Annotated in this window: 107 protein-coding genes and 1 pseudogene; 47 read left to right on the plus strand and 61 right to left on the minus strand. The window is 65.9% G+C overall.

Translation table 11 applies throughout. The features are described 5' to 3' along the window. The 6 genes from VF194_RS13240 to VF194_RS13265 all read left to right on the plus strand — a co-directional run. Nucleotides 1-1,249, plus strand: a 1,249-nt coding sequence (locus tag VF194_RS13240) for a nitrite/sulfite reductase (RefSeq protein WP_330891649.1), incomplete at its 5' end; no start/stop codon positions are given. Further along, nucleotides 1,236-1,751 carry a DUF934 domain-containing protein gene (locus tag VF194_RS13245; RefSeq protein WP_330891650.1) on the plus strand — a complete coding sequence of 172 codons (516 nt, stop codon included), beginning with the start codon at nt 1,236-1,238 and terminating at the stop codon, nt 1,749-1,751. The genes VF194_RS13240 and VF194_RS13245, both read left to right, overlap by 14 nt. Continuing rightward, complete coding sequence (locus tag VF194_RS13250; protein ID WP_330891651.1) at nt 1,748-2,494, plus strand: phosphoadenylyl-sulfate reductase; 747 nt, start codon at nt 1,748-1,750, stop codon at nt 2,492-2,494. The genes VF194_RS13245 and VF194_RS13250 overlap by 4 nt, the downstream gene beginning before the upstream one ends. 8 nt (nt 2,495-2,502) lie before the next feature. Then, nucleotides 2,503-3,300, plus strand: a complete 798-nt coding sequence (gene cysD, locus VF194_RS13255; protein ID WP_330891652.1) for a sulfate adenylyltransferase subunit CysD — start codon at nt 2,503-2,505, stop codon at nt 3,298-3,300. Nucleotides 3,301-3,312: 12 nt separating this feature from the next. Continuing rightward, complete coding sequence (cysC, locus tag VF194_RS13260) at nt 3,313-5,247, plus strand: adenylyl-sulfate kinase (protein ID WP_330891653.1); 1,935 nt, start codon at nt 3,313-3,315, stop codon at nt 5,245-5,247. Between the two features lie 40 nt (nt 5,248-5,287). Further along, nucleotides 5,288-6,055, plus strand: coding sequence for a sulfite exporter TauE/SafE family protein (locus tag VF194_RS13265; protein WP_330891654.1), 768 nt, complete (start codon nt 5,288-5,290; stop codon nt 6,053-6,055). Here the strand turns inward: VF194_RS13265 and hspQ are convergent. Together hspQ and VF194_RS13275 are read right to left on the minus strand one after the other, a co-directional pair. Further along, nucleotides 6,052-6,384, minus strand: a complete 333-nt coding sequence (gene hspQ, locus VF194_RS13270; RefSeq protein WP_330891655.1) for a heat shock protein HspQ — start codon at nt 6,382-6,384, stop codon at nt 6,052-6,054. The two genes, VF194_RS13265 and hspQ, sit on opposite strands and share 4 nt — an antisense overlap. Nucleotides 6,385-6,443: 59 nt before the next feature. After that, nucleotides 6,444-7,196 (minus strand): SDR family NAD(P)-dependent oxidoreductase, encoded by a 753-nt coding sequence (locus tag VF194_RS13275; protein WP_330891656.1) that lies wholly within the window; start codon nt 7,194-7,196, stop codon nt 6,444-6,446. 102 nt (nt 7,197-7,298) lie between these two features. On the opposite strand from VF194_RS13275, the gene VF194_RS13280 reads away from it, so the two are divergent. Both VF194_RS13280 and VF194_RS13285 read left to right on the plus strand, forming a co-directional pair. Then, nucleotides 7,299-7,790 carry a PAS domain-containing protein gene (locus VF194_RS13280; RefSeq protein ID WP_330891657.1) on the plus strand — a complete coding sequence of 164 codons (492 nt, stop codon included), beginning with the start codon at nt 7,299-7,301 and terminating at the stop codon, nt 7,788-7,790. Continuing rightward, the gene (locus tag VF194_RS13285; protein WP_330891658.1) at nt 7,780-8,349 is read left to right on the plus strand and encodes a DUF924 family protein; all 570 of its coding nucleotides are present in this window, start codon (nt 7,780-7,782) and stop codon (nt 8,347-8,349) included. Before VF194_RS13280 ends, VF194_RS13285 begins: the two co-directional genes overlap by 11 nt. Here VF194_RS13285 and VF194_RS13290 read toward each other — a convergent pair. Next, complete coding sequence (locus VF194_RS13290) at nt 8,324-9,070, minus strand: helix-turn-helix domain-containing protein (protein WP_330891659.1); 747 nt, start codon at nt 9,068-9,070, stop codon at nt 8,324-8,326. The genes VF194_RS13285 and VF194_RS13290 overlap by 26 nt on opposite strands. Nucleotides 9,071-9,334: 264 nt before the next feature. On the opposite strand from VF194_RS13290, the gene VF194_RS13295 reads away from it, so the two are divergent. Beyond that, nucleotides 9,335-10,483, plus strand: a complete 1,149-nt coding sequence (locus VF194_RS13295) for an acyl-CoA dehydrogenase family protein (RefSeq protein WP_330891660.1) — start codon at nt 9,335-9,337, stop codon at nt 10,481-10,483. A 73-nt stretch (nt 10,484-10,556) separates the two neighbouring features. On the opposite strand, the gene VF194_RS13300 is transcribed toward VF194_RS13295, so the two are convergent. Together VF194_RS13300 and VF194_RS13305 are read right to left on the minus strand one after the other, a co-directional pair. Further along, on the minus strand, nt 10,557-11,162 hold the full coding sequence (locus VF194_RS13300; protein ID WP_330891661.1) for a DNA-3-methyladenine glycosylase I: 606 nt from the start codon (nt 11,160-11,162) through the stop codon (nt 10,557-10,559). A gap of 24 nt (nt 11,163-11,186) precedes the next feature. Next, the gene (locus VF194_RS13305) at nt 11,187-12,047 is read right to left on the minus strand and encodes a YgfZ/GcvT domain-containing protein (protein ID WP_414656105.1); all 861 of its coding nucleotides are present in this window, start codon (nt 12,045-12,047) and stop codon (nt 11,187-11,189) included. A gap of 171 nt (nt 12,048-12,218) precedes the next feature. Here VF194_RS13305 and VF194_RS13310 point away from each other — a divergent pair, with 171 nt between their 5' ends. The 5 genes from VF194_RS13310 to VF194_RS13330 all read left to right on the plus strand — a co-directional run bounded on the left by VF194_RS13310 (nt 12,219) and on the right by VF194_RS13330 (nt 17,517). Further along, a complete protein-coding gene (locus VF194_RS13310) occupies nt 12,219-13,178 on the plus strand; it encodes a glycosyltransferase family 9 protein (RefSeq protein WP_330891662.1) in 960 nt (319 codons plus the stop codon). Beyond that, on the plus strand, nt 13,175-13,951 hold the full coding sequence (locus VF194_RS13315; protein ID WP_330891663.1) for a glycosyltransferase family 2 protein: 777 nt from the start codon (nt 13,175-13,177) through the stop codon (nt 13,949-13,951). Before VF194_RS13310 ends, VF194_RS13315 begins: the two co-directional genes overlap by 4 nt. Nucleotides 13,952-13,955: 4 nt before the next feature. Further along, nucleotides 13,956-15,290, plus strand: coding sequence for a dihydroorotase (locus VF194_RS13320; protein ID WP_330891664.1), 1,335 nt, complete (start codon nt 13,956-13,958; stop codon nt 15,288-15,290). 202 nt (nt 15,291-15,492) lie between these two features. Then, complete coding sequence (locus VF194_RS13325) at nt 15,493-16,482, plus strand: radical SAM protein (protein ID WP_330891665.1); 990 nt, start codon at nt 15,493-15,495, stop codon at nt 16,480-16,482. A 33-nt stretch (nt 16,483-16,515) separates the two neighbouring features. Then, the gene (locus VF194_RS13330) at nt 16,516-17,517 is read left to right on the plus strand and encodes a GSCFA domain-containing protein (protein ID WP_330891666.1); all 1,002 of its coding nucleotides are present in this window, start codon (nt 16,516-16,518) and stop codon (nt 17,515-17,517) included. 16 nt (nt 17,518-17,533) lie between these two features. Here the strand turns inward: VF194_RS13330 and VF194_RS13335 are convergent, their stop codons facing one another. The 5 genes from VF194_RS13335 to VF194_RS13355 all read right to left on the minus strand — a co-directional run bounded on the left by VF194_RS13335 (nt 17,534) and on the right by VF194_RS13355 (nt 22,909). Further along, nucleotides 17,534-19,312: a TylF/MycF/NovP-related O-methyltransferase gene (locus VF194_RS13335; protein WP_330891667.1), complete on the minus strand. Its 1,779-nt coding sequence runs from the start codon at nt 19,310-19,312 to the stop codon at nt 17,534-17,536. Continuing rightward, nucleotides 19,309-21,111 (minus strand): asparagine synthase (glutamine-hydrolyzing), encoded by a 1,803-nt coding sequence (gene asnB, locus VF194_RS13340; protein ID WP_330891668.1) that lies wholly within the window; start codon nt 21,109-21,111, stop codon nt 19,309-19,311. The genes VF194_RS13335 and asnB overlap by 4 nt, the downstream gene beginning before the upstream one ends. Nucleotides 21,112-21,119: 8 nt before the next feature. Further along, complete coding sequence (locus tag VF194_RS13345; RefSeq protein ID WP_330891669.1) at nt 21,120-21,863, minus strand: FkbM family methyltransferase; 744 nt, start codon at nt 21,861-21,863, stop codon at nt 21,120-21,122. A gap of 91 nt (nt 21,864-21,954) precedes the next feature. Beyond that, nucleotides 21,955-22,521, minus strand: a complete 567-nt coding sequence (locus VF194_RS13350; RefSeq protein WP_330891670.1) for a D-sedoheptulose-7-phosphate isomerase — start codon at nt 22,519-22,521, stop codon at nt 21,955-21,957. A gap of 94 nt (nt 22,522-22,615) precedes the next feature. After that, complete coding sequence (locus tag VF194_RS13355; protein ID WP_330891671.1) at nt 22,616-22,909, minus strand: Usg family protein; 294 nt, start codon at nt 22,907-22,909, stop codon at nt 22,616-22,618. Between the two features lie 614 nt (nt 22,910-23,523). Between VF194_RS13355 and VF194_RS13360 the strand changes: the two genes are divergently transcribed. The 5 genes from VF194_RS13360 to trhA all read left to right on the plus strand — a co-directional run bounded on the left by VF194_RS13360 (nt 23,524) and on the right by trhA (nt 29,101). After that, nucleotides 23,524-24,690, plus strand: a complete 1,167-nt coding sequence (locus tag VF194_RS13360) for an acetyl-CoA acetyltransferase (RefSeq protein ID WP_330891672.1) — start codon at nt 23,524-23,526, stop codon at nt 24,688-24,690. A 119-nt stretch (nt 24,691-24,809) separates the two neighbouring features. Further along, nucleotides 24,810-25,802, plus strand: a complete 993-nt coding sequence (locus VF194_RS13365) for an MDR family oxidoreductase (protein ID WP_330891673.1) — start codon at nt 24,810-24,812, stop codon at nt 25,800-25,802. Between the two features lie 155 nt (nt 25,803-25,957). After that, entirely contained in the window at nt 25,958-27,751 is a 1,794-nt protein-coding gene (locus VF194_RS13370; protein WP_330891674.1) for a feruloyl-CoA synthase, read from the plus strand. An 85-nt stretch (nt 27,752-27,836) separates the two neighbouring features. After that, nucleotides 27,837-28,379: a Spy/CpxP family protein refolding chaperone gene (locus VF194_RS13375; RefSeq protein WP_330891675.1), complete on the plus strand. Its 543-nt coding sequence runs from the start codon at nt 27,837-27,839 to the stop codon at nt 28,377-28,379. A gap of 56 nt (nt 28,380-28,435) precedes the next feature. Then, a complete protein-coding gene (trhA, locus tag VF194_RS13380) occupies nt 28,436-29,101 on the plus strand; it encodes a PAQR family membrane homeostasis protein TrhA (RefSeq protein WP_330891676.1) in 666 nt (221 codons plus the stop codon). Here trhA and VF194_RS13385 read toward each other — a convergent pair. The 3 genes from VF194_RS13385 to VF194_RS13395 are packed head-to-tail and all read right to left on the minus strand — an operon-like array spanning nt 29,072 to nt 30,691. Continuing rightward, complete coding sequence (locus VF194_RS13385) at nt 29,072-29,695, minus strand: DedA family protein (protein WP_330891677.1); 624 nt, start codon at nt 29,693-29,695, stop codon at nt 29,072-29,074. The genes trhA and VF194_RS13385 overlap by 30 nt on opposite strands. Before the next feature lie 16 nt (nt 29,696-29,711). Further along, nucleotides 29,712-30,497, minus strand: a complete 786-nt coding sequence (cysQ, locus tag VF194_RS13390) for a 3'(2'),5'-bisphosphate nucleotidase CysQ (RefSeq protein WP_330891678.1) — start codon at nt 30,495-30,497, stop codon at nt 29,712-29,714. An 8-nt stretch (nt 30,498-30,505) separates the two neighbouring features. After that, on the minus strand, nt 30,506-30,691 hold the full coding sequence (locus VF194_RS13395; protein WP_330891679.1) for a DUF3553 domain-containing protein: 186 nt from the start codon (nt 30,689-30,691) through the stop codon (nt 30,506-30,508). 112 nt (nt 30,692-30,803) lie between these two features. Here VF194_RS13395 and VF194_RS13400 point away from each other — a divergent pair, with 112 nt between their 5' ends. Further along, complete coding sequence (locus VF194_RS13400; protein WP_330891680.1) at nt 30,804-31,421, plus strand: histidine phosphotransferase family protein; 618 nt, start codon at nt 30,804-30,806, stop codon at nt 31,419-31,421. Between the two features lie 17 nt (nt 31,422-31,438). Beyond that, nucleotides 31,439-33,130: a gamma-glutamyltransferase gene (gene ggt, locus VF194_RS13405; RefSeq protein WP_330891681.1), complete on the plus strand. Its 1,692-nt coding sequence runs from the start codon at nt 31,439-31,441 to the stop codon at nt 33,128-33,130. A gap of 89 nt (nt 33,131-33,219) precedes the next feature. Here ggt and ctrA read toward each other — a convergent pair whose 3' ends face one another. After that, nucleotides 33,220-33,942, minus strand: a complete 723-nt coding sequence (ctrA, locus tag VF194_RS13410; RefSeq protein WP_330891682.1) for a response regulator transcription factor CtrA — start codon at nt 33,940-33,942, stop codon at nt 33,220-33,222. A 230-nt stretch (nt 33,943-34,172) separates the two neighbouring features. On the opposite strand from ctrA, the gene fliI reads away from it, so the two are divergent. Further along, nucleotides 34,173-35,504, plus strand: coding sequence for a flagellar protein export ATPase FliI (gene fliI, locus VF194_RS13415; RefSeq protein WP_330891683.1), 1,332 nt, complete (start codon nt 34,173-34,175; stop codon nt 35,502-35,504). 21 nt (nt 35,505-35,525) lie between these two features. Then, entirely contained in the window at nt 35,526-35,963 is a 438-nt protein-coding gene (locus VF194_RS13420; protein ID WP_330891684.1) for a hypothetical protein, read from the plus strand. A 20-nt stretch (nt 35,964-35,983) separates the two neighbouring features. Here the strand turns inward: VF194_RS13420 and VF194_RS13425 are convergent, their stop codons facing one another. Then, nucleotides 35,984-36,892 (minus strand): DMT family transporter, encoded by a 909-nt coding sequence (locus VF194_RS13425; protein WP_330891685.1) that lies wholly within the window; start codon nt 36,890-36,892, stop codon nt 35,984-35,986. A gap of 57 nt (nt 36,893-36,949) precedes the next feature. After that, nucleotides 36,950-37,825 (minus strand): LysR substrate-binding domain-containing protein, encoded by an 876-nt coding sequence (locus VF194_RS13430; RefSeq protein WP_330891686.1) that lies wholly within the window; start codon nt 37,823-37,825, stop codon nt 36,950-36,952. A gap of 91 nt (nt 37,826-37,916) precedes the next feature. On the opposite strand from VF194_RS13430, the gene VF194_RS13435 reads away from it, so the two are divergent. Beyond that, a complete protein-coding gene (locus VF194_RS13435) occupies nt 37,917-38,828 on the plus strand; it encodes a DMT family transporter (RefSeq protein WP_330891687.1) in 912 nt (303 codons plus the stop codon). Here the strand turns inward: VF194_RS13435 and VF194_RS13440 are convergent. From VF194_RS13440 to VF194_RS13495, 12 genes are all read right to left on the minus strand, one after another. After that, complete coding sequence (locus tag VF194_RS13440) at nt 38,825-40,771, minus strand: hypothetical protein (RefSeq protein WP_330891688.1); 1,947 nt, start codon at nt 40,769-40,771, stop codon at nt 38,825-38,827. The genes VF194_RS13435 and VF194_RS13440 overlap by 4 nt on opposite strands. A gap of 13 nt (nt 40,772-40,784) precedes the next feature. After that, nucleotides 40,785-41,615 (minus strand): MinD/ParA family protein, encoded by an 831-nt coding sequence (locus VF194_RS13445; RefSeq protein ID WP_330891689.1) that lies wholly within the window; start codon nt 41,613-41,615, stop codon nt 40,785-40,787. Next, entirely contained in the window at nt 41,612-42,706 is a 1,095-nt protein-coding gene (locus tag VF194_RS13450) for a hypothetical protein (RefSeq protein ID WP_330891690.1), read from the minus strand. Before VF194_RS13450 ends, VF194_RS13445 begins: the two co-directional genes overlap by 4 nt. Nucleotides 42,707-42,723: 17 nt before the next feature. Further along, entirely contained in the window at nt 42,724-44,853 is a 2,130-nt protein-coding gene (gene flhA, locus VF194_RS13455; RefSeq protein WP_330891691.1) for a flagellar biosynthesis protein FlhA, read from the minus strand. Nucleotides 44,854-44,889: 36 nt separating this feature from the next. Continuing rightward, complete coding sequence (locus tag VF194_RS13460; RefSeq protein WP_330891692.1) at nt 44,890-46,254, minus strand: sigma-54 dependent transcriptional regulator; 1,365 nt, start codon at nt 46,252-46,254, stop codon at nt 44,890-44,892. Between the two features lie 49 nt (nt 46,255-46,303). Next, nucleotides 46,304-46,642, minus strand: a complete 339-nt coding sequence (fliN, locus tag VF194_RS13465; protein WP_330891693.1) for a flagellar motor switch protein FliN — start codon at nt 46,640-46,642, stop codon at nt 46,304-46,306. 42 nt (nt 46,643-46,684) lie between these two features. Beyond that, on the minus strand, nt 46,685-47,338 hold the full coding sequence (locus VF194_RS13470) for a FliH/SctL family protein (RefSeq protein WP_330891694.1): 654 nt from the start codon (nt 47,336-47,338) through the stop codon (nt 46,685-46,687). A 26-nt stretch (nt 47,339-47,364) separates the two neighbouring features. Further along, the gene (gene fliG / locus VF194_RS13475) at nt 47,365-48,378 is read right to left on the minus strand and encodes a flagellar motor switch protein FliG (protein ID WP_330891695.1); all 1,014 of its coding nucleotides are present in this window, start codon (nt 48,376-48,378) and stop codon (nt 47,365-47,367) included. A 27-nt stretch (nt 48,379-48,405) separates the two neighbouring features. Further along, a complete protein-coding gene (gene fliF / locus VF194_RS13480; RefSeq protein WP_330891696.1) occupies nt 48,406-50,052 on the minus strand; it encodes a flagellar basal-body MS-ring/collar protein FliF in 1,647 nt (548 codons plus the stop codon). Between the two features lie 170 nt (nt 50,053-50,222). Beyond that, the gene (locus VF194_RS13485) at nt 50,223-50,549 is read right to left on the minus strand and encodes a DUF1153 domain-containing protein (RefSeq protein WP_330891697.1); all 327 of its coding nucleotides are present in this window, start codon (nt 50,547-50,549) and stop codon (nt 50,223-50,225) included. A 100-nt stretch (nt 50,550-50,649) separates the two neighbouring features. After that, on the minus strand, nt 50,650-51,375 hold the full coding sequence (locus VF194_RS13490; protein WP_330891698.1) for a flagellar hook assembly protein FlgD: 726 nt from the start codon (nt 51,373-51,375) through the stop codon (nt 50,650-50,652). A 24-nt stretch (nt 51,376-51,399) separates the two neighbouring features. After that, a complete protein-coding gene (locus tag VF194_RS13495) occupies nt 51,400-53,313 on the minus strand; it encodes a flagellar hook-length control protein FliK (RefSeq protein WP_330891699.1) in 1,914 nt (637 codons plus the stop codon). A 336-nt stretch (nt 53,314-53,649) separates the two neighbouring features. Between VF194_RS13495 and VF194_RS13500 the strand changes: the two genes are divergently transcribed. Continuing rightward, the gene (locus VF194_RS13500; RefSeq protein ID WP_330891700.1) at nt 53,650-54,204 is read left to right on the plus strand and encodes a hypothetical protein; all 555 of its coding nucleotides are present in this window, start codon (nt 53,650-53,652) and stop codon (nt 54,202-54,204) included. A gap of 27 nt (nt 54,205-54,231) precedes the next feature. On the opposite strand, the gene VF194_RS13505 is transcribed toward VF194_RS13500, so the two are convergent. The 3 genes from VF194_RS13505 to VF194_RS13515 all read right to left on the minus strand — a co-directional run bounded on the left by VF194_RS13505 (nt 54,232) and on the right by VF194_RS13515 (nt 55,653). After that, complete coding sequence (locus tag VF194_RS13505) at nt 54,232-54,609, minus strand: response regulator (RefSeq protein ID WP_330891701.1); 378 nt, start codon at nt 54,607-54,609, stop codon at nt 54,232-54,234. 140 nt (nt 54,610-54,749) lie between these two features. Continuing rightward, nucleotides 54,750-55,142, minus strand: a complete 393-nt coding sequence (locus tag VF194_RS13510) for a response regulator transcription factor (protein ID WP_330891702.1) — start codon at nt 55,140-55,142, stop codon at nt 54,750-54,752. 124 nt (nt 55,143-55,266) lie between these two features. Next, nucleotides 55,267-55,653: a hypothetical protein gene (locus VF194_RS13515; RefSeq protein WP_330891703.1), complete on the minus strand. Its 387-nt coding sequence runs from the start codon at nt 55,651-55,653 to the stop codon at nt 55,267-55,269. Between the two features lie 137 nt (nt 55,654-55,790). Here VF194_RS13515 and VF194_RS13520 point away from each other — a divergent pair, with 137 nt between their 5' ends. Further along, on the plus strand, nt 55,791-56,072 hold the full coding sequence (locus VF194_RS13520) for a type II toxin-antitoxin system RelE/ParE family toxin (RefSeq protein ID WP_330891704.1): 282 nt from the start codon (nt 55,791-55,793) through the stop codon (nt 56,070-56,072). 10 nt (nt 56,073-56,082) lie between these two features. Continuing rightward, on the plus strand, nt 56,083-56,436 hold the full coding sequence (locus VF194_RS13525; protein WP_330891705.1) for a HigA family addiction module antitoxin: 354 nt from the start codon (nt 56,083-56,085) through the stop codon (nt 56,434-56,436). 9 nt (nt 56,437-56,445) lie between these two features. On the opposite strand, the gene VF194_RS13530 is transcribed toward VF194_RS13525, so the two are convergent. From VF194_RS13530 to VF194_RS13540, 4 genes and pseudogenes are all read right to left on the minus strand, one after another. Then, the gene (locus VF194_RS13530) at nt 56,446-56,868 is read right to left on the minus strand and encodes a hypothetical protein (RefSeq protein ID WP_330891706.1); all 423 of its coding nucleotides are present in this window, start codon (nt 56,866-56,868) and stop codon (nt 56,446-56,448) included. After that, entirely contained in the window at nt 56,814-57,122 is a 309-nt protein-coding gene (locus VF194_RS19850; protein ID WP_414656106.1) for a type IV secretion system protein, read from the minus strand. The genes VF194_RS13530 and VF194_RS19850 overlap by 55 nt, the downstream gene beginning before the upstream one ends. 71 nt (nt 57,123-57,193) lie before the next feature. Continuing rightward, nucleotides 57,194-57,526 (minus strand): annotated as a pseudogene (locus VF194_RS19855) (dioxygenase); the annotation flags it as partial. Between the two features lie 148 nt (nt 57,527-57,674). Then, nucleotides 57,675-57,869 (minus strand): hypothetical protein, encoded by a 195-nt coding sequence (locus tag VF194_RS13540; protein ID WP_330891708.1) that lies wholly within the window; start codon nt 57,867-57,869, stop codon nt 57,675-57,677. Nucleotides 57,870-57,991: 122 nt separating this feature from the next. Between VF194_RS13540 and VF194_RS13545 the strand changes: the two genes are divergently transcribed. Then, on the plus strand, nt 57,992-58,924 hold the full coding sequence (locus tag VF194_RS13545) for a LysR family transcriptional regulator (RefSeq protein WP_330891709.1): 933 nt from the start codon (nt 57,992-57,994) through the stop codon (nt 58,922-58,924). Nucleotides 58,925-59,109: 185 nt separating this feature from the next. Here the strand turns inward: VF194_RS13545 and VF194_RS13550 are convergent, their stop codons facing one another. Genes VF194_RS13550 through VF194_RS13560 form a run of 3 tightly spaced genes read right to left on the minus strand, consistent with a single transcriptional unit; the run spans nt 59,110 to nt 61,002 of the window. After that, a complete protein-coding gene (locus VF194_RS13550; RefSeq protein WP_330891710.1) occupies nt 59,110-60,150 on the minus strand; it encodes a low specificity L-threonine aldolase in 1,041 nt (346 codons plus the stop codon). Nucleotides 60,151-60,168: 18 nt separating this feature from the next. Then, nucleotides 60,169-60,597 carry a M67 family metallopeptidase gene (locus VF194_RS13555; RefSeq protein WP_330891711.1) on the minus strand — a complete coding sequence of 143 codons (429 nt, stop codon included), beginning with the start codon at nt 60,595-60,597 and terminating at the stop codon, nt 60,169-60,171. A 9-nt stretch (nt 60,598-60,606) separates the two neighbouring features. Then, on the minus strand, nt 60,607-61,002 hold the full coding sequence (locus VF194_RS13560) for a DUF6476 family protein (RefSeq protein ID WP_330891712.1): 396 nt from the start codon (nt 61,000-61,002) through the stop codon (nt 60,607-60,609). Between VF194_RS13560 and VF194_RS13565 the strand changes: the two genes are divergently transcribed. Next, the gene (locus tag VF194_RS13565) at nt 60,989-61,996 is read left to right on the plus strand and encodes an RluA family pseudouridine synthase (protein WP_330891713.1); all 1,008 of its coding nucleotides are present in this window, start codon (nt 60,989-60,991) and stop codon (nt 61,994-61,996) included. The two genes, VF194_RS13560 and VF194_RS13565, sit on opposite strands and share 14 nt — an antisense overlap. Here the strand turns inward: VF194_RS13565 and VF194_RS13570 are convergent. After that, nucleotides 61,980-62,645 carry a hypothetical protein gene (locus VF194_RS13570; RefSeq protein ID WP_330891714.1) on the minus strand — a complete coding sequence of 222 codons (666 nt, stop codon included), beginning with the start codon at nt 62,643-62,645 and terminating at the stop codon, nt 61,980-61,982. The two genes, VF194_RS13565 and VF194_RS13570, sit on opposite strands and share 17 nt — an antisense overlap. Nucleotides 62,646-62,883: 238 nt before the next feature. Between VF194_RS13570 and rpoH the strand changes: the two genes are divergently transcribed. After that, nucleotides 62,884-63,780: an RNA polymerase sigma factor RpoH gene (gene rpoH, locus VF194_RS13575; protein ID WP_330891715.1), complete on the plus strand. Its 897-nt coding sequence runs from the start codon at nt 62,884-62,886 to the stop codon at nt 63,778-63,780. A gap of 175 nt (nt 63,781-63,955) precedes the next feature. Here rpoH and VF194_RS13580 read toward each other — a convergent pair whose 3' ends face one another. From VF194_RS13580 to mutM, 6 genes are all read right to left on the minus strand, one after another. Then, a complete protein-coding gene (locus tag VF194_RS13580; protein ID WP_330891716.1) occupies nt 63,956-64,636 on the minus strand; it encodes a hypothetical protein in 681 nt (226 codons plus the stop codon). A gap of 162 nt (nt 64,637-64,798) precedes the next feature. Next, nucleotides 64,799-66,091 carry an adenylosuccinate synthase gene (locus VF194_RS13585; protein WP_330891717.1) on the minus strand — a complete coding sequence of 431 codons (1,293 nt, stop codon included), beginning with the start codon at nt 66,089-66,091 and terminating at the stop codon, nt 64,799-64,801. Nucleotides 66,092-66,178: 87 nt separating this feature from the next. Next, complete coding sequence (locus VF194_RS13590) at nt 66,179-67,363, minus strand: ATP phosphoribosyltransferase regulatory subunit (RefSeq protein ID WP_330891718.1); 1,185 nt, start codon at nt 67,361-67,363, stop codon at nt 66,179-66,181. A 25-nt stretch (nt 67,364-67,388) separates the two neighbouring features. Then, on the minus strand, nt 67,389-68,165 hold the full coding sequence (locus tag VF194_RS13595) for an enoyl-CoA hydratase (RefSeq protein WP_330891719.1): 777 nt from the start codon (nt 68,163-68,165) through the stop codon (nt 67,389-67,391). A 25-nt stretch (nt 68,166-68,190) separates the two neighbouring features. Continuing rightward, nucleotides 68,191-68,535 carry a hypothetical protein gene (locus tag VF194_RS13600; RefSeq protein WP_330891720.1) on the minus strand — a complete coding sequence of 115 codons (345 nt, stop codon included), beginning with the start codon at nt 68,533-68,535 and terminating at the stop codon, nt 68,191-68,193. 166 nt (nt 68,536-68,701) lie between these two features. After that, entirely contained in the window at nt 68,702-69,526 is an 825-nt protein-coding gene (gene mutM / locus VF194_RS13605) for a bifunctional DNA-formamidopyrimidine glycosylase/DNA-(apurinic or apyrimidinic site) lyase (RefSeq protein WP_330891721.1), read from the minus strand. A gap of 49 nt (nt 69,527-69,575) precedes the next feature. Here mutM and ubiE point away from each other — a divergent pair, with 49 nt between their 5' ends. Continuing rightward, entirely contained in the window at nt 69,576-70,316 is a 741-nt protein-coding gene (ubiE, locus tag VF194_RS13610) for a bifunctional demethylmenaquinone methyltransferase/2-methoxy-6-polyprenyl-1,4-benzoquinol methylase UbiE (protein WP_330891722.1), read from the plus strand. A gap of 42 nt (nt 70,317-70,358) precedes the next feature. Further along, the gene (gene ubiB / locus VF194_RS13615) at nt 70,359-71,954 is read left to right on the plus strand and encodes a 2-polyprenylphenol 6-hydroxylase (RefSeq protein WP_330891723.1); all 1,596 of its coding nucleotides are present in this window, start codon (nt 70,359-70,361) and stop codon (nt 71,952-71,954) included. A gap of 75 nt (nt 71,955-72,029) precedes the next feature. Here the strand turns inward: ubiB and VF194_RS13620 are convergent, their stop codons facing one another. Beyond that, nucleotides 72,030-73,199, minus strand: a complete 1,170-nt coding sequence (locus VF194_RS13620; RefSeq protein ID WP_330891724.1) for a porin — start codon at nt 73,197-73,199, stop codon at nt 72,030-72,032. A 387-nt stretch (nt 73,200-73,586) separates the two neighbouring features. Then, nucleotides 73,587-74,741, minus strand: coding sequence for a porin (locus tag VF194_RS13625; protein WP_330891725.1), 1,155 nt, complete (start codon nt 74,739-74,741; stop codon nt 73,587-73,589). A gap of 586 nt (nt 74,742-75,327) precedes the next feature. On the opposite strand from VF194_RS13625, the gene VF194_RS13630 reads away from it, so the two are divergent. The 4 genes from VF194_RS13630 (at nt 75,328) to holA (ending at nt 80,076) form a co-directional block, all read left to right on the plus strand. After that, complete coding sequence (locus tag VF194_RS13630; RefSeq protein WP_330891726.1) at nt 75,328-75,861, plus strand: DUF3576 domain-containing protein; 534 nt, start codon at nt 75,328-75,330, stop codon at nt 75,859-75,861. A 75-nt stretch (nt 75,862-75,936) separates the two neighbouring features. Further along, nucleotides 75,937-78,510: a leucine--tRNA ligase gene (leuS, locus tag VF194_RS13635; RefSeq protein WP_414656107.1), complete on the plus strand. Its 2,574-nt coding sequence runs from the start codon at nt 75,937-75,939 to the stop codon at nt 78,508-78,510. Further along, nucleotides 78,497-79,063 (plus strand): LPS assembly lipoprotein LptE, encoded by a 567-nt coding sequence (gene lptE, locus VF194_RS13640; RefSeq protein ID WP_330891728.1) that lies wholly within the window; start codon nt 78,497-78,499, stop codon nt 79,061-79,063. The genes leuS and lptE overlap by 14 nt, the downstream gene beginning before the upstream one ends. Beyond that, a complete protein-coding gene (holA, locus tag VF194_RS13645) occupies nt 79,060-80,076 on the plus strand; it encodes a DNA polymerase III subunit delta (protein ID WP_330891729.1) in 1,017 nt (338 codons plus the stop codon). Before lptE ends, holA begins: the two co-directional genes overlap by 4 nt. Here the strand turns inward: holA and VF194_RS13650 are convergent. Then, on the minus strand, nt 80,073-81,122 hold the full coding sequence (locus tag VF194_RS13650) for a WD40 repeat domain-containing protein (RefSeq protein ID WP_330891730.1): 1,050 nt from the start codon (nt 81,120-81,122) through the stop codon (nt 80,073-80,075). The two genes, holA and VF194_RS13650, sit on opposite strands and share 4 nt — an antisense overlap. Next, nucleotides 81,115-82,152 carry a GTP-binding protein gene (locus VF194_RS13655; RefSeq protein WP_330891731.1) on the minus strand — a complete coding sequence of 346 codons (1,038 nt, stop codon included), beginning with the start codon at nt 82,150-82,152 and terminating at the stop codon, nt 81,115-81,117. The genes VF194_RS13650 and VF194_RS13655 overlap by 8 nt, the downstream gene beginning before the upstream one ends. A 113-nt stretch (nt 82,153-82,265) precedes the next feature. Here VF194_RS13655 and VF194_RS13660 point away from each other — a divergent pair, with 113 nt between their 5' ends. The 4 genes from VF194_RS13660 (at nt 82,266) to VF194_RS13675 (ending at nt 85,371) form a co-directional block, all read left to right on the plus strand. After that, nucleotides 82,266-82,775, plus strand: coding sequence for a methylated-DNA--[protein]-cysteine S-methyltransferase (locus VF194_RS13660; protein ID WP_330891732.1), 510 nt, complete (start codon nt 82,266-82,268; stop codon nt 82,773-82,775). Between the two features lie 162 nt (nt 82,776-82,937). Continuing rightward, nucleotides 82,938-83,636 carry a dienelactone hydrolase family protein gene (locus tag VF194_RS13665; protein WP_330891733.1) on the plus strand — a complete coding sequence of 233 codons (699 nt, stop codon included), beginning with the start codon at nt 82,938-82,940 and terminating at the stop codon, nt 83,634-83,636. A gap of 32 nt (nt 83,637-83,668) precedes the next feature. Beyond that, nucleotides 83,669-84,643: a quinone oxidoreductase gene (locus tag VF194_RS13670; protein WP_330891734.1), complete on the plus strand. Its 975-nt coding sequence runs from the start codon at nt 83,669-83,671 to the stop codon at nt 84,641-84,643. After that, nucleotides 84,640-85,371, plus strand: a complete 732-nt coding sequence (locus VF194_RS13675) for a HugZ family protein (protein ID WP_330891735.1) — start codon at nt 84,640-84,642, stop codon at nt 85,369-85,371. The genes VF194_RS13670 and VF194_RS13675 overlap by 4 nt, the downstream gene beginning before the upstream one ends. A 10-nt stretch (nt 85,372-85,381) precedes the next feature. On the opposite strand, the gene VF194_RS13680 is transcribed toward VF194_RS13675, so the two are convergent. The 11 genes from VF194_RS13680 to rho all read right to left on the minus strand — a co-directional run bounded on the left by VF194_RS13680 (nt 85,382) and on the right by rho (nt 95,006). Continuing rightward, nucleotides 85,382-86,182 carry a MetQ/NlpA family ABC transporter substrate-binding protein gene (locus VF194_RS13680; protein ID WP_330891736.1) on the minus strand — a complete coding sequence of 267 codons (801 nt, stop codon included), beginning with the start codon at nt 86,180-86,182 and terminating at the stop codon, nt 85,382-85,384. A gap of 44 nt (nt 86,183-86,226) precedes the next feature. Next, complete coding sequence (locus VF194_RS13685; protein ID WP_330891737.1) at nt 86,227-86,880, minus strand: methionine ABC transporter permease; 654 nt, start codon at nt 86,878-86,880, stop codon at nt 86,227-86,229. Then, nucleotides 86,849-87,922, minus strand: a complete 1,074-nt coding sequence (locus VF194_RS13690; protein ID WP_330891738.1) for a methionine ABC transporter ATP-binding protein — start codon at nt 87,920-87,922, stop codon at nt 86,849-86,851. Before VF194_RS13690 ends, VF194_RS13685 begins: the two co-directional genes overlap by 32 nt. Further along, nucleotides 87,919-88,113 carry a hypothetical protein gene (locus VF194_RS13695; protein WP_330891739.1) on the minus strand — a complete coding sequence of 65 codons (195 nt, stop codon included), beginning with the start codon at nt 88,111-88,113 and terminating at the stop codon, nt 87,919-87,921. Before VF194_RS13695 ends, VF194_RS13690 begins: the two co-directional genes overlap by 4 nt. A 690-nt stretch (nt 88,114-88,803) precedes the next feature. Further along, nucleotides 88,804-89,211, minus strand: a complete 408-nt coding sequence (locus tag VF194_RS13700; RefSeq protein ID WP_330891740.1) for a DUF2000 family protein — start codon at nt 89,209-89,211, stop codon at nt 88,804-88,806. Nucleotides 89,212-89,264: 53 nt separating this feature from the next. Continuing rightward, on the minus strand, nt 89,265-90,122 hold the full coding sequence (locus tag VF194_RS13705; protein WP_330891741.1) for an AraC family transcriptional regulator: 858 nt from the start codon (nt 90,120-90,122) through the stop codon (nt 89,265-89,267). Nucleotides 90,123-90,168: 46 nt separating this feature from the next. Further along, nucleotides 90,169-90,738: a superoxide dismutase [Cu-Zn] SodC gene (gene sodC / locus VF194_RS13710; RefSeq protein ID WP_330891742.1), complete on the minus strand. Its 570-nt coding sequence runs from the start codon at nt 90,736-90,738 to the stop codon at nt 90,169-90,171. Nucleotides 90,739-90,879: 141 nt separating this feature from the next. After that, nucleotides 90,880-92,001: a copper-containing nitrite reductase gene (gene nirK / locus VF194_RS13715; RefSeq protein ID WP_330891743.1), complete on the minus strand. Its 1,122-nt coding sequence runs from the start codon at nt 91,999-92,001 to the stop codon at nt 90,880-90,882. Nucleotides 92,002-92,230: 229 nt separating this feature from the next. Next, complete coding sequence (locus VF194_RS13720; RefSeq protein ID WP_330891744.1) at nt 92,231-93,082, minus strand: FTR1 family iron permease; 852 nt, start codon at nt 93,080-93,082, stop codon at nt 92,231-92,233. 39 nt (nt 93,083-93,121) lie between these two features. Beyond that, nucleotides 93,122-93,487, minus strand: a complete 366-nt coding sequence (locus VF194_RS13725; RefSeq protein ID WP_330891745.1) for a cupredoxin domain-containing protein — start codon at nt 93,485-93,487, stop codon at nt 93,122-93,124. 199 nt (nt 93,488-93,686) lie between these two features. Beyond that, nucleotides 93,687-95,006, minus strand: a complete 1,320-nt coding sequence (rho, locus tag VF194_RS13730) for a transcription termination factor Rho (protein ID WP_330891746.1) — start codon at nt 95,004-95,006, stop codon at nt 93,687-93,689. 368 nt (nt 95,007-95,374) lie between these two features. On the opposite strand from rho, the gene VF194_RS13735 reads away from it, so the two are divergent. The 5 genes from VF194_RS13735 (at nt 95,375) to VF194_RS13755 (ending at nt 101,739) form a co-directional block, all read left to right on the plus strand. Further along, entirely contained in the window at nt 95,375-95,866 is a 492-nt protein-coding gene (locus VF194_RS13735) for a DUF2946 family protein (RefSeq protein ID WP_330891747.1), read from the plus strand. A 44-nt stretch (nt 95,867-95,910) separates the two neighbouring features. Beyond that, nucleotides 95,911-96,945, plus strand: coding sequence for a DUF1775 domain-containing protein (locus VF194_RS13740; protein ID WP_330891748.1), 1,035 nt, complete (start codon nt 95,911-95,913; stop codon nt 96,943-96,945). 87 nt (nt 96,946-97,032) lie between these two features. Next, nucleotides 97,033-99,111: a TonB-dependent receptor family protein gene (locus VF194_RS13745; RefSeq protein WP_330891749.1), complete on the plus strand. Its 2,079-nt coding sequence runs from the start codon at nt 97,033-97,035 to the stop codon at nt 99,109-99,111. Further along, nucleotides 99,086-99,898, plus strand: a complete 813-nt coding sequence (locus VF194_RS13750) for a TonB family protein (protein ID WP_330891750.1) — start codon at nt 99,086-99,088, stop codon at nt 99,896-99,898. Before VF194_RS13745 ends, VF194_RS13750 begins: the two co-directional genes overlap by 26 nt. Nucleotides 99,899-100,023: 125 nt before the next feature. Beyond that, on the plus strand, nt 100,024-101,739 hold the full coding sequence (locus VF194_RS13755) for an ABC transporter ATP-binding protein/permease (protein WP_330891751.1): 1,716 nt from the start codon (nt 100,024-100,026) through the stop codon (nt 101,737-101,739). A gap of 57 nt (nt 101,740-101,796) precedes the next feature. Here the strand turns inward: VF194_RS13755 and htpX are convergent, their stop codons facing one another. Further along, nucleotides 101,797-102,786, minus strand: a complete 990-nt coding sequence (htpX, locus tag VF194_RS13760) for a zinc metalloprotease HtpX (RefSeq protein ID WP_330891752.1) — start codon at nt 102,784-102,786, stop codon at nt 101,797-101,799. A 105-nt stretch (nt 102,787-102,891) separates the two neighbouring features. Here htpX and VF194_RS13765 point away from each other — a divergent pair, with 105 nt between their 5' ends. Continuing rightward, nucleotides 102,892-103,125 carry a succinate dehydrogenase assembly factor 4 gene (locus VF194_RS13765; RefSeq protein ID WP_330891753.1) on the plus strand — a complete coding sequence of 78 codons (234 nt, stop codon included), beginning with the start codon at nt 102,892-102,894 and terminating at the stop codon, nt 103,123-103,125. A 180-nt stretch (nt 103,126-103,305) separates the two neighbouring features. Beyond that, nucleotides 103,306-104,520 (plus strand): argininosuccinate synthase (locus VF194_RS13770; protein ID WP_330891754.1); only part of this gene is annotated, 1,215 nt, incomplete at its 3' end.

The raw sequence follows: 104,520 nt of genomic DNA on the forward strand, positions 1-104,520 counted from the left end.
GGACGAGGTCGCCGATCCGCGTCCCTATGCGGAAATCATGCGGCAATGGTCGTCCGTACATCCGGAATTCAGCTTTCTGCCGCGTAAGTTCAAGATCGCCTTCACGGGCGCCGAGCGCGATCGCGCCGCGATCCAGACCTACGATATCGGCATGCATCTGAAGAAGGATGCTTCGGGCAAGCTCGGCTTCGCGGTCTGGGTGGGCGGCGGCCAGGGCCGCACGCCGATCCTCGCCAAGAAGGTCCGCGACTTCCTGCCGGAGGAGCACCTGCTTTCCTATGTGACCGCGATCATGCGCGTCTACAATCTCTACGGGCGCCGCGACAACAAGTGGAAGGCGCGCATCAAGATCCTCGTCCACGATCTGGGGGCGGAGGAATTCGCGCGTCAGGTCGAAGCCGAATGGGAGCATCTGAAGGACACCGAACTCAAGCTCCCGGAAAAGGATATTCGGGCCATCGCCGCCTATTTCGCGCCGCCGCCGCTCGTAGACCGCCCCGAAGGCGACGAGGCCGTGCGGCTCGCCAGGCTCGATTCCAAAGGCTTCTCGGACTGGCTGAGGCGCAACGTCGCCACTCATCGCCACCCCGACTATGCCTCAGTGACGATCTCGCTGAAGGGCATCGGCGAGACGCCGGGCGACATTAGCGCCAGTCAGATGGAGGCCGTTGCGGACCTCGCCGAGAAATACGCATTCGACGAGGCGCGGGTCACGCATGAGCAGAATCTGGTCTTGCCGCATGTCGCGCGCGCTGACCTCAAGGTAGTCTATGACGAACTGGTCGAGATCGGACTTGCGACCCCGAATGCCGGCCTCATCACGGATATCATCGCCTGCCCGGGCCTTGACTATTGCTCGCTCGCCAATGCGCGTTCCATCCCTGTGGCGCAGGAGATCTCGCGCCGCTTCGCCTCGTTCGAACGGCAGGAGGAGATCGGCGAGCTCAAGATCAAGATCTCCGGCTGCATCAATGCCTGCGGCCACCACCATGTCGGCCATATCGGCATTCTCGGCGTCGACAAGGGCGGCGAGGAATTCTACCAGGTCACCCTGGGCGGCTCGGCCGACGATCAGGCGGCGTTGGGCGATCTGATCGGCCCGGCGCTCAAGGCAAGCCAGGTCACCGACGCGGTCGATACCCTGGTCGAAACCTATCTGCGCATCCGCCGCCCGAATGAGCGTTTCCTCGACACCTATCGCCGGGTCGGCCTCGCGCCGTTCAAGGAGGCCGTCTATGCCGCTGCTTAAGAATGGCGCCGTTGCCGAAGACCAATGGGTGAAGGTGGCGGACGATGCGCCATTGCCGCAAACCCAGCCGGCGCTGATGTCCCATGCCCGCTGGCAGGCGGAAAAGGACGATCTGAGCCGGCGCAACGCGCCGCTCGGGATCGTCCTGCCGAACGACCTGGATATCCTCACCTTCGGCCCCGAGGCCGGGCGGTTCGGCCTCATCGTCCTGAACTTTCCGAAATTCTCCGATGGCCGGGCCTATAGCCAGGCGCGGCTGCTGCGCGAGCGCTTCGGCTATCGCGGCGAGCTGCGCGCGGTCGGCGATGTGCTGCGCGACCAGCTGCTGCTGATGCATCGCGCCGGCTTCGACGCCTATGAGATCGCCCGGCCCGATGCGGCGGAGATTTTCGCCAAGGCGCTGCAGACTTTCAGCGCCTATTACCAGCCGACCGGCTCGAGCCCGCTGACCATCCTGCAGCGGCGCCTGCAGCAGTCGCGGCATCAGGAGGCGGCGGAATGAACGCGCCCGCTTTCGTCCATGCCGATCCCGCCGCGGACGCCGCGGCGCTGAATGCGCGGCTGCAGGGCCGTTCCGCCGGGGATATCCTGGCTCATGCCATCGGCGAGCTGTTCCCCGGCCGCATCGCGCTGGTCTCCTCCTTCGGCGCCGAGGCTGCCGTGCTGCTGCATATGGTGGCGCAGATCGACGCGAAGACGCCGGTGCTGTTCCTCGACACCGGCAAGCTGTTCGACGAGACGCTGGCCTATCGCGACGAACTCGCCGCCAGGCTGAAGCTGTCCGATCTGCGCGTGCTGCGCCCCGACCCGAAGGCCCTCGCCGCGCAGGATGAGGGCGGCACCCTGTGGTTCCGCGATGCCGATGCCTGCTGCCGCATCCGCAAGGTCGAACCGCTGCAGCGCGGCCTGGCGCCGTTCGCCGCCTGGATCAACGGCCGCAAGCGCTTTCAGGCCGCGACGCGCCATGCGCTGCCGCTCGTCGAGGCCGACGGCGCCAAGCTGAAATTCAATCCGCTCGCCGATTGGGGCCCGGCGGAAATCCAGGCCTATTTCGACCGGCACGATCTGCCGCGGCATCCGCTGGTCGCGCAGGGCTATCCGTCGATCGGCTGCGCGCCCTGTACCCAGCCGGTGGCCGCCGGCGAGGACAGCCGCGCCGGACGCTGGCGCGGCCGGGACAAGACCGAATGCGGCATCCACACCATCACTGCCATCACCCCATCTTCCCTGCGAACCGAAGAATAAGACATATCATGCGCGACGATCTCGACGCCCTGGAGGCGCAAAGCATCTACATCCTTCGCGAGGCTTACAGCCGCATCAGGCCGCTGGCGATGCTGTGGTCGCTGGGCAAGGATTCCAACGTGATGATCTGGCTGGCCAAGAAAGCCTTCCTGGGAAAGGTGCCCTTCCCGGTGGCGCATCTCGATACCGGCCTGGAATTTCCCGAAACCTACGCCTTCCGCGACCGCTATGCCAGGGAATGGGGCCTGGAACTGATCGCCGATGCCTGCCCGCCGATCGAGGCGACCGATCCGACCCTGCCGCATAATTCGCGCATCGCCGCGCGCAAGACGCTGGGCCTGCGCCAGACCATCGACCACTACGGCTTCAGGGGAATCATCGCCGGCATCCGGCGCGACGAGCAGGCGACCCGCGCCAAGGAGCGCGTCTTCAGCCCACGCGGCGACGACGGCGCCTGGGATTTCCGCGACCAGCCGCCGGAGCTGTGGGATCACTTCGCCGCCGACCTGCCCAAGGGCGTGCATATGCGCATCCATCCGCTGCTGCATTGGACCGAACTGGATATCTGGCGCTACATCCAGCGCGAGGGCATTCCGGTCGTGCCGCTGTATTTCGCCAAGGACGGCAAGCGCTTCCGCTCGCTCGGCGAGATCGGCATCACGTTTCCGATCGACAGCCATGCCGCTTCGATCGAGGACATCATCGCCGAGCTGGAAGTCACCCGCGAGCCGGAACGCGCCGGCCGCGCCATGGACCATGACTCGGAAGACGCTTTCGAGCGGCTGCGCGTCGCCGGCTATATGTGAGCGGAGTGCCCCATGACTGTCGTTGACCTCGCCATCCACCCCAAGGCTCACTCCAAGGCTCACCCCGAGGCCGAGCTGGGGCGCGCCATGCCGCCGCGCGCCGGCAGCGCCAGGGGCCGCGCCTTCCCCATCGTGATCGTCGGCCATGTCGATCACGGCAAGTCGACCCTGGTCGGCCGCCTGCTGCACGACACCGATTCGCTGCCCGACGGCAAGCTCGAGCAGATCAAGGCGGTCTCGGCCAAGCGCGGCCTGGATTTCGAATGGTCCTTCCTGCTCGACGCGCTGCAGGTCGAGCGCGATCAGGGCATCACGGTGGACACCACGCAGATCTGGTTCACCACCGAGCGCCGCCGCTATGTCATCATCGATGCGCCGGGACACAAGGAATTCCTGAAGAACATGGTGACCGGCGCGGCGCAGGCCGACGCCGCCATCCTGGTGGTCGATGCCGCCCAGGGACTCGCCGAACAGACCCGGCGGCACGCCTATCTGCTGCATCTGCTCGGCATCCGCCAGGTCGCCGTCGCGATCAACAAGATCGACCTGATCGGCCATAGCGAAACACGCTTTCATGCGGTCGCCGAAGCGGTGCGCGGCTATCTCGCCGATATCGGCATCGAGGCGGCGGCGCTGGTTCCGGTCTCGGCGCGCCAGGGCGACAATATCGCCGAGCGCAGCCCATCCACCGCCTGGTACCAGGGCCCGACCCTGATCGGCGCGCTGGATACCTTCGCGCCGCGCGCGGTGGCGATCGACCAGCCGCTGCGCCTGCCGGTGCAGGACCTGTACCGCCTGGACGACCGCCGCGTCGTGGTCGGCCGCATCGAAAGCGGCCGGCTGAAAGTGGGCGATCGCCTCCGCTTCGCGCCGCTCGGCCGCGAGGCCGTGGTGGCAAGCCTGGAAGCCTGGCGCGGTTCGGCCGCCGATCATGCGCCGCGCGAGGAGGCCATCGCCGGCGAAAGCGTCGCCTTCACGCTGAACGAGGAGGTCTTCGTCGAGCGCGGCGCCTTGGCGAGCGCGCCGGACCAGCGGCCGCGCGAAGCCAACCGCCTGACCGTGCGGCTGTTCTGGCTCGACCGCGAACCGCTCAAGCCGGGCGACCGCCTGAGCCTGAAGATCGGCACCGCGGAAAGCGAGGTCGAGGTCGAAACCATCACCGAAGTCCTCGATGTCGAAAGCCTGGGCGCGACGGATGCCGCGCAAGTGGAGCGCAACGGCGTCGCCCGCGCGGTGCTGAAAAGCCGCAAGCCCTTGGCGCTCGATCTGTACGACGCATTGCCGCGCACCGGCCGCGGCGTTCTGATCCGCGGGCCGCAGATCGCCGGCGGCCTGGTGATCGAGCAGGCGATCGCCGCCGCCAACGATGTCGTCGCCGTCGCCTCGAGCGTGACGGCGGAAGAGCGCGCCCGCATGAACGGCCATCGCGGCGGCGTGCTGTGGTTCACCGGCCTGTCGGGCGCGGGAAAATCGACTCTCGCGATGGCGCTGCAGCGCACGCTTTTCGCCCGCGGTCGCCAGGCGGTTGTGCTGGACGGCGACAATCTGCGTCACGGCCTCAATCGCGATCTCGGCTTTTCGGCGGAAGACCGCACCGAGAATATCCGCCGCATCGCCGAGGTGGCCAAGCTGATGGCGGAGACGGGTCAGATCGTCATCGTTTCGGCGATCAGCCCGTTGCGTATGCATCGCGATCTCGCCCGCAGCATTATCGCAGCGGATTTTCACGAAATTCATGTGCATGCGGATCTGGCCACCTGCGAATCGCGCGACCCGAAGGGCTTGTATAAACGGGCGCGGGCCGGCAAAATTCCCGAATTCACCGGTATCTCCGCACCGTATGAGGTGCCGGCACAACCACAATTGGCAGTCGATACCGCATGGCTTTCCTTGCAGCAAGCGAGCGAAATCCTGATAGACTATGCAATGCGAAGCTTCTCGGCCTGATCATCGGCGCGAGCTTCCGCATCCCAATCAGGAGAGGCGTATGGACGTCCATCTCGCGCTGTATGTCGCGATCGGATTCGTTGCCCAGCTTATCGATGGCGCCATCGGTATGGGATATGGCGTGATCGCCACGACGGTTCTGGTCGCCAGCGGCATGCCGCCGGCCATGGCCAGCGCCGCCGTGCATGTCACCAAGATGCCGACCGGCATCGCATCCGGCCTGTCGCACTGGAAATTCCGCAACGTCGATTGGGCTCTGTGCCGCAAGCTGATCCTGCCCGGCATCGCCGGCGGCATCGTCGGCGCCAGCGTGATCGCCTGGCTGCCGCTGCAGATCGTGCGGCCGCTGGCCGCGCTCTATCTCGGCATCATGGGCGTGCTGGTGATCCTGCGCGCGATCCGCTGGAAAGGCACGGCCAGCTTCGGCCAGCCGCATGGCCGTCCCGGTTTCATCGGCCTGCTCGGCGGCCTGTTCGATTCCTTCGGCGGCGGCTGGGGCCCGATCGTGACCACCAGCCTGGTGATGCAGGGCCGCGAGCCGCGCTATGCGGTCGGCTCGGCCAATGCCGCCGAGCCGATCATCGCCGCCGTCCAGGCTGCGGTCTTCGCCGTCTGGCTCGGCACCGGCACGCTGACCACGATCGGCAGCGCCGCCTTCGCCATCATGTTCGGCGCCCTGGCCGGCGCGCCGGTGGCGGCCTTCCTGGTCAACAAGCTGCCCGGCCGCCTGATCGCCGGCGCCGTCGGCGTCACCCTGATCGGCGTCAACATTCCGACCGTCCTGTCGCTGATCGACCGCCTGCTCTAGATCTTCGCCGATCCGCGCCAGGCATAGCGGCCGTCGCGGAATTCCTCGAAGTATTTCTTGATGTCGGGATGGTTGACCGGGCCGGATTCGGCATCGGGCAGGAGATTCTGCTCCGAGACATAGGCGACGTAGGAGGTCTGCGTATTTTCGGCGAGCAGATGATAGAAGGGCTGATCCTTGCGCGGCCGCAGATCGGCCGGGATCGAGAGCCACCATTCCTCGGTATTGCTGAAGACCGGGTCGACATCGAAAATGACGCCACGGAACGGAAACAGCCGATGGCGCACCACATCGCCGATTGAGAACTTGGCCTCGCGGCTCTTAAGCATCCTCGCACCCGCACTCTTGCTCATACTCTTGCAATGGCGCCCCTCCCGCGCCGCTGCCGTCAATAGGTCGCACGGCCGCCGGACAGGTCGAATACCGCGCCGGTGGTGAACGAGTTCTCCGCCGAGAGCAGCCAGGCCACCATCGCGGCGATCTCCTCCACCGCGACGAATCGGCCGCGCGGGATTTTCGACAACATATAGTCGATGTGAGTCTGCGTCATCTGGTCGAAGATGGCGGTCTTCGCCGCGGCGGGCGTGATGCAGTTGACGGCGATGTCCTCGCCGGCCAGCTCCTTGCCGAGCGACTTGGTCAGCGCGATCACGCCGGCCTTGGCGGCGCTGTAGGCGGCCGCGTTCGGATTGCCCTCCTTGCCGGCGACGGAGGCGACATTGACGATGCGGCCGTATTTCTGCCGCTGCATCAGCGGCACGACGGCGCGGCAGCAATGGAAGACGCCGGTCAGGTCGATGTCGATCACCTCTCGCCAGGCTTCCAACGGATATTCCGCCACCGGCGCATTCGGTCCGGCGATGCCGGCGTTGTTGACCAGCAGGTCGATGCCGCCGAAGGCCGCCTGGGTGTCGGCCGCCGCGCGCGCAACGGCGCTCCAGTCGGTGATGTCGACCGCGACGCCGATGACGCGGCCCAGGCTGCCCAGTTCGCGCGCCGCCGCCTCGGCCAGCGCCGCATCGCGGTCCCAGATCGCCACGGCGGCGCCGGAGCGCAGCAGGCGTTCGACCACGGCCTTGCCGATGCCCTGGGCCCCGCCGGTGACCACGCCATGCCGGCCACGCAAATCGATATGGTTCATGGGCGCCCTCCTCCTCCACAAGTAGCATACGCATTGGTCATTTTTCTACGCTGTGATTTTATGGCAATCGCCGCATAATCTGCATAAGGGGGTACGGCGACCTTGGGGGACGATCTGGCAATAACGGCGTGGCCGGCTGTCCTGCCGCCGCCATTGCTGCTGTTCCTCGCCTACTGGCGGGAGCTGCGCGACCGGCTCGGCCGGCTGCCGCGGCGGCGCGAGATCGATCCGCTCGCCATCCCGCGCGGCCTGCTGCCCGGCATCGGCATCTTCGATATGCTTCCGCAGCCCGATGGCGGCTGGCGCATCCGCTATCGCCTGCTCGGCACCGCCCATACCATGGCGGTGCAGCGCGATCTGACCGGCCGCTATTTCGACGAGGTCCATCCGGCCGAGGAGCTGCCGGGCCTGGCGGCGGAGTATCTCGGCATCCTGCACAGCGGCGAGCCGCATTACATACGCCGCCGCACGCCCCTGCCCAATCACGAGCATATCGCCTTCAGCCGGATTCTCGCGCCCCTGCTGGACGACGACGACCGTCCGCGCCATCTGATCGGCTATTGGCAATGGGAGACTATCGCGCGTGCACCCTGACATCGTTTTGGACTTCTGGTTCGACCGTCCGGCCAGCCAGCCGCTGCAGCCCCGCAAGGAATGGTGGCAGAAGGATGAAAGCTTCGATGCCGACATCCGCATCCGCTTCGGCGCGGCGGTGGAAACGGCCCTGGCCGGCGGCTATGCCGATTGGGAGGACGCGGCCGAGAGCGCGCTGGCGCTGCTCATCCTGCTCGATCAGTTCCCGCGCAACATCTTCCGCGGCCAGGCCCGGGCCTTCGCCGGCGATGCGCGGGCCAGAAGCGTCGCCCACAAGGCGGTGGACCGCGGCTTCGACATCACCGTGCCGACGGTGATGCGGCAATTCTTCTATATGCCGTTCCAGCACAGCGAAAACCTGGCCGAGCAGGATCTGTCCATCCTGCTGTTCACCGCGCTGGAAAAGGAATTGCCCGGCCACGATCTGCTGCATTACGCCGAACGGCACCGCGCCATCATCGCGCAGTTCGACCGCTTCCCGCATCGCAATGCCGCCCTTGGCCGGACCAGCACGCCGGAAGAGATCGCGTTCCTCAAGCAGCCTGGATCGTCGTTCTAAGCGCTTCCGGCGGGGCGATCGTCGAGACCGTGGCGAAATGGGGCTGCGGCGGCTCGGTGATGCCGAACCGCTCGATGAAATACCGCAGCGCGGCTTCGCTGCCGTCGATCTCCAGGGCTCCGGAACGGCGGGCTTCGCGCAGGCTCGTCACGCCGTGTATGACCCGGAAGAATTCGAGCAGATCGGCGCCGATCGTCAGATCGACGGTGAAGCCCATGTCGGTGTAGCAGAGCTCGACCTCGCCGTCGCGCAGGATCATCCACCACTGGCGGGCCTTGTGATCGCGGCGCGGCACGTTGCGGAACTGGAAATGAAACACGAAATGCCGGCCGCGCGAGGCCTCCCCCACCAGCGAGTTGCGCATCGACCACATCAGATGCGTCACGTTGCGGTCATCGGCATCGACATGCGGCACGCGCCAGTCCGTGCCCCAGTAGCCCAGCAGATCGATCAGCGGCCGCAGAGCCTGTCCCGCCGGGGTGAGGCGGTAGAGATGGCCGCGCTGGCCTTCCTGCGGGATACGCAGGATCAGCCCGTCCATTTCCATTTCGCGCAGGCGCCGCGCCAGAAGGCTGCGCGGCATGAGCGGAACGCCGTTCTGTATATCGCTGAATCGCTCGCTTCCCCGCATCATCTCGTAGAGGATCAGGGGCGTCCAACGACCGGTAATGACCTCGGCGGCCTTCGCCACCGGGCAGAACGAACCATACCGAGCTGCCATGGAAAATTTGTAGCGCGCCCGCCGGGCCGCTGATAGTCCCTTTTTGAAACTTCTTGGATTACCCCGATTTCGCCGAAAGCCCGTTTTTGCCTGCACCGGGTGCGGCGCGAATTGCAGTCCCTGTTCCACCACACAACAGGCGGTCGAACAGGACCCGGCCTGCCCATCGACCGCAGCGATAGGTGGTTCCGATTTGGAACTTTAGGGGCCGGCCGCAAGAGCGCATCGTGGCGCTCCTTTCCCGTCGAACCAGGAGCCGCGACCATGAACGCACCTTTCAAGGAGCCATCCCAAACACCGGTCCGTGATCTTCCGCTGGCCGAGGCGGTCCGCAGCCTGGGCCGCAATTTCGCTGCCCGGGCGGCGGAACTGGACGCCAATGACGCCTTTGCCGCCGAGAATTTCGCCGAGATCAAAGCCGCGCGCCTGCTCTCCCTCGGCATACCGGCCGAGCTGGGCGGCGGCGGCGCCTCCTACCGCGATCTTGCCGAGACGCTGCGCGAACTGGCGCGGCATTGCAGCGGCACGGCGCTGGCCCTGGCGATGCATATGCATCCCGTGGCGGCGGCGGTGTGGCGCTGGCAGAACGACAGGGCGCCGGTGGACGGCCTGCTCAGACGCATCGCCGGCGAGAACCTGATGCTGCTGTCGACCGGCGGCAACGACTGGCTGAACGGCTCGGGCAGCGCCGAGGCGGTCGAGGGCGGCTATCGCGTCAGCGGCGTGAAACGTTTCGTCAGCGGCTGCATGGCCGGCGACCTGCTGATGACCATGGCGCGCTGCGGCGATCAGGTGCTGCATGCCGGCATACCGATGCGCAGCGCAGGGGTCAGCATCAAGGAAACCTGGCGCACATTGGGCATGCGTGCCAGCGGCTCGCATGACGTCGTTCTCGACAACGTCTTCGTTCCCGAGGCGGCGATCGCCCTCAGGCGGCCGGCCGGCGTGTGGCACCCCTTCTTCCACCTGGTGGCTCTGGTCGCCTTTCCGCTCATCTACGCCGTCTATCGCGGCGTGGCCGAAGCCCTGCGCGACGATGTCGTCGCACTGGCGCGGCGGCGGCGCGAAGAGGACGACACCCAGATCGCCATCGGCCAACTGGAGACCGCCCTGGCGGCGGCCATCGCGGCGCATGAGCGCATGCTGGCGCTGGCGGACCAGGCCAAGCCCGGCATGGCGACGACCGCATCCATGATGAGCCTGCGCCAGATCGTCGGCAGCAATCTGCTCGATGCGGCGCAGCGGGCGCTCGATGCCGCCGGCGGCAGCGCCTATTATCGCACGCATCGCATCGAGCGGCTGTTTCGCGATCTGCAGGCGGCGCGCTACCACCCGCTGGCCGCCCTGTCGCAGCAGCGGCTGGCCGGCCGGATCGCGCTCGATATGGACGCCGACGACAAGACGGCGGCCTGACGGCAAGGCCGGATGCACAAAACGGGAGCCCGGCGCTGCGGCCGCACGGCGCCGCGAGCCGGGCGCCAGGTTCTTACCGCCCCAGCTTCTTCACCTGCCTGTGGCGGAAGCAGTCGACAGTGTGGTCGTTGACCATGCCGACCGCCTGCATGAAGGCATAGACGATGGTCGGCCCGACGAAGGTGAAGCCGCGCTTGCGCAGATCCTTCGAGATCGCCTGGCTTTCCTTGGTTTCAGCCGGCACCTGTTTCAGGCTGGCCCAGGCATTCTGCTTCGGCTTGCCGCCGACGTGATGCCATAGATATTCGGCGAAGCTGCCTTCCTTCTCCATGATGTCGAGCCAGCCGCGCGCATTGGCGACCGAGCCTTCGATCTTGGCGCGGTTGCGCACGATGCCGGCATCCTGCATCAGCGCGTCGAGCTTCTTCGGCGTATAGCGCGCGATCTTCTCCGGCTGGAAGCCGTCGAAGGCGCGGCGGAAATTTTCGCGCTTGCGCAGGATCGTGATCCAGGACAGGCCGGCCTGGAAACCGTCGAGGATCAGCTTTTCGAACAGCGCGCGGTCGTCCCATTCCGGCACGCCCCATTCGGTGTCGTGATAGGCCATGTAGAGCGGATCGCCGCCGCACCAGCCGCAGCGGCAGCGGCCGTCCTCACCGGTGATCGATGCTCTGCTCATTGCCCCCTGAATCCCCCTGGAACGTCAACCGTCCTTCGGCGCCGGCGCCGGCCCGGCATAATCGGGCCGCTGCGGCGTCAGCGCAATGCCCGCCGCTTCCAGTTTCTTGCCCTCGGCCTGAGCCTTGGCGACGGCATCCAGACGCAGCAGCGCCAGGCCTTCGGCACCGAGGCCGCTCAGCATCACGCCGGCTTCCTGGCCGTCGAGGCCGACCGGCGTGCCGGGCGGCGGCAGCGCCACATCGGCAAGAACGCGGTGGACCTGCTTCTTCACCAGACCGCGGTATTTCGTGCGCGCCGTCAATTCCTGGCCGATATAGCAGCCCTTCTTGAAATCGACGCCGTTGAGCGCCTCGAAATGATTTTCCAGCAGCAGGCCCTTTTCGATCTCGATGTCGCGCGCGCCGTCCGGCACGCCAAGATGCAGACGATGCGCCTCGTAGGCGGCGGGATCGGACAGGGCCTGCGGCGGCGGCGCACCGGCCGGCAGCCAGAGCCGCCAGCCGAGCGCCGGCAGGCGCGGATCGGCGAATGGCAACCCGCCTTCGGGGATATGCGGCGCGCCGGCATCGCCGAACAGGGCGAAGCCCTGCCAGTCGAGCTCGGCGATATCGACCTTGCTGCGCAGCTTGTAGAGCGTCAGCCGCCGCTTCAGATCGGCGCGCCGACCGGCCGCGACATCGAGCAGCAGCGCCTCGCCGTCGCTGGCGATCAGGAAATCGTGCAGGAACCTGCCCTGCGCCGTCAGCAGCGCGGCATAGACCGCCTGGCCCGGCCCGGATGCGCCCGGCACCGCTCTGGCGACGTCATTCGAGACCAGCGCATTGAGGAAAGCGACGGCGTCGGGGCCGGAAACCCGCAACAGCGCCCGATCGGCCAAAGCCACACACGACATCCCGGACATCTCTCCAATCCCAGGCCATTCCGCAACCGGCTTCTCTCACCTATGGGAGGATGGCCGGCTTGGCAAGGCCGGATGCGCGCCCGGGCAACGGCCCGGATGGTTGGCAAGAGCGGCCCCTGCCCCTATAACCGGCGCACCGTCGTGGGTTCTTGCATGCGCATCCTCTTCATCACCGCCAACCGCCTGGGCGACGCCGTTCTGTCGACCGGCCTGCTGAGCGCATTGCTCAGGCAGTATCCGAAGGCGCGCTTCACCGTGGCCTGCGGCCCGGTCGCGGCCGGCGTCTTCGCCGCCATGCCGAACCTGGAGCGCCTCATCGTGATGGAGAAAAAGCCCTGGGGCCGCCATTGGTGGGAGCTGTGGAAGCAGGTGGCGCTGACGCGCTGGAAGCTGATCGTCGACCTGCGCGGCTCGGGGATCGGCCAGCTCCTGATGGCGCGGCGGCGCCGCACCTTCTACGGCTCCGGCTCGCGCCTGCATAAGGTGATCGTGCTCTCGCAGGTGCTCAGCCTGAAGGAGCCGGCGGCGCCGACGATGTGGACCGGCCCCGCGCATGAGCGGGCCGCCGCCGAATTGTGGTCCGACGACGGCCGGCCCGTGCTGGCCCTGGGCCCGACCGCCAACTGGGGCGGCAAGATCTGGCCCGGCGAGCGTTTCGCCGCATTGGCCGCGCGTCTGACCGCACCGGACGGCATCCTGCCGCAGGCGCGCATCGCCGTTTTCGGCGGTCCGGGCGAGGAGGGCCTCGCGAAGGCTGCACTCGACCTTATCCCGCCGGAGCGACGGCTCGATTTCGTCGGCCAGCTCGACCTGGCCACCACCGCGGCCGCCTTGCGCCGCTGCGCGATGTTCATCGGCAACGACAGCGGCCTCATGCATCTGGCGGCGGCCAGCGGCGTGCCGACACTGGGCCTGTTCGGCCCGAGCCGCGATCAGGTTTACGGCCCCTGGGGCGAAAAAACCGCCATCGTGCGCACCGATCTGAGTTATGATGAGATCGTTGCCCTGCCGGAATACGATTATCGCAAGCAGCATACCTACATGACCAGCTTGAGCGTCGACAAAGCCCAGCACGCCGCCGAAGAGCTGTGGCGGTATCTGCAGAACGAATGACCTCGGCAGCGCCCAAGCTTTCCGCGCTGGTGGTGGCGCATAACGAGGAGGCGCAGCTTGCCGCCTGCCTCGAAACTTTACGTTTTGCCGACGAGATCGTTGTCGTGCTCGACCGCTGCACCGACCGCTCGCGGGAGATCGCCTCCGGTTACGGGGCAAAATTGCTCGAAGGCGCCTGGCCCCTGGAAGGCGAACGCCGCAACACCGGCATTACCGCCTGCGCGGGCGACTGGATACTGGAAGTCGATGCCGACGAACGCGTCAGCGAGGGTTTGGCACACGAAATTCGCGCCGTCCTGCCGCAGGCGAAATTCGGATATTTCCAGGTGCCGTTCCACAATTATGTCGGCGACCGGCTGATACGCTACGGCTGGGGCGCCTCCTGGGGCGTCAACAGCAAGGCCGCGCTGTTCGCCAAATCGGCGAAGCATTGGGGCGATCAGCGCGTCCATCCCAGCCTGGTACTGAAGGGCGAGCGGCAATTTCTCACCCAGCCAATCCTGCATCATATCGACCGCAACATTTCCGATATGATCCGACGCCTCGACCGCTACACAACGGCGCGTGCCATGGACTTGCGCGACAAGCGCGCGCGCGGCGAGGATATCGGCACCTTCGGTGCCAATGTCCGCCGGATCTTCAGCCGTTTCCACAAATGCTATATCGGCCGCAAGGGCTACCGGGAAGGCCAGTACGGTTTCCTGATCGCGCTGATGGCTGGGCTCTACCCGATCCTGAGCTATCTCAAGGCCAATCTGGAGAAAGAGGGCTGAGGCGATGCGCTATGATCTCGTCATCCGCAACGGCATGGTCGCCACCCCGAACGGCGTCGAGGCACTGGACGTCGGCGTCAAGGACGGTCGCATCGCCGCCCTGGGTCTGCTCGCCCAGGCCGATGCCGCACAGGTCTTCGACGCCAGCGGGCTGACGGTGCTGCCCGGCGTGATCGACAGCCAGGTGCATTTCCGCGAGCCCGGCCTGGAGCACAAGGAAGATCTTGCCACCGGCACCGCCGCCGCCGCCATGGGCGGCGTCACCGCCGTGTTCGAGATGCCGAACACCAAGCCGAGCACGGCGACGAGCGACGAACTCGACGACAAGCTCAAGCGCGCCGCCGGCCGGGCGCATTGCGACTATGCCTTCTATGTCGGCGCCACGGCGGAAAACGTCGAGAAGCTGCCCGAACTCGAGATGCTGCCGGGCTGCGCCGGCGTGAAGCTGTTCATGGGCGCTTCGACCGGCGACCTGCTGGTGGCCGACGATGCCACCCTGGAGCGCGTGCTGCGCCATGGCCGCCGCCGCATGGCGGTGCATTGCGAGGACGAATACCGCATGCGCGAGCGCAAGCATCTCACCGAGGCGGCGGGCGCAACCGCGCATCTGCATCCAGAATGGCGCGATGCCGAAAGCGCGCTGCTGGCGACGCAGCGGCTGGTGCGGCTGGCGCGCAAGGCCGGCCGCCGCGTGCATGTGCTGCATGTCACCACCGCGCAGGAAATGGCCTTCCTGGCCGATCACAAGGACATCGCCACCGTGGAGACGACGCCGCAGCATCTGACGCTGGCGGCGCCGGACTGCTACGACCGGCTGGGCAGTTTCGCGCAGATGAATCCGCCGATCCGCTCGGCCGAGCATCGCGCGGCGCTGTGGCAGGCCGTGCGCAGCGGCGTGGTCGATGTGATCGGCTCGGACCATGCGCCGCATACCAAGGAAGAGAAAGCCAGGCCCTATCCGCAGAGCCCGAGCGGCATGCCCGGCGTGCAGACCCTGCTGCCGCTGCTGCTCGATCACCTGAACCAGGGCAGGCTGACCTTGCAGCGGCTGATCGACCTGACCTCGGCGGGCGCGCAGCGCGTCTTCGGCCTGATCGGCAAGGGCCGCATCGCCCTCGGCTACGACGCCGATTTCACCATCGTCGATCTCAAGGCGAAGCGCCAAATCGAGGACGCCTGGCTGAAATCGAAATGCGGCTGGTCGCCTTTCGAAGGGATGACGGTGACCGGCTGGCCGATGGCGACCATCGTGCGCGGCGGCTTTGCCATGCGCGAGGGCGACCTGGGCAAGCCGATCGGACAGCCGCTGCGCTTCGGCGAGACGCTGCGGCCGAACTGACCCGCTAAGCATCTGAGATAGATGATTAATATTTGCCGGGCCCGATTAAGGAATTGGCAAGACTCCACTGCCAGATTGGCAATGGGGCCGCATAACCTGCGGAGAGAAGAATCCGTAGGCCCCGCCCCTCGCCTGCGGTAGGATTTTCGCGCAGGCATCTAACGGATCGCCGGCAGAAGGCCGGCGGGTGGAGCATGACACCATGAACCCTTTCGTCGCCCCGAACGCGCTTCAGAAGCTCACGATCGAGATCACGACGCTGTGCAACCTGAAATGCGCCGGTTGCCCGCGCACGCTCGGCATCGAGAACAACAGCTGGGATGACCGGCATATGGAACTGGCGCTGTTCCAGCGCATCCTCGACCATCTGCCCCCGGTCGGCTTCGTCACTCTGCATGGCATCGGCGAGCCGACGCTGCATCCGGAATTCGCCGAGCTCGTCGCCATGGCCAAGACGAGCGGCAAATTCAAGAAGATGAAGGTCACCTCCAACGGCGTGACCCGCTCGGCCGAGTATTACGCCAAATCGGTCGCCGCCGGACTGGACGAATTCTGGATTTCGGTCGACAGCTTCGATGCCGAAATCGCCAACCGCATGCGCGCCGGCACCAAGGTCGAGAAGCTGAAGGCGAATATCGCGGCCTGCATGCAGGCCCGCCTGCCGGTGCATATCTCGATGGTGGTCAGCGCGGTCAATTACCACGAGATTCCCGACACCTTGCGCGAACTGAAGCGCCTCGGCGGACCGCCGGTCCATATGCAGGAATTCCAGGATTACGGCGAGCCCTATGGCCTGATGACTCAGGCCCAGCGCATCGAATTCATCAATCTGATCCGTCAGGTGGCGCCGGACCTGGCCGGCATGCCGGTGATTCTGCCGAATTTCACCCGGCCGAAAGGCGAGATCTGCACGGCGCCGTGGTTCCGGCCCGCCATTTCGGTGCAGGGCTATCTGACGCCATGCTGCACAACCTTCGATCCGGCGCAGTTCGGCTATACCAATCTTGGCGAGATGAGCTTCATTCAGGCCTGGCAGCAGCCCGGCGTGCTGAACTGGATAAAGGCCTTCCTGCAGAACCAGACGCCGATCTGCCAGGGTTGCCCCCTCAATCCGCGCGTCTTCGGTGCCGATGCCGAACTCGGGCGTTCCGGCAAGACCGGTGCCGAACAGCATATCGTGGCCGCCGGCTGAGCGGCGGAACCGGTCGTCCGGAGATCGAAAGCCATGTTTTTCAAGGAACTTGTTGCCGTCGACCGCCCCAACAAGAAATGGGAGGCGCTGCGGGAAACCGGCAAGCTGACCGTCAAACGCAATCTTCTCTTCAACGCCAGCCACCGTTTCTTCACCATCGGCAGCTGCTTCGCCGAGGAAATCCGCAAGGCGCTGACGGCCCGCAACGTCATCTGCTATCCGGAATACCGCAAGATCAAGGTCGATCACGCCCGTATGCGGGTCGATACGCTGCCGCATCGCGAGCACATGAACTACTACAACACCTTCTCGATCCGGCAGGAGGTCGAGCGCGCCGCCGGACTCTGGGTGCAGGACAAGCATGACATATGGGAAGTGGCCAACCGCACCCTGGTGAACGGTACCCAGGCGGTCGGCGAAGGCACTCTCTATCAGGATCCGTATCGCCGTCTGGTCTTCGGCAAGACGCCGGCTGACCTATGGGAGGCATTGGAGCAGATCGACGCCGTGATGAAGGAAGGCATGCTGAATGCCGATGCCTGCTTCATCACGCTCGGCATGACGGAGGTCTTCAAGAAGAAGAATAACGGCCTCGTCTGCAATCAGATACCGGTCTATGCCGGCGGCGCGGGCCTGCGTGAAACCTACTATCACCAGAGCACGTTCGATGAGAATTACCAGAACATCAAGCGCGCCCTGCTGCTGTTGAAGCAGATGAATCCCAAGATCCAGGTGGTGCTGACCGTATCGCCGGTGCCGCTGGAGCGCAGCTTCAACGAGCACGACGTTTTCGTGAACAACATGGAAAGCAAGACCACCCTGCGCGCCGTCGCCGGCCAGATCTGCCGCGAATTCGACTGGGTGCATTATTTCCCGTCCTTCGAGATCGTCTGGGGGATCGGCGTGCCGGCCTATCAGGAGGACCGGGTGCATGTGAAGCCCGAGATAGTCCAGGGCATCATCTCGACCTTCCTGGCCAGCCACTTTACCGACCTGGGCGCGGCGCCCGCATCACCCGCAGCAGCCGCACAGTAGGACGCAGCCGGGCGCGTCAGCGCTTGATGAACAGGCCCTGCCCGGTCGGGCTTTCCCAGACGACATCGCCGCGCGCCCGGAAGAAACCCATCTCGGCGTCGTGGCTGTCGCGGTAGCGGCGGAAGCCGAAATCGTCGAACACGATCATGCCGCCCGGCACCATGCGTTCGTAGATGATCTCCAGCGCCGCCAGTTCCGGCGCCGCCACATTGAGATCGAGCTGCGCGAAGGCGACTTTTCCCGGCAGGCCCTGCGCAAAGCTGTCCGGCACCGCGCCCTTGATCACGCGGAAATTGCCGAACGGCTCGAACATGCCGCGCACGCGATCGAAAAGCTGCGGCCCGTGGCTGACCTTGCGCGCCTCGTCCGGCGGATTCTCGAACATGTCATAGAGCCACCAGGTCTTGCCGGCTGTCGCGCGGAAATTGCAGTAGCGCTCCATCACGTCGACGGTCTTGCCGTCATAGCAGCCGACATCCATGAAATCGCCGGCCAGGCCGAGGCAGCTCTTCGCCGCCCAGCACAGCATGTAGATGCGCCAGATGCGCGCGCGCAGCGTATTGTCGCCCAGATACGGCTCGAAGGCGGCGATGAAATCGGGTTGCTGCAAAAAGCCGAGATTGCGGAACCAAACCACCATGTCGTCGACGGCCGCGGCACCGCTGCCCGGCTGGTTGGCGCCAAGCATCTGCATCGCGCTCTGCATCAGGCCGCCGAAGCGCTGCTGCGATTCCTTGGTGCCGAAAGGTGGCTTGTTGTATTCCTTGTTGATCAGCGCAAAGACCGGCTTGACGAAGGCCGCCCCCGCAGCGCTGCCGGGCTGCGGCCCATTCGGCCCGAGCCACTGCTGCAGCCGTTGCTGCTGAAACCTGCTCACCGCCGGAACGCTGCCTTTCGCGGGGCCCTTCAGATGCAGAATGTACTTCCGCTGCAGCACATCGAGCTGATAGGTCTCGTTATCGCGGATGAAGAAATTGTAGTCGTCGCAAGGCAGGTAGCGCACCAGGGCGCCCGACAGCATACGCTGGTCGATCTCGCTGAGCGTGCCGACGGCAGCCGACGCCCCGTTCAACGCCAGCTGCCCGCCGCGCCAGCGGCGGATATCGCCGTAGATGTCGGCAACAGTCTTGCTGCGGCACAGCGCCTCGTAGGTAGCCAGATAGCGCGTAAAGAAATGCCGCGCCGCCCCGTTCGGCCGATGGGCGGCGAAGATCACGCCTTCATTCACCGGCATCAGGCCGGGCTGGTCGCGGAAGGTGACGGCGACGTCGAAGGAGAGCTGAAAGACCTTGCCCAGCGGCCAATTGCAGAAGGCGTCGCTGTCGAGAAAAACGGTGTTCTGCGCGAAGGCTGCCGATTGCATATAGGCGGCCATCGCCACCACGCGCTCGTACATCAGCCATTGCGGCTTGAGCGGCAGGCGCACAGTGACGATATCGGCCGGCACGAAGCTGGTGTCGTCGCCTTCTCCGGTGATGTAGATGATGCGCGCATCCGGATTGAAGCCGCGCGCCATGGCAAAGGTATGGCGCAGCACGCTGACATAGTCGATATTGCCCTGATCGGCCTTGATGTCGACATAGTCGATCCGCCGATGCTCCTCCGGCAGCTTGAGGTGAAAGATCACCAGCGCCAGCGGCGCGGCCGGCAGGTCGGCGCAAGCCGCCTCGAAGCGGCCGGCCAGCTCGGCAACGCGCGCCGCCACATCGAAGGCAAGGCTGTCGGTTGCGCTTTCCGCGGCATGGCGGATCAGCGCATCCATGCTATGCATCGGCTGCTTCGCGGTTTCGCTCATAGCGGACGCCCCACCGAATCGACCCATTTTGCCAGGACGATGGCCGCCCAGGCAGCATTGATATTGGCGCCGGCCGCCGAGAACACGCTGTTCAGGGCATTCGGGCGCGCCGAGAAGAAACTGGTCTCACTCAGGCGGCGATAGGCGGCAGTCAGCTCCTGGCCGACGCGCTCGCGGTTGTTGAGGAATACGCTCGGCGGCATACCAAAGCCCTTCTTGGGCGCCATTACATGTTCCTGCGGCAGATAGCGCGCCAGAAGCTGGCGCAGAGCGATCTTCTGAATCTGTCCGGCCCAGCATAGACCCGCGCTGGCCTTGCGCGCGATATCCAGCATCTGCGGACTGAGGAAGGGCGTGCGGACCTCGAGGGCGTGCTGCATGCTCATCCGGTCGACTTTCGCCAGCACGGCGCCGGGCAGATAGGTGTGGAAATCGAGCTGCCGCAGCGCATGCAGGGTTGGCCGGCCGAGATGCATGAAGAAGGGCGCATAGCAGTGAAAGAAGCCCTGTACGGCATTGTAGCCCTGCGGAAAGGCCGCCCGCACCGCATCGGCCGCCAGCACCGGCAGGCCGCGCTCGATATAGGTCTGCACCGCGGCGGTCGGGTGCAGGTCCTTGTTCTGGTCGTAGGCTGTGGCGAAGGCCGGATAGCGGCCATAGCCGCCGAACAGTTCGTCGCCGGCATCGCCGGAAATCGCCACCGTCACATGCCGGCGAGTGAATTCCGACAGCAGATAGGTCGGTACGCAGCTGCGGTCGCCATTCGGCTCGTCCAGCAGGCCGCCGATCTCATTGCAGATGCGTTCGAAATCGGCAGCGGTGAAGATGTATTCGTGGTGCTCGCTACCGAGCGTCTTGGCAATGTCGCGCGCAGCCTCGTGCTCGGAACCCGGATCGCCTTCGAATCCGACGGAGAAAGTCTTCACCTGCCGGCCGAGCTTGCGTGCCAGCACGGCGCAGGCCAGCGAGGAATCTACCCCACTGGACAGGAACATGCCCAGCGGCACATCGCTGTTCAGACGATTGACCAGCGATTGCGCCAGGGCGGCCTCGACCATCTCGACATAGTCGCCAAGCCGGTCCGGCTTGACCTCCTGGTCCTGGTCTATGTTGAAGGCATAATATCGTTCGTGCCGGACCCGCCCGTCGCGGAAAACCTGCATGACCATGCCGGGTTCCAGCTTGCGGATCGGCGCCAGTATCGAGCCTGGCTCCGGCACGTAGCGCAGCGTGAAATACAGCGCCAAGGCCTCTTCCGACAACGCCACCGGCAATTCCTCGACCTGCAACAGGCTGCGCAGTTCAGAGGCGAATGCAAAGAAGTGATCGCCCGAGGCGTAATAGAGCGGCTTCTCGCCGGCGCGATCCCGCGCCAATGTCAGGCAGCCGATCTGCCGGTCGTAGATCGCCAGCGCGAACATGCCGTCGAGATACTGGAAGAATTGCGGACCGACCTGGGCGAAACCGGCGAGCAGGACCTCCGTATCGGTGCCGGTGTGAAATACATGGCCAAGCTTCTCGAGTTGCCGCCGCAGATCCCGGAAATTGTAGATCTCGCCGTTGAAGCTGATGACGTAGCGCTCATCCCGGCTCAGCATCGGCTGATGGCCCGCTGCCGAAAGATCGAGCACGCTCAGCCTGGTATGGCCGAGATGGCAGACATTCTCCGGGTCCATCCATTGCCCGCGGTCATCGGGACCGCGATGGGCGATAGCGCCATTCATACGGCCGATCGTGGCCTGAATCTGCTCGGGGGACCGCTTATCGCGGAAATTGAGATAGCCGGCGATGCCGCACATGGCGTGCGTCAGCTGCGGAAATAGAAGGTGCCGGCTTCGTCCTTGACGAAGCGGGTGAAGCCCGCATCCAGCATGGTCTGGTGGATCGTCCGATGGCTTTCCATCTGATCCATGATTTCGATCATGACGCTGTGTAGCTTCGGATTGGCCAGAAGGCCCTTCGCGCCGCGGATGATCTCCGGCTCCAACCCATCGACATCGATCTTGATATGATGTGGAACGATCCCGGTAAGCTCCGAGAAACGGTCGAGGCTCATCGAGACCGATCCTTGCGGAATGGTCGCATTCCAGATCGGATCGTCGCTCGGCCGGGCATCGCCGTAATTGTTGAGCGATTTGCCGGCAGTGATGCTGCTCAGGAACATCTTGCCACACCCCTCGGCATCCGATACGGCGATCGGATAGGAGAGCATGCGATCCTGCAGCTTATTCAGGTAGATATTGCGGGTCAGCGTATGATAGCTGGCGAAATGCGGCTCGAAGGCATGCACCTCGCAGCCCGAAACGACCGCAGCCATCAATCCATACAGGCCATTGTTGGAGCCGACATCGAAGAATATCTCGCCAGGCTTGAAGCCGAATATCCAGGCATTCGTCGCCGGTTCGCGCTGGTTTGCGGTGACGGCAAATCCCAGACACTTCAAATTCGGTACCGCCATCAGAAGTGTCTTGTCGCGGATCGGCACATTGACCGCCGGCATCGACCGCTCGTAAGCGTCCGCGATCTTCTTCACCTCGTCTAGACTGGCCACGCGCCCCATCCTGTCCCGCTGCCTGGATACCGGGCCGAACTTAGGGAGCAAGCGATAAAGAAACGGTAAACCCTTTATTCACCTTGCCAAGTCACCCTGCCAGCCGCTCTTCCACCTGCTGGCAGATATAATGGTACAGGCAGGCGTGGACCTGCTGCACCAGCGGGGTATGGCGCGCGGGCGCATCGAGCAGGATATCGCAGAGCGGCTTAAGCTTGCCGCCGCCCTGGCCGGTCAGGCCGATCACCGCCATGCCCTTGCCGCGGGCCGTTTCGGCCGCCTTCAGCACATTGGCGGAATTGCCCGAAGTGGTGATGCCCAGCAGCACGCCGCCGGCGCGGCCATAGGCCTCGACCTGGCGCGCGAGGGCTGTCTCGTAGGAATAGTCGTTGCTCCAGGCGGTCAGCGTGCCGGGATCGGCACCCAGGGCGATGCAGTTGAGCGCGCGGCGCTCCTTGAGAAACCGTCCGACCAGTTCGCCCGTGATATGGATGGCATCCGAGGCGGAGCCGCCATTGCCGCAGACCAGCAGCGGTTTGTCCTCGGCCAGCGCGGCGCTGATGCGCTGGATCGCCTGCTCGACCCGCCCGGCCATCTCGTCGCTGGCGGCCTGGCGGATCAAATCGGCGGAGTCTTGCAGATATTGTATCAACGACATGGGATGAGCTGTCCTGCGGCGCAAACGAAACCGCCGGCACCCTAGCACAAACCCCCGGCCGCCTCCACCGCCCGGCCGCGCCGGCCGGCGCCCGCTAATGCAGGTGATAGCTGGCCGCGGCGGCGCGGTATTCCGCCGGGCTGACCAGCCGCGCCGACATGACGCGCACCGAATGCAGCTTGCCTTCGAGCTGGCTTTCCCAGAAGGCGAGGAATTTGTGCAGCGCCGGAAATTTCGGCGCCAGGTCGTATTCCTGCCAGATATAGCTTTGCAGCAAAGCCGGGTGATCCGGCATGTGGTAGAGGATTTCCGCCGTGGTCAGGCGGTAATACAGCAGCCGCTCCAGCTGCGCCTGGTCGGACCGGGATCGATGCGATGGATTGGACATGCTCGCCTCCTGCTTTCTGCGGGAGCCGCGCCCGGCGCTCGGATACCGACTCGCGGGCCGGCATAAGCTGATAAGCGAAAGCCTGCCGAATATGTTCGCCCGATGGCAATAACTTTTTGGAAACAGGGATAAAATTGGCACTCGCCGCGGATGGCTGCCAGCCGGACGGGCACTCCGGCGCGTCACCTCGGGCGAGCCGGCTGTCCGCCGGTGAGATCCGCAAGCTAGACATGGGATTCCGGCCCGCGCGGCACGGCGAAAAGCGCCGCGTGGCCGGAATGACCGGGAGAGCAACGGGAAATCAAGGCCTTGCCACGGAAGACCAATCACTTAGCCCGGAAGCGAATGGAATTTGGCTGGCGTCAATCGGACCGGATCGGCTCCGACTGGCAGCCAATCGGCTTCGATCGGCCGGCAACCGGCCCGGAACGGGATCGCATGGTCTGGCGCCTGCCCGGCCTGCCTTGGCGGCAGCTTGACTTAAAGGCGGCGGCCCCTCTCTTATTTCCGACCGCGCGTTCGCAATCCGATTTGCCAATCGCGCGGCGCAAACACCGAGCAGACTACGCAAGCACGGATTACCCGAACCCTGGCAAGAGAAAAGGACGAGAGCCATGACCGCCTGCATCGTTGGTTGGCAGCACAGCAAATTCGGCAAACTGGAAGGGCGCGACGCCGAGGATTTGGTCGTCGAGGTTGCCGTCGGCGCCATCAGGGATGCGGGGCTGGAGCCGAAGGATATCGACGCCATCTATCTGGGCCATTTCAACGGCGGGCTGACCGATCAGGAGTTCACCGCCTCGCTGGTGCTGCAGGCCGATCCGGGCCTGCGCTTCAAGCCGGCCACCCGCGTCGAGAATGCCTGCGCCACCGGATCGGCGGCGGTCTATCAAGGCCTGGCGGCGATTGCGGCCAAGCAGGCGCGCTTCGTGCTTTGCGTCGGCGTGGAGAAGATGACGTCGGCGCCGAACGACGTGGTCGGCAACGTGCTGCTGAAGGCGAGCTACCGCAAGAGCGAGGTGTTCAACGAGGGCGGCTTCGCCGGCGTGTTCGACGCCATCCAGAGCCAGTATTTCCAGCGCTATGGCGACCAGTCCGACGCCACCGCGATGATCGCCGCGAAGAATCACAAGAACGGCAGCAAGAATCCGCTGGCGCATATGCAGAAGGATTTCGGCTACGATTTCTGCCGCACGGTTTCCGACAAGAATCCGCTGGTGGTCGGCGGCATGCGGCGCACCGATTGCTCGATGGTTTCCGACGGCGCCGCCGCGCTGGTGCTGACCGACGTGCAGACGGCCCTGGGCATGAAGAAGGCGATCGCCTTCCGCGCCGCCAAGCATGTGCAGGACTTCCTGCCCATGGCCAAGCGCGACGTGATCGCCTTCGAGGGCCCGGCCAGGGCCTGGGCCGACGCCTTGGGCGAGGCGGGGCTCAGCGTGTGGGATCTGTCCTTCGCCGAAAGCCATGACTGCTTCACCATCGCCGAGCTGATCGAATACGAGGCGATGGGGCTGACCGCGCCGGGCCAGGGCGCCAAGGCCATCAAGGAGGGCTGGACCCAGCCCGACGGCAAGCTGCCGATCAACCCCTCGGGCGGCCTGAAATCGAAGGGCCATCCGATCGGCGCCACCGGCGTTTCCATGCATGTAATGGCGGCCATGCAGCTTTCCGGCACGGCCGGCGACATCCAGGTGAAGGATGCCAAGCTCGGCGGCGTGTTCAACATGGGCGGCGTCGCCGTGGCGAATTACGTCTCGATCCTCGAGCCGCTGCGCTAAGGGCCGCGCTCGCCAAAACTGTCATGGCCGGCTCCGCACCGGCCATGCACATCTATTGCCAGAAACGCGAAAGACCGGGACAACCCGGGCAGGACGCATCAGAGGGAGTGATACCGACAATGCCCGAGACCTTCCGCGCCGTGATGATCGAAGAGGTGGACGGCAAGCCCAAGGCCGGCTTCAAGCAGATCGGCAAGGACGATCTGCCCAAGCACGACGTGCTGGTCGAAGTGGCCTATTCGACGCTCAACTACAAGGACGGTCTGGCGCTCACGGGAGGCCGCATCGCGCGCAAGATGCCGCTGGTGGCCGGCATCGACCTCGCCGGCACCGTGGTGGTCTCGGCCAATCCGGAGTTCAAACCGGGCGATCAGGTGCTGGTCAACGGCCATGGCCTCTCCGAGACGCAATGGGGCGGCTATGCGAAATTCGCCGCGCTGAAAAGCGAATGGCTGGTGCGGCTGCCGGAAGCCTTCTCGCCGCAGGAGGCGATGGCGATCGGCACGGCGGGCTATACCGCGATGCTCTGCGTGCAGGCCCTGGAAGATGCCGGGCTGAATGCCAATGACGGCGGCGAGGTGCTGGTGACCGGCGCGGCCGGCGGCGTCGGTTCGATCGCGGTCATGCTGCTGGCGCAGAAGGGCTACAAGGTCACCGCCTCGACCGGCCGGCCCGAAACGCATGATTATCTGAAAGGCCTCGGCGCCAGCGGCTTCATAAACCGCGCCGAGCTGGCGCAGAAAAGCCCTGCCCTGGGGAAGGAGCGCTGGGCGGCGGCGGTGGATTCCGTCGGCGGCCAGACGCTGGCCAGCGTGCTTTCGCAGGTGAAGTACGGCGGCTGGGTGGCGGCCTGCGGCCTGGCCGGCGGCGCCGATCTGCCGGCAAGCGTCTTCCCCTTCATCCTGCGCAATGTGAGCCTGCTCGGCGTCGATTCGGTCATGGCGCCGATGCACAAGCGCAAGCGCGCCTGGTGGCAGCTCGCCAAGGACCTGCCCAAGGACAAGCTGACCGCGGCGACGCAAGTTCACCCGCTGTCGCAGATTTTCGAGCTGGCGCCGAAGATTCTCGCCGGCCAGGTGCGTGGCCGCGTCGTCATCGACGTCAACGCCTGATAGCCGCATCCAACCCGTCCAGCGCGGAAAGCGGCGGGGAATTTATCGCCGCGCCGGGAGAGAGGACCGCCTGCCCTCTTGAGCGCCGCGCCGCTTTGGGCCATGATCTCCCCAAATTGTAATGCAGAGTTACAAAACTCTGCGGGGAGGGAACGATGATGCAAGGCACGAAAGGTCCTGCTGCCAAACCGCCATTTGCGCCGCTGGCCCTGGCGACGCCGCGGGTGCGCCGCGTGACGCGCGAGGATGGCAGCTTCATCCTGGAATCGGAAGACCCCCTGGGCGATTACGCGCCGCATATGGGCCTGCTGCTGCGCCAGCAGGCCTCGGCGCAGCCCGACGCCGTCTTCCTGTCCGAACGCGACGGGGCCGGCGGATGGCGCGAGGTGACCTACGGCCAGGCCTGGCAGGCGGCGCGCCGCATCGCCCAGGCGCTGATCGATCGCGGGCTGGATCAGATGCGGCCCGTGCTGATCCTCTCGGGCAACAGCATCGATCATGCGCTGCTCATGCTCGGCGGATTCGTCGCCGGCGTGCCGGTGGCGCCGGTCAGCACCGCCTATTCGCTGATGAGCGGCGACCTTGCCAAGGTGCATCACATTTTCAACCTGGTGCGGCCCAAGCTGGTCTTCGCCGCCGGCGCGCCTTTCGCCAAGGCACTGGCCAGCCTGCCCGGAAATGTCGAGCAGGTGACCGACCTCTCCGTTTTGCTGGCCGCCGAACCCACCGCGGCCGTCGATGCCCGCTTCAACGAGATCGGTCCCGACTGGACCGCCAAGTATCTCTTCACCTCGGGTTCGACCGGACTGCCGAAAGGCGTGATCAACACGCATCGCATGATGGCGAGCAACCAGCAGGCGATCGCGCAGATCTGGCCCTTCCTGCAGGAGACGCGTCCGGTGCTGCTCGACTGGCTGCCGTGGAACCACACCTTCGGCGGCAATCACAATTTCAACATGGTGCTGCGCAACGGCGGCAGGCTGCATATCGACGAGGGCAAGCCGGCGCCGGGCCTGGTGGAGAAGACCGTGGCGAACCTGCGCGAGGTTTCGCCGACCGTCTATTTCAACGTGCCGGCCGGCTACGCCATGCTGGTGCCGCATCTGGAGAAGGACGAGGCGCTGTGCCGCAGCTTCTTCAAGAATCTGCAGCTCATCTTCTATGCCGGCGCCGCCCTGCCGCCGGATCTGTGGTCGCGGCTCGAAGCGTTGTCGATCAAGACCTTGGGCCATCGCGTGCCGATGACCTCGTCCTGGGGCTCGACCGAGACGGCGCCGATGGCGACCGCGGCGCATTTCATCATCGAGCGCGCCGGCGTGATCGGCGTGCCGGTGCCGGGCGTGCAGCTCAAATTCGTGCCCAATGGCGGCAAGCATGAAATCCGCGTCAGGGGGCCGAACGTTACGCCCGGCTATATCGGCAACCCCGAACAGACCGCCAAGGCCTTCGACGAGGAGGGCTTCTATTGCATCGGCGATGCCTGCAAGCTGGCCGACGCGGACGATCCGAACAAGGGCCTCCTGTTCGACGGCCGCATCGCCGAGGATTTCAAGCTGATGACCGGCACCTGGGTGCATGTCGGCGGCGTGCGCGTCGCCGCCCTGTCGGCCTGTTCGCCGCTGCTGCAGGATGCCGTGGTGACCGGTCAGGACCGCCCCTATATCGGCCTGCTGGCCTGGCCGACCGCCGCCGCAAAGGACATGCCGGCAGACGAACTGGCGCGGCAGATTGCCGCAAAGCTTGCCGCCTACAACGCCACCCAGGGCGGCTCGTCGATGAAAGTCAGGCGCGTCGTGCTGCTCTCCGAGCCGCCATCGATCGACGCCAACGAGATCACCGACAAGGGCTACATCAATCAGCGCGCCACGCTGGAACGCCGCCATGCCGATGTGACGCGGCTTTATGCCGATCCGCCCGGCGCCGGCGTGATCACCGTCACCGACAATTGAAGCCTGCCGGACTAGTCTCGCCGCCGATTACATCCGTGCCGCCGAATGTCGTGCGGGTGACGTTGCATTCAGTGGAGAGACAGCCATGGCGCGGCGCTTCGTCGCCCTCCTGGCGCTTGGCGTGGGCTTGGCCGCCGGGTTCGCGCTCGGCAGCGTGGGGCGCGGCCTGATCGATGCCCCGGCCGATGCCGCGTTCGATCCGTCGCATGTCGTCTCCGGCGCAGAGACGGTCGGGCAGGAAGACGAGCTGACCGCGGAGCGCAACCTGTTCCCGGGGCCGCAGACGGCGATCGCCATGGCCGACCAACTCGGCCTGGATATCGAGCAGAAGCGGCAGCTCTATGAGCTGCAGCAGAGGATCGACAGCGAGTCCATCGCTTTGAGCCGGCATATCCTGCGCGAGGAGCGCCGGCTGGATCGCGCCTTTGCCGATGGTACGGTCGACATCGCCCATGTCGATGCGATCACTGCCCGGATCGGAGAACTGCAGGCGCGGCTTCGCGCCCTGCGCCTGCGCGCGCATGTGGCGACGCATGATCTGCTTCACCCCGAACAGCTGCTGCGCTTCGCCGCCTTGCGCGGCTTCGAGCCGGCGCCGGCCTCCGAGCGGGACGAACTCGAAGACTGACCAAAAAGCCTTCTCGCCTTCATGGATTCGCCGCATTTCGAATCCATCCTATATTTATGTCCATGCAGTCCACCGCCAAACAGATCGCGGCCCGCAGCTTCAGCCGCGCCGAATTCATCGCCGATGCCGTGGTCCATCTGATCGGGCTGGCGTTCGGCATCGGCGCCTGCACCGCCCTGGCCGTGCTCGTCATCCTCAAGCCGGACCTGTCGCGGCTGGTCAGCCTGAGCATCTACGGCCTCGGCCTGATGGCGATGCTGGTCTGCTCGGCGCTCTACAACATGACCAGCCATGCCGAATGGAAGGCACTGTTCCGCCGCTTCGATCATGCCGCGATCTTCGTCATGATCGCCGGCAGCTATACCCCTTTCAGCCTGATCGTGATCGGCGGCAATTGGGGTATCGGCCTGCTGGCCTTCGTCTGGCTGGTGGCGATCGCCGGCGTGATCGTCAAATTGCTCGATCCCGGCCGCCATGAGCGGCTGTCGGTCGTCGCCTATCTGCTGCTCGGCTGGGCCGTGCTGGCGGTGCTGCGGCCGTTGCTGAACAATGCCTCACTGGCCGGACTGATCCTGTTGCTGGGCGGCGGCGCGCTTTACAGCATCGGCGTGGTATTTCACATGTGGGAGCGGCTGCCCTATCAGCGGGCGATCTGGCATGTCTTCGTGCTGGCCGCCGCCGCCTGCCATTTCTCAGCGATCCTGCTCGAGGTCGCGATCTGATCCGGATGCCGCCGGTGGCGGGCCGGCGACCTTGCGGTTGAGGCGCTGTCCGATCCAGCGCGCCAGCGCAACGAAGACGATGCCGAGCACCACCGCCGCCAGCAGGCGATGTTCGATCTGCTGCAGCTTGCCGATCATGCTCTCGACCGCCGCGCCGAACAGATAGCCGATGGTTCCGAAACTGGCGGCCCAGATGGCGGCAGCGATCACGTTGAGGATGATGAAGCGCCGGGCCGGCACGTTGCTGAGGCCGATCGCCCAGGGCGCGACCGAGCGGATGCCGTAGAGAAAGCGGAAACCGAGCAGGAACAGCGTCGGCCGCCGCTCCAGCCAGCGCGTCGCCAGCGCGAACCGCGCGGCAAGTCCGGGCCGCCTGGCCAGCCAGCGCTTGCCGTGATGGCGCGACAACGCGAACCAGAGCTGATCGCCCGAAACCGAGCCGATGAAGGCGGCCAGAATCACCAGATCGAGCCGCAGATAGCCCTGATGCGCGGCAAAGCCGGCCAGCACCAGGATCGTCTCGCCTTCCAGGAACGTACCGGCCAGGATCGCCCAGTAGCCGAACTGATCGATCAGATGTGCAATCGTCTCCATGATCGCGGCTCGAAGGCTAGGCGCCGCGGGCAATGAAGCCCGGATTGCGAAATCCCGGCTTGCCGTAGGTGAGCGGCCGATTGTCCTCCATGCTCAGCACGGCGCCGCCGGCCGCCTCCAGCACCGCCTGGCCGGCCGCGGTGTCCCATTCCGAGATCGAGGCGAAGCGCGGATAGAAATCGGCGGCGCCCTCGGCGATGCGGCAGAATTTCAGCGACGAGCCGATGCTGGCGGTCTTCGGCTCCACCTGCCGCCGCAGCCAGTCATCGGTCTGAAGATCGCGGTGGCTGCGGCTGATCAATGCGATGGCGCCGCCCGGCGGCACGGCGCGGACGCGGATCGCCACGCCGGTCCTGTCCTCGCGGCCGTGAAACCGGCGCGCGCCCTGCGGCGTGCCGAGCCAGGCGATGCCACGCCCCTGCTCCAGTGCCGGCGCCAGCACGACGCCATGAGTCGGCCGGCCGCGCTCGATCCGCGCGATATTGACGGTGAACTCGCCGTTGCGGGCGATGAATTCGCGCGTGCCGTCCAGCGGATCGACCAGCCAGAAGGGATTCGTGCCGACCTGGGGAATATCGCCGCGCGCCGATTTTTCCTCCGCCACCACCGGCATGCCCGGCGTCAGCCGTTCCAGCCCGGCGAGGATGATGCGCTCGGCCGCCTCGTCGGCATCGGTGACCGGGCTGTGGTCGGCCTTGGCGCGGCTTTTGAAATCGTCGGCGTAGACCGCCATGATGGCCGCGGCGGCCTCCCAGGCAAGCGTCAGCAGAGCGGGGCCAAGCCGGTCCTGTTCGGTCGTCATTATTCGCTTTACTCGTCTTCTTCCGGGGCCTCGATCGGCGTCAGCGGCACCTGATCGGTGTTGATCAGCTGCTTGCCGGCATGCAGGAAATTGACCGTCACCCGGGCGCCGATGGCCGACTGGACCTGACCAGGTCCCCAATCCGGTTCCAGCGGATTTTTCACCCAATCGCCGGGGGCATAAGGCGCCAGCATGATGCTCCTTGAGCCGATCGCGGTTGAACCGCTGCGGCGTCCATTTTAGACAGGAGCTAAGCTTAGACCCTGCGGGTCGATCCCGCCACCCGCGCCGCTGAAGGATTTGACGATGCCCGCTGCCGAAGAGCTGGACCTCATCGCGCTGATTTGTTCCCGGCTGTGCCACGACCTCGCCGGCAGCATCGGTGCCGTGAACAACGGCGTCGAGCTGCTGGCCGAGGAGAGCGATGCCGCGATGCGCGAGGAAGCCTTCGGCCTGATCGCGCAGTCGGCGCAGGACGCGGCGCGTCGGCTTGCCTTCTTCCGCCTCGCCCTGGGAGCCTCGGGCGATATCGGCGAGCCGATGGCGTTCACCGAACTGTCGCGGGTAGCGCAGAATTATTTCGCCGGCGGCAAGATCGCGCTCGCCATGCCGGCGGCCGATGCGACCCTGCCCAAGCCGCTGGCCAAGGCCGTGCTGCTTGGCCTGCTGCTGGCGGCGCAGGCGCTGCCGCGCGGCGGCAACCTGCAACTGGCCCCGGCGGGCCGGAACTGGCGGATCGCGGCACGGGGCCCGATGCTGCGCTGGCCGGACACGTTGAGCACGGCCCTGGCCGAAACGGCCGACTGGCCGCGCGAGCCGCTGCCGGCCCTGGCGCGCTATGCGCAGCGGCTGAGCCGCAGCGCCGGCTGCCGGTTTTCCACCGAGATCGACGAGACGGAGATCCGCCTCGAATTCCTGAGCTGATCATCACGGAGGACGTCATGGGCGGATCCAATTGGCGCATGCGGGCGGGCGTTGCCTTCGCCTGCGAGAAAACACCGGTCAGCGCCAGCCGCGGCATGGTGGTGACCAATCATCCGCTCGCCTCCGCCGCCGGGATCGAAATGCTGGCCGCTGGCGGCAACGCCGTCGACGCCGCGATCGCCGCCCTGTTCACGCTCAGCGTGGTCGAGCCGATGATGGTCGGCATTTTCGGCGGCGGCATGGCGCATATCCGGCTTGCCGATGGCTGCCATGCCGTGATCGACGGCTTGAGCTGCGCGCCGCAGGCGGCCCGCGCCGACATGTACAAGCCCATCAGCGACGAGCCGGGCCTGGATTATCTGGAAACCGAAGGCCGCGCGAATGCGGTCGGCGCCAGGGCGGTCGCCGTGCCGGGCAACCTGAAGGCCTGGTGCGAGACGCTGGCGCGCTTCGGCCGCATGAGCCTTGCCGATGTCATCGAGCCGGCGATCCGCCACGCATCGCGCGGCTTCACGGTGACGCCGTATCTGTCCGGCTGCATCGGCGAAGCCGCCGCCGACATGGCCAGGGATGCGGAAATCGCCCGGCTTTACCTGCCGGACGGCAAGCCGCTCGCGGCCGGCGCCAGGCTGGTGCAGAGCGACTATGCCGAAACCCTGCGCCGCATCGCCAAGGACGGGCCCGCGCTGCTGTATGGCGGCGGGCTGGGACAACAGATCGCCGAAGCCATCAGGGCGGCCGGCGGCCTGCTGGCGCTGGAGGATCTGAAGGCGTTCCAGGTCGTCGAACGCGCTCCGGTGCGCGGCCCCTATCGCGGCTTCGAGATCATCGGCCCGCCGCCGCCCTCCTCCGGCGGCGTCCACGTGATCCAGATGCTCAACATCCTGGAAGACTTCGATCTGGCCGCCATCGGTTTCGGCTCGACCGATCATTTGCACCTTTTGGCGGAGGTGTTGAAGATCGCCTTTGCCGACCGCGCGGCGGCCACCGCCGATCCGGCCTTCGTCGACGTGCCGGTCGAACGGCTGATCTCGAAGCAATACGCATCCGAGCGGCGCGCGCAGATCGACATCACCCGCGCGCAAAGCTGGAGCGCGGGCGTTGCGGCGGGAGAATCGCCGAATACCACGCATGTCACGGTGGCCGACCGCGAGGGCAACGTGGTGGCCAGTACGCAGACGATCAATTCGCTGTTCGGCGCCCGCTTCCTGCTGCCCGGCACCGGCGTGATCCCGAACAACTACATGTACCTGTTCGATCCGCATCCGGGCAAAGCCCTGTCGGTGGCACCCAATAAGCGCATCACCACCTCCCAGGCGCCGGTGATGGCGCTCAAGGACGGCAAGCCGGCTTACGCGCTCGGCCTGCCGGGCGGCCTGCGCATCTTCGGCTCGGCCATGCAGGCCCTGGTCAATCTGATCGATTTCGGCATGGGCCTGCAGGAAGCGGTGGAAGCGCCACGGCTATGGACGCAGGGCCAGCAGGTGGAACTGGAGCCGGGCTATGCGGTCCGGGGCGAGGCGCTGAAAAGCCGGGGCCATGACGTGCTGCCGGTACCGAGCGTCGGCGGCGGCATGAACGCCATCGCTTTCAATGCCGACGGCAGCATGAGCGGCGCGGCCTGCTGGCGCGCCGACGGCACGCCGATGGGCCTTGGCGGCGGCCTGGCGCGCGCCGATGTGCGCTTCTGGCCGGATCTGCGGCGCTAGGGGCCCGGCATAGTATCTGCGACGCTGGGGCGAGGAAAACAAAAAAGCCGGCATCAAAGCCGGCTTTTTCCCCGGTAATCTGCAAACGGCTATCTTGCCCCGACGGCGCGCTTGGCGCCGGGCTGCGCCACCGGCTCGACCTGATCGCGCAGCACATAGCCGCGGCCCCAGACCGTCTCGATGTAATTCTCGCCGCCGGTGGCGGCGGCGATCTTCTTGCGCAGCTTGCAGATGAACACGTCGATGATCTTCAACTCCGGCTCGTCCATGCCGCCGTAGAGATGGTTGAGGAACATCTCTTTGGTGAGCGTCGTGCCCTTGCGCAGGCTGAGCAGCTCCAGCATGGAATATTCCTTGCCGGTCAGGTGCAGCCGCGCGCCATCGACCTCGACCGACTTGGCATCCAGGTTGACGGTCAGCTTGCCGGTCTGGATCACCGATTGCGAATGGCCCTTGGCGCGGCGCACGATGGCATTGATGCGCGCAACCAGTTCGTCCTTGTTGAAGGGCTTGGTGAGGTAATCGTCGGCGCCGAAGCCGAGGCCCTTCACCTTCTTGTCCGGCTCGTTCATGCCGGAGAGGATCAGGATCGGCGTATTGACCTTCGCCGCCCGCAACTTTTTCAGCACGTCATAGCCGTGCATGTCCGGCAGGTTCAGGTCGAGCACGATGATGTCGTAGTCATACAGCTTGCCGAGGTCCAAACCCTCTTCGCCATACTCCGTACGGTAGACATTGAAGCCTTCCTGGCCGAGCATCAGTTCGATGCTCTTGGCCATCGACGCATCGTCTTCGATTAGCAGCACACGCATGGCACCCCCCAGCTCGTCTGCCCCAAGGTCAATTCCCAATCCTGTATAGTTACCATCGTTAACAAACAAAGTTAACGATTTATTGCGCCAGGGGGTTTGGATTCGTTAACCCTGCATCCGCAGGGGTGCTAGGATCGGCCTCGGCTCTGGCGGAAAGCCGCCGCTTTCGGGCCTTTACCGGCGATTAAGGCTTTGAGCCTAGGGTGTTTTTCGTCAGTTGCGAGGCGCCGATGCACAGCCTGTTGATGGATCTCGAGCGTATCAGGGATGTCAGTTTCACCGGCCGGGTGACCTCGATCCAGGGGCTGCTGGTTGAGATTGCCGGGGTCGAGCGCCATCTGTCGATCGGCTCGCGCGTGCATGTCGCCACCCGCGACGGCCGCAAGGTCGAGTGCGAAGTGGTGGGCTTCCGGCAAAACCGGGCGCTGCTGATGCCCTATGGTTCGCTGGAAGGCGTCGGACTCGGCTGCCGCGCCACGGTTGGCGAGGACCAGCCGGTGGTCTATCCCGACAATACCTGGCTGGGCCGCGTCATCGATGGCCTCGGCCGGCCGCTGGATGGCGGCGCGCCGCTCGCCAACGGCACGCGCCCCTACCCGCTGCGCGCCAATCCGCCACCGGCCAACATGCGCAAACGGGTCGGCCCCAAGATCGACCTCGGCGTGCGCTCGATCAACACCTTCATCTCCTGCTGCCGCGGCCAGCGCATGGGCATCTTCGCCGGCTCGGGCGTCGGCAAGTCGGTGCTGCTCTCCATGATGGCGCGCTATACCGAGGCCGACGTCAACGTGGTCGGCCTGATCGGCGAACGCGGCCGCGAGGTGCAGGAATTCATCGAGGACGATCTCGGCAAGGAAGGCCTGGCGCGGACCGTGATCGTGGTCGCCACCTCCGACGAGCCCGCCCTGGTGCGCCGCCAGGCCGCCTATATGACGCTGGCGGTGGCGGAATATTTCCGCGACCAGGGTTTGCAGGTGCTGTGCCTGATGGATTCGGTGACCCGCTTCGCCATGGCGCAGCGCGAGATCGGCCTGTCCGGCGGCGAGCCGCCGACCACCAAGGGCTATCCGCCGACCACCTTCGCCGAATTGCCGCGCCTGCTGGAGCGCGCCGGCCCCGGCGTCAACGATGGCAGCATCACCGGACTGTTCACCGTGCTGGTCGACGGCGACGACCATAACGAGCCGATCGCCGACGCCACGCGCGGTATTCTCGACGGCCATATCGTCATGGAACGCGCCATCGCCGAACGCGGCCGCTATCCGGCGATCAATATCCTGCGTTCGATCTCGCGCACCATGCCGGGCTGCAACACCGACGACGAGAATATGCTGGTCACGCGCGCCCGGCAGCTGATGGCGACCTATGACGACATGGCCGAGCTGATCCGGCTCGGCGCCTATCGCATGGGCTCGGATCCCAAGGTGGACGAGGCGATCCGCTATCAGCCGCTGCTGGAGGAATTCCTCAAGCAGCAGAAGTCGGACCGCTCGACCCTGGCGGCGGGCTATGCGCGCCTGGCCGAAATCTTTTCCGAAGACGATGCCGCGGCGGCGGCATAGGACAGCAGGCGAATATAGATCATGCGTGGCGTGGACGGCCTGATCCGGCTGTGGAAATGGCGGCTTGACGAGCGGCGGCGCATCGTCGTCGATTTGGAGATTCTGCGCGCCGGTATCGAGCGGCAGATGGCCAAGCTCGATGAGGAACTGGAATGGGAGCGCAAGGTCGCGACCCAGAATTACGACGCCAGCTTCGGCTTCACCAGCTATCGCAAGGCCAACCGCGAGCGGCATGCCAATCTGGAAGTCTCGCGCGAAGAGGTCATCGACCGCATCAAGGCGGCGCAGGAAGAGGTCAACGCCGCTTACCGCGAATTGAAGAAATACGAGCTCGTGCTCGAGAACTGGGAGCGCCGCGAGCGCCAGAAGCAGGAGCGCCGCGAACAGGCCGAAATGGACGAGGCGGGGCTCACCGGCTTCCGCCGCCGTCAGGAGCAGCCGGACAGCCAGACCGGCTGATCGACCCGGTATCCGTCGCCCTATCTTCGAAACACTTTCAATACCCGCCCGTCGATGGCGGCAAGCCCCAGTGCAATGGCGACCATGCCGGCGAGATGCCGCAAAGCCAGCGTCTCGCCCAGGACCAGTACGCCAAGCAGGATGGCGCTGACCGGCACCAGCAAGGTGACGAGATTGACGTTGCTGCCGGCGGCGACCATGATACGGAAGTAGATCACGAAGCCCAGCGCGGTCGACAGCGCGGCAAGCGCGACGATGGCGGCGATCGACTGCCAGGACGGAAGCGGGATCTGCCAGCCCTGTTCGACAAGCAGCGCCAGCGGCAGCAGGATCGCCGAGGAGGCAATGAACTGCCCGCCGGCAACCTGCATCGGCTTCACGCCCAACCGCGCGAAGCGCCGGCTGTAGACCGCACCGAAAGCATACGACAGGGTTCCCAGCAGGCAGGCGCCCTGCGCCAGCACGTTGCGCCCCAGGCCCGACAGCAGATCGACGCCGATCATCACCGCCACGCCGGCGAAACCCAGCAGCACGCCGAGCAGCCGGCCCGGCGTCAGCTTCTCGTCCGCGGTGAAGACATGCGCCACCAACACCGTGAAGATCGGCGTGGTCGCATTGAGGATCGAGGCAAGGCCGCTCGGAATCTGGGTCTGCGCCCAGAAGAACAGGCCGAAGGGAATGGCGTTGTTGAGCAGGCCCGCCATCCCGAAGGCCCGCCAGACCTCTCCCCGCCAGGGCAGCGTCAGCCCGGACAGTCGCAGCACGCCCTGCAATATCACGGCCGCCAGCAGCACGCGGATCGCGGCGATGGTCAGCGGCGGCACTTCGCGGACGGCCACGCCGACGAAGAAGAAGGAACCACCCCAAAGAACGGAAAGCGCGCCGAGCAGCAGCCAGCTCTGCACGGTCATATGATTGTTTGCCTGCATGGCGACGGGTACCCCAAAAGCCTCGTAAGCTAGCCGCTTGTTACGCCGGCGGCGTCTTCAAGCGGCACGGGCAGGCAGCAATTGCGCCGAACGAGCGATGAAGCGCGCCAAATCCTGCGCCGCCGCGGCGCGCTTGCCCGTCGCGACATGGCTGACCAAAGCGATATCGCCAAGTTTCGGCAAGCGCAACGCACGATGATCCACCGCCTTCAAATTGCCGCGATCCGAAGCAGCCGTAAGAATGGAGAGTCCGATGCCCGCCGCGACGGCAGCCTGCAGGCCGGCGATGGAAGGACTGGTATAGACGATGCGCCATGGCCGGCCGGCTTCGTCGAGCGCCGCCGTGACGCGATCACGAAACAGACAGCCGGGCGGAAACAGACAGAGCGGCACCGGCTCGTCCCGATCGAGCGTGAAACCCGGACCGGCGAGCCAGACCAGCGGATCGACGCGCAGCCTTTCGCCGCTGCGATCCTCCGGCAATTGCTTGACGACGACGAGATCGAGCTCGCCCTGACGGAAACGGCGCAGCAGCGCCACCGAGAGATCGCAGACCACGCTCAGATGCAGTTTGGGATGCACGCGGCTGAACTCGGCCAGCGCCTTGGGCAGCGACAGCGTCGCGAAATCCTCCGCCACGCCAAGCCGCACCTCGCCGCTATGGCTCACCCCGCCGATGGCGGCGCGCGCCTCGTCATGCAGGCTGAGCAGGCGGCGCGCATAGGCCAGCATGCGGTCGCCCTCCTCGGTGAGTTGCAGGCTGCGGGTGTCGCGCAGCAGCAGCTGCGCATTCGCCGCCTGCTCCAGGCGCTGCACCTGCTGGCTGATGGTCGATTGCGTGCGGTTCAGCTTGGCCGCCGCACGGGTGAAACCGCCGGTTTCGGCAACGGCAACGAAAGCGCGCAAGAGGTCGATATCGAAATCCTGGGCCATGCCGGACGCCCCGCATTTATCGGAAAACTCGATAGAAAATATCCTATCATTTAATTTCCAAATGACAATGCCGGGGGCTATCTCCGGCTCCATGAGCGAGACCAGCCTCCCCCTCACCGCCCCTCCGAGCAGCATCGCGGAACGCCTGCAGGCTTTGCTGCTGCTCGCCCTGTTCTGCTTCCTGTGGAGCTCGGCCTTCACCGCCGCCAAGATCGGCATTGCCGATTGCCCGCCCCTGCTGCTGGCGATCCGCTTTCTGCTCGGCGGCGCTGTGCTGTCCGGCGTCGTGCTGTGGCGCCAGGGACCGGCGGCGTTCGGACATCGCGAGGAATGGGGCAGGCTGGCGCTGCTGGGCCTGTCGAACCACGCCTTCTATCTGTGCCTGGGCTATGTCGCCATGCAGACGATCTCGTCCGGGCTGGCCGCGGTGATCATCAGCACCAATCCGATCCTCACTGCCGCTCTTGCCGCCTTGCTGCTGGGCGAGCGGTTCACATGGCGCAAGGGACTCGGCCTGCTGCTCGGCCTGCTCGGCGTCGCCGTCATCCTGCGCAGCCGGCTCAGCTTCGGCGCCGACGATCATATCGGCATGCTGTTCAGCATCGGGGCGGCGATCGGGCTGGCGGGCGGCACGATCCTGTACAAGAAGCTGCCGACCAGAAGCGATCCGACCGCCGGCCTGAGCATTCAATTGCTGGCCGCTGGTGCCGGCCTGCTGCCGGTGGCCCTGCTGCTGGAAGACGCCGGCACGATCCGTTGGGGCATCGGCCTGATCGGCGCCTTGCTTTACCTTGCCATCGCAGTCTCGATCGGCGCCTATGGGCTGTGGTTCATGCTGTTGCGCCGCGGCTCGGCAACGAAAGCCAGCAGCCTGCATTTCCTCATGCCGCCGCTCGGCCTGCTGCTGGGGCATGTGGTGCTGGGCGAGCCGCTGATCGCGGTCGACTTCCTCGGCATCCTACCGGTCGCGCTTGGCATCTGGCTGGTGACCAGGACGCGCTAGGCCTTGATCTCGCGGGTCGGGCCGCCGGCGTCGAGTTCCGGGCTGGGCCAGGCCAGCGGCGCCTGGCGATCATGGAACCGGATCGACCCGGTCATGCCGGTAACCTCCAGCGCATTGGTGAAGATATCAGTGACGTCCAGCCTGAAGGCGGGGCCGAATTCGCTTTCCGAACGCAGGATGAGGTCGAGCTGCTTGCTGCTGACGAAGCCGTCGAACTGGATCGGTCCGGTGCTTTCCAGGTTGAAATCGATGATGAAGCGGGTCTGGTTCTGCCGCTTCTTCGCATCGCGGCGGCGGCGCATGAAGATCTGTACCGGCTCGACCTTGCCGCCGATCAGCATCGGCATCACCAGCGCCTGCCAATCGTTGCCGCTCTGACGCTGATTGAGGCGGCCAAGCTCCTTGAAGTCGTCGTCCAGCTTGCGGACCAGATCGCCGCGGCCCTTCTGCTCGAGCTTGCGCACCGCCTCGCTGCCGAGCCAGGCCTGGGCATTGCCGGCTGCGGCGGCGGCCATGAAATTCAGCGCCGCTGCCGCCAGCCGCGCATTGGGCTGCGGCAGCAGGTCGGTCTGCAGCCGCTCGGCCAGCGTCGGATCCGCGGCACGGATGGCATCCAAGGTCTGCTGCAAGGCCGGCCACTCTCCCTGCAGCCGCGCCAGCACGCCGCTCAGCGGCGCGGGCGCCAGCGTTGTCGTTGCCGGCGTCGGCGGCGGGGTGATCGCGGCCAGTGCAAACGAAATCTGCGTGCCGGCCGGCAAGGGCTGCGGCAGCGCCAGCGAAAGCAGGCCTTGCGGGGTGGACACCAGCACCTGGCCGCTCGGGCTGCTCTGACCGGAGACGATGCCGGTGATCGGGCTGCCGATCGCGGCGGCTGCCGCCGGGTTCGCTGCCGGAACCGATGGCGGACCGGGCGCGGCAGGTATGGCGCCGGACGGCGATGCCGTCGGAGCCGCCGCGGCCGCGGGCGTCGCCGGCTGTGCAGTGACAGATGGCTGAATGAGAGGCTGCCGGATGGCAGGCGGCTCGATCGCGGAGTGTTGAACGGCGGACTGAACAGCGGACTGAGCGGCGGACGGCGGCGCCGACACCTGAGCAGCCACGGCGCTGCCAGCCGCGGGCGAGCCGGACGGCGCCGGCGCCGCCGTCACCTGAGCCGGTGACGATTGCGGGCTGGATGCGCCCGGCGCCGCCTGGCCAGGAGGCGGCGATGCAATTTCCGCGGCGGCCGATGGCGCCGGTGACGCGGCGGCTGGCAGGCTGACGCTTTGCACGACGATCTGCACGCGGCTGCCCGGCGGCAATGCCGCCGCGACTGGCGCGGCAACGGGTGCAGCAGTGGGCGCGGACGAAGAAGGCAGCACCACGGCCTGCAATGTCTGCCCGGCTTGCGGCGGCACCGGCGGCACAAAGGCCGCCGGCTGCGGCGGCGCGGCGGCGAGGGCAAGCTGCGCCGCGGTCGGCGGCTGCACCAGCGCAGCCAGCGGCGGCTGCAGGGCGACGCCATTGGCGCTGAGCACCGTCGCCTGCTGTGGATTTTCCGGATTGAGCTGCAGGCGCAACGCCGCGTTCAGCACCGCCACATTGGCCTGTGCCAGCACGGTGGCCAGATTGTTGAACGCCAATGTGGTGCCCGCGGCGGTGCGCGCGAGCAAAGTCGCGCCATCCTGCGCCACCACCTGAGCCGTGAACTGTCCGCCGGAGGCCAGCGCCCGCAAGGCCTCGGAAATCCGGGTTGCGGCATCCGCGCCTGGCGCCGGCGGCTGCGGCGCGGTCTGCCCAGCTGGCGGAGGTTGCGGTGCGGACGGCGGAGCCGGCTGCGGCGCCGCCTGCGGATTCGCAGCAGGCTCCGTCGGCGGCGCGGTCTGCGGCGATGTGGGCGCCGGATCGCCCTGGCCGGTTGGCGCTGCCGGCTGGATCGGCGGAATCGAGCCGATCTCGCTCACCGGCAGCTCGCGATCAGAGCTGCGCCGCCTGTGGCGCGCGCATCAGGCTGCCGGCCAAAGCCTCGACATCTTCCGCCGCCTCGCACATCGGATGGCGGGTCAGAAGCGGCACCTGGTTGCGGATCGCGTCGCGCACCTTGTCGTCGCGCCGGATCACGCCGGCCAGCGGCGGCGAATATTTCAGGAAATTCTCCGCCGCCTTGTTCAGCTTGGCATAGGTGCGCTCGCCCTCGCGGGCGGTCGGCGCAATGTTGATGACGACGCGCACATCGGCATTGCGGTCGGCCATGCGGGTCAGCTTGATATAGGCATAGGCATCGGTCAGCGCGGTCGGCTCGTCATTGGTCACCACCAGCGTGACGCCGGCTGCGGCCGAGAAGGTGCGCACCACCGCATCGACGCCGGCGCCGAGATCGATGATCACCCGGTCGTAGCTTTTCGCCAGCAGGACGAGCTCGTCGCGCAGGCCGCTGAGCGCCGCCGGCTCGAGCGTCGCCAGCGAAGCCGAACCGGACTTGCCGGCGATGATGTCGAAGCCGGCTTCGGACGGCATGATCGCATCGGCCAGGCCGAAGCGGCCGGCGATGACGCTGCCGAGATCGCGATCCGGCATCAGACCGAGCTGGATATCGACATTGGCCAGGCCGATATCGCCGTCGAACAGCAGCACGCGCTGCCCCTGACGGGCGAAGCAATGCGCCAGGGTCACCGACAGCCAGGTCTTGCCCACGCCGCCCTTGCCCGAGGCAACGGCGACGATGTTGGATTGACGCAGCGGCGCGGCCGGATGGTGGACCGGACGTGCGGGGGAAGGCGGCACAGGCGTCATGGTTGTCACAGTCATTCAGCAGCCCTGAGTGAAGCAGGTTTAGCGGCATAAGGTTGACGAGTCGTTGCTTCGCCGGCGGCGGCGGACATTTCCGCGGCGAGCGCATCGGGATCGGCCAGCAGGCGATGTGCCAGGCCGAGCGCATCGAGCCGCTCGAAGCCCTTGCCCACGAAGGGGCTGGCACCGGCATCGGCGAAGGCCAGGCCGCCCAGATCGGCGGCGGCAATGAGCGCACCGAGCCGCCGGGCGGCGTCGAGGCGGGTGGCGATGAAGCAGCGGGCGCCCAGCGCGGCGGCCTGGGCGGCCAGTTCGCCGGCCTCCATGGCATCGGTGCCGGCGGCAAAGACCGCCACCGGCTCGGCGCCGCTCGCCTGGATCAGGGTCTTCAGCGCGCGCCGTTCGGCGGCGGCATGCAGATTGATGCCGGCGGTATCGACCACCAGTTTCGCTGCGGCCGGGACCGCGTCGACCGCGGCAGCCAGTTCCTGCTCGCCGGAGACGTCGAGGAACGGTGCGTCCATCACGCGGCAGAGCGCGGCAAGCTGCTCGCCGGCCGCGGCGCGGCTGGCATCGCAGGAGATCACGTAAACCGGCCGGCGTTCCCGGACGCAGCGGGCCGCGATCTTGGCGACGGCGATGGTCTTGCCGCTGCCCGGCGGGCCGATCAGGATCAGCGGCCGGTTGTCGCCGCTCAGGCCGGGGAAGCGGTAGCTTTCGTCCAGCGCTTCGGCCAGGGCGCCGACCGGATCGTCCAGGCCGACCTGCAAGGCCGCCTCCGTCAGGCGGTCGGCGGTGCGGCCGGGCACGCCATGCCAGGCAAGCACGGCGGCGAACAATTCGCGCAGATCGGACGCCGGTGCGGCGGCATCGGAAAAATCCTCGTCGGGAACGAACAGCCGGCCGTTGCCCTGGCCAAAGCGCAGGGCCTGCGCCTGCTCGGTGGCGAAATCCTCGTCGATGCGCTGCTCGACCGCGGCGGTGATCTCGACCCCGCCGCCGTGGCGGCGCGTATTGGTCGATACGATGATTGCGTCCTCGCCCAAGGCGGCGCGCACGAGGTCCATCGCCTCGCTCATCGTCGCCGCCTGGAAAGTCTTGAGTCGCATCCCCGTCTATCCCGTCCTCAGATCTGCGCCAGCGTGCGCAGCCGCGCCTTCGGATGAATCTCCTGCTGCGACATCACTACAGTGGCCGGCCGGAACCGCTCTATGATGGAGCGCACATAGGGCCTGATCGTCGGGCTGGTCAGCAGCACGGGAACATGGCCCTCGCTGGCCAGCCGCTCGAAGGTCTGGCGCACCTGCGCGATGAAGTCCTGCAGCTTGCTGGGCTGCATGGAGAGCTGGCGATCCTCGCCCTGGCCGATCAGCGCCTCGGCGAAATTCTGCTCCCATTGTGGCGACAGCGTCACCAGCGGGATGAAGCCGTCCGGGCTGACATTGGCATTCGAGATCTGCCGCGCCAGCCGCGAGCGCACATGCTCGGTAATCTGGGTGATGCTCTGCGTATAGCCGGTGGCCTCGGCGACCGCCTCCAGGATGGTCGCCAGATCGCGGATCGAGATGCGCTCGGACAGCAGGTTCTGCAGCACGCGCTGCACGCCGTTGACGTTGATGCGGCCCGGAATCACCTCGCTGACCAGCTTCTCGTTGCTCTTCTTCAGTTCCTCGATCAGCTTCTGCGTCTCGGCAAAGCTGAGCAGGTCCGCCATGTTGTCCTTCACCACCTCGGTCAGGTGGGTGGTGATCACGGTGCCGGGATCGACCACCGTGTAGCCGCGGAACATCGCCTCGTCGCGCATGGCTTCGTCGACCCACATGGCCGGCAGGCCGAAGGTCGGCTCGATGGTGTCCTGGCCCTGCAGCGCAATGCGCTCGCCGCGCGGGTCCATCACCAGCAGCATGTTCGGCTTGACCTCGCCGCGGGCGGCCTCGACCTCCTTGACGCGGATCACGTAGGTCGTGCCGGGCAGCTGCATGTTATCCAGGATGCGCACGCTCGGCATGATGAAGCCCATGTCGATGGCGATCTGCCGGCGCAGCGCCTTGATCTGGTCGGTCAGGCGATAGCCGCGCGCATCGTTGATCAGCGGCAGCAGGCTGAAGCCGAGTTCGAGCCGCAGATCGTCGATGGCGAGCGCATTGGTGACCGGCTCGTCCAGCGGGTTCATCGGCGGCGGCGGCTCGGGCGGCGGCACGAAGGCGGCAAGGCGCGCCTTCTTCTCCTGCTGCCAGGCAGCGTAGGCAAGCCCGCCCGAGACCAGGCCGAGCAGCATGAACGGCAGGAACGGCATGCCCGGGATCAGCGCGAAGCATGCGGCGAGCACGCCGGCCATGCCCAGGCCCTTGACCGAGGAAAGCTGCGAGGACAGCGCCTTGTCGGTCGAGCCGGTGACGCCGCCCTTCGAGACCATGATACCGGCGGCGACCGAAATGATCAGCGCCGGAATCTGCGAGACCAGACCGTCGCCGACGGTGAGGATCGAATAGGTGTTGACCGCCTGGGCAAAGCTGAGGCCGTTCTGGATCACGCCGATCAGGATGCCGCCGATCAGGTTGATGAAGGTGATCAGCAGGCCGGCGACGGCATCGCCGCGGACGAATTTCGAGGCACCGTCCATCGAACCGAAGAAGCTCGATTCGTCTTCCAGCTCCTTGCGGCGCGTCCGGGCAGTCGCTTCGTCGATCAGGCCCGACGACATGTCGGCGTCGATCGCCATCTGCTTGCCCGGCATGGCGTCCAGGGTGAAGCGGGCCGACACCTCGGCGATGCGGCCGGAACCCTTGGTGATGACGACGAAGTTCACGATCACCAGGATCGCGAAGACGATGATGCCGATCACCAGGTTGCCGCTCATGATGAACTGGCCGAACGCCTCGATGATGTGGCCGGCGGCGTCGGTGCCTTCATGGCCATGGCCGAGGATCAGACGGGTCGAGGCCAGGTTGAGCGCCAGCCGCAGCATCGTGGTGATCAGCAGAACGGTGGGAAACGAGCTGAATTCGAGCGGCCGCTGAATGAACAGGCAGGTCATCATCACCAGCACTGCCGAGGTGACCGAGACCGCCAGGGCGATATCGAGCAGCCAGGTCGGCATCGGCAGGATGAGCACCGACAGGATGGCCATGATGCCGGCGGCGAGCATGATGTCGCCGTGCTGGCCGATCCCGCGCAGGCGCGCGAACAGATCGCCTGCTCCGGCCCCGCCCGCCGCAGCGCCAGCCGGCGCCTCCGCCGGTGCGTTCTCTGCCATCCCCTCTTCTCCTTACCCCTGCGAAGCGGCGGCTGCTCAGGCCGTCGCCCGCGACCCCTCGTTTGCCGCAGGAACGGCAACGCCTTCGTCGGAATACTGCTTCAGCTTGTTGCGCAAGGTGCGGATCGAAATCCCCAGGATGTTCGCCGCATGCGTACGGTTGCCCAGGCAATGCTTCAGCGTATCGATGATCAGATCCCGTTCGACATCGGCGACGGTACGGCCGACCAGCGACGCGGCGGGCACCGCCCCGGCGGCCGGCTCGGCAACGGCGCCGCGGCCGATGGCATCGGCCAGGGCCGTGCCGTCGGGCAGGCGGATGTCGGCCAGCTCGATCTGCGGCCCCATCGCCAGCAGCACGGCGCGATGCATGGTGTTTTCCAGCTCGCGCACATTGCCGCGCCAGGGTGCCTGCTTCAGCGCCTCCAGCGAGGCCGGCGACAACGGGCGCTCGGGCACGCCGTTTGCCTCGGCATACTTCTTCACGAAATGCGTCGCCAGCAGCTCGATATCGGCCGGCCGCGTGCGCAGCGGCGGCAGCTTCAGATTGACGACGTTGAGGCGGAACAGCAGGTCTTCGCGGAAATTGCCCTTTGCGACTTCCTCGAGCAGATTGCGGTTCGAGGTGGCGATGACGCGGATATCGACCTTGACCGGCTTGGAGCCGCCGATGCGGTCGATCTCGCGCTCCTGGATCGCCCGCAGCAGCTTGGCCTGCAGGCGCACGTCCATCTCGCTGATTTCGTCCAGCAGCAGCGTGCCGCCATTGGCTTCCTCGAACTTGCCCAGGCGGCGCGCCACGGCGCCGGTGAAGGCGCCTTTCTCATGGCCGAAGAGTTCCGATTCCAGCAGCGTGTCGGGAATGGCGGCGCAGTTGACCGAGACGAAGGGACGCTCGGCGCGCGGCGATTTCAGATGGATGAAATGCGCCATCACTTCCTTGCCGGTGCCGCTTTCGCCGGTGATCAGCACCGAGGCCGAGCTGGGCGCGATCTGCTCGGCCAGCTTGACCACCTGGGCCATGGCCGGATCGCGGAACAGCATCTGATGGCTTTCTTCCGCCACCGCTTCCAGCACCGCCGCGATCAGATCGGCCTCCGGCGGCAGCGGCAGATATTCCTTCGCGCCGGCGCGGATCGCCGCCACCGCGGCGCGCGCATCGTTGCCGATGCCGCAGGCGACCACCGGGAGGCTGATCCGCTCTGCCTTCAGGCTCTCGACCAGATGCTTGACATCGAGACTGACATCGATCATGGCCAGATCGGCGCCGCGGCCGGACCGCAGCGCATGCATCGCCTGCTCGATATCCTCGACCTGCGCCACCTTGGCGCCGCGCTGCAGCGCGATGCGGGTTGCCGCACCAATCTGCCCGTTGAGCGTCCCGATGATCATCAGCCGCATGACCTAACCCAATCCCCTCTTAATCCGCACCGCCCGCCGCGCCGCTTGTTCAGCCGCCGCGGCCGCCCTTGATGATTTCCGTCATGGTCACGCCCAAGCGGTCTTCCACCACCACCACCTCGCCGCGCGCCACCAGCCGGTTGTTGACGTAGATGTCGATCGCCTCGCCGACCTTGCGGTCCAGCTCGACCACGGCGCCGCGGCCGAGCTTCAACAACTGGCTGACCTGCATGTTCGCCTTGCCCAGCACCGCCGAGACATGAACCGGAATATCGAAGACCGCCTGCAGGTCCGCCGCCGTGCGGGCCGCATTGGGATCTTCTTCATCCATCATGTCCTGGCCCTGGCCCAGGTCCTTCAATTCGAGATCGTCGTTGCCGTCCGCCATACCCATCACTCCTTCACCGCAGCCTGACCGGCCGCGGGCAGATCACTCCTGCGGTTCCGCAAGCTGCGCCTGCAAGCCGGAAACGTAGCGTTCGATCGCCTGATCGACCTCCTGCTCCAGCGTCGCCTGGCGCCGTTCGGCCGAGCCGTCGGCCCAGTCGATGCGGCAATCGGTCGGCGCCATGCTGTCGTCCGGCACCAGCACCACCTTGCCGCCGAAACCCGATTGCGCGACCAGCTTCTCGAGCTGCTGATCGAGCAGTTGCACGATCGGCTCCGCCGCACGGATCACCAGCCGCGGCTCGTCGCGCATGTCGTCCATGCAGCGCAGCACCAGGGCCTCGATCTCGGCCTGCGGCTGGCGCTCCATCAGCCGGCCGGCCAGCTTGCGGGCGATCGCGCTCGCCAAGGCGACCGCCTCGGTCCGCGCCGCGAGCCGGGCGCGCTCATCGGCGGCGGCGATATCGGCAAGCTGCATGGCGATGGTCCGCAAACCCTGCTCGAGCGCCTGCTGATGCTCGCCATAGGCGGCGGCGCGGCCGGCGGCCTCGCCTTCGGCCCGGGCGGCCGCCTTCGCCGCCTCGAGCTCCTCGCCGGAGAATTTCGGCGGCGGCGGCTTCGGCGCATAGGAGCGTTCGACCTTCGGCTTGCTGCCGTCGAAGGGTATGTCGAACAGAAATTTGGCCTTGCTTGCCATCGCCGTTTACGCCGCGTCCTTGAACATCAGTAGATCAGTTCGTCTTCGCCCTTGTTGTCGGCCAGCATGATCTCGCCCTTGGCGGCAAGCTCCTTGGCGGTGTTCACCATGGTCATCTGGGCCTCGTCGACATCCTTGAGCCGCACCGGACCCATCGATTCCATTTCCTCGCGCAGCAGCTTGGAGGCGCGTTCCGACATGTTGGAGAAGAACAGGTCGCGCAACGTCTCGGATGCGCCCTTGAGCGCAAGGCCGAGCTTTTCCTTCTCGACATTCTTGAGCAGGGTCTGCACGCCCGAGGGGTCGAGCTTGATCAGGTCCTCGAAAGTGAACATCAGCGCCTTGATGCGCTCGGCGGCATCGCGGCTGCGCTCTTCGAGGGCGGCCAGGAAGCGCGCCTCGGTGTTGCGGTCGAGGCTGTTGAAGATTTCCGCCATCATCTCGTGCGCGTCGCGCCGGTTGGTGCGGGCGAGGTTCGACATGAATTCCGTACGCAGCGTCTGCTCGACCTTGTCGAGCACTTCCTTCTGCACCGCCTCCATGCGCAGCATGCGCATGACGACTTCCATCGAGAACTCTTCCGGCAGGGCGGCCAGCACGCGGGCCGCATGTTCCGGACGGATCTTGGACAGCACGACCGCGACGGTCTGCGGATATTCGTTCTTCAGATAGTTCGCCAGCACGTTCTCGTTCACGTTGGCGAGCTTGTCCCACATGGTGCGGCCGGCGGGACCGCGGATTTCCTCCATGATCTGGTTGACGCGTTCGCTGGGCAGCGCCTTCAACAGCAGGCGCTCCGTGCTGTCGAACGTGCCGGTCAGCGAGCCGGTGGAGGAGAAGTTGTTGACGAATTCCAGGAACAGCTTTTCGACGATCTCGGAATTGACCGCGCCGAGATTGGCCATGTTCTGGGAGATTTCCTTGATTTCCTCGTCATCCAGCAGCGGCCAGATCTTGGACGAATGCTCCTCGCCCAGGGCAAGCATCAGGATGGCTGCCTTGTCGGGGCCCTTGAGCTGGCGGAAATCCTTTTCGGCCATGATGCGTTACTCCTGATCCGCGACCGCTTACGCTGCCTGGTAGAGCCAGTTACGGATGATCGAAACCGCTTCCTCGGGATGCTTGTCGACGATCTCGCCGATCTTCTTCAGCGACGACGCCTTCACCTGGCCCTCGATGCGGGCGATGTCGATCATCGATTCGATGCCCGGCGTCGGCGGCGCCAATCCTGCCTCGGGCGCGGCCGGCAATTCGGCGATCGGCGCGCCGCCCACCACCATCGGCAGGCCGGGCGCCGCCGGGGTCAGCATGCCGGGCGGAATGTCCTCGCTCTCACGCGAGGCCTCGAGGATGCGGCGGATCAGCGGACGCACCACCAGCAGCATCGCCAGCAGGCCGAGCAGGACATAGCTGGCGATCTCGCCGATGCGGAACAGGTCGGCCTTGGTCAGGCCGAGGAAGACCGGCAGGCTGGCCGGATCGACTTCCTCCGGAATGTCGCCCGGCTCGGCGAAGCGCATGGAGGTGACGCTCACGGTGTCGCCGCGCTGTTCGTCGAAACCGATCGCGGTGCGCACCAGCTCGTTGAGCTGCTGCATCTCCTCGGCCGAACGCGGCTGGTAGGCGCGCTTGCCCTGGGCATCGACCAGCACGACCTGGTTGACCAGCACCGCCGCCGAGACGCGCTTGATCACGCCGGCCTCGCGCACCTGGGTACGGACGGTCTTGGAAATCTCGTAATTGGTCAGCTCTTCCGTGCGGGTCGATTTCGAACTCGCCTGGCTGCCGTTCTGACCCTGCGCTTCCGGCAGGTTGTTGGCCACCGTGACGTTCTGCTGGCCTTCCTGGTTCTGGTTTTCCTCGGTGATCGTCTGGGTCGAACGCACCACCTGCTGATCGGGATTGTAAAGTTCCTGATTGGTGGTGACGCGGTCGAAATCCATTTCGACGGCGACCTCGGCGCGCACATTGCCGATGCCGACCGAGCGTTCGAGCAGCGTCTCGATATTCTTGCGCAGCCGTTCCTCGGTCTGGCGGCGCATATCGGCCAGTCGGTTGGCCGCCGCCGTCGCCGGATCGGCCGCCTCCTGCGTCGCCGCCAGGAGATTGCCGCGGTCATCGACGATGGCGATATGGGTCGGCTTCAGATCGGGCACCGCGGCGGCGACCAGGTTCTGGATCGCGCGCACCTGCGGCTGGTCCAGCCGGCCGCCCTTGGTCTTGATCACGATCGAGGCCGAGGCCTCACGGTGTTCGCGGCTGAACACCTCGCGTTGCGGCAGCACAAGATGCACGCGCGCGGACTGCACCTGATCGAGCGAGCGGATCGTGCGCGCCAGTTCGCCTTCCAGCGCGCGCAGGTGATTCATGTTCTGCATGAAATTGGTGGCCGACAACGCATTCGCCTTGTCGAATATCTCGTAGCCCATGCTGCCGCCGGAGGGCAGCCCGGTCTCGGCCAGCTGCATGCGGGTGCGCAGCATGCGGTCTTCCGGCACCAGGATCTCGGCGCCGTTATTGGCGATCTGATAGGGGATCTTCTGCTGCTCGAGGCGGGCGACGATCTCGCCCGAATCCTGCAAATCGAGGTTGCCGTAGAGCAGCACCATCTTGGGCTGCGTCACTTTCATGCCGAGAAAGATAAAAAACCCGACCAGAACAGCCGCCGTCGCCGCCAGCATCGCCATGCGGGCGGGACCGATGTTCCGCAGCATATTCATAATTCCGTTCACGGCTTCACCCCATGACCCCGGGCAGACGTCCTGGCAGGCACCCCCTGCCTCGGTTAGCCAAGGTAGGGAGCCGGAATGAAGAAGAGGTTAACACCCCGGCAAATTTTGCCTACCGGGATGTTGCCGTAAACGAATCGTGCCGATTCAGCGCGTTAGGGCGTATTCGACGGCGTGCCGCCGGACGGCCTGGCGCTCGGGCCGCGCAACGTGCCGGGCCGGTAATCCTGCAGCCGCGTGGTGCGCAGGCCGAGCAGGCCATGCTGGTCGATGGCGCGCTGCCAGGAAAGGAATTCCTCGACCGTGAGCGCATAGCGCTTGCAGGCATCCTCGAGCGTCAAGAGCCCGCCGCGCACCGCCGCCACCACCTCGGCCTTGCGCCGGATCACCCAGCGCTTGGTATTGGCGGGCGGCAACGAGGCCAGAGTGATCCGCTGACCTTCCGGACCAACGACACTCGTTTGCGGGTTTTGCGGCAACATTCGCGCTCGGGGTGAGTAAGAAATGACCTGCTGCATGCTAGATATCCGCCTTTTAACAAAGCCCTAAATGCGATGGTTAATGCTTCCCTACGGCGCCCGCTCAGGCATCGCTGCTGCCGTCGCCTCCGCTGCCGCTGCCGTCGCTGGTGGCCAAGACCGACACCACCTTGTCCGGGGTGATCTTCTGGCCGCCGACCATCAGGTATTGGGTGCCGTCGATGGTATCCAGGCTCTCGACATAGCCGCGCGAATAGACCTTCACGCCGTCGAGCGGCTTGCCCTGCGCATCGGTGGCGGTGACCGCCAGCTTGTAGTTGCCGGCCGGCATCGCATTGCCGCTGGAATCGAGGCCGTCCCAGGCGACCTGCACGCGGCCGCTGGTGACGTCCTTGGCCGACGAGGTCACCGTGCGCACCACCCTGCCCGTCGAATCGGTGATCGTGTATTTCACGTTGGTGGCGCCGGTCGGCAGGTCGTAGGACCAGTAGGCGTAGGAGTCGGAGGCGGCACGCTTGACCGTATCGTTGTCGACATCGACCAGCTTGCCGACGAAGTTGAGGTTGTTGCTTGCCGTCTGCGCCGTGACCATGGAGATCAGCTTCTCCAGGTTCTTGTTGGTGTTGATCGACTGCTCGACTTGGCTGAAGGCGACCAGCTGGTTGGTGAAGTCCTTGGTATCCAGCGGCGAGGTCGGATCCTGGTTCTTCAGCTGTGTCGTCAACAGCGTCAGGAAGGTATCGAAGTTGCTTGCCAGCGTGGCGCTCGCCGCCGAGGAGGCCGAGGTGGCGCTGGAGCTTGCAGTGCTGGAGCCGACGGAACCGACCATGATCTGTCTCCTTCAGGACGTTCCTTAGATGCGGATATCGAGGCCGCCGCGGCTGGCGGCGAGGCTTTGCGCGCGGGCGGCGGAATGGGCGGCGGCATCGTTCAGCCCGCCCAGATCGGCGTAATCGGTCTGGCCGCGGCCGCGGCGGCCGCCACCGGCGCCGGAATTGTCGCGGCCGTCGCCGGCCTGGCTCTGATCGCGCAGCGAAAAGTTCAGCGAGTCCGAATTGGTCTTCAGGCCGGCATCGCGCAGCGACTGCTCCAGATGCTGCGCATCGCGCTGCAGCATCTGCAGGGTTTCCGGCTTGTCGGCGGCGATCACCGCGGTCAGATGGCCGTCATGGCCGACTTCCATCTTCACCTCGACCTTGCCGAGATGGCCGGGATCGAGCTTGATCGAAATCTTGTCCAGCCCCTCGGCAGCGCCTTTCTTGATCTGCACGGCGACCTGCTCGCCGGCCGGCAGGTAAGCCGCCAGATTGCGCGGCGCCGCCTGGGTTGCGGCAGCCTGGGCCGCCTGCGGGGCCGGCGTGCCCGGATTGGCGAGCGGCGAAGCCTGCATCAGATGCGCCGGGCTGGGCGATTGCGCATTGGCCGACGTCGCATTGGACGCCAGGGCGCCGGCATCGGCGGCGTGATGCGCCTGCAGCGCCGCGGCGAACTTGCCCTCGGCGCCCGCGCCGGAGGGAAGCTGCTGCTGCGCCTTGAGCTGATCCTGCGCCTGATCCTGGATCTGGGCCTGTGCCTGGGCTTGAGCCTGTGCCTGAGCCTGGGCGAGCGGCGATTGCTCCTGCGCCTGCGCCGCCTGGCTGGCGATCTGGCTGCCGGGCGCGACGAGGCTTTTCGGCGTTGCGGACGGCACGGCTGCGGTCACCGTGACGGTGATGCCCTTGGCGATCTCTCCCTTGGCGATCTCGGTGGCGCCATCCGCCTTCGCATCCGCCGCCTTGTCGGTGCCGGCCTTGGCTTGCGCTTTTCCATCGCCGGTCTGCGCCGCAGCCTGGGCCTGGACCTGAGCCTGGGCGGCGGCGATGGCCTGCCGGACATCCTGCGGCTTGGCGGCCTGCTGCTGCGCCAGCAGCGCCGCCGCGCTGGTCGCCGTGGCGGCAGCGGCCTTGGCCTTGCCGGCGGCATCGCCCGCCGGCGTCACGGCCGCCGCGCCGGCAGCGGCATTCGCTGCGGCAGCCTTCGCGGCCTCGGCGGCCAGCGGCAGCGCCTTGCCAGCAGTGGCGGCGGCCTGCTGGGCGGCGGCATCGATCGCCTGCTGGGCCGGCAGGCCGGGCGTCGCCACGGCGGCCTGGCCCTGATCGGCAGCCTGGGCTGCCGCAGCCGCCGGATCGGCCTGCTGCAACAGCGCCAGGATCAGCGCCGCATCGGGCGCCTGCGCCACGGCGGAGCTTTTCTCCTTGTCATCCGACTTGCCGTCCGACGCGGCATCGGCCTCGTCCTTGGACTGGCCGTCCTTGGCGGTCTTGCCTGCCGCCTGCCCCTTGCCCTGGGCTTTGCCGGATTTGGACTGCCCTGCGGCGGAAGCCGGTGCTGCGGCATCGTCGTCCTTCGGCTTGTCGGCGGCTTTATCGGCCCTGATCGTCTGGGTGGGCTGCTCCGCGGGGCGCCGCACATCGTCGCTGTCGCTGCGTGGACGCGCCGGGCGGTCATCCGCAGGACGATCGTTTACTGGGCGATCGTTTACTGGGCGGTCATTCGCGGGGCGGTCGTCGCGGCGCGGCGCGGCGGATGAACTGGCGCTGCGGCCGAGGCCGTCGTCGCGGCGGGAGGAGCCATAGGCGGACGCGGCCGAAGGCTCGCCGATCGAGCCGCTGCCGTAAAACGCCGTCTGCAGGGCGCGGGCGAACTGCTCGGCGCGGCCATCGGCATCGTCTGCCGGCGCGGCGGCTGCCGGAACTGCATTGGTATTGGTAAGCGGGCCGACCTGCATGATACTCCCTCATGTCTCGCCACCTGAGGAAGCAAAGCCCGGGCCACCTCCCAATCTCGGCACAACCTGCTGAAATTACTGCCACTTATTCCGACCCGGGCAGCGCCGATGCCCCGGCCAGGCTTGCCGGGCGGCAGTTTCTGCCGGGCGCCGGACCGGCAAACGGCGCGCAGGACAGGCCGGTGCAAGCCAGTTGGAGCCAGTTGGGAACCGACGGGATTTCCGGCTGTCGGGGTCACGCTATCGGGCAGCGGCAGCCGCAACAGAAGCCGCTTGACTTCGAGAACATTTAAGGTATATTTAAAAGGAATAAAGTCAGAGGGGAAAGGTTCCGCCATGGTTACGCCGCCCAGGAAACCGCCCGGCTTCGCACAGGCCGGCATCCCGCCCCGCCCGCTGGCGCCCAGGCCGGCCCAGGCCGGCGGCGCGGATGCCGAGGAGCCGGAACAGCTCGTCTCCAGCGAGCTGGACGAGCTGACCCATGCCGAGTACCGCCTGCTGTATGACGAGGCGGCCCGCAATGTGCTGTTCGCGAAGCGGCAGCAATGGCGGGTGGTGGAATATTTCACCCTGCTGGCGCTGGCCCTGGTCGCGCTGGGCGCCGCGCTGCCATTTGCCGCCGATGTCGCGCGCTTCGTCGCCGTCTTCCTGGTTATCGTCGGCGCCGTGAGCGTGGCGGTGCTTGCCATGCTGCAGATCTGGCAGGGCCGCGAGCAGGCGATGATGGCCTATCTGGTCGGCGATCTGTCGAACTTCGCGCGCCATGCGCTGCGCTACAAGCCGCGCCTGAGCGGCAACATCCATCGCTTCATCATCCTGGCGGCGATGATGCTTTACGTCGTCATCCTCGACGTCGTCGTCTTCCGCCTGCTTGCCGATATCGGGAAGTAAAGGACCGAAGCCGAAGCGGCGGAGCGCTCATACCTCCGGCGTTTGCAGCGCCTGGGCCACCGCGGCGATGAGGGTTTCGTGCGTGAACGGCTTTTCCAGGATGCGGCAGGCGCCGAGCACGCTGGCGACCGGCAGCATCCGCAGATCGGTATCGAAACTGTTGCCGCCGGACATGGCGATCACCGGCGTCTGCGTGAAGCAGCGCATCCGGGTGATCAATTCCAGCCCGTCGCCGTCCGGCATGTAGATATCCGTCACCACCAGATCCGACAGCTTCTCCTGCAGCATCGCCAGAGCGGCCGAGCCGCTGGACGCTTCGCGCACCGCATGGCCGGCGCTTTCGAGCGAATCGCGCAGCATCGCCAGCACCATCGGATCGTCTTCGACGACGAGAATCTCTGCCATGGTAGACTCGCCAATTTCCACCCAGGGTCGGCCCCGGTCGCAGCACCATTTACCTTGAACATATGACTTACCTTGAACATATGACATTCTGCGGCGAGCGCGAACCCGGGGGAATCCGCATCGCCGGCCATAGCGGACGGCTATTGGCCCGAAGGCGTCATGCTTTTGCGCAACAAGGCCTCGTCGACCGCGTTGAGCAGCGTTTCGAGACCGAAGGGCTTCCGCAGCACTGCGTTGGCGCCGAGAACCGAGGACACAGACAGCATACTCAAAGTCGCATCGAAGGCGCCGCCGCCGGAAATCGCGATGATCGGCACATGGGCGAAGCGGCGCAGCTCGGTGATCAATTCCAGGCCGTCGCCTTCCGGCATGTAGACATCGGTGATCACCAGTTCGCAAGGATGCTGCCGCAGGACCGTCAGGGCCTGATGGCCGCTTTCCGCGCAATGCACGGCATGACCTTCGGCCTGCAGGCAATCGCTCAGCGTTGCCCGCATGACGGAATCGTCTTCGACCACCAGAATCTCGGCCATGGGCACGCCGGCTGCCGGAGCTACGCAATGCGGGAGGTACGGCAATAACGGCCATGCGGCAGAAATCGTTCCGCCCTGGCGGAAAAATACCCGCCGCTGCGGCTCCCGGCGAAGCGGGCGCCGGTCAGTGAAACAGGTAGCTGTCCATCGCCAGCGTGCCGTGCGCGAAGCTGGCATGCAGGCGCTCGGCCGGCTGACGCGGCGTGGCGGCGCCGAGCGCGACATAGAGCGGCAGGAGATGTTCGTCGCTCGGATGTGCCGTCAGCGCATGCGGCGCCTGGCGGCGACGCTTCACGCCGGTTTCGATCACGACGTCGAAATTGGTGGGGAATATCTGCACGGCATCGGCCGAATGCGACGTACTGCCCGTCCCGGCATCTGCAGGCGCGGAAGCTGCGGTCGGCGCCGCGGGGACGGCGTACCAATAGGCGGCGCCGCCGGCGCCGGCGGCTATCGTGCCGGCCGCGAGGAGGGCGTAGACCGGCTGTTTGAGAAGATCGACGACGCTCATTCCTGCCCCCCTCGGCAGCAAGGCGCTGCATGTGGGTTGTGGTATACAGGGGTGACGATGGCGCCTGTCAATCGAATTCGTACTGCATTGCAGGACGTACCGCTTGCCGTGACGATACTGCCGCGCTATGATCGATCATGATCCGAAGCTATGCGGACAAGCGGACGGCGGCGTTGTTCCTGGGTGAAGCCGTCCGGGGCGTGCCTCATAATCTGCAGCGCCGGATACGCGCGAAATTGCTGGCGATCGATGCGGCAGTCCAGTTGCAGGACCTGACCCGGCCACCGGGTAATCGCCTTGAGGCATTGTCTGGCGACCGGCGCGGACAGCATAGCATCAGGGTCAATGACCGATGGCGGATCTGTTTCCGCTGGGACGCGGGCCATGCCTTCGACGTCGAGTTTGTGGATTACCATTGAGGAGGATGCGATGACGATCAAACGGGATGACCTCGATCGCGGTTTGGTCGACCTGTCCGAAGTCACCACCGGGCGACGTCTGGCGCCTATGCATCCCGGAGAGTTTCTCGCGACGGAATTTCTCAAGCCCCTGGATTTGTCAGTCTACGGCCTCGCGAAGGCGCTGAAGGTACCTCGTTCGCGGCTGAACGAGCTCGTCAACGGCGAGCGCGGCATGACGGCGGATACCGCGCTGCGGCTGGCCCGCTATTTTGGCACCAGCGCCGAGTTCTGGATCAACCTCCAGGCCCGCTATGATCTGGACCGGGCCGGCCCCGGCCTGCGCAAGCGGATCGAGCGCGAGGTCGAGCCGCGGGCGGCCTGACGGACTGCCTCAGCCGTTTCGGTTGCGCAGGCCGCCGGCGCCGTACTTGAACTGATGCGCCAGCGCCGCAAGCGATCCGCCAATCAGACCGTGCTGATGTATCGCCTGGCCGGCGGCGGTGAGGCCCTTGCCGGCAATTTCGCTCATGCCCTGGCCGCGCAGCACGCCCGAGGCGGAGGATACGAGGCCGCCGGCGCCGAAGCCCATCCGCATGGCGTGGAAGCCGCCGGCGCCGTCATTCGCTCCCGAACTATTCGAGGCCAGGGCTTTCGCCTGCAGATGCAGGAGGATGGAGGCGAAGCCCAGGACGGACATCATTTCGATGTTCATATCCAGCAGCGAGATCTTTCCGCTGGCCTCGTCATCGTCCCCCGTATCTACGATGCCGCCTTCGGGTAGGCCGACAATGCCCCGTCCTGTGTCTTCGGGCACGAGAGGCTTTGCTTTGCATCGTCGTCGTCATCCAAGCGTTTGCAGGCTGCGCTGTAGATCTTGTCGGCATAGTAGTCCACTGTCGTCATGGTGAAGCCGAGTGCGCCGCCCGTGAAGAGCATCGTGAAAAAGGCGCCGATGACGATCCGCATCCCAGCAACGGTAAAAGGACGTGTCGGACGAAACAGTGCGAATGGCGCAAGCAATGGGGCGACGATGCCGACGGCGACATATTTAAACATGACCTCGAGCATGAATGCGCCGACCAGGCAGCACGGGAATCTCCGCCTTCGGATAGATCAGCGACAGCGGCGACCAGGCCGTGGTCCAGTCCGCGCTCGTCGTCGAGCGCGGCAGGGAAGCCGGCTGCGGCGAGCAGCGCCTTGATGCGCGCGGCGAGCGCCGGATCGCCCGGCGCGGGATATTGCATGCGATGGAGCGCCGGCGGAATGCCGTGGAAATCGTGGATCGTGGCGGGATGCGCCCTGGCGCCGATCTCCGGCGCCTCGGTTTCCCATTGAGCGGACACGGCGAGGATTGCCTTGGGCACCGGCCAATGCCGGGCGGCGCCGTGCAGGAAGATATGGGCGGGACGCTGCGGCTCGAGCGGCAGCAGCGGCGAACCATGGCTGACGAACAGGGCCGGCTGCGCTGTCATGGCGAGGGACCCCGGGGCAGGGGCGAACAACGCCTGGCCCCTCACCTATGACAACGCCGCCGGCCCTGCAAGGCGCTGCCGCCGTCGCCGCCCGGCCGCAAACGGCCGCAAAGCAGGCGACGAGCAGACAATCGCTATCGGGCGCCGCTTACCTGGCGGCGGCGAGACGGACCTGGCCGGCCTCGCTCAGCGCGCGCACGGTGCGGATGAGGTTATTGGCCAGCCGGCGCAGGCTGCCATCGATCGCGTCTTGCCGCAGCGCAAAAGCGCGGTGACGGTAATAGGCGAGCTCCGCACCGGAAATATACAGATGGTCGGAGAACATGGGCTGGAACTGAGTCATGGTCGTTTTTCCTTGTTTTCAGCCTGGGGAGGCTTGCGGGTGAAAATAGGCCTGTTCCATTCATTCATAAATAATGTATTTTGACATGATTTGATGATTGAAATTCATATATTGAGGTCGCCATGAACCGCCTCGGCGAGATGGAAGCCTTTGTTGCAGTTGCACAATCTGGCAGTTTTACTATTGCAGCGCAGCAATTGCGGCTGACCCCGTCGGCGGTCAGCAAGCTGATGGGCCGGCTGGAGGACCGGCTCGGCACGCGGCTGCTGCAGCGCACGACCCGGCGGGTCAACCTGACCGCCGAGGGCCGCGCTTATTTCGAACAGGTGCGCGGCATCCTCGCCGAGATCGAGGCGGTGGAGGCCAGCGTCGGCGGCGCCGAGGCCGAGCCGCGCGGCCTGCTGCGCGTCAATGTCGCACATGGCTTCGGCATGATGCAGATCGTGCCGCTGATCCCCGAATTCGTCGCCCGCCATCCCAAAATCGACGTGCATATCACCTTCGCCGACCATGTGGTCGATCTGGTGGCCGAGGGCGAGGATGTCGCCGTCCGCGTCGGACAGTTGCGCGACGAGACCTTGATGGCGCGCCGGCTGGGCGAGCATCGCCGCATCGTCTGCGCGGCGCCCGATTATCTGGCGCGGCACGGCACGCCGCAGAGGCCGGGCGATCTTCTGCGGCATAACTGCCTGCTGTTCGACGGGCCGGATGGATTGAACACCTGGCCGTTTCGCCGCGCCGATGGCGGAATAGAGCGGCTTCCGGTGCGCGGCAATTTCCGCACCAACAATGGCGACGCGATCTTCCGCATGCTGCTGGCCGGTCTCGGCCTGTGCTTTGCCGCCGATTTCGCCGTGGCGCCGGCCCTGCGCGACGGGCGGCTGGTCGCCGTGCTGGAGGAGCATGCCGCCGACGTGACCTGGCCGATCCATGTCGTCTATCCGGCGAAGAAGCATCTCGCCGCCAAGGTGCGCGCCTTCGTCGATTTCCTGGTGGAAAAATATACGCCCCGGCCGCCCTGGGCCGAGGAAATCACCGATCACGCCAGAGGGTGACAGAGCGGGCTGCAGCCGGATGGAACCAGCGCGCCGAGCCGCGATTGGCTCTGCATGACAGCTTGGTTGCGCGAGGAGAAACGGGATGCAGAACCATGTCGACCGCAGCCGGGTCGAGGAGATCACCCGGACCTGGCCGAAGGTTTCGCGCGAGACTTTCCTTGGGCGGAGGCGGCGCTGCGAAACTACCGCGCCTCTTTCGCCAGCTTCAGCAGGGCGGCGACGTCGTCCGCAGTCTTGTCGAAGGCGCAGACGAAGCGATAGAGCGAGCGCGCCGGATCCCAGCAATGGAACTGCGCGCCGCGGCGCTGCATCGCCTCGGCCATCGGTTGCGGTATCGCCGCGAAGACCTCGTTGGCCTGGACCGGCCAGGGCAGCGACACGCCCGGCAGATGCCGCAGGCCTTCGGCCAGTTGGCGCGCGCAATCATTGGCCTGCCGCGCCAGCCGCAGCCAGAGGCCATCCTGCAGCATCGCCAGCAGTTGCACCGACAGGAAGCGCGCTTTCGAGAAGAGATGACCGGCACGCTTGCGGCGGTAGAGGAAGCTTTCGGCCAGCTCGGGCTTGAAGAAGACGACGGCTTCCGCGGCCATGGCGCCGTTCTTGGTGGCGCCGAAGCTGAGCGCTTCGACGCCGGCGCGCCAGGTCAGGTCCGCCGGCGAGCAGTTCAGGCCCGCCACCGCATTGGCAAAGCGCGCGCCATCCATGTGCAGCCGCAATCCGTTGGCGCGGCAGATGCCGGCAAGATCGGCGATCTCGTCGGGCGCATAGACCGTGCCGGACTCGGTCGCCTGCGTGATCGACAGCGCCGCCGGCTGCGGATGATGCTGCACGCCGCGCCAGCCCAGGCTCAGCGCCTGCTCCAGCGCCTTGGGCGTGACCTTGCCGTCGACGCCCTGCAGGCCGACCAGCTTGGCGCCGCCGGTGAAGAATTCCGGCGCATTGCATTCATCCACCATGATATGGCTTTCGACATGGCAGTACACCGCGCCGAAGCCCGGCGTCAGACAGCTCAGGGCGAGGCTGTTGGCCGCGGTGCCGGTGGCGACCGGAAAGACGCGGCAATCGGCGTCGAACAGCATCGAGAAGGCGGCGTCCAGCTCGATCGTCCAATCATCCTCGCCATAGGCCGCGGCGGTGCCGTGATTGGCGGCGGCCAGAGCCGCCATGACCTCCGGCGCGGCGCCGGAGGTATTGTCGGAACGGAAATCCAGGCTGTGGGTCATGGCGGCGGCCTTGTTGTCTCAGGGAAGAATCTCAACCGGGATAGCGTCGAAGCCGTTGCGCAGCGCCGGACGGAAGGCGCGCAATTCCTGCACTCTTCCATCCAGCAGGCTGGTGATCGCCCAGACGAGGCCGGGATCGTGCACCATCGCGGCATCCATGGCGGATGGCTCGGCGCGGCCATTCGGATGGCTATGCCAATGGCCGATGACGCGCTCGACCGCGTTGCTCTCGCGCAGGCGGCGCAACACCGCGATATGCACGGCAGGATCGAGCTCGAATTCCCGTTCGCCGTCCGCGGCCACGTTATCGGCCGCGACCACCTCGGCGACCGCGAGCAGCCCGTCGCCATGCTCGCGGCCGATCAGCAGCGCGCAGGCTTCGCGCGGGAAGGCGACTTCGGCCAAGGCGTTGAGCTGATCGAGCTGGGCCCGGCGCAGCGACAGCATGGCGGCGGCTTACTTTTCCACCTGGATGGTGACGCTGCCGAGCGGCTGCAGGCTGGCGCCGTCCAGCGCATAGAGCCGTTCGGAGCCGTCGGCGAGCCGCACCCGCAGCAGGATGCGGTTGCCGCTCGCCAGCACGTCGGTAACGCGGCTGTTCTTCGGCAAGGTGATGCTGCGGTCGGCGATGGCGGTCGGCGGCGCCACGGGGGCCGGCGTGCGCTTCAGATGCGCGCCGGTGGCGATCAGCACCACCAGCAGCAGAAGGCCGCCGAAGAAGACGATGCTGAGCCCGATGACGAGCGGCTTCAGCCACCGTATTCTCGGATCCTCAGCGGCTGCCTGCCGCATCATCTCGCCCATATCGCCCATATCGCTCCCGGCTATCGTCCTGCCAATGCCCACCGCCACCCAGATCCTGCCGCCCGTGCCGGCCGACGCCGCCGGCGAGCGGCTCGACCGCTACCTGGCCGCGTGTTTCGCCGCCGCAGACGACGGCGCGGCGCTGTCGCGTTCGCGGCTGAAGGCGCTGGTGCTGGAAGGCCATGTCCGTCTCGAAGGCGCGACGATAACCGACCCCTCCCGCAAGATCAAACCGGGCGAGGTCTACACGGTTGCGCCGCCCGAGCCGGTCGCCGCCAGTCCCGCGGCGCAGGCGATTCCGCTGGCCATCGCCTATGAGGACGATCAGCTCATCGTGATCGACAAGCCGCCGGGTCTGGTGGTGCATCCCGCGCCCGGCAACCCGGACTGCACCCTGGTCAACGCGCTGCTGCATCATTGCGGCGACAGCCTGTCAGGCATCGGCGGCGTCCGGCGGCCCGGCATCGTGCATCGCATCGACAAGGATACGTCCGGCCTGGTGGTCGCCGCCAAGACCGACCGCGCGCATCAGGCGATGGCGGCGCTGTTCGCCGGCCACGACATCGAGCGCGCCTATGACGCGCTGGTCTGGGGCCATCCCAATCCGCCGCACGGAAGCATCGAAGGCGCCATCGGCCGCGATCCGCGCGATCGCAAGAGGATGGCGATCGTCGCCAAGGGCGGCAAACCGGCGCTGACGCATTACCGCACCGAGCGGCTGATCTACGATGCCAAGGGCCGGCCGGTCTGCGCACTGGTGCGCTGCACGCTGGAAACCGGACGCACGCATCAGATCCGCGTGCATATGACCAGCCGCGGCAACGCGCTGATCGGCGATCCGGTCTATGGCGGCCGCCGCTCGCTGCAGCGTTTCGCCCTGGACGAGAGCGCGCGCAAGGCCCTGGCCGGCTTTCCGCGCCAGGCCCTGCATGCCGCCGTGCTGGGCTTTCGTCATCCGGTGAGCGGCAAGCGGATGCATTTCGAAAGCCCGCTGCCGGAGGATTTCGCGGCGTTGCTGCGGACGCTCAGCCCGGCGCCATGATGGTGGCGGGCCGGGGCCGGCCGGGCGCGGCCAGAGCGATGCCCTTCCAGCCGAAGCCCTCGATGATGTAGCGCATGCCCTCCGGCGTCAGCACCTGGCCCGCGGGCGGGCAGTAGAGTCCATAGATCCATTTATCGCCCTGCGGCGCCGTGCCGCCGGCGAAAGTCGTGCTGCCGGGTACGACGCCGAAAATGCCGCCGAAGCCGATGCAGCGCCGGCCGGTCAGCGACAGGGGCCGCACATTGATCATCCCCAGCGGCGCGCTGACCACGGTTTCCGCTTCGCCGAAGGCCGGGCGGCGCGGCGCCAGATAGGCGAAGGCCTGGAGCAGCTTCTGCGGATAATCCGGCGGCGCGGCGAAATACTTTCCGGTCTGCTCGACCTGACTGACGATGACATCGGCGAAGCTGCCGGCGGCCAGCGGCTGGCCCCAGAGATAGCGGAAATTCCGGATGCCGGGCTGGCCGCCCTTGAGCTCTGCCGCCATGGTCGGCCAGGCCGCCAGGCCCGGCACGGCCAGCACGAGATAGGCTTCGGTTGCCGGAAAGGGCTGCCAGACGGGTTGGGCGGTGGCCAGGGCAGGAAGCTGGGGCCCGGCCTGGGCCAGATACAGCGCGAAACAGAGCGAGGCCGATCTGGGGAACTGCATGCCGGGCCCTCCTTCGCCGTTTCTGTTCGCCCTTGATCTGGGTTAACGCGGCGGCCGCCCAGTCGATCTCGTTTTTACCCTTTGGAAAGGCGCGCCGAACTGTGATCGGGGTTACAGCCCGGAGGCAGGCGCCGCACTTCTGCCCAATTCAGCGGGTTCATTCGTTGAAATAGAGGCATCGCATGCACATTTGTCGGGTTGTGCCGAACATCCGTCCGGCCGGGGGAGTTACAGAAATATGAGCACTGCCAGTTTACCCGCCATCTCCGCCACCGAAGGCGGTCTTGCGCGTTATTTGGCTGAAATCCGCCGTTTTCCAATGCTGGAACCGGAGGAAGAATATATGCTGGCCAAAGCCTGGCGCGACCGCGGCGATGTCGAGGCTGCCCATAAGCTGGTGACCAGCCATCTGCGGCTGGTAGCCAAGATCGCCATGGGCTATCGCGGCTACGGCCTGCCGATCGGCGAACTGATCTCGGAAGGCAATGTCGGCATGATGCAGGCGGTCAAGCGCTTCGATCCCGACAAGGGCTTCCGGCTGTCGACCTATGCCATGTGGTGGATCCGCGCCTCGATCCAGGAATATATCCTGCGCTCCTGGTCGCTGGTGAAGATCGGCACGACGGCGGCGCAGAAGAAGCTGTTCTTCAACCTGCGCCGGCTGCGCGGCCAGATGAAGGCGATCGAGGGTGGCCAGCTCACGCCCGAGCAGGTCGAGAAGATCGCCACCCAGCTCGACGTTTCGAAGGACGAGGTGATCACCATGGACCGCCGCCTGGCGGCGCCGGACCATTCGCTGAACGCGCCGCTGCGCGAGGATGGCGAAAGCGAGGCGCAATGGCAGGACTGGCTGGTCGACGAGACGCCGAGCCAGGAGACGCGGCTGGCCGAGGGCGAGGAAAGCGATGCCCGCCGCAAGCTGCTGAACAGCGCGATGCAGAATCTGAACGAGCGCGAGCGCGACATCCTGGTGCAGCGCCGCCTGGTCGACGAGCCGACCACGCTGGAAGACCTCTCCTCGCGCTATGGCATCAGCCGCGAGCGCGTGCGCCAGATCGAGGTGCGCGCCTTCGAGAAGCTGCAGAAAGCGGTGCGCAGCGCCGCCCAGCAGCAGGGCCTCGAGGCGACGGCGTAGGAACCGACCGAACAACGGCGTTATTTTCATTCGCGAAAAGAAAAACCCGCGGCCGGAGGACATTGGCCGCGGGCGAGTCAACCTGGAGGAACGCCTCCACACAGGGAGAGGAAAAAGGGAGGAAGCTTAAACTACGCCACGCTACGCACGAACCGGACCGAGCCGAGCACGCGGCTCAATCGTCGAAATCCTCGAGCGCCGATTCCCAATCGGTGATGTCGAGCCGGTCGGGCGGCAGCATGTCGGGCAGGCGGATTTCCGTGCCGGGCTGGACCGGCAGCCAGGACAGATCGACCGGACAGGATCCCATGCCGGCGGCGTAACCGGAGGCCGTGATGTCCTTGGCGGCCCGGCCGGCGCTTTGCTCGCGCGCCTCGCGGCGGATCGCGGTGGCCAGCGCCTGAGCCAGATTGCGCAGAATGGTCAGATCGCGCGCACTCCAGTCATCGGCGGTGGCCGAGCCCCGTTCGCAGCGGAAGATCGCGGCCGGCTGGCTGCGGCCGTCGACCAGCAGCAGATCGATCTGCGTGCCGGCCTCGCCGCCCTCCTTCGCCGGATCGGCCTCTTCGCCTGAGATGGCCGGCGCATCTTCTGTCATTACCGAGCCCAGCCCCTGGGCGGCGGCGCGGAAATAGGCCAGCGTCGCCTCATGCGGGATGACGGCGCCCTGCTGGATGCGGCCGTCGCGGGCGTCCAGCAGATACTGGCAGACCATGTCGCCGCGGCTGTTGAAGAACCAGATGCTGGCGCGCATCGCCGAAGTCACATCGACGGCGTCCAGGCAGATGGCCTCGCAGAGATCCGCGATCCCTTCTGCGCCGATGGCGTGCAATGCTGCATCCTGCGTCCTGAGCATGGGCTCCTCCGGGGCGAAACCGATGAGCCAATCCTAGGACTCCCCTGTCCAGGCGAAAGTTATCGCCCGTTAACCTCGACGAAATATTCGGTAACGACACGGCGCGCGGGTCTTGCCGCCCGTCTTTGACAACCGCCCGGCCCTGCCAAGGGCAAGCCGCGATCAATCCTCGAAGGGATCCTTCATCAGGATGGTATCGTCCCGCTCCGGCGAAGTGGAGAGCAAGGCGACCGGCGCACCGATGAGTTCCTCGACGCGGCGGACATACTTCACCGCGGTAGCCGGCAGATCGACCCAGGACCGCGCGCCATGCGTGCTCTGGCTCCAGCCTTCCATCGTCTCGTAGACCGGCCTGGCGGCGGCCTGATCGGCCATCGAGGCCGGGAAGTAATCCAGCGTCTTGCCGTTCACCTCGTAGCCGACGCAGATCCGGAGCTCCTTCAGGCCATCGAGCACGTCGAGCTTGGTGAGCGCGATGCCGTGGATGCCGTTGAGCTTGACCGACTGGCGCACCAGCACCGCATCGAACCAGCCGCAGCGCCGCTTGCGCCCGGTAACGACGCCGAATTCGCGCCCCTTCTCGCCCAGCCATTGGCCGACATCGTCGGTCAGCTCGGTCGGGAACGGCCCCTCGCCGACGCGCGTAGTATAGGCCTTGACGATGCCGAGGATGTAGCCGAGCCCGCCCGGCCCCAGGCCGGAGCCGGCGGCGGCGCTGCCCGCCATGGTATTGGACGAGGTGACGAACGGATAGGTGCCGTGATCGACATCGAGCAGCGAGCCCTGCGCGCCCTCGAACAGGATGCGATGGCCGGCGCGCCGCGCCTCGTCCAGCTCGCGCCAGACCGGCGCCGCATAAGGCAGCACCTTGGGCGCGATCTCGTCGAGCTGCTCGAGCAGTTCGGCACGGTCGACCGGCTCGGCGCCGAAGCCGCGGCGCAGGGCATTGTGATGCGCCAGCAGGCCGTCGAGCTTGCGCGCCAGCATGGCCTTGTCGGCGAGGTCGCAGACGCGGATGGCGCGGCGGCCGATCTTGTCCTCATAGGCCGGACCGATGCCGCGCCGCGTGGTGCCGATCTTCACGCCTTCGCTGGCATCCTCGCGCAAGCCGTCGAGATCGCGATGCAGCGGCAGGATGAGCACGGCATTGTCGGCCACCTTCAGATTGGCCGGCGAAATCTCGACGCCCTGGCCGCGCAGCTTGTCGATCTCGGCGATCAATGCCCAGGGATCGACCACGACGCCGTTGCCGATCACCGACAGCTTGCCCGGACGCACGATGCCCGAGGGCAGCAGCGAGAGCTTGTAGGTGTTGCCGCCGATCACCAGGGTATGGCCGGCATTGTGGCCGCCCTGGAAACGCACCACGACTTCGGCACGCAGCGAGAGCCAATCGACGATCTTGCCCTTGCCCTCGTCGCCCCACTGGGCGCCAACCACCACGACGTTGCTCATGCTACGCGTCCTTCACTTTACGGTTGCACCGGCTCGGAAAACGCGGGATTCCGGCCCGCAATGACGGTGCATTCATCCGAGCCATCGCTAAATCTTCCGTACCGCCTGGCCGTCCCAGACATGGCTGCAGCCGGCGGTCTTGGCCGCCTTGGCGACATCGCCGGTCTCCTTTTCCAGCGCCGCCCAGGTCCGGTGGCCTTCGCCGCGCAGCTTCGCCGCCACGCCGGCATCGGTGCCGAATGGCAGATAGACCATGGGCGGCACCGGCTGCGCCGGCAGCGCGCGCATCACGCTGTCGAGATAAAGCGTGAAGCCGGTCGCCGTCTCTCCGGCCGGCGTCATGTACCGTCCGCCGCGGCCGAGCTCGCCGCGCACATTGCGGGCGAACAGGGTGAAGGCGATGCCGGTGTGATATTCGAAGCCGCGGAACTCGCCGGGGTCCAGTGTCAGCAGCAGATCCGGCGCCGCCGCCGCGACGTCGCGGACCAGGCCGTCGAGATCGGCGACGATCCGCGCCGCTTCCTCGGGCAGCTTCAGTGTCTTCAAGCCGTCCAGGGCGGCGCGCGCCGGGCCGGCAAGTTCGAGCAGCCGCAACAGCGTCGGCGCCGCAGCGCCGCCGGCGGCCTTCAGCTCGGCGGCATCCTTGCGGTCCAGCGCGCGGCGCGCGGCGCGCGCCTGCTTCGGTTCGAGTCCCGCCGCCTGCATGATCGCCGGCGCCAGGAGCGGCTGCGTGATGTCGAGCGACAGGCCGCCGACGCCAAGACCGGCCACCGCTTCGGCCGCCAGAACGGCGACCTCGACATCGGCCGCCAGGGCCTCCGCGCCGATCAGCTCGACGCCGGCCTGGGCGAATTGCCGCTCGGGCCGCAATTGGCTGCCGCGCACGCGCAGCACCTGGCCGGCATAGGCCATGCGCAGCGGCCGTGCGGCATCGCGCAGGCGGGTGGCGGCGATGCGCGCCACCTGCAGCGTGATATCGGTGCGCAGGCCCATCATGCGCTGCGACACCGGATCCATGACGCGGAACATCTGATCGGCCAGGTCCTGGCCCGAGCCGGCCAGCAGCGTCTCCTCGAACTCGATCAGCGGCGGCTTCACCCGCGCATAGCCGTAACGGGCGAAGGCGGCGAGCAGCCCCTCGCTTGCCTGCGCCTCCCATTCGGCACGCGGCGGCAGCACGTCGCGCAGGCCGGCCGGCAGCAGGCCGGCGGACGGCGCCAACTGGCCATCGGTTCCAGGGATTTCGCGCAGGCTGCGGCTGCGAGGGGGCATGGCGATCGTCTGCCTGTTCTGGCGTCTACTTGTTCTGGAAGTTCGGCTTGCGCTTCTCGGCGAAGGCGGCCATGCCTTCCTTCTGGTCGAGCGTGGCGAAGGTGGAATGGAAAACGCGCCGCTCGAAGCGGATGCCTTCGGCCAGCGTCGTCTCGTAGGAGCGGTTGACCGATTCCTTGGCGATCATCACGATCGGGCGCGACAATTCGCAGATCCGGTTGGCCACTTTGATGGCTTCGTCGAGCAACTGATCCTTCGGCACGACACGGCTGACCAGGCCGGCGCGCTCGGCCTCCTCGGCATCCATCATGCGGCCGGTGAGGCACATCTCCATCGCCTTCGACTTGCCGACGAAACGCGTCAGCCGCTGGGTGCCGCCGGCGCCCGGAATGGTGCCGAGATTGATCTCCGGCTGGCCGAATTTGGCATTGTCGGCGGCGAGGATGAAATCGCACATCATCGCCATTTCGCAGCCGCCGCCCAGAGCATAGCCGGCGACCGCGGCGATCACCGGCTTGCGGCACTGGGCGAGGCGCTCCCAGTCGCGGGTGATGAAGTCCGCCTTGTAGACTTCCATGTAATTCTTCGGCTGCATCTCCTTGATGTCGGCTCCGGCGGCAAAGGCCTTTTCCGAGCCGGTGACGATGATGCAGCCGATCGCGTCGTCGTCCTCGAAGGTGTCGAGCGCCTGGGCGAGCTCCTTGACCAGCTGGGCATTCAGCGCATTCAGCGCCTGCGGACGGTTGAGCGTGATCAGGCCAACCGGGCCGCGCGTCTCCACCAGGATATTCTCGTACGCCATGACGGGTTTTCCTCTTGCTGATCTTTTAGCGATTGGGCAGCAGTTCGAAACGGACGGTCAGCATCCGGCCATCATTCTGGAAGCTGAGCCGCAGCCGCTCGGACTCGCGATGGTATTCCGCCGGCCCCTCGGCCTGCCAGCCGAGCTGCGGCAGCGTCGCATCGTAGAATTGCTTGACCGCCGCCCGGCTCACCGCGCCGCTGGCTTCGGTGCTGGCGATACGGCCGGCGGGCTTGTCGAAGACGGTCGCGGCATCGGCGTTTTCGGTCAGGCCCGGCATCAGCGGCACGTCCTCGGCAATCGAGAGAAACCTCCCCGCGGCCAGGCTGGCGGTTGCAGAAAAGCCGGCCAGCCCGATCAGGGCAGCCATGAGAAGGGCATGGAAACGCTGCCTGCCGGACCGGAGCGAGGCGGGAGCAAACATGGGGCGGACTTTGGCAGTTTGAGCCGGGTTTTGGAAGGCCCTGAGGCCCAGGAAATGCCTCTCTTCCCCCGTGCGGGAAAGGGCCGGGGCGGCCGAAAAGCGGCGGGCTTTCCTACCGCTGGCAGGCGGCGCAATAGAAAGTCGAACGTCCCGACTGCACGATCCGCTTCACCGGCTTTTCACAGGCGGTGCAGGCCTGACCTTCCCGGTCGTAAACCCTGAAGCGGGTCTGGAAATAGCCGAGCTCGCCGTCCGATTGCACATAATCGCGCAGGGACGAGCCGCCGGCCTTGATCGCCTCGTTGAGGACGGCCTTGATCGCCGGGACCAGCTTTTTCAGCTTCTCCGGCGGCACCGTCCCGGCCAGACGCTTCGGGCTGATTACGGCGCGGAACAGCGCTTCGCAGACATAGATATTGCCCAGCCCCGCCACCACGGTCTGATCCAGCAGGGCGGCTTTCATCGGCGTCTTCTTGCCCTTTAGCGCCGCCTGCAGCACTGCCGGGGTGAAATCATCGGCCAGCGGCTCGGGCCCCAGTTCCGCCAGCAGCCGGTGCCGCGGCAGCGCGGCGGCCGGCACGAGGTCCATCATGCCGAAACGGCGCGCATCGTTGTAGGTGACGCTCCAGCCTTCGTCGGTGGCGAAAACGACATGGTCATGCGGGCCGATATCGTTGGGCCAGCCGAGCCGCAGCAGCATGCGGCCGGACATGCCGAGATGCACCAGCCAGACCAGCCCGCCCTCCAGCCGGATCAGGATGTATTTCGCCCGCCGCTCCAGCGCCTCGACCCGGCGGCCCTGGATGGTCTTGGCGAAATTCTTCGGCAAGGGAAAACGCAGATCGGGCCGATGCGCCTCGATGCGGGCGATCCGCCGGCCGTCCAGCTTGAGCGCCAGCCCGCGGCGCGTGGTTTCCACTTCGGGCAATTCGGGCATGGCCCTGTCTATACCGTGGCGGATTGGTTTCGGCTATGGTCTGCCTGCCATGACGAACGAGACCCATTTCGGCTTCCGCAGCGTGCCCGAGGGCGAGAAGGCCCGGCTGGTGCGCGGCGTCTTCGAATCGGTCGCCAGCCGCTACGACCTGATGAACGACCTGATGTCGGGCGGCGTCCACCGGCTGTGGAAGGCGCAGATGATCGACTGGCTGCAGCCTCGCGGCGCCATCCGCGTCCTCGATGTCGCCGGCGGCACCGGCGATATCGCATTCCGCATCATGGACCGCGCGCCACAGGCCGAGATCGTCGTCGCCGACATCAACGCCGCGATGCTGGAACAGGGCCGGAACCGGGCGATCGACCAGGGCCGGCTCGCCCGCCTGACCTGGGCCTGCATGGATGCGGAGCGGCTGGCGCTGTCCGACCGCTCGGTCGATGCCTATACGATCGCCTTCGGCATCCGCAACGTCACCCATATCGATCAGGCGCTGCGCGAGGCCTATCGCGTGCTCAAGCCCGGCGGGCGTTTCCTCTGCCTGGAATTTTCCGCCGTGCGCAATCCGGCCATCGCTGCGGCCTACGATGTCTACAGCTTCAACGTGCTGCCCAAGATCGGCGGCCTGGTGGCGAAAGACGAGGATTCCTACCGCTATCTGGTGGAGAGCATCCGCCGCTTTCCGAACCAGGCGGATTTCGCCGCGATGATCGAGGCGGCCGGTTTCCGCAATGTGCAGGTGCGCGACCTCAGCTTCGGCATCGCCGCGCTGCATTCCGCCCGCCGGATTTAGGACCCTTGCTCGGATGAACCGGTTGATGGCCGCGACATTTTCATGCTGACCGATCTGCGCCATCTTCGCCGGCTTTTCGCCATCGGCCGCTGCTTCGCCCGGCACGATGCGCTGTTCGTGCTGCGCGACGCGCCGCTCGGCGCATCGGCGCGGGGCGCGCTTGCGCTGTTCCAGGCCGTCTTCGGCCGCAAGCGGCCGGGTTTGCGTCCCGGCGAGCGGCTGGCCAATGCCCTGAGCGAACTGGGGCCGAGCTTCATCAAGCTGGGCCAGGTGCTGTCGGTCCGGCCGGATCTGATCGGCGCCGCCCTGGCCGAGGATCTCGGCCGCCTGCGCGACCGGCTGCCGCCGTTTCCGGCCAAGCTGGCCGAGCGGACCATCGAAGCCGAATTCGGCCGGCCCCTGGCCAGCCTGTTCAGCGCATTCGACCGCGAGCCGGTGGCGGCGGCCAGCATCGCCCAGGTGCATTTCGCCGAGACGGCAGGCGACGGGCAGGCGGGCGACGAACAATCCGGTGGCCAGCCGGCCTCGGTTGCGGTGAAAATCCTGCGGCCCGGCGTGGAAGCGGCTTTCGCCCGCGACCTGGAACTCTTCGCCTGGCTGGCCGACAATGCCGAGCGGCGCCTTCCGGGCATGGACCGTCTGCGGCCGCGCGACGTGGTGGCGACCTTGCGCGACTGGGTGGCGATCGAACTCGACCTGCGCCTGGAGGCGGCGGCGGCCAGCGAACTGCGCGATAATTTTCGCGACGATCCCGATGTCGTCGTCCCGGCGATCGACTGGCAGCGCACGGCGCGGCGCGTACTCACCGTGCAGCGCATCAGCGGCATTCCGATCGAGGACCGCGCAGCCCTGCAGGATGCCGGCATCGACCTGTCCACCGTGGCCGAGCGGGTGATCCGCCTGTTCCTGAAGCAGGCGCTGCGCGACGGCTATTTCCATGCCGACATGCATCACGGCAATCTGTTCGTGGCGCCCGATGGCCGCATCGAGATGGTCGATTTCGGTATCATGGGCCGGCTCGATCTCGGCACGCGGCGCTTCATGGCGGAGATGCTGGGCGCCTTTCTCTCGGGCAATTGGCGCCGGGCAGCGGAAGTGCATTTCGAAGCGGGCTATGTGCCGGCCGACCGCTCGGTCGATCTGTTCGCCCAGGCCTGCCGCTCGATCGGCGAACCGATCCTGGACCGGCCGATGACGGAAATCTCGATCGGCCGCCTGCTGGCGCAGCTTTTCCAGATCACCGAGACCTTCGGCATGCGCACGCAGCCGCATCTGCTGCTGCTGCAGAAGACCATGGTGACGGTCGAGGGCGTGGCGCGCAGCCTGGATCCCGACATCAATTTCTGGGAAGCGGCGCGGCCGGTGATCGAGGATTGGGCAGGGCGCAATATGGGACCGGAGGCGCGGCTGCGCGAGATCGCCGGCAACCTGACCGAGACGGCGCGGCGGCTGCCGCAGATCGCCAGAGGCTTCGAAGCCCTCGCCGGCAGCTTGCAGGCGGACGGCCTGCGCCTCAGCGACGGCAGCCTCAGGGAACTGGCGAAGATACAAACCCGTGCCAGGCGGCCGCTGCTCCTGGCGTTATGGACGATCGCCGCCCTGCTGGCCGCCGGCCTGCTGCTGGGATTGTCGCAATAGGGCCGCAATAAAGCCGGCAAAAAAGCAAGGGGCCGGTTGCCCGGCCCCTCCCGATGATCACCCTTGATCGCTGGATCAGAAGTCCAGACGGATGCCCATGGTGCCGAAGGTCTGCTTGTTGTCGGCACCCGCATCCGGATCGATCTTCTCATGACCGACGCCGGCGAAGGTCAGGACGCCGGTGGCGACCTGATAGGTCACGCCCAGCATGTAGAGGTCTTCGCTGGAGGCGCCGATGGTGGCGACATTGGTGCGCCGCACATTACGGCCTTCGACACCGATACCGACCGAGCCCGGCTGCGTGCCGTTGGTCAGATACTTCAGACCGGCAGCGAAGCCATGCTTGTCGGCACTGCTGGCGCGGTTGAGCTGCTCCTGGGTATACAGGCCGCCCAACTGGATCTGCGAACCATTGCCGACATTGTAGGCAACGTTCACGCCGCCCTGATAGCCGTGGACGCGATCACCCGAAGTATCCGTACCGGAACCCAGGCGGCCGCTGTAATAGGCACCGAACAGAGCGCCGTCGAACGGACCGAACGACTCGATGTAGTTCGCCGCCACGGCATAGACGTCCTGCATGTTGACGACGGTATCGCCGTTCGCACCGGAGGTGAAGGAGTTGCAGGCGTTGGTCGAACCGACGTCGGTGTTGTCCTGGCAGGCATTCGGCACATAGGAGAAGCCGAGCTGCAGACCCTTACCCGCCTTGGAACCGAAATAGCGGTTCGCGGAGGTGTAGAGGTTGATATGCTCGGAATCGTCCGGCGCACCGCTGAAGCGCAGGCGGTAATTGTCGCCGCCGAAGAAATCGCCGGTCGTGCCGACCGTGGTGGTCGAATCGCCCGGGATGGCATTCGGCGTACCGTAGGTCATCTTGTTCGGCACCAGGTCGGTGGAGCCGAGTTCGATGCGGCCGATATCGCGGCGCTCGACGAAGAGATAGGATTCGTCGATCTGATCGCTCTCGGTCGAGCCTTCCAGCTCGACGCGGCCGCCCACGATGGCGCCGTTATCCAGCACCGAGCGGATGTTGAACCAGATTTCCGCGTCCGGCGAGCCGAAGGTCTTGGCGGGCTGATCGGTCTGGCGCTCGCCGCGATCCTGCACGACGAAGCTGCGGGTCATATAGCCGCCAACGGTAACACCGATCGGCTGCGCCTTGGTCTGGGCATTCGCAGCATCGGCCAGCATCAAGCCGGCAGCCGCCACGAGTGCGGTTTGGAGGAGAAGGGTCTTTTTCATCTGTGGGTCCTTCCTTGGAGAGACGTGTCAGCGTCGAAGGACGAACTCCCGCGACCACCCTTTAGCGCGACGATCATAGCCGCCGCGTTTTGAAAGGCTTAGCCGGCGACTTGGACAAAGACGTGACAACCGACACACCCTTAGGAAGGTGATTTTCGCTGTTGCAAAAATACAACATGGCGGCGGAGGACAGAGACCGCTATCCACGACTTCATTTTTCTTGAAGACAAAAGGCCCGGCTCGGCCGCGACGATTTTTACGGAGACGAGCGGCGGGCGATGATCCGGCAGCGAGCCGTCGCCGCATCGAATCACGCATAAAAGAATCACTCATAAAAAAAGGGGCAGGTTGCCCTGCCCCTTTTCCCAATCCGATCCGGGGATCGAATTAGAAGTCCAGACGCATACCGATCTTGCCGAAGTTCTGCTTGTTGTCCGAACCGGCAGTATCCGAATCGATCTTCTCGTGGCCGACGCCGGCGAAGGTCAGGATGCCGGTGGCGACCTGGTAGGTCACGCCGAGCATGTACAGATCTTCGTCGCCGCTGCCGGTGACATGGGCCTTGCGGCCTTCCAGACCGAGGCCGACCGAACCCGGAGCGGCGCCGTTGGTCAGATACTTCAGACCAGCGGTCCAGATATGCCGGTTAGCCGTGACTGCGTCGCTCTCTTCCTGGGTGTACAGGCCACCCAGCTGAATCTGCGAACCGCCGCCCACATTCCAGGCGAAGTTCACACCGCCCTGAATGCCGCCGGCCCGATCGCCGGTCGCATTGGAGGCCGAGCCGGGACGGCCGCTGTACCAGCCGACATACAGAGCGCCGTCGACCGGGCCGAACGACTCGACGTAGTTCGCGGCCAGGGCGTAGACGTCCTGCATGTTGTTGGGGGTGCTGTTGTTCGCTTTCGAGGTGAAGGACTGGCAGGCGTTGACCGAGTCAACGTTGACGTTGTCCTGGCAGACGTTCGGCGCATAGGAGAAGCCGAGCTGCAGACCCTTGCCCACCTTCGAACCGAAGTAGCGGTTCGAGGAGGTGTAGACGTTGATGTGCTCGGAGTCGTTCGGGTTAGCAGCGAACCAGCCCATGTAGGTGTTGCCGCCGAAGAACGCAGCGGCCGAGCCCGTCACAGTGGTCGACTCGCCCGGGATGGCGTTCGGCGCACCGTACAGCATCTTGTTGGGCACCAGGTCGGTGGAGCCAACTTCGATACGGCCCAGGTCATGCTTTTCGACGAACAGGTAGGACTCGTCGATCTGGTCGGCTTCGGTCGAGCCTTCCAGCTCGACGCGGCCGCCGATCACGGTGCCGTTATCCAGCACGGAGCGGATGTTGAACCAGATTTCCGCGTCGGGCTGACCAAAGGTCTTCGACGGCTGGTCAACCTGCGCATTGCCGCGATCCTGGAACATGAACGCGCGGGTCATGTAACCGCCGACGGTCACGCCGATCGGCACAGCCTTGGTCTGGGCGTTCGCAGCGTCGGCCAGCATCAAGCCGGCGGCTGCAACGAGCGCGGTTTGTAGAAGCAGCGTCTTCTTCATTTTCCTCTTTTCCTCTCCCACCGGGATTTGGGTTTGCAGTGCTAGTCACTCGCAATGAACAATCAGCCCGAGTGGGCTGAGTGATCGTCAGGGATGAAGCCATTCCGTGCCCGCAAGTGTCAATAAAAGCGGCAGAATCCGGGATGCTTTTCCGATCACTGTTGCATTCGCGCCACACAGAAACGGAGCGGAGCGCGCTTGAAAAGCAGCAAGCGGACCTTCAAAGGCAGCTCTTCCGAGACGGCGGGTTAAGGGCCTTCGTTGCCATTGGCTCCGGCCAACCGATTCGCGGCCTCCGGCAATCGTTGTTTTTCAATTAAAAGTTGCAGCCGAGACATCAACTGGTATAGGGTGATATCCTTTGTTTCCAATGCCTTAAGGCATAGACCCGCCACCCTGTTAGCGAAGGCGAAACCGAGCGTCTTCCGCGCAATAAAATTACCTCAAGCCGCCTTCGTGCAAGGAGCGCCGCCGATTGGCCTTCCGGCTGGAATTATGCTATCCCACAGCCCGCAATTGCGTATTGGAAGGTTTCGCCGTCATGGCTGCTCTGCCGTCGTCCGCTCGAAGGTCGTCCATTCGGAAATTGGCCGTTTTCGTCCTGCCGGCCCTGCTGGCCCTGAGCGGCTGTTCATCCCCCGGCGATGGCGAGACGCAGACCTATTTCCCGGAGAAGAACCAATACGGCACCTATGATCCCGCCCCGACCTCGGCGCGGCAGGGCGTCTTCGGCGGCAACGGCCTCGATATCTTCGGCAGCGGCAGCAAGAAAAAGCAGGATGAAGGCGGCGGCGGCATCGGCGTCAACAGTTTCCTGTGGCGCGCCACGCTGGACACCATTTCCTTCATGCCGCTGGCATCGGCCGATCCCTTCGGCGGCGTGATCATCACCGACTGGTACACGCCGCAGCAGACGCCGGACGAGCGGCTCAAGCTCACGGTTTACATTCTCGACCGGTCGCTGCGTGCCGATGCCCTGCGCGTCAGCGTCTTCCGTCAGGTCCGCCAGAACGACGCCTGGGTCGATCAGGCGGCGGCACCGAACACGGCCATCAATATGGAAGACGCCATCTTGCAGCGGGCCCGCGAACTTCGCATGGCGGCGGAGGCGCGGCGCTGACGCCGGCCCGCCGCCACCGTTCTTGCCGCCCCACCTTCATCGCCGACACGGCGACATGTCCGATTGAAAGAGTAGATGTCGATGTCCCGCTATAACGCCAAAGCGGTCGAAGCCAAGTGGCAGAAAATCTGGGACGAGCGGCAGGCCTTCCGTGCCGTCACCGATCCCGGTCGCCCGAAATATTACGTGTTGGAGATGTTCCCCTACCCGTCGGGGCGCATCCATATGGGCCATGTGCGCAACTACACGCTGGGCGATGTCGTCGCCCGCTACAAGCGCGCGCGCGGCTTCAACGTGCTGCATCCGATGGGCTGGGATGCCTTCGGCCTGCCGGCGGAGAATGCCGCCCAGGAGAAAAAGGTCCACCCCGCCGCCTGGACCTATGACAACATCGCCAATATGCGCGCGGAATTGCAGCGCATGGGCCTGTCGCTCGACTGGAGTCGCGAATTCGCCACCTGCCATCCCGGCTATTACAAATACCAGCAGAAGCTGTTTCTCGATTTCCTGAAGGCGGGGCTGATCTATCGCAAGGAAAGCTTCGTCAACTGGGACCCGGTCGATCAGACCGTGCTGGCGAACGAGCAGGTCATCGACGGCCGCGGCTGGCGTTCGGGTGCCTTGGTCGAGCGACGCAAGCTGTCGCAATGGTTTCTCAAGATCACGGCCTATGCCGACGATCTGCTGCAGGCGCTGAACGGGCTGGACCGCTGGCCCGAGCGCGTGCGGCTGATGCAGCAGAACTGGATCGGCAAATCGGAAGGCGCGCGCTTTTCGTTTGCGCTGAAGGATCGCAAGGACAAGATCGAAGTCTATTCGACCCGGCCGGACACCCTGTTCGGCGCCAGTTTCGTCGCCATCGCCGCCGATCACCCGCTGGCCGCAGAGATGGCGAAGTCGGATGCGAAGCTTGCCGCCTTCATCGAGGAATGCCGCAAGACCGGCACGGCGGAAGCCGAACTGGAGAAGGCCGAGAAGAAGGGCTATCGCCTCGCCGTCGAAGCCGTGCATCCGTTCGATCCAAGCTGGACCCTGCCGGTTTACGTGGCGAATTTCGTGCTGATGGAATACGGCACCGGCGCGATCTTCGGCTGCCCCGGCCATGACCAGCGCGACCTGGATTTCGCGCGCAAATACCGCCTGCCGGTAAAAGCCGTGGTGGCCCCGAAAGGACAGAGCGACATCGAGATCGGCAGCGAAGCCTTCCTCGAAACCGACAACACCGTGGCGATCAATTCCGGCTTTCTCGACGGCCTCGATGTCGCCAGCGCCAAGCGCGCGGCGATCGCCAGGCTCGAAGAGCTCGGCGCCGGCGAAGGCACCACGACATTCCGGCTCCGCGACTGGGGCGTCTCGCGCCAGCGCTACTGGGGCTGCCCGATCCCGGTCATCCATTGCGATACCTGCGGCATCGTGCCGGTGCCGGACGCCGATCTGCCGGTGCTGCTGCCCGATGACGTGACTTTCGACAAGCCGGGCAATCCGCTGGATCATCATCCGACCTGGAAGCATGTGAGCTGCCCGTCCTGCGGCGGCAAGGCGCAGCGCGAAACCGACACCTGCGACACCTTCGTCGACAGCTCCTGGTATTTCGCCCGCTTCTGCAGTCCGCGCGCCGATGTGCCGCTGGTGCAGGCCGATGTCGATTACTGGATGCCGGTGGATCAGTATATCGGCGGCATCGAACATGCCATCCTGCACCTGCTGTATTCGCGGTTCTTCACCCGCGCCCTGCGCGATACCGGGCATCTGTCGCTGAAAAGCGGCGAGCCCTTCGCCGGCCTGTTCACGCAGGGCATGGTCTGCCACGAGACCTACCGCGACGCCTCGGGCGCCTGGCTGATGCCGACCGAGGTCAAGAAAGAGGGCGATACGGCCAGCCATATCCGCACCGGCGCGCCGGTCACCATCGGCCGCGTCGAGAAGATGTCGAAATCGAAGAAGAACGTCATCGACCCCGGCCTGATCATCGACACATACGGCGCCGACACGGCGCGCTGGTTCATGCTGTCCGACAGTCCTCCGGAACGCGACCTGGAATGGACCGAATCCGGCGTCGAAGGCGCCTGGCGCTTCACGCAGCGGCTCTGGCGGCTCGTCTCCGAGCCGAGAGGCCCGATCGCGCCCAAGGCCGCACCGCAGCCGGCCGCGTGGAAGGGCGCTGCCCTGGAGCTGCGCCGCGCCCTGCACAAGACGATCCTTGCCCTGACCGGCGATCTCGAGCAGTTCCATTTCAACAAGGCGGTCGCCCGCGTGCATGAATTCGCCAACCTGCTGGAGGCGGTCAAGGACGACGATGCGGCCACCGCCTGGGCGCGGCGCGAGGCGCTGGAGACTCTGGCCAAGCTGATCGGCCCCATGGTGCCGCATCTGGCCGAAGAGATCTGGCAGGCGCTGGGTAACGACGGCCTGCTGCTCGATCAGCCCTGGCCGGTGGCTGACGCCGATCTTGCCCGTGACGATACGGTGACGATTGCGGTGCAGGTTTCCGGCAAGCTGCGCGCCACTATCGAGGTTGCGCGCGACATGGCGCAGGGCGAGCTGGAAAAGCTTGCCCTGGCCAACGACAATGTACAGCGCGCCATCGACGGCAAACCGGTGCGCAAGGTGATCGTGGTGCCGAACCGGATCGTCAATGTGGTGGTCTAGGCAAACCGCCGCGGCTTTGCTCGCCCTGTCGCTGGCCGGACTTGCCGGCTGCGGCTTCCGGCCGCTTTATGGCCAGCGCGGCAGCGGCCAAGGCGTCGTGCCGGAATTCGCGCAAGTGTCGATCATGCAGCCGGATACCCGGACCGACCAGGAGTTCCGCAACACTCTGCTCGACATGCTGACGCCCGAAGGCAGCCCGGAGCAGCCGCGCTATCTCCTGGAGTACAAGATTACGGAATCCGTAGGCTCGGTTTTCGTTACCCGCTCGGAAACGGTCACGCGCAGCAATCTGCAGGTCAGCGTCAGTTATTACCTGCGCGACTACCAGACGGGGCAGTATGTCGTTTCCGGCGGCGCTTCCAGCCAGGCGTCGTTCAATCAGACGGTCAACGATTACGCCAATCTCGTAGCCGAACGAGATGCCCGTGCGCGCGCCCTGCGCGATACCGCCGAGCAGGTCCGCATCCGCTTGGCCAATTATTTCGACCGCTGGCGCGAATTGCGGCAACAACAATTGCTGCTGCAGCAGCAACAGCAGCAGACCGCCAAATGAAGCTGCAGGCGCGGGAGGTCGAGGCCTTTGTCAAACGGCCGCGGCCGGAAATCCGCGCCGTGCTGCTGTTCGGCACGGATGCCGGCCTGATCCGCGAACGCGCCAAACAGATCGCGCAGAGCGTCGTCGCGGATCTGAGCGACCCCTTTCGCGTCGCCACGCTGACCGGCGCGCAACTGCACGAAGATCCCGCGCGGCTCGCCGACGAAGCGGCCGCGATCGCACTGACCGGCGGCCGCCGCGTCGTCATGGTTTCGGGTGCCGGCGATCGCAATGCCAAGCTGTTGGAAGGCTTCCTGGACGATCCGGTGGGCGATGCGCTGATCGTCGTGGAGGCCGGCGAGCTGGCGGCGCGGTCGTCCTTGCGCGGCGCCTTCGAGGATTCGCCGATTGCCGCTGCGCTCGGCTGCTACGCGGATGACCAGCGCGCCCTGCATACGCTGATCGAAACCATGGTGCACGAAGCGGGCAAGAAGATCGCGCCGGAGGCCGTGGCCTGGCTGGCGGACAATCTCGGCACCGACCGCATGGTCAGCCGCGGCGAGATCGCCAAGCTGCTGCTGTACAAGGGCGGTGATGCAACGCCGATCAGCCTGGAAGATTGCGAGGCCGTGGTCGGCGACAGCGCGACATTGTTCCTTGACGATGCCGCCTTTGCCGCCTTCAGCGGCGATTTCGCGGCGCTGACGGATGCGTTGACCCGCTGCGAGAGCGCGGGTGAATCGCCGGTGGCGATCCTGCGCGTGGCGCAAAAGCATGGCCAGAAGCTGCATCTGGCCGCCGGCAGCCGGGAGGCCGGCAATCGCGTCGATCCGACCCGGCTCGGCGTGCATTGGACGCGGCGCGACGGCTTCGAGCGTCAGCTCAAGCAATGGTCGAGCGATCGGCTGATGCGCGCGCTGGAGATTCTGACGGAAGCCGAGCTGACGGCAAAAAGCACCGGTATGCCGGCGGCGGCGGCCTGCGGCGACGCGCTGCTGCGCATCGCGCGGGCCGCCCGGGTCAGCCGCTAGGCAGTGCCGAAATCGAGGATTGCCGCCGCGCCGTCCTCGCTGCCGGCCAGCAGATAACGCCCATCGCCGCTCCAGCACAGCGCCGTCACCGGTCCGTTGCCGATCCGCTCGAGCTCGATGCCCGACCTGTCGGCAAGCCGCCCCAGCCTCAGCCAGCCATCGGCATGGCCGGAGGCGAGCAGGCCATGGCGGGGGTGGAAGGCCACATGGGTGACCAGCGCACCGCGGTTGAGCTCGACCGGCACGCTGCCCATCGGTCCCTTGCCCTTGCAATCCCAGACCACCGCGACTTCGGCGCCGCCGGTTGCCAGCCAGCGCCCATCGCGCGACCAGGAGAAGCTTTTCGGCTTGGCCGGATAGCCGCTCATGCGCATATCGGCACTGTCGGCGAGCCGCCAGCCATGCAACTCGTTCTCCTGCGTCGCCGTCATGATGAACTTGCCGTCGGGCGACCATGTCACCGCGACATGCGAACCCTTCCAGGCGAGCCGCTTCGCCTGCTGCGGCTCTGCCTTGGCCCACCACAGGCTGACGCCGCCGTAATGCGCCGCCGCCAGCCGCTTGCCTTTCGGATTGAAGGCAATGCCGGTCACCGTGCTGGGATGATCCTCGAAGACGGCGATCCGGGTCGTATCCTGGCCGTTCAGCAACCCCAGGCGCTTGCCTGCACTATAGGCGATGGCGCTGCCGTTATCGGCGACCGCGACATGCTCGATCCACTTGCGCGGCACCGCCGCAAGCTCGCGTCCCTCGCCGGCGACGGTGGTGAGCATCAGCTTGCCGTCATCGCCGCCACTCAAAAAGCCCTTTCCGTCAGGCGAAGCCGCCAGGCACAGCAGGGCCGCGTCGGGATGGGCGATCAGCCGCCGCGTGCTGGGCGCTTCCGGCTCGGCGAATACGCGCAAGGCGATCGAGCCGTCGCCCAGGCCGAAGCCGGCGACGCCGGCGGATTCGGCCGCGGCGGCGGCCACGACGCCAGATTTGAACTGCCAAAGATAGGCGCGAAAGCCGACCTGCGTCGCGCCGGCGGAGCTGACCTCAGGCACGGCAGGCCTCGAACCCTTTTTTCAAGGCGGCGGCATCGAGATCGCGGCCGATGAAGACGAGGCGCGAGACATGCGGCTCATTCTCGCGCCAGGGCCGCTGGAAATCGCCGTCCTTGATCATATGCACGGCCTGGAAGACGAAGCGCTTGTCGGCGCCCTTGAAATCGAGGATGCCCTTGGCGCGCAGGATGTCGGGCCCCTTGGTCGCCAGCAGCTCGCTGATCCAGGCATCGAACTTGCGCGCATCGATCGGCGCATCGGCAGTGAGCGATACGCTCTTCACCGTCGCATCATGCTCATGGTCATGGTGGTGATGATCGTGATCATGGTCGTGGTCATGTCCGCAATGCTCGTCATGCACATGGCCGGGCTCGCCATGCGCCGGGTTCGCCTTCAGGAAATCCGGCTCCAGGCTGACGATGCGGTCGAGATCGAAGGCGCCGCGGTCCAGCACCTTGTCCAGAGCCACGTCGCATCTGGTGGCCCGGTGAATCGGCGCATAGGCGTTCACCGCGCGGATGCGCGCTTCCACCTCGGCCATCTCGTCGGGCGAGACCAGATCGGCCTTGTTGAGGATGATGACGTCGGCGAAGGCGATCTGCTCTTCCGCTTCGCGGCTGTCCTTCAGGCGCGCCGGCAGATGCCGGGCATCGACCACGGTGACGATCGAATCCAGCTTGGTGCGGCGGGCGACGTCTTCATCGACGAAAAAGGTCTGCGCCACCGGACCCGGATCGGCCAGGCCGGTGGTCTCGACGATGATGCCATCGAAACGGTCCCTGCGCTTCATCAGGCCTTCGATGATGCGGATCAGGTCGCCGCGCACGGTGCAGCAGATGCAGCCGTTGTTCATCTCGAAGACTTCCTCGTCGGAATCCACCACCAGATCGTTGTCGATGCCGACCTCGCCGAACTCGTTGATCACGACGGCGTATTTCTTGCCATGCGGCTCAGTCAGGATGCGGTTCAACAGCGTCGTCTTGCCGGCCCCGAGATAGCCGGTCAGAACGGTAACGGGGGTTTGCGACATGGACGATACTCCGGGGAGTGATACGGCAAGAATGCGGACTTGTTATATATAGGGTGCCCAACCATAGTAAGGCACTGGCTCAAGTCCAGTACCGGGGCGGAAGAGAGGCCAAAATGGCGAATGCGGCGGAGATATCCTGGATCGTGGTGCCGAGCCCGCTCGGGCCGCTGACCGTGACGGCGAAGCCGGAGGCGATCACGGCGGTCGATTGGGGCGGCAGGCCGGGTGGCGGCAGGGCCATGCCGGTCCTCGCCGAGGCGGAACGGCAACTGGCGGCCTATTTCGCCAAAAAACTGGACCGTTTCGACCTGCCGCTGCAGCCGGCCGGCAGCGATTTCCAGAAAGCGGTGTGGGATTTCATGCTGGCGATCCCGATGGGCGAGACCCGCACCTATGGCGAGGCGGCGGCGGCCACCAATGCCCCGGCCCGGGCGGTCGGCGGCGCCTGCGGCGCCAATCCGATCCCGGTGATCATCCCCTGCCACCGCATCCTGGCCGCCGGCGGCGAGGTGGGTGGCTATTCCGGCATGGGCGGTCTGGCCACCAAGCGCTGGCTGCTGCGCCATGAAGGCGCTTTCGTGCCGCCGGAGCAGGTCAGCCTGTTTGCAGCGGGCTTGCGGTGACCGCCGGCCTGCAATGCGTGCCGGACTGCTGCGCCAGAGAACCGGCGCTGCGGACCAATCTGATACTTACCACGCGCATACCACGGGCCGGCGATTGATTGCCGCCGGCTCCTGCCGTTAGAGTCGCTGCGGCGTCAATCAGCGAAAACAGCGGAGGGAACAATGGCCAGGACACTCACCATCCAGGCGCATGACGGCGGCAATTTCTCGGCCTATCTGGCCGAACCGGCCGGCGGCAAAGGTCCCGGCATTCTGGTGATCCAGGAAATCTTCGGCGTCAACAAGGTGATGCGCGACATCTGCGACGGCCTGGCCGCGCAGGGCTACCTGGCCCTCTGCCCGGATCTGTTCTGGCGCCAGGAGCCCGGCGTCGATATCACCGACAAGACCAAGGAAGAATGGGACAAGGCCTTCAAGCTGTTCAACGGCTTCGATCTCGACAAGGGAATCGAGGACCTGAAATCCAGCCTGGCCGTTCTGCGCAAATCGCCGGGCTGCAGCGGCAAGGCCGGCACGGTCGGCTTCTGCCTGGGCGGGCGGCTGGCGTATCTGATGGCCTGCCGCAGCGATGTCGATGCCGCCGTCGGCTATTACGGCGTGGCGCTGACCGAGCATCTGGCGGAAGCGAAAAACATCCGCAAGCCGCTGATGCTGCATATCGCCAACGAGGACAGATTCGTCCCGAAAGAGGCGCAGGCGCAGATCAAGGCCGCCTTGAAGGACAACCCGCTCATCACGCTGCATGACTATCCCGGCTGCGATCACGCCTTCGCCCGCGCCGGCGGCGAGCATTTCGACCAGAAGGCGGCCGACCTCGCCAACCAGCGCACCGCCGACTTCTTCAAAAAACACCTAGCCTGAACCACCATCCCCAAGTCCAAGGAAAGATAAAAATGGCACATGCGATCCGTATTCATCAGGTTGGCGGCCCGGAAGTGATGAAATGGGAGGCCGTCGAGGTCGGCGAGCCGGGCCAGGGCCAGATCCGTCTCAAGACCACCGCCGCCGGCCTGAACTATATCGACACCTATCACCGCAGCGGCCTGTACAAGCTGCCGCTGCCGCTGACCTTGGGCATGGAGGGCGCCGGCACGGTGACGGCGGTCGGTCCCGGCGTGAGCGACATCAAGGTCGGCGACCGCGTGGCCTATGCCTCGCAGCCGCTCGGTTCGTATTCGGAAGAGCGGCTGATGCAGGCCGACCGCTGCGTCGTGCTGCCCGACGGCATCAGCGACCAGCAGGCTGCCGCCATGATGCTGAAGGGCATGACGGCGGAATACCTGGTGCGGCGCACCTACAAGATCCAGAAGGGCGACACCGTGCTGTTCCACGCCGCCGCCGGCGGCGTCGGCCTGATCTTCGGCGAATGGGCCAAGGCCCTGGGCGCCACGGTGATCGGCACGGTCGGTTCCGAGGACAAGGTCAAGCTGGCGCGCGAGCACGGCTATGATCACGTCATCAACTACCGCACCGAGAATTTCGTCGAGCGCGTCAAGGAAATCACCAAGGGCGAAGGCCTGCCTGTCGTCTATGACGGCGTCGGCAAGGATACCTGGTCGGGCTCGCTCGACTGCCTGCGGCCGTTCGGCCTGATGGTCAGCTTCGGCAACGCCTCCGGTTCGGTGCCGCCGGTAGATATCTCCATCCTTGCCGGCAAGGGCTCGCTCTACGTCACCCGGCCGACCCTGGTGACCTATACGGCGAAGCGGGCCGATCTGATCGGCTCGGCCAATGCGCTGTTCGATGTCGTCAAGGCGGGCAAGGTCAGGATCGAGATCAAGCAGACCTACGCCCTGAAGGACGCCGCCAAGGCCCATGCCGATCTGGAGGCGCGCAAGACCACCGGCTCGACCCTTTTGCTGCCGTGATCGCGGACACCACGCCTGCCGTCCAAGCCCGTGCGGTGGCCCGCGCCTGCCGCACGGCAACCTTGGCGACCTTGATGGCGGATGGCTCGGGCCGGCCCTATGCCTCGCTGGCGCTGGTCGCCTTCGACCTGGACGCCAGTCCGCTGCTGTTGATCTCGCGTCTGGCCGACCATACCAAGAACCTGACCGCCGATCCGCGCGTGTCGCTGCTCTGCGACGGCACCGCGGGCTTTGCCGAGCCGCTGACCGGGCCGCGCGTGTCGTTGCTGGGCCGCGCCGAGCGCACCGACGAGCCGCAGCATCGCGAACGCTTCCTGCGCCGCCAGCCGGGGGCGGCGATGTATGCCAGCTTCCAGGACTTCGCCTTTTACCGCGTCGCCGTCAACCGCGCCCATATCGTGGCAGGCTTCGGCCGCATCCACTGGTTCAACGATTATGCCTTCGAGGAGGACACGGCTGCCCTGGCCGCCGCGGAAGCCGACATCCTTGCCCATATGAACGACGAGCATACCGATGCCGTGCAGCTTTATGCCACGCATCTGCTCGGCAAGCCGCATGGCGGCTGGCGCATGTGCGGCATCGATCCGGAAGGGGCGGACCTGCTCCGCGGCTCGGACGAGACCGGCTACGAACTGGCCCGCCTGCCGTTCGAGCAGCCGGTGCTGGATGCCGACGCCGCGCGCGCCGAGCTGGTCAGGCTGGTCAAGCGCGCGCGGACGACGGATTGATCTTTCCCGCTTACCAGCTCGTCACCACGGCCTTCTGATACTTCTGTTCGATGAAGGCCTTCACTTCTGGCGAATGATAAGCCTTCACCAGCCTGGCGAATTCCGGCTTGTCCTTGTCCTGGGTGCGCACGGCGATGATGTTGGTATAGGGCGACTTCGCATCCTCGATGGCGATGGCATCGCGCGTCGGCTGCAGGCCGGCGGTGATGGCGTAATTGGTGTTGACCGCCGCGGCATCGACCTCGTCCAGCGAGCGCGGCAGCTGGGCGGCATCGAGTTCGAGAATCTTGAGATTCTTCGGATTGTCGACGATGTCGAGCGGCGAGGCCTTCAGGCCGGCAGCGGGCTTGAGCTTGATCACGCCGGCGCGCTGCAGCAGAAGCAGGGCGCGGCCGCCATTCGTCGGATCGTTCGGGATCGCCAGCCGGGCGCCGGATTTCAGATCTGACAGCGACTTCACCTTCTTCGAATAGATGCCCATCGGGAAGACGACGGTGTAGCCGATATTGCTCAGCTTGTAGCCGCGATCCCTGATCTGCGCCTCCAGATACGGCAGGTGCTGATAGGAATTGGCATCCAGGTCGCCGGCGTTGAGCGCCGCATTCGGCTGCACGTAATCGCTGAACTCGACGATCTCGATCTTCAGGCCGTCCTTCTCGGCCACCTTCTTGACCACTTCCATGATCTCGGCATGCGGGCCGGCGGTGACGCCGATCTTGATCGGCTTGTCCTGGGCCTGAGCGGCCGGCGCGGCCAGCAGAGCGGCCAGGCCGAGCGCGGCAAGATGCCGACGGGTAAGCGAAGCAGACATCACGATACTCCTTTTTATGGTTGGGGAGACTTGGACGAAAACTCTCAACGGTGGCTGAGCTTGCGGACCAGACGGTCGCCGAGCGACTGCACGCCCTGGACGAAGACGATCAGCACCAGAACCACGGCCAGCATCACCTCGGGCTGGAAGCGCTGGTAACCGTAGCGGATGCCGATATCGCCCAGGCCGCCGCCGCCGACCGCGCCGGCCATGGCCGAATAGCCGATCAGGCTGACCAGGGTGATGGTGAGGCCGGCGACGATGCCAGGCAGAGCCTCGGGCAGCAGGACGCGGGTGACGATCTGCAACGGCGTCGCCCCCATGGCTTCTACCGCCTCGATCAGGCCGGCCGGCACTTCGCGCAGCGCGGTTTCCACCAGGCGGGCGATGAAGGGGACCGCCGCGACCGTCAACGGCACGATCGCCGCCGCCGTGCCGATGGAGGTGCCGACGACGAGCCGCGTGAAGGGGATGATCGCCACCATCAGGATGATGAAGGGCGTCGAGCGTGTCGCGTTGACGACGAGGCCAAGCACGCGGTTCAGCGCCAGGTTCTGCAGGATCCCCTGCCGGTCGGTCAGCACGAGGACGACGCCGAGCGGGATGCCGAACAGGGCGGCGATTCCGCCGGCGATGCCGACCATCGCCAGGGTTTCCAGCAGGCCGTCAACCAGCAGCGCGATCAAGGCGGTGGACATGACCCAGTTCCTCCACGAAAAGTTGACGGGCGGCGAGATAACTCCTGGCGGCAGCGACCTTCGCCGCATCGTCGGGCAGCCGCACGACCATGGTGCCGAAGGGCCGGCCCTGAATCTCGTCGATACGGCCATGCAGGATGCTGATGTCGAGATCGAGATTGCGGCTGAGCTCGGCGATCACCGGATCGTCGGCATGCGGCCCGGTGAACAGGATGCGCAGCAGCCGCCAGCCCCACTTGCCCGGGTTGCGGCTATCCGCATCGTCCGCCGCGATCCGCCGCTGCAGCATCGGCGGCAGATCGAAGCCGATCAGGTCGGCGACGAAGCTGCGCGTGGTGTCGTGCTGCGGGCGGGTGAAGACGTCGAAGGTCGCACCCTGCTCGATCACGCGGCCCTGCTCCATCACCGCGAGGCGGTCGGCGATCTCCTTGACCACCGCCATCTCATGGGTGATCAGCACGACGGTGAGCTTGAGCCGGTCGCGAAGCTCCTTGATCAGCGCCAAAATCTGCTCGGTGGTTTCGGGATCGAGCGCCGAGGTCGCTTCGTCGCACAGCAGCACCTTGGGGCCGGTCGCCAGGGCGCGGGCGATGCCGACGCGCTGCTTCTGCCCGCCGGATAGCTCGGCCGGGTAGCGCTCGGCCTTGTCGGCGAGGCCGACCAGTTCGAGCAGAGGCGTCACCTTGGCTTCGATCGCCGGGCGGCTTTCGCCGCGCAATTGCAGCGGCAGCGCGACATTGTCGAATACATTGCGCGAGGACAGCAGGTTGAAATGCTGGAAGATCATGCCGATCTCGCGCCGGGCGCCGCGCAGATCGGCCGCGCCCAGGGCGGTCAAATCGCGGCCATCGACCAGCACCTGGCCGCGGCTCGGCCGCTCCAGCAGGTTGATGCAGCGGATCAGCGTCGACTTGCCGGCGCCGGAACGGCCGATGATGCCGAAGATTTCGCCGGCGGCGATATGGAGGGAAATGTCGCGCAGGGCTTCCACCGTCCCCTGCGGGCCGGTGAAGCTCTTGCCGACATGGCGCAGATCGATCATCGCAGGACCTCTTCGTAATCAGCCCGCCGCAGCTGGCGAGCGGCGCGTTCGGCATCGGCGGCATGGCGGAACAGGCGCCGTTCGATGGCGCCATAGCGCGGCGCGGACGCAAAAAAGCGGAATCCGCCGCGCTCGCGGATCACCACACCGGCGGCCTCGCCGGCCGCCTCGATCACATAGGCTTCAGTCATGGAACCCTCCACATCCGGCCTCGGCCGGTGCAAAAACTCTTTGTCGGATCACAAACGCGAAAGCGGAAACGGCGCGATCAGCGACAACAGCAGAGGGATGTTTTGCGCAAGGTTTTCGCGGCGGCTGCCGCGATGGCGGGAACGGGATGGAATTGCATGGCGCGCATGGGTCGCTCCGATACCAAACTTCGGGCCCACGACATTCCGCCGTGGCGCTTTAGCGTTGGTGACGCGGCGCAAGCTGCCCCTCAAATCCCGCGGTCCGGCCATAACCGGACGACCCCCATTTTTCACACCGGGAATAATCAGTCAATCCTGATCCACACCAGAAAACGCAAATTAGATCTGCGTCAGGCTCATAGTACGCGCGCAGCGGCGCAGCGGCTCAGCCGCCGAGCAGAAGGCTCCAGAACCAATCCCGGCGGCGCGTGCTGAATTGCTGACGGTCCTGCAGGGCTACCTCGCGAAACATCGCACGTAAGACATTGCCGCAGAATGGTTTCCATCGGTCTGGGCCGGTCCGGCAATGCCCCATTTCTGCCGGACCGGCCCAACCCCGCCACGACCAGCAAGGTGGCGGGGCGACCTATGACATCGCAACTCGTGGGGTGGGTAACCGGAGCGCGATGACCTGGATTATATGCGAATGATTATCAAAAGCAAGCTCTGAAATGCCCGGCGAGTGATTTTTCACGGATGCAGCGACAGCCCCTTCACCGCCTTGTCGACCGCCTTGCGCTCGCCGTAGAGCGCGAGCCCGGCCCAGTGATGGCTCTCCGGATTGCTCTCGCGGAAGACGGCGCGATTGGCGGCATCGTGGCCGGTGGCGAACATCGCCTCGATATACGGCACGACGGTCAGATCGCGCTCCAGCGCTGCGCGATGCGCCTTCTGCAACTGCGGCAGATCGCCGGCAAAGACCAGGATCGGCTGGCCGGCCATGCGCGCGTAGGACCGGCCGGTGGCGTCGATGTAAGGCTCGCCGATGCAGTCCGGCACGGCGGCGGCGATGCCGCTGGCCACAAAGGCGGCGACATTGAGCTTCTGCCAGACGGCGAGATCCTGGCGCACGACGATGGCGATCTTGGTGGTGAACATTGCGGCCTCCGCTTCTTCTTTTTGGTTATCGCGCCGCAAAGATTGCGGCGGCCTCAGCCGCTGTCTGGAACGTCTGTGCAGAGTTTGCGGTAAGCCGCCGGCGTCATCCCGTAGGCGCGGCGGAACCAGCGCCCCATATGGCTCTGATCGGCAAAGCCGGTGCTGGCGGCGACATCGGCCGGGCTTTCGCCCCGGGCCAGGAGGCGCCGCGCCTGGTTGAGACGGCGTTGCACCAGATAGGCATGCGGCGCCAGACCGTAGGCGGCGGCAAAGGCACGGCTGAGGCGGAAGCGGTCGGTGCCGGCGAGATCGGCCAGATCCTGCAGGCCGAGATCGCGCTCGCTATAGGCATCGATGATCTCGCGCGCCCGCGCCGCCATGCGCGGCGCCCGCTCGGATGCGGCATGCGGAACGCCATAGCGGCGAATCAGCAGCGCCGTGACGGCATCGAGCGCCGCATCGCAGGCCATGCGGCTGTCCGGCGCAGCGATCTGCGCGCAGGCTTTCAGGATGGCGCGGGCCAGCCGCTGATCGTCGTCCAGCGTTTTCGGAAAGCTAAAAGCCGCCTTGCCGTCGCCCCTGCCCGCGCAAAGGGCAGCGGAATCCCGCAGCCAATGCGGATCGAAATACAGCATGGCGTAGGTAAAACCTTCGCCGCCATTCTCCGCCGCCTCGCCGTCATGGGTTTCGCCGGGCTCGATGAAGATCAGCCGGCCGGGCGTGCTGCGGTGCACCTGCCGCCGGGCCCGGAATTGCTGCACGCCTTGCTGCGTGACGCCGACCAGGACCTGGTCGTGGAAATGCGGATCATAGGCATGGCCATGAAACTGCGCGCGCAAGGCTTCCGTGCCGCTCAGCGGATCGCGGGCGAAGTCGAGCCAGTCTTTCGCATGCTGCGGAATGGCCGCCATACCGCCGCCATTCGACCATGGCGGACAGCGGATGGCAATCCGGGAGCTATTTCTTCAGCACGCCGCAGGCGATGCGGCCGCCGCCACCGCCGAGCGGCGCCGGCTCATCGCTGAAATTGTCGCCCCCGGCATGGATCATCAGCGCGTGACCGGCAAGGTCGCGCAGCTTCAGATGCGGCGCCAGCACCGGCAGGGTCGCGCTGCCATCGTCATCGACCACCAGCGGCGGCAGGTCGCCGAGATGGCCGCCCCGTGCCGTCGGGCCCATATGCTTGCCGGTATGCTTCGGATCGAGATGGCCGCCGGCGGCCATGCCGGCCGCCATCTGGCCGTTCGGCCCCGGGCCGGCGCCGCAATTGCCCTTGTCGTGGACATGCAAGCCGTGCGGGCCGGGCGGCGCGAGCGACTTCAGGTTCGGCGTCAGCATCAGCCCTTGGCGGGTATCCTGCGCCGTTATCGTGCCGATCGCGGCGCCAATACCGTTGGCATCGATCGCGTTCACCTCGATGGTCTTCTGCATCGGCTTCGCCGCCGTCTTCTGCATCGCCGCCGCTGCCGGCCAGGCGGCAAAGGCAACCATCATCGCCGCGGCCATTGCAAGACTGCCCCGTTGCATGGTCAGGCCCTCCTTGATCCAAGCCTGACCGGGAAATTAGGCGGCGCGGAAAGCGACGCAAGGGCGCCCGAAAACGGACGCAAAAATATAATGGGCGGGAGAGTCTCCCGCCCATTCGTCGCAGTTCGCAGCCGAGCCGGCTTAGTGCATCGAGGCCAGATGCAGGGGATTGCTCTTGTCATGCGCCGGCATCGGGGCAGCCTCGCTGCTCTTCGCCGCCGGCGCCTTGCCGTCGTCGAAGATGCTCTTGTCGGCCGGGCCGGTCACGTTGAGGAAGCCGACCAGACCGCGCTGCACGCGCGACAGGGCATGATCGACCAGCACATAGCGGCCGGGCACCTGCAGCTTGAAATCCACCACGGTGGCGCCACCCGGCGGCACGGTGATCGTCTGCACGTCCTTGCTCGGCGCCGAGGTCAGGGTGCCGAACGGATAGGCGTGGTCGAAGATCTCGCCGATCACATGGAAGGACGAGGTGAAGTTCGGACCGCCGACGCCGAAATAGATGCGCACCGTCTCGCCCACCTTGGCCTGCAGCGGCTTCTGGTCGGTCAAGGCGCCGACCGCGCCGTTGAAGACGAAGTATTCCGGGCGCTCGTTCAGCAGCTTCTCCGGGCTGGCATCGGCTTCGCCGGGCGTGCCGAGCGGCTGTTCGGTATAGATCTCGCCCTGCATGACATAGAACTCATGATCGACCTTCGGCAGGCCGCCTTCCGGTTCGACCAGGATCATGCCGTACATGCCGCTGGCGATATGCATCGCCGCCGGCATCACCGCGCAGTGATAGACATACAGGCCGGGATTGAGCGCCTTGAAGGTGAAGCTGCTGTCGCCGCCCGGATCGGTCTCGGTGGCGGCGGCACCGCCGCCCGGGCCGGTCACGGCATGGAAGTCGACATTATGCACCATGCCGCTGCTCTCCTCGTTATGCAGCTTCACGGTCACGGTGTCGCCGACGCGCACGCGCACGAACGGACCGGGCACCTTGCCGTTGAAGGTCCAGTAGTTGTAGGTCGTGCCATCGGCGAGCTGACCGGTCACTTCGACGGTGTCGAGATTGACGGTGACATGGGCCGGCGCACGCCGTGTCAGCGGCGGCGGCAGATCGGTCGGCGCACGAACGATATCGGCGATCTTCGGCTGCGCAGCTTCGGCATCGGCAGCCTGGGCCGGCGCAAGCGGCGCAGCAAACAGCAGAGCAGCCAACGCGACACCGCCAAGATAGCCGAGCCGGCGTTTTGCGATCTTCAAAGAAGCGTTCATGGCAACCTCCTTGGTTCCTGCCATCACGCTTGCGAGTGTCCTCCTGAAGTCCGCAATTCATATTGATGCACATCAAATGCATATTTAAGTCAGGCGCGGCATGGCGTCGCAGGCCATGCGGTGCAGCGACGATCGCTTGCTGCGTCAGCCTGTCGCAGGCAGCGACGTTTCGGTATCGTCAGGAAGACGAATGATGCGAATGAATGATGCCGTGCGGCGTCGCCGCCGGTTATTCGCCGGCGGCCTTCTGCGGCTGCTGCGAGCGATGCGCCGGCGCCGCAGCCGCGACCAGCCTGGCGGCGAGCGTGATGCCGATCAGCGTGGCAAGATAGACCGCGAGCTGCACCGAGGTGGGCTGTTCGATATAGCCGATCAGGGTATGCAGCAGGCGGCCGGGCAGGCTGCTTTCCGACAGAAGCCAGGAGCTGTCCCACAGCGTCGCGCCAAGGCCGGGAATGATTCCCGCTGCGGCGAGATAGGCCACGCCCTGCGCGGCGAGGCCGGCCGCCAGCAGGCTGACCATGATGCTGGTGACGGAGAAGAGATAGCGGCTCGGAATCCGCAGCAGGCCGAGATACAGCAGCGCGCCGACCACCGCGCCGATCCCCAGCCCGATCACGCCGCCCAGCAGGGTGGCGGGAATTTCCGAGGCGCTGCTGCCGACCAGGATGCCATAGAGAAACAATACCGTCTCGGCGCCTTCGCGCAGCACCGCCGCGCCGACCACGATGGCAAGCACCGAGAGCGGACGCCCGCCGGCCCGCACCGAAGCGGCCACCGAGCCGAGATGGCGCGCCAGCTCCTTGCCGTGGCGCTGCATCCAGATGTTATGCCAGGCGAGCATCGCCACGGCGGTGAACAGGATGACGGCGTTGAACAATTCCTGCCCGCTGCCGCCGAAGGCATCCGAGATCTGATCGGCGAAGGCCGCGACGATCACCGCGCCGGCGATGCCGGCGACGATGCCGTAGCTGACCCAGCGGCGGCTGCCGGCCACGCCGGTGGTCGCGGCCAGCACGATGCTGATCACCAGCGCCGCTTCGAGCGCTTCACGGAAAACGATGACGGCGGCGGCCAGCATGTCGAACCCTCGCTACGGCAATCGGAGGCAGGCGTCCCGTTACTTGGCGACGATATTGCCCTTGGCGGTATCCTCGTGGAATTCGCCGAAGAAATCGTAAGTGCCGGGCTTGAGCGGCCCCAGCTTGATCGTCGCCTGATCGCCGCCCTTGATGATCTTCTCGCGGCGCAGCGACTTGCTTTCGAACTCTTCCGGCGTCGCGTCGGCGTTCTTCACCACCAGCTCGAAGCGCTTGCCGGCCGGCACTTGCAGCGTTGCGGGATCGAATTTGTGATCCTTGATCGTAAGGGTGAAAACCGGCGTCTCCCCGGCGCGGGCCGGACCGGCGCCGGCGATGGCAACGATGCCGGTCAGCAGAAGAGCAGCCAGAAACGCAACCTGGGACACACGGGTCGATTGAAACACCTTACACTCCCTCAGTTTTGCAAATGACTTGCATTTTTATATAAGCCAAAGCGGCACGGCGCAACAGCCCCGCCGCAGCCCGCACTGCCGCATTTTGCCGCAGACAGGCTTCGATCCGCCCGGCCAGGCATAAGCGGAAAACAAACGAAAACGGGCGGGAATGACCCCGCCCGCCGGTATCGCTGCCGCGTCTGCCGCCTCAGGTATTCATCGAGTCGAAGAACTCGGCATTGGTGCGGCTGTGCTTGATCTTGTCGAGCAGGAACTCCATCGCGTCCTGGCCGCCCATCGGCATGAGGATGCGGCGCAGCACCCACATCTTGGCCAGCGTGCCCTTGTCGACCAGCAGCTCCTCCTTGCGGGTGCCCGACTTGGTGATGTCGATCGCCGGGAAGGTGCGCTTGTCGGCCAGCTTGCGGTCGAGCACGATTTCCGAATTGCCGGTGCCCTTGAACTCCTCGAAGATCACTTCGTCCATGCGCGAGCCGGTATCGATCAGCGCGGTGGCGATGATGGTCAGCGAGCCGCCCTCCTCGATATTGCGGGCGGCGCCGAAGAAGCGCTTCGGCCGCTGCAGCGCATTGGCGTCCACGCCGCCGGTCAGCACCTTGCCCGAGGAGGGCACCACGGTGTTGTAGGCGCGCGCCAGTCGCGTGATCGAGTCGAGCAGGATGACGACATCGCGCTTATGCTCGACCAGGCGCTTGGCCTTTTCCAGCACCATCTCGGTCACCTGGACGTGACGCGAGGCCGGCTCGTCGAAGGTGGAGGAAATCACCTCGCCCTTCACGGTGCGCTGCATGTCGGTGACTTCTTCCGGCCGCTCGTCGATCAGCAGCACGATCAGATAGACCTCCGGATGGTTGTGGCTGATCGCATGGGCGATGTTCTGCAACAGCATCGTCTTGCCAGTGCGCGGCGGCGCGACGATCAGGGCGCGCTGCCCCTTGCCCTGCGGCGCGATCAGGTCGATGACGCGGGCCGAGATGTCCTTCTTGGGCATCGAGACCAGCTTTTCGCGCTTGGCGGCTTCGCCGCGCGTCTTGACCGGCACCGGCTCGTCCGTGGAGGGCATTTCCATACGCAGGCGCTCGGTCGGATAGAGCGGCGTCAGGTTGTCGAAATGCACCTTGTGGCGGCTCTGCTCGGGGTCCTCGTAGTTGATCGTGTTGACCTTGAGCAGGGCGAAATAGCGCTCGCCGTCCTTCGGCGCGCGGATCGTACCTTCTATGGTGTCGCCGGTGCGCAGGCCGAAGCGGCGGATCTGGTTCGGGCTGACATAGATGTCATCCGGGCCCGGCAGGTAATTCGCCTCGGCCGAACGCAGGAAGCCGAAACCGTCCTGCAGCACTTCGAGCACGCCCTCGCCGGTGATCTCCACTTCCTTCTCGGCGAGCTGCTTGAGAATGGCGAACATCATGTCCTGCTTGCGCAGGGTGGAGGCGTTCTCGATCTGCAATTCCTCGGCGAAGGAAAGCAGTTCGGTCGGCGATTTGGATTTCAGTTCGTGGAGGTTCATGGACGGACTCGTGGACTCGGGGGTCGTTCTGTTTGGTTGGGAAAAATTGGGCGCCGCATCCGCTCGGAACGCAGCCGCCTGTGAAGGGAGATTGCAGCCGCCTACGCTGGATCCGCGATACCGGGGGAACGACGATAAATTGGAAAGCGGAGGTGCCGAGACGGCCCCGGCCCGGAAGAAAGAAAGGCCGGTCGCCTAGCGAGATAGCAATCGCCCTGAAGGAAGTCAAGGGTGCGTCAGCGCCGCCCGGCAGCGGAAAACCGGCAGACCGTTTGATGTACCGCAACCCCGGCAAGGCGCCCCTGTGACATTGTGGCGGCACGCAACTCCCTTGCCGCGGCCAAAGCCGCAGAGTAAAGCCTAAGACCATGTCCACCGCCCGCCCCGCCCAGGTCGCTTTCCGGGCTGCCGTCCTGGCCGCCTTTTCGCGGTGCCGCATCGCCACCATGCTGGCGCTGCTGGCTCTGGCGATGCAGGGGCTTTTGCCCCTGGCGCACAACGCGGCGATGCGCGCGGCCGGCCAAGCCGCAGACGGCAACGGGATCGAACAGATCGTCATCTGCACGGCTTTGGGCCTGCGCACCATCACTATTCGGGACGGCGCAATCCAGGATGGCGTGCCCCGGGATGGCCAGCCTGCCGATGCGGACAACACGTCCCCGAAGCCGCAGAACGTACAGATCGGCTGCCCGCTCTGCCATGCGCTGGGCAGCCTGAGCCACGGCCTTCTGCCGGCCGGATTGCTGCTCGCCTTGCCGGCCGCCATCGCCGCGCTCTCCTTCGCCCCGGCCCAGGATGCTGTCCTGCCGCCATCGCCGACCGGCCTGCCGCAGGCGCGGGCTCCCCCCTTGTCCCACTGATCCGCGAATCCTTTCTCTTTTCTCTGGATCTTTGGGAGCATTCCATGTCACGTCCTGCCATGACGGGCGCCGCGCTCGTCGCCTTCCTCGCGGCCATGCCCGCCTTCGCCCATATCAGCGCCGATCCGGCCAATGCCGCTGCCGGCAGCTATTTCCATACATCCCTGCGCGTTCCGCATGGCTGCGACGGCCAAGCCACCACGGCGATCCGCGTCGGCATTCCGGACGGCATCCTCGGCGCCACGCCGCAGGCCAAGCCCGGCTGGCAGGTCGCCATCGAAAAGAAAGCCCTGCCCCAGCCGGTCGAGGCGCTGCATGGCCAGCGCATCGACCACGTCGTTTCCGCCGTGACCTGGAGCGGCGGCAATCTGCCGGACGATCAGTTCGACGATTTCGGCCTGGTGCTGCAGATACCGAAGACGGCCGGGGCGCAATACTGGCTGCCGATCACGCAGACCTGCGGCAGCGCCCGTTTACTCTGGAGCCAGATTCCGGCCAAGGGGCAGTCGCGGCACGATCTCGAATATCCCGCCGTACTGATCCGCGTCGCCGACAATAGCGGCATGCCGGGCGGCATGATGCATGACCACATGCAGATGGGCCAGACGCAGGCGAAGCAGCCTGGCACGGCGGACGCCAAGCCGGCCGCCACCATCGGCGATATCGGCATCGTCGCACCCTTCGCCCGCGCCACGCCCGCCAAGGTCGGCGGCGCCTTCATGCAACTGACCAATAGCGGCAAAACCGACGACAAGCTGATCCGTGCCGCCGCGCCGGTGGCCGAGAATGTCGAAATCCACGAACACGCCATGGAGGGCGGCGCGATGCGCATGCGCCCGGTCGATGGCGTCCCCATCCCGGCCGGCGGCACCGCGCTGCTGCAGCCGGGCGGCTATCACGTGATGATGATCGGGCTGAAGCACCCGCTCAAGCAGGGCGATCATTTCCCGCTGACGCTGACCTTCGAGAAGGCCGGCACGGTGACCGTGGATGTTCCGGTGCTGACGCCGGGCGCCACGAGCGCGACGCCGGGAGCCATGCCTGGAAATATGCCCGGCGGCATGCACCCCAAGCACTGAGCCAGACCACCAACGCCTTTTCAGGAGCGACGATGCCGCGCGGCCCATGCCGTGCGCGAGAGCGGCTGCGCGCCTCGTCGAGCGATCATGCAGAACAGACATCCACCCTCGCCCGCCGCGCCGGCGCTCGGCGCCGTCCTTTGCCTGCTGGCCATCCCGGCGCTGGCGCAGACCGCCGCGGATGGCGGCGCGACCGCCCTGCCCGCACTGGTCATCCAGGCGGCGCCGGAAGGCTCGCCGACCGTGCCCAGCGTCGCCGATCAGAAGGCGGCGCTGGAGGAAACCGCCGGGTCGGTCGCCTTCATCGACGCCGAAACCTTCAGCCAGCGTTTCGCCGCCTCCATGCGGGACATGCTGGAGGAGGCGCCGGGCATCTATGTGCAGAACCGTTACGGCCAGGAGGTCCGTCTCTCGGTGCGCGGCTCCGGCATCGGCCGCTCCTATCACACCCGCGGCGTCGAAATCCTGCAGGACGGCATTCCGACCAATCTGGCCGATGGCAGCGGCAGCTTCTATCAGGTCGATCCGCAGGCGCTGCGCTCGATCGAGGTCTATAAGGGCGGCAATGGCCTGGCCTATGGCTCGACCATGCTGGGCGGCGCGATCAATTTCGTCACGCCGGCCGCGCAGACCGCCCTGGCGCCCAATATCGTCAGCCTGTCCGGCGGCAGCTTCGGCACGGCCCAGGCCAGCACCCAGGCCTCGCGCGTGATCGGCGATTACGATTTCCTCGGCACGGCGACCTTGCGCCATGCCGACGGCTACCGCGGCCATGCGGACGGCGATTACGGGCAGGTCAACCTCAATGCCGGCTACCGTCCCACAGCCGGGCTCGAAACCCGCTTCTATCTCGGCAGCTACAATGTCGATCAGAAGATGCCCGGCACGCTGACCCTCGATCAGGCACTCCATCAGCCCAGGATGGCCTCGAGCAACGCATTGTCGGGCAATCAGGCGCGCGTCGAGCATGTGCAGCGGCTGGCCAACAAAACGACCTGGCTGGCCGATGACGGCCAGCTCGATATCGCGGTCTGGGCGATCCACAAGAGTCTGTTCCATCCGATCTTCGAAGTGCTCGACCAGGATGGCTGGACCTATGGCCTCGCGCCGCGCTGGACCGGCAATTACAGCATCGGCGGGCAGCGCAACGACCTGATCCTCGGCGCGCGCGCAACCGCCGGCACCAACAACGCGCGGCAGTTCGTCAACACCCATGGCTCGCGCGGCAGCCAGACGCTGAGCGCCGAGCAGGATGCCCGCAATTACGAGGCCTATGCCGAGAATCACTATTACGTCCTGCCGACCGTGGCGCTGATGACCGGCATCAAGGTCTTTCACAGCGAGCGCGACTACGGCAACTTCACCGCCGGCAGGGAGGCGAGCGCCGATTACGACGGCATCAACCCCAAACTCGGCCTTTTGTGGGAGCCACGCAAGGACATCCAGGCCTTCATTGACATGACCCGCAGCCAGGATGTGCCGGATTTCTCCGATCTGGCGCAGTCGAACACTCTCGGCACCACCTTCGTGCCGCTGGGCGCCCAGCAGGCCTGGACGGTGGAACTCGGCAGCCGCGGCAAATACGACCGTTATGGCTGGGACATCACCGCCTATCGCTCGGTGATCGACGGCGAGATGCTGCAATTCACCACCAATGGCAGCATCCCGGCTTCGACCTTCAATGCCGGCAACACGATCCACCAGGGCATCGAGCTCGGCGGCTCGGTCCGCATCCTCGACGATCTGGCGGAGACCGGCGACAGCCTGACCGTGACGCAGCTATGGACCTGGAGCGATTTCCGCTTCGATGGCGATGCGCAATATGGCGACAATCGCATCGCCGGCGTGCCGCAGCATGTACTGCGGACTCTGATGCGCTACCGGCATCCGAGCGGCTTCTTCGTGCAGCCCTCGCTCGACTGGGTGCCGCAGGGCGCCTTCGTCGACTACGCCAATACGCAGAAGGTGCCGGGCTACTGGCTGCTGGGCATCGGCGCCGGCGTCGAGCTGGCCGAGGGCATGTCGCTGTTCGCCGAAGGACGCAACCTCACCGACAAGCGCTATGTCAGCGATTTCGGTCCGGTCACCGCCGCCGCCGCCGGCACGGCGGTGTTCTATCCCGGCGATGGGAGAAGCATCTATGGCGGTCTGCGCGTGCAGTTCTGAACGCCCGGCCTTCGTGGCCGCACATCGCGGCCCGGGCAAGGAGCGCCCCTGGGCCGGCATCGCCTTCGCCGCCTTGCTACATGCCGGCGTGGCGGCGGCGGCCTTGCAGGGTTTCGACCGTCTCGATGCCGAACCGGCACCGATGGTGATCGATTTCGTCCTGCCGCCGCCGGCGCCTGCTGCTGCGGCCGCCGAGGAACCGGCCACGCCGGCAGAACCGGAGACGGTTGCAGAAGCCGTTGCGAAGCCCGCCGCGGAGCCTGCTGCAGCCGCACCGCTTCCGGTCGCGATGCCGGAGCCGAAGCCGGCCGCCGCGAAACCGAAAAGGATATCGCATAAAGCAATGTCCGCTCCGGCACCGTCGTCGCAACCGCCATCGCCGGCATCTCCCGAAACAGCGGCGTCAGGCATGGCGGATGCGGCATCGGCCATGCCGGCGGCGGCGGCCCCTGTCGCTGCTGCGCCGGCCAAAGCCGAACCGGCGGCCACGCCGCCGGCCTCGCCCTACGCGGCCATCCTGCGGCAATGGCTGGCCCGCCATGAGGAATATCCGCGCCGCGCACGCCTGCGGCATCAGGAGGGCACCGTCAGCTTGGCTATCGCGCTCGATCGCAGCGGGCGGCTGCTGCGCCTCGAACTGGCGGCGCCCAGCGCACACGAAGTTTTGAACCAGGCCGCGCTGGACATGGCGCGCAGCGCAGCGCCCTATCCGCCGCCGCCGCTCGCGGCCGGCCAGGATGAGGCGGTTTTCGTGGTGCCCTTCAGCTATGTACTGCGTGAGCGCTGAATGAAAGACGGATGAACTTTAATTAATTTCGCATCGGCACCGGGATTGGCGATGATGCCGCGAAGGCAGATGCCGGTCCGATCCAGCAGCCGGGCTGCAGCAGCCTGCCGCATCCGAGGATATCCATGTCGAGACTTGCCGCCTTCTTCCGGGCCTTCTGGGGACTGGCCAAACCCTATTGGACCCGGTCCGACGAGAAGGGCCGCGCCTGGGGCCTGCTGATCGTCATCGTCGCGCTCAATCTCAGCACCGTGGCGCTGAGCGTGTGGTTCAATTTCTGGTACAAGAGCTTCTACGACTCGCTGCAGAACAGGAATTTCGCTGATTTCAAAACCTACCTGCTGCAATTCTGCGGCGTGGCGGTCGCCTTCATCATCGTCGCCGTCTACCAGACCTATCTCAGCCAGATGCTGCGGCTGTACTGGCGGCGCTGGCTGACCGATCACTGGCTCGACGAATGGCTGGCACGGAAGCGCTATTACCTGATGCAGCTTCTGCCGCTCGGCACCGACAACCCCGACCAGCGCCTTGCCGACGATCTGCGGCTGTTCACCGATTACTCGCTCAGCCTGGCGCTGGGGCTGCTGAATTCCGTCGTCACGCTGTTCTCCTTCCTCGGCATCCTGTGGAGCCTGTCGGGCGATTTCGCCCTGCCGCTGTTCGGTCACCAGATCGCAATCCCCGGCTACATGGTCTGGGCGGCGCTGATCTATGCCGGCATCGGCACCTGGCTGACGCACAAGATCGGCCGCCCTTTGGTGCGGCTGAATTTCGACCAGCAGCGCTATGAAGCGGATTTCCGCTTCCATCTCGTGCGCCTGCGCGAGAATGTCGAGGGCATCGCATTGCAGGATGGCGAAGCGGCCGAGAAGGCGGCCCTGGGTAGCCGCTTCCGTCATGTCGTCGACAATTTCTTCGCCATCATGAAGAAGCAGAAGCAGCTCACCTGGTTCACCTCCGGCTACGGCCAGGTCGCCACGGTCTTTCCCTTCATCGTCGGCGCGCCGCGCTATTTCAGCGGCGGCATCGCGCTCGGCGACCTGATGCAGACCGTTTCCGCCTTCGGCCAGGTGCAATCCTCGCTGAGCTACATCATCGGCGCCTATACCGACATCGCCGAATGGTGGTCAGTGATCAACCGCCTGCAGGGCTTCGTCGAGGGGCTTGGCAAGGCGGATGCGATCAACGCGGCATCGAAAATCGCCGCCGCGTCGGGCGAAACCCTCGCAGTGGAGAATCTGTCGCTGGAATTGCCCGATGGCCGCCGCCTGTTCGATCTGGACCGGCTGGACCTGCAGGCGGGCGGTAGCCTGCTGATCGAAGGCCGCTCCGGCAACGGCAAAACCACCTTCTTCCGCGCGCTGGCCGGCCTCTGGCCGTTCGGCAAAGGCCGCATCCAGCGGCCAGGCGCCCATGAAGTCCTGTTCCTGCCGCAGAAACCCTATTTGCCGATCGCCAGCCTGCGCGCCGCTCTGGCCTATCCGGAAGGCCCAGACCGCTACCAGACGGAAGAGTATCGCGCCGCGCTGACTGCCATCGGGCTGGGCGCTTTCGCCGGCCGGCTGGACGAGGAGGCGAACTGGGCGCAGCTTTTGTCAGGCGGCGAGCAGCAGCGCGTGCAGATCGCCCGCGCGCTGCTGAAGCAGCCGCGCTGGCTGTTCCTCGACGAGGCGACCTCGGCCCTGGACGAAGCGAGCGAGGCGGCGGTCCTGGAGGCATTACGGCAGGCGCTGCCGCACGGCACGCTGGTCAGCATCGGCCATCGCCCGGCGCTTGCGGCCTTGCATCGCGACCGGCTCACGCTCGGCGCCGCCCTGCCCGAGCCAGTGGCGGCGGAGTAGGACGCGCCGGGAAATCGTAGCTTCAGGAAATCTCGGCCGGGAATCTCAGCCCGGCAATCAGCCCCAGGGCCCGCGCCGGCGCGCGGCCGCGCCGCTGCGCGGCACCGAACCGCGCATGTTCGAGCCCTGCATATGGGACGGCCGCGCCGCGTCATCCGCATTCGCGGCAAAGCCGGCGGCGCTGAAACCGGCGCTGCCGCCATGCTGGCCGGCGGCCAGCTCCATCAGCGCTGCGATGCGGTTCTCGGTGCTCGGATGGGTCGAAAACAGGTTGTCGACGCCGCGGCCATGCAGCGGATTGACGATGAACAGATGCGCGCTGGCCGGATTGCCTTCCGCCTGTTCGTTCGGGATGCGCTCGGCGCCATGGCTGATGCGCTGCAGGGCCGAAGCGAGCCAGCGCGGCTCGCCGCAGAGTTCGGCGCCCTCGCGGTCGGCGGCGTATTCGCGGCTGCGGCTGATCGCCATCTGCACCAGCATGGCGGCCAGCGGCGCCAGGATCATGATGGCGAGCGAGCCGATCAGCCCGAGCGGATTGTTGCGATTGTTGCCGCCGCCGAAGAACAGCGCGAAATTCGCCAGCATGCCGATGGCGCCGGCCAAGGTCGCCGTGATCGTCATGATCAGCGTGTCGCGATGCTTGATATGGGCGATTTCATGTCCCATCACGCCGGCCAGCTCCTCGCGGCTCAGGGAATGCAGCAGGCCGGTGGTGGCGGCCACGGCGGCATGTTGCGGATCGCGGCCGGTGGCGAAGGCGTTCGGCTGGTCGTTGTCGATCACGTAGACGCGGGGCATCGGAATGCCGGCGCGCCTGGCCAGCTCGGCGATCAGGCCATGGAATTCCGGCGCCGTGCGCGCATCCACTTCGCGCGCGCCATACATCGACAGCACCATGCGGTCGCTGTTCCAGTAGGCGAAGAGGTTCATGCCGGCGGCGACCGCCAGCGCGATCAGCATGCCGGCCTCGCCGCCGATCAGGTATCCGACCGCGCCGAACAGGCCGGTCAGTGCCGCCAGCAGCAAGCCCGTCTTGAAATAGTTCATCGCAACACCCTCGTTCGGCCGTTTCGCTCGCCTGCCAAAGCTATGCAACCGGCCGTCCCGACTATATGTAGGAAGGCAGACAGCCCTTCCGCAAGACATCTTGACATGACCGACATCCGCAAATCCGAAACTCCCGTTCCCGCCTCCGCCGCTGGCGAACCGGCCGAAATTCAGGCCGTCGACACCCGGCCGGTCGATCCGGCGACCGGCAAGCCGCTCGCCCCGGCCAAGCCGGCGATCAAGCTGACCCAGGCGCCCGGCGAGGAGGATGGCCCCAAGGGGCCGGAGCCGACCCGCTACGGGGACTGGGAACGCAAGGGTATCGTCTCCGACTTCTGAGGCTGATTTACGGCCCGATTTGGCCGGAATTGCGGCGGGCGCCGCCGCGGCCCCGGAGCGTCGCATGCAAGCGCCGCGCGCGGCGGCGGCGCAAAGCTTGCGCCCGAGCCTCGCTTGCCTATACTCCGCCCGCATTTTTCCCGGCTTTTCCTTGTTCGTTTACCTGGCAGGAGTGCGCCCATGAGCGGCAGCAAATACGGCAGCGTCAAGAAGGTGGTTCTCGCCTATTCCGGCGGCCTGGACACCTCGGTCATCCTGAAATGGCTGCAGGAGACCTATGGCTGCGAGGTGGTGACCTTCACCGCCGATCTCGGCCAGGGCGAGGAGCTCGAACCGGCGCGCAAGAAGGCCGAGATGTTCGGCGTGAAGCAGATCTTCATCGAGGATCTGCGCGAGGAATTCGTGCGCGACTTCGTCTTCCCGATGTTCCGCGCCAACGCCATGTACGAGGGCCTGTATCTGCTGGGCACCTCGATCGCCCGGCCGCTGATCGCCAAGCGCCAGATCGAGATCGCCCGCGAAGTCGGCGCCGACGCGGTCTGCCACGGCGCCACCGGCAAGGGCAACGACCAGGTCCGCTTCGAGCTCGGCTATTACGCGCTCAAGCCCGACATCAAGGTGATCGCGCCCTGGCGCGAATGGGAGCTGACCTCGCGCACCCGACTGATCGACTTCGCCGAGAAGCATCAGATTCCGATCGCCAAGGACAAGCGCGGCGAGGCGCCCTTCTCGGTCGATGCCAACCTTCTGCATATCTCGGCCGAGGGCAAGGTGCTGGAGGATCCCTGGCAGGAGGCGCCGGATTACGTCTATTCCCGCACCGTCGATCCCGAGAAGGCGCCGAACGAGCCCGAATATATCGAGATCGAGTTCAAGAAGGGTGATCCCATCGCCATCAACGGCGAAAAGCTCTCGCCGGCGGCCCTGCTGACCAAGCTGAACGCGCTCGGCGGCAAGCATGGCATCGGCCGCCTCGATCTGCTGGAGAACCGCTTCGTCGGCATGAAGAGCCGCGGCATCTACGAAACTCCCGGCGGTACCATCCTGCATTTTGCCCATCGCGGCATCGAGCAGGCGACGCTGGATCGCGGCGCGGCGCATCTGAAGGACGAGATCATGCCGCGCTATGCCGAGCTGATTTATAACGGCTTCTGGTTCTCGCCCGAGCGCGAGATGCTGCAGGCGCTGATCGACAAGAGCCAGGAGAATGTCGAAGGCACGGTGCGCGTGAAGCTCTACAAGGGCTCGGTCAACGTGGTCGGCCGCAAGTCGCCCAAGTCGCTCTACTCGCTCAGCCACGTCACCTTCGAGGCCGACTCGGTCTACGACCAGAAGGACGCCGCCGGCTTCATCAAGCTCAATGCGCTGCGCCTGCGCCTGCTCAACCGGCAGAAG

Source organism: Ferrovibrio sp., from assembly GCF_036381655.1.
Taxonomy (GTDB): Bacteria; Pseudomonadota; Alphaproteobacteria; order Ferrovibrionales; family Ferrovibrionaceae; genus Ferrovibrio.

Excerpts from the sequence above, each read along its gene's own strand:
- VF194_RS13245 (WP_330891650.1), top strand. The coding sequence starts at position 1,236 with ATGCCGCTGCTTAAGAATGGCGCCGTTGCCGAAGACCAATGGGTGAAG.
- VF194_RS13250 (WP_330891651.1), top strand. The coding sequence starts at position 1,748 with ATGAACGCGCCCGCTTTCGTCCATGCCGATCCCGCCGCGGACGCCGCG.
- cysD (WP_330891652.1), top strand. The coding sequence starts at position 2,503 with ATGCGCGACGATCTCGACGCCCTGGAGGCGCAAAGCATCTACATCCTT.
- cysC (WP_330891653.1), top strand. The coding sequence starts at position 3,313 with ATGACTGTCGTTGACCTCGCCATCCACCCCAAGGCTCACTCCAAGGCT.
- VF194_RS13265 (WP_330891654.1), top strand. The coding sequence starts at position 5,288 with ATGGACGTCCATCTCGCGCTGTATGTCGCGATCGGATTCGTTGCCCAG.
- hspQ (WP_330891655.1), bottom strand. The coding sequence starts at position 6,384 with ATGCTTAAGAGCCGCGAGGCCAAGTTCTCAATCGGCGATGTGGTGCGC.
- VF194_RS13275 (WP_330891656.1), bottom strand. The coding sequence starts at position 7,196 with ATGAACCATATCGATTTGCGTGGCCGGCATGGCGTGGTCACCGGCGGG.
- VF194_RS13290 (WP_330891659.1), bottom strand. The coding sequence starts at position 9,070 with ATGGCAGCTCGGTATGGTTCGTTCTGCCCGGTGGCGAAGGCCGCCGAG.
- VF194_RS13295 (WP_330891660.1), top strand. The coding sequence starts at position 9,335 with ATGAACGCACCTTTCAAGGAGCCATCCCAAACACCGGTCCGTGATCTT.
- VF194_RS13300 (WP_330891661.1), bottom strand. The coding sequence starts at position 11,162 with ATGAGCAGAGCATCGATCACCGGTGAGGACGGCCGCTGCCGCTGCGGC.
- VF194_RS13310 (WP_330891662.1), top strand. The coding sequence starts at position 12,219 with ATGCGCATCCTCTTCATCACCGCCAACCGCCTGGGCGACGCCGTTCTG.
- VF194_RS13315 (WP_330891663.1), top strand. The coding sequence starts at position 13,175 with ATGACCTCGGCAGCGCCCAAGCTTTCCGCGCTGGTGGTGGCGCATAAC.
- VF194_RS13320 (WP_330891664.1), top strand. The coding sequence starts at position 13,956 with ATGCGCTATGATCTCGTCATCCGCAACGGCATGGTCGCCACCCCGAAC.
- VF194_RS13325 (WP_330891665.1), top strand. The coding sequence starts at position 15,493 with ATGAACCCTTTCGTCGCCCCGAACGCGCTTCAGAAGCTCACGATCGAG.
- VF194_RS13330 (WP_330891666.1), top strand. The coding sequence starts at position 16,516 with ATGTTTTTCAAGGAACTTGTTGCCGTCGACCGCCCCAACAAGAAATGG.
- VF194_RS13335 (WP_330891667.1), bottom strand. The coding sequence starts at position 19,312 with ATGAGCGAAACCGCGAAGCAGCCGATGCATAGCATGGATGCGCTGATC.
- asnB (WP_330891668.1), bottom strand. The coding sequence starts at position 21,111 with ATGTGCGGCATCGCCGGCTATCTCAATTTCCGCGATAAGCGGTCCCCC.
- VF194_RS13350 (WP_330891670.1), bottom strand. The coding sequence starts at position 22,521 with ATGTCGTTGATACAATATCTGCAAGACTCCGCCGATTTGATCCGCCAG.
- VF194_RS13355 (WP_330891671.1), bottom strand. The coding sequence starts at position 22,909 with ATGTCCAATCCATCGCATCGATCCCGGTCCGACCAGGCGCAGCTGGAG.
- VF194_RS13360 (WP_330891672.1), top strand. The coding sequence starts at position 23,524 with ATGACCGCCTGCATCGTTGGTTGGCAGCACAGCAAATTCGGCAAACTG.
- VF194_RS13365 (WP_330891673.1), top strand. The coding sequence starts at position 24,810 with ATGCCCGAGACCTTCCGCGCCGTGATGATCGAAGAGGTGGACGGCAAG.
- VF194_RS13370 (WP_330891674.1), top strand. The coding sequence starts at position 25,958 with ATGATGCAAGGCACGAAAGGTCCTGCTGCCAAACCGCCATTTGCGCCG.
- VF194_RS13375 (WP_330891675.1), top strand. The coding sequence starts at position 27,837 with ATGGCGCGGCGCTTCGTCGCCCTCCTGGCGCTTGGCGTGGGCTTGGCC.
- trhA (WP_330891676.1), top strand. The coding sequence starts at position 28,436 with ATGTCCATGCAGTCCACCGCCAAACAGATCGCGGCCCGCAGCTTCAGC.
- VF194_RS13385 (WP_330891677.1), bottom strand. The coding sequence starts at position 29,695 with ATGGAGACGATTGCACATCTGATCGATCAGTTCGGCTACTGGGCGATC.
- cysQ (WP_330891678.1), bottom strand. The coding sequence starts at position 30,497 with ATGACGACCGAACAGGACCGGCTTGGCCCCGCTCTGCTGACGCTTGCC.
- VF194_RS13395 (WP_330891679.1), bottom strand. The coding sequence starts at position 30,691 with ATGCTGGCGCCTTATGCCCCCGGCGATTGGGTGAAAAATCCGCTGGAA.
- VF194_RS13400 (WP_330891680.1), top strand. The coding sequence starts at position 30,804 with ATGCCCGCTGCCGAAGAGCTGGACCTCATCGCGCTGATTTGTTCCCGG.
- ggt (WP_330891681.1), top strand. The coding sequence starts at position 31,439 with ATGGGCGGATCCAATTGGCGCATGCGGGCGGGCGTTGCCTTCGCCTGC.
- ctrA (WP_330891682.1), bottom strand. The coding sequence starts at position 33,942 with ATGCGTGTGCTGCTAATCGAAGACGATGCGTCGATGGCCAAGAGCATC.
- fliI (WP_330891683.1), top strand. The coding sequence starts at position 34,173 with ATGCACAGCCTGTTGATGGATCTCGAGCGTATCAGGGATGTCAGTTTC.
- VF194_RS13420 (WP_330891684.1), top strand. The coding sequence starts at position 35,526 with ATGCGTGGCGTGGACGGCCTGATCCGGCTGTGGAAATGGCGGCTTGAC.
- VF194_RS13425 (WP_330891685.1), bottom strand. The coding sequence starts at position 36,892 with ATGCAGGCAAACAATCATATGACCGTGCAGAGCTGGCTGCTGCTCGGC.
- VF194_RS13430 (WP_330891686.1), bottom strand. The coding sequence starts at position 37,825 with ATGGCCCAGGATTTCGATATCGACCTCTTGCGCGCTTTCGTTGCCGTT.
- VF194_RS13435 (WP_330891687.1), top strand. The coding sequence starts at position 37,917 with ATGAGCGAGACCAGCCTCCCCCTCACCGCCCCTCCGAGCAGCATCGCG.
- VF194_RS13445 (WP_330891689.1), bottom strand. The coding sequence starts at position 41,615 with ATGACTGTGACAACCATGACGCCTGTGCCGCCTTCCCCCGCACGTCCG.
- VF194_RS13450 (WP_330891690.1), bottom strand. The coding sequence starts at position 42,706 with ATGCGACTCAAGACTTTCCAGGCGGCGACGATGAGCGAGGCGATGGAC.
- flhA (WP_330891691.1), bottom strand. The coding sequence starts at position 44,853 with ATGGCAGAGAACGCACCGGCGGAGGCGCCGGCTGGCGCTGCGGCGGGC.
- VF194_RS13460 (WP_330891692.1), bottom strand. The coding sequence starts at position 46,254 with ATGCGGCTGATGATCATCGGGACGCTCAACGGGCAGATTGGTGCGGCA.
- fliN (WP_330891693.1), bottom strand. The coding sequence starts at position 46,642 with ATGGCGGACGGCAACGACGATCTCGAATTGAAGGACCTGGGCCAGGGC.
- VF194_RS13470 (WP_330891694.1), bottom strand. The coding sequence starts at position 47,338 with ATGGCAAGCAAGGCCAAATTTCTGTTCGACATACCCTTCGACGGCAGC.
- fliG (WP_330891695.1), bottom strand. The coding sequence starts at position 48,378 with ATGGCCGAAAAGGATTTCCGCCAGCTCAAGGGCCCCGACAAGGCAGCC.
- fliF (WP_330891696.1), bottom strand. The coding sequence starts at position 50,052 with ATGCTGCGGAACATCGGTCCCGCCCGCATGGCGATGCTGGCGGCGACG.
- VF194_RS13485 (WP_330891697.1), bottom strand. The coding sequence starts at position 50,549 with ATGTTGCCGCAAAACCCGCAAACGAGTGTCGTTGGTCCGGAAGGTCAG.
- VF194_RS13490 (WP_330891698.1), bottom strand. The coding sequence starts at position 51,375 with ATGGTCGGTTCCGTCGGCTCCAGCACTGCAAGCTCCAGCGCCACCTCG.
- VF194_RS13495 (WP_330891699.1), bottom strand. The coding sequence starts at position 53,313 with ATGCAGGTCGGCCCGCTTACCAATACCAATGCAGTTCCGGCAGCCGCC.
- VF194_RS13500 (WP_330891700.1), top strand. The coding sequence starts at position 53,650 with ATGGTTACGCCGCCCAGGAAACCGCCCGGCTTCGCACAGGCCGGCATC.
- VF194_RS13505 (WP_330891701.1), bottom strand. The coding sequence starts at position 54,609 with ATGGCAGAGATTCTCGTCGTCGAAGACGATCCGATGGTGCTGGCGATG.
- VF194_RS13510 (WP_330891702.1), bottom strand. The coding sequence starts at position 55,142 with ATGGCCGAGATTCTGGTGGTCGAAGACGATTCCGTCATGCGGGCAACG.
- VF194_RS13515 (WP_330891703.1), bottom strand. The coding sequence starts at position 55,653 with ATGAGCGTCGTCGATCTTCTCAAACAGCCGGTCTACGCCCTCCTCGCG.
- VF194_RS13520 (WP_330891704.1), top strand. The coding sequence starts at position 55,791 with ATGATCCGAAGCTATGCGGACAAGCGGACGGCGGCGTTGTTCCTGGGT.
- VF194_RS13525 (WP_330891705.1), top strand. The coding sequence starts at position 56,083 with ATGACGATCAAACGGGATGACCTCGATCGCGGTTTGGTCGACCTGTCC.
- VF194_RS19850 (WP_414656106.1), bottom strand. The coding sequence starts at position 57,122 with ATGCTCGAGGTCATGTTTAAATATGTCGCCGTCGGCATCGTCGCCCCA.
- VF194_RS13540 (WP_330891708.1), bottom strand. The coding sequence starts at position 57,869 with ATGACTCAGTTCCAGCCCATGTTCTCCGACCATCTGTATATTTCCGGT.
- VF194_RS13545 (WP_330891709.1), top strand. The coding sequence starts at position 57,992 with ATGAACCGCCTCGGCGAGATGGAAGCCTTTGTTGCAGTTGCACAATCT.
- VF194_RS13550 (WP_330891710.1), bottom strand. The coding sequence starts at position 60,150 with ATGACCCACAGCCTGGATTTCCGTTCCGACAATACCTCCGGCGCCGCG.
- VF194_RS13555 (WP_330891711.1), bottom strand. The coding sequence starts at position 60,597 with ATGCTGTCGCTGCGCCGGGCCCAGCTCGATCAGCTCAACGCCTTGGCC.
- VF194_RS13565 (WP_330891713.1), top strand. The coding sequence starts at position 60,989 with ATGCCCACCGCCACCCAGATCCTGCCGCCCGTGCCGGCCGACGCCGCC.
- VF194_RS13570 (WP_330891714.1), bottom strand. The coding sequence starts at position 62,645 with ATGCAGTTCCCCAGATCGGCCTCGCTCTGTTTCGCGCTGTATCTGGCC.
- rpoH (WP_330891715.1), top strand. The coding sequence starts at position 62,884 with ATGAGCACTGCCAGTTTACCCGCCATCTCCGCCACCGAAGGCGGTCTT.
- VF194_RS13580 (WP_330891716.1), bottom strand. The coding sequence starts at position 64,636 with ATGCTCAGGACGCAGGATGCAGCATTGCACGCCATCGGCGCAGAAGGG.
- VF194_RS13585 (WP_330891717.1), bottom strand. The coding sequence starts at position 66,091 with ATGAGCAACGTCGTGGTGGTTGGCGCCCAGTGGGGCGACGAGGGCAAG.
- VF194_RS13590 (WP_330891718.1), bottom strand. The coding sequence starts at position 67,363 with ATGCCCCCTCGCAGCCGCAGCCTGCGCGAAATCCCTGGAACCGATGGC.
- VF194_RS13595 (WP_330891719.1), bottom strand. The coding sequence starts at position 68,165 with ATGGCGTACGAGAATATCCTGGTGGAGACGCGCGGCCCGGTTGGCCTG.
- VF194_RS13600 (WP_330891720.1), bottom strand. The coding sequence starts at position 68,535 with ATGGCTGCCCTGATCGGGCTGGCCGGCTTTTCTGCAACCGCCAGCCTG.
- mutM (WP_330891721.1), bottom strand. The coding sequence starts at position 69,526 with ATGCCCGAATTGCCCGAAGTGGAAACCACGCGCCGCGGGCTGGCGCTC.
- ubiE (WP_330891722.1), top strand. The coding sequence starts at position 69,576 with ATGACGAACGAGACCCATTTCGGCTTCCGCAGCGTGCCCGAGGGCGAG.
- ubiB (WP_330891723.1), top strand. The coding sequence starts at position 70,359 with ATGCTGACCGATCTGCGCCATCTTCGCCGGCTTTTCGCCATCGGCCGC.
- VF194_RS13620 (WP_330891724.1), bottom strand. The coding sequence starts at position 73,199 with ATGAAAAAGACCCTTCTCCTCCAAACCGCACTCGTGGCGGCTGCCGGC.
- VF194_RS13625 (WP_330891725.1), bottom strand. The coding sequence starts at position 74,741 with ATGAAGAAGACGCTGCTTCTACAAACCGCGCTCGTTGCAGCCGCCGGC.
- leuS (WP_414656107.1), top strand. The coding sequence starts at position 75,937 with ATGTCGATGTCCCGCTATAACGCCAAAGCGGTCGAAGCCAAGTGGCAG.
- lptE (WP_330891728.1), top strand. The coding sequence starts at position 78,497 with ATGTGGTGGTCTAGGCAAACCGCCGCGGCTTTGCTCGCCCTGTCGCTG.
- holA (WP_330891729.1), top strand. The coding sequence starts at position 79,060 with ATGAAGCTGCAGGCGCGGGAGGTCGAGGCCTTTGTCAAACGGCCGCGG.
- VF194_RS13655 (WP_330891731.1), bottom strand. The coding sequence starts at position 82,152 with ATGTCGCAAACCCCCGTTACCGTTCTGACCGGCTATCTCGGGGCCGGC.
- VF194_RS13660 (WP_330891732.1), top strand. The coding sequence starts at position 82,266 with ATGGCGAATGCGGCGGAGATATCCTGGATCGTGGTGCCGAGCCCGCTC.
- VF194_RS13665 (WP_330891733.1), top strand. The coding sequence starts at position 82,938 with ATGGCCAGGACACTCACCATCCAGGCGCATGACGGCGGCAATTTCTCG.
- VF194_RS13670 (WP_330891734.1), top strand. The coding sequence starts at position 83,669 with ATGGCACATGCGATCCGTATTCATCAGGTTGGCGGCCCGGAAGTGATG.
- VF194_RS13680 (WP_330891736.1), bottom strand. The coding sequence starts at position 86,182 with ATGTCTGCTTCGCTTACCCGTCGGCATCTTGCCGCGCTCGGCCTGGCC.
- VF194_RS13685 (WP_330891737.1), bottom strand. The coding sequence starts at position 86,880 with ATGTCCACCGCCTTGATCGCGCTGCTGGTTGACGGCCTGCTGGAAACC.
- VF194_RS13690 (WP_330891738.1), bottom strand. The coding sequence starts at position 87,922 with ATGATCGATCTGCGCCATGTCGGCAAGAGCTTCACCGGCCCGCAGGGG.
- VF194_RS13695 (WP_330891739.1), bottom strand. The coding sequence starts at position 88,113 with ATGACTGAAGCCTATGTGATCGAGGCGGCCGGCGAGGCCGCCGGTGTG.
- VF194_RS13700 (WP_330891740.1), bottom strand. The coding sequence starts at position 89,211 with ATGTTCACCACCAAGATCGCCATCGTCGTGCGCCAGGATCTCGCCGTC.
- VF194_RS13705 (WP_330891741.1), bottom strand. The coding sequence starts at position 90,122 with ATGGCGGCCATTCCGCAGCATGCGAAAGACTGGCTCGACTTCGCCCGC.
- sodC (WP_330891742.1), bottom strand. The coding sequence starts at position 90,738 with ATGCAACGGGGCAGTCTTGCAATGGCCGCGGCGATGATGGTTGCCTTT.
- nirK (WP_330891743.1), bottom strand. The coding sequence starts at position 92,001 with ATGAACGCTTCTTTGAAGATCGCAAAACGCCGGCTCGGCTATCTTGGC.
- VF194_RS13720 (WP_330891744.1), bottom strand. The coding sequence starts at position 93,082 with ATGCTGGCCGCCGCCGTCATCGTTTTCCGTGAAGCGCTCGAAGCGGCG.
- rho (WP_330891746.1), bottom strand. The coding sequence starts at position 95,006 with ATGAACCTCCACGAACTGAAATCCAAATCGCCGACCGAACTGCTTTCC.
- VF194_RS13735 (WP_330891747.1), top strand. The coding sequence starts at position 95,375 with ATGTCCACCGCCCGCCCCGCCCAGGTCGCTTTCCGGGCTGCCGTCCTG.
- VF194_RS13740 (WP_330891748.1), top strand. The coding sequence starts at position 95,911 with ATGTCACGTCCTGCCATGACGGGCGCCGCGCTCGTCGCCTTCCTCGCG.
- VF194_RS13745 (WP_330891749.1), top strand. The coding sequence starts at position 97,033 with ATGCAGAACAGACATCCACCCTCGCCCGCCGCGCCGGCGCTCGGCGCC.
- VF194_RS13750 (WP_330891750.1), top strand. The coding sequence starts at position 99,086 with ATGGCGGTCTGCGCGTGCAGTTCTGAACGCCCGGCCTTCGTGGCCGCA.
- VF194_RS13755 (WP_330891751.1), top strand. The coding sequence starts at position 100,024 with ATGTCGAGACTTGCCGCCTTCTTCCGGGCCTTCTGGGGACTGGCCAAA.
- htpX (WP_330891752.1), bottom strand. The coding sequence starts at position 102,786 with ATGAACTATTTCAAGACGGGCTTGCTGCTGGCGGCACTGACCGGCCTG.
- VF194_RS13765 (WP_330891753.1), top strand. The coding sequence starts at position 102,892 with ATGACCGACATCCGCAAATCCGAAACTCCCGTTCCCGCCTCCGCCGCT.